The sequence below is a fragment of the Neorhizobium sp. JUb45 genome (assembly GCF_004343585.1).
Classification (GTDB): domain Bacteria; phylum Pseudomonadota; class Alphaproteobacteria; order Rhizobiales; family Rhizobiaceae; genus Neorhizobium.
The window spans coordinates 1,009,266-1,124,608 of the sequence record NZ_SLYW01000002.1 but is presented as its reverse complement, the minus strand read 5'-3'; the positions used below and the strand labels follow the sequence as shown (position 1 = coordinate 1,124,608).

Sequence of the window (115,343 nt, the reverse complement as noted above, 5' to 3'; positions counted from 1 at the left end):
CCTGCGTGCCGAAGGCCGCAGCGTCTATGATGCTACCGTCGAGGCAGCGCATCTGCGCTTCCGCCCGATCCTGATGACGTCGCTTGCCTTCACGCTCGGTGTTGTCCCGATGGCAATCGCCACCGGCGCCAGCGCCGCCAGCCAGAACGCCATCGGTACCGGCGTTCTCGGCGGCATGATCTCCGCCACCATCCTGGCGATCTTCTTCGTCCCGGTCTTCTACGTGTTCATCATGCGGCTGTTCTCCAAGGACGCCCGCAAGGAACCGCTGGAAGCCAGCAAGAGCGAAGACAAGCCCGGCACGACGGCGCACTGACACTTTCACGGGAAGCCCCAGCGTTTCCCGTGATGGAGGATCATCGTCGACAGGTTTTTCGGGGCGCCTTTTTTCGAGGTGCCCCGAAAGTCGGCGGGAAGGAGGAGAAATGAGACGGACCAAGGCTGAAGCAGCGGAAACCCGCGCAGCCATTCTCGATGCAGCCGAAAAGATGTTTTTCGAAAAGGGCGTCGGATCGACGACCCTTGATGAAATCGCGGCATCCGCGGGCGTGACACGCGGCGCGGTCTACTGGCACTTTCACAGCAAGACCGATATTTTTCTCGAACTCTACAACACGTTCCGACTGCCGCTCCTCAACATGCTGGAACTGCGCGATCCTGCCTGTTGCGGCATGGATGCTCTGACCATGATCGAGGATTCGGCCTGTGAATGGATGCAGGTCATGGCGACCGACCAGCAGCGCCAGCGCATGCTGACCATCCTTCTACGCACCAATTTCACCGAGGAATTCGCGCCCGTTCAGCAGGCGATGAAGGAACTCGAAGAGCTTCACAATACCCAGCTCGAACAGATCCTGCAGCGCGCGCAAGCCAACGGCAAGCTGGCCACAGGATGGACGCCCGCCTCTGCCTGCTATGCGGTCAAGTGGATGATCAAGGGCATATGCTGGGACTGGCTGCTTGGCGGCCGCAATTTCGATCTGGATTCGGAAGGCTGCGGCTGCGTGCGGCGGTTGTTCGCCAGTTTCCGCAATCCGGCATCGCCCTGCGCATCAGCCACCGCCTGATCACAGGATCCTGCATCATTGCGGGACTCGGCTGCATCACAATGCGGCAATGCCAGCTGCAATCTGAAACTTACGCGAGCCTTTCGTCCTCTGCGATCAATCAGAGGTAATTTCTTCGGCTGGCATATTTCAACGATCGCTTATATTATCAATTTCAGTTGATCGGGTTTCAAATCCTGCGGCGCCGAGCAAGGCGGTGCGAATGCGCAGCAGGTGCGCCGATCCTGATAACCGACAGTCGGTTTCGGATCGCGCGCCATTCTTCTGGCCCCCTATCGGGCTTTGTACGGTGTTCTCCCGGTGCGTCCCATTGCTGCTGGTGTTCCCTCCCTCACCTGCAGCGACGTGCCTACCTCAAACCTCGCTTCGCTCCGGCGCAGCGAGGTTTTTTTTGGCCAACCGAAATTTGGGAAATACGCGTCAGCCCTGACGTTCGGGCACGCTGACGACCAGCCCGTCGAGGGCCGGCGTCATCTTGATCTGACAGGAGAGCCGCGAGGTGGGGCGCAGGTCGAAGGCAAAGTCGAGCATGTCTTCTTCCATCGGCGCCGGCCCGCCGACCGTTTCCGTCCATGCGTCGTCCACATAGACATGACAGGTGGCACAGGCACAGGCACCGCCGCATTCGGCATCGATGCCCGGCACGGAATTGCGCACGGCATTTTCCATCACCGTAGAGCCGTCAGCGGCGTCGAGTTCGAAACGGGTACCGTCGAAGGCAACGATTGTGAGCTTTGTCATGATCTGCGTATCCGGGCTTTATGGGGTGATGCAAAGCCCATCTCTCTCGGACAAAACCCTTGGTCAGTCAACAACGGCCGCGACCCGGAACGGCCAGAACCGCCGCCTTTTGCGGTGGTTCGGGGTATTTTCGCCACGCCTGACGCATGTCGCGCAAAAGTGTGTAGCGGTTTTGCGATAACGACATGCGACGACACAGATCTAAAGCGTGAAAGCTAATCCGAAGGATCGCGACATGCTTTAGCGGCAGAGCTTGTTGATAAAGTTTTCAGCCTCGATCACCGCCGCGCCGAAACGCGAGAAGGTTGCCGCGTCATCCTGCCCGGCTTCGATTTCGCCGGCGACGGCCGCAACCTTGAAGGCGCCGACAGCATTGGCCGCGCCCCTGATTCGATGAGCGACGGTTGCTGCCGGAATTCTGCCCTCACCCATTTCGGTCAGAGCAGCCCGCGCCTGGCGTGCAAACAGTGACAGGATCTCGACTTCAAGGTCCTTGTCCCCCATGGTCTGGCGGGCCAGATGAACGAGATCGACGGGACGGGTGGCGGAGGGTCCGACATCTGTCGCATTGTCGGGCATCTGGTGAGCGGATACGGCGGCAGACATGGGCATTCGTCCTGTTGTTGGATATGAGGCAATTTCCCGATTTTGCCGGGCGAAAATGCTTATCCACCTAAAATCCGGCACAATCCCGACGGCTTTTCTGCAGTCATGGTTAATTTTGACTAAGCCTCGTGTTTTGAAGGGTTTTGACGTCCCGATATGGTATATTTTCTGTTAACAGGCCTGCGCTGTATGGCTTGTGCGGCTGCTCCGAATTGTAACGGAACGGCGAATGTGCCACTACAATACGCTTGGCAAGCGCGTGTGCCTCGGTTTCGGCCAAATTTTCACGCACCGGAAGGCGGGTCGGTAAGCATTCCTTATCATCCCTTTGAAATGAAAGCGTTCCGGACTGGAATAAAGATTAGGACGATCCGATCGCCGGCAACCGTCGGCGGCGGCTTCAACCGACAGGCATGTCACCCGTACCCATTTGCATGCGGCACCGGGTTGGATGATATGACCGGTGTTAGTAACGAGGCGTAACCGCATGGTGAAGAACAACAATAGCGATGCGATCGACGAAACCGCGTTTCAGGCGCTGGAAGATGCGCTGAACAACGATTTCGAAGACGATCCCAAGCCTCGCTCTGGCTCCACTTCCCAAGCGCGGGAGAAGACCGTGTCCGAAAAGCCTCCGCAGCAGCGACAGCCATCCGCAGCAGCGGAAGCATCACCGCGTGAAAAACAGGCGGCCGCACGCCAGGCCGAAGTCCGCAAGGCCGCAGCCGAACAGGCGCGCCCTGCAGCAGCCGAACCGACCGCGCCGAAATCCCCGACATTCTCGCCTGCCAACGATGCCAGCCGCCGCCCGACCGCAGCCCTTTTGCGCACGCTCGATGGTGGCGCGATGCGCAATGCGCTGCGCAACTCCACGATTCTCTCCACCCTCTGGGCAATTGGTGGCCTCGGCCTTGGCCAGTTGATCTATGGATCGCAGATCTGGCAGTTCACCTCGGTCGCGCAGATTCTCGAAACGCCGGGCGTCGTTGCCATTGGCGTCGGCATTTTCGTGCCGATCATGCTGTTTTATGCCTTCTCGATCATGATGGCGCGTGCGCACGAGTTGCGCGCTGCGGCCCGTTCGATGGCTGAAGTGGCTCTGCGCCTGTCCGAGCCGGAAACGATCGCCACCGACCGCATCATGTCCGTCGGCCAGGCCGTGCGCCGCGAAGTCATGGCGATGAACGAGGGCATCGAGCGCACCATTGCCCGCGCAACCGAGCTGGAAACCCTCGTCCATTCGGAAGTGAACGCGCTGGAGCGCAGCTATGCCGATAACGAGCTGCGCGTACGTGGTCTCGTGCATGAACTCGGCACGGAACGTGACGCCATCGTCAACCATGCCGATCGTATCCGCTCCTCCATCGTCGGCGCTCACGACCAGCTCAAGGAAGATCTGTCGCTGGCCACCGAGGAAATTTCGGTGCGTCTGGCCACTTCGGGCGAAGCCTTTGCCTCGATGATCGAGACGCGCGCAGCCACCCTGATGGAACGCTCGAACGCCGCAGGCGAAGCCCTCGGCTCGCTGTTGACGGCCAAGACCGATAGCATGGTCCAGACGTTGCAGGCCTCCGGCAAGCAGCTCGCCGGCGAATTCGACGTCCGCCTCGACGACCTGTCGAAGACGCTGGCCGAACGCGGTCAGGATCTGCTTGGCCAGTTCGAAACCCGCGCTTCGACGCTCGATGCCAACACCGAGAAGCTGAACGCGGCCCTCTCGGATCGCACCCGTCAGCTGAACGAAACCCTGGTCGCTCGCACACGCGAAATCACCGAGGGTCTGACCTCTGGCGAACGTGCCATCACCGGCACGCTCGACGGCGTCATCTCGTCGCTCAATACTGCTCTCGACGAGCGCGGTTCGACCTTCCGTCAGAGCCTGCAGAACGCTGCCGACGACGCGGTCATGGATCTCGACCTGCGCACCGGCCTGTTCGAAGAACGCCTGCAAGCGACGATCGGTCAGTTGAGCACCACGTTCGATTCGGGCCTCGACGAATTCACCACGGCCTTCGATCAGCGCTCCGGCTCGCTCGACAGCAAGCTCAGCGACAGCCTTATCCGTATCAAGGAAAGCGTCACGGGCGGTTCCGAGGCTCTGGAAGGCATTCTGTCCTCCAGCATCGACCGCATCGGATCGGCCTTCACCGATCAGTCGCTCGCACTTGCGACCACGCTTGGTACCAGCCAGGAAATCCTCGAAAGCACGCTTGAATCCGGCACCGCCCAGATCAGCGATGCGCTTGACGCGCGCAGCCGTGCCTTCACCGAAGCGTTTGACGCACGCAGCGCCGAGTTGCAGGAAGCCATCGACGACAAGAGCCTTGCGCTCACCCTCGGCCTAGCCACCTCAAGCGAAGCCCTGGCCGAAAACCTCGATGCCCGCACGGCCGAGTTCCAGCAGGCCATCGATGATCGCAGCCTCGCGCTGACGGTCGGCCTTGCGACCTCCGCAGCAGCGCTGACCGAAGGCCTCGACGCCAGCACCAATGAATTCCAGCAGGCGATAGACAATCGCAGCCGCGTGCTTGCCGAGACGCTCGACAATTCTGGCCGCAGCCTGACCGAAAATCTCGAAGTTTCGGGCCGCGCTCTGAACGAAAGCCTGGAAGCATCGGGCCGCGCCTTCTCCACCGATTTCGACGCCAAGAGCCGCGAACTCTCCGGCGCACTGGAAGGTCGCGCCCAGGAATTCACAGAGGCGCTCAACGCACGCGCAGCGGAAATCACCGACAGCTTTGGCGGAGCGCACGAGCGTATCGATGCCGTCATGGCGGAACGCAGCGGCGCGCTCTTCAACGCCCTTTCCGACAGCCAGACGCGCTTCGACGACACGCTGGCCGGTCATTCGGCTGCCATCGTCAACGCCGTCAGCGGCAGCCACGAGCGTCTGGCCGAAGTGCTGGACGAGCGCACCGCACGTATCGAAAATGCCGTCGGCGGAGCGCCTGAGCGTCTTGCCGGTGTTCTTGACGATCGTGTTGCGGCCATGGAAACCGTTCTGTCTGCCGGTCATCAGCGTATCGAGCAGGATCTCGGCCGCCGCATGACCGACATGGGCGACATGGTGTCCAAGAGCAGCGAACGCCTTGGCGAAATCTTCGACGACAAGTCGATGGAAATGGCGACATCGCTGGCACTCGGCGAAGACCGCCTGAACAGCGCCATCGAGGACAAGGCAAACGCCCTTCTCGAAACCGTCAACAATGCCGACGAACGCGTCGCAGCCGCCTTTATTGCGCGCACGGAAAACCTGCAGGGCGTCTATTCGGAAAACCAGCAGCGCCTCGAAGCCACGCTCGAAAACCGCGGTGCCGAAATCACCCGCGCTCTCGAGCAGGGTGCCGAACAGATCGACCGCTCGGTCGGCGGCGGTGCCGGCCGTATCGAAATGGCGCTCGGCCAGAATGCCGAACGTTTCGAAGACACGATCACCGACGGCCTGCTGCGCATGGAAACCATGATGAGCACCGGCCATGAGCGGGTCTCCGAAACCATGGATGCCGGCAATGAGCGTCTGTCGGAAACGCTGGATGGCTCTTACGAGCGCATGCGCACCACGCTCGACGATCGCCGCGACATGATCTCGGCGACGCTGACGGAAGCCGAAGGCCAGTTCAGCGAAATGCTCGCCGACCAGGCAACGTCGATCGGCACCTCGATCGCCACCAGCGCCAGCATGCTGGAAATGACGCTTGAACTGCAGCAGGAAGGCCTGCGTGGTCTCGTCGATGGCGTCGGCAACGATCTCGAAGGCCGCCTCACCTCCAGCGCCGGCGAAATCGCCGCCAAGCTGAGCACGGCCGCTGCCGAGATCAACCGCTCTGCCGACCAGTTCTCCAGCCGTATCGAAAAAACCGTCGGCGGCGTTTCCACCGCCCTCAACGAGACCAGCGAACGCGTCGATGGCACGCTCACCGGCCTCGAAGGCCGCATGCGCGAGCAGCTCGGTTCGGTCTCCGAATTGGTCGATGGCGTTGGCCGCAATCTCGGCGAAACACTTGCCGAGCGCACATCCGATCTGGAGCGCATTGCCGGCGAAGCCGCAACCCGTATCGAAGCGAGCCTTGACGGCGGCAGCAGCCGTCTCGAAGCCGCCAGCGAAACGGCTGCAGCCCGCATCGACGGTACGTTCGAAACCGGCACCGGTCGCCTTGAAGAGCGCCTCGGCACGATGGACCGCGCCCTCAATGTCGGCCTCGATGCCGTCAGCCGCACCATCGAAGGCAAGGCAGCAACGCTTGCTTCCGCCATGCGCGACGCCGTCACAACGGCTGCCGAAGGCATGGACAGCGAAGCCATGCGCGCCGTCGAATCGCTGTCGCGTGCCGGCACGCAGTTCTCCGAGGAACTCGGCGCCCGCAATGCCGAATTCACGCAGTCGATCGAGAACCGTTCCAACGAGATCGTCGGCCGCATTTCCGAAACGCAGGGCCGTCTTTCCGGTCAGGCCGCAGCCGTTGCACAGGCATTCTCCGAAGCCGGCAATTCGATCGTCAACAAGGTTGCCGAAGCCGATGCGCTGGTAAAGGGTCAGGTCGCCGCCATTACGGAAGCACTCGGCGACGCAGAAAAGTCGCTCGGCGAGCGCGGCGACAATGTCCGCAGCGCGCTGTCGCAGACTGCCGGTGAAATCAATGCCGCCATAGATCAGGTCGACAAGGCACTGGAAGCCCGCGGCGAAGCCATCCGCTCGTCGCTGGACAACCGTTCGCGTGACCTCAACTCGATGCTGGCTAGCCGTTCGGCCGAATTCTCGCGCCTGATCGACGAAAAGGCACGCCCGGCTCTCGAACAGGCTGCCGAATCCGGCCGCCTCGCTGCCGAGCAGCTGACCTCTGCCGCCGAACAGACGGCCGGCCGTCTTTCCGCAGCCGCGGAAGAAACCAGCCAGCGCCTGCGCCAGGAAAACAATGCATTGGTCGAGGCACTTGCTGCCCGCACCAACGACACGCTGTCGGCCATCAGCCAGCGCGGCGACGAAGTTGCCGGCAAGATGCAGGGCGTCGAGCAGGGTCTGGCCGCCAGCGTCCACAGCCTTATCTCGCGCCTTGAAGACAGCAACACGGGCATCGCCTCGCTGGTTCAGCGCACCGCTGCCGAGCTTGGTGGCACGATCGAACGCGCTGCTGAACAGCTTGGTGCCGCCGACGAACGTCTCGGCGCCACTGCCGACCGGTTCTCGCAGTCTGCCGCCCAGTCTGCCGACGTCGTATCGAGCGCCAGCCGTCTTCTCGAAAACAATGTCGAGCGTCTGTCGACCGTTTCGTCTGCAACTCTGTCCCAGGTCGGCAATATCGTCGGCCGCTTCGACGACCACTCGCGTGTTCTCGGCCAGGCGTCGGAACTGCTGGGTGCCGCCCAGTCCAACCTCGTCGGCACGCTCGACGAACGTCAGACGGCTCTGCGCGACCTTTCGGTCGGCCTCGTCAAACGCTCGGAAGAGATCGAACTCACCATGCGCAACCTGACGAACCTCGTCGAAGGCGCATTCGACCGCGCCGAGGATCGTTCCTCGCAGGTTTCCTCGCGCCTTCGCGAAGGCCTGCAGTCGTCCTTCGCCGATATCGGCCGCTCGCTTGGCGAAACACAGCAGCGTGCCGAAGCCACGGCGGAAAACATGCGCAACGCCTTCTTCAACGCCGGTCAGGAAGCGACCCGCGCCATTGAAGGTACGCTGGGTGATGCTGAACGCCGCTCGCGTGAACTGTCCGATCGCATGCGCGGTGGTATTGCCGGCTCGCTTGCCGATGTCGAGCGCATGCTCGCAGACGCTGCCGGCAAGTCCGACACGGCCGCCGATCAGCTGCGCGAAACGCTGCGCCAGTCGGTCGATGACGCGATCGGCCGTTTCGCCGGTGCGACCGACGAGATCCGCCGCTCGGCCGGCGACATCCGCAAGGAACTGGACGCCACCCGTTCGGAACTGAAGCGCGGTGCGTTCGACCTGCCGGAAGAAGCCAAGGAAAGCGCTGCCGCCATGCGTCGCGCCGTTTCCGAGCAGATCAAGGCCCTGCAGGATATCTCGACACTGGTCGGCCGTTCGGCCCAGCAGCTCGAAGTCGCCGAACCGGTTCGTCCGGCCCCGGCGCCTGCTCCGATGCCGGCTCCTGCTCCTGCTCCAATCGCCCCCCAGCCAATCGCACAGCAGCCGGTCTACACCCAGGCACCGATTGCACCGCAGCAGCCTGCCCCGGCTCTGCAGCAGCGCGTCGCACAGCCGGCTCCGGCCGCAACCCAGTCCCCGCGCGATATCCTGTCGGGCGGCATCTCGGGTGGCTTGGCCAGCGGCCTGCGTGGCTCTCTGCCGCTCGACCGTCCGGCACAGCAGCCGTCGCGCGCTGCCGAACCGCAGCGCCGCGATGAAAACGGTGGCTGGATCAGCGATCTGCTGCGTGGCGCTTCGCGTGACGAACAGCCGGCCGAATCCGCACCGCGCCAGCGTCCACCGCAGGAGCCGTCGACCCGCCATGGTGACAACCGCAACCCGCGTCACATGGTCGAATCGCTGAACTCGCTGTCGGTCGATATCGCCCGCGCCATCGACCATGAAGCTTCGGTCGACCTGTGGCGGCGTTACCAGCGCGGCGAGCGCGACGTCTTCACCCGTCGCCTCTACACGCTCAAGGGCCAGCAGACCTTCGACGACATCAAGAGCAAATACGATCGTGAACCGGAATTCCGGACTGCCGTTGATCGCTATATTGCTGATTTCGAAAAGCTGCTTGCCGATGTCGCACGCACCGACCGCGACAAGAGCGTCACGCAGAGCTACCTGACATCGGACACCGGCAAGGTCTACACCATGCTGGCACACGCAGCAGGTCGCTTCAACTGATCAACTGTCGCGTTAGTTGCTGATCAATAGTTGATACATCATCATTTTATGATAAAGTGCGCCACAGGAACCAGGAGGTTTCTGTGGCGCATCGCTATTCGGATGAAATCGATCTGAAACTCAGCCACCTGCGGGACATCCGCCGGTCGGCTTTACCGTTGCGCAGCGAGCACGAGGCGATGCGGTTGCTGCACTCGACCCAGGATGCTTTTCACGCGCTTATCTGTGCACGCGACGAAGATGAGGACGATCCGGTCAACGGAGATCAGTTGCTGCAGTCGTAAGGCTACACCGTCCAATGGCTACCGGGCTGGCATCTGCACTTCTTCCGACTTTTGTGTCTACTCAGACCGCCGAGGCAATGACACGCTGCCTTCCTGACGGACAGCGCAAACATCCTGCGGAAATGACAAGGCCAGGCCGAAAACAAAACAGCCCCCGGACGGTAATCCGAGGGCTGTTCAGCGTTTGTGATATCGAATGGACGTCAGATCGACTTCAGCGTCCAGTCAACGATGTCGGCGCCGACCTTGGCAAAGGCGCGATTGATGCCGGCGATGAAGGTGGCATTCTCTTCACCCGAGACCGGAACCGTCGCGCGGAAAACATTCTGGGCGCGTACCGAGCCGTTGCGGTCGTTGAGAATCTTGACGGATATCTCGACGACGGCCGCCTTGGGGCTGGATGCATTGATCTCGAAGGCGCGGATGTCGGTGACGACCTGGTAATCGATCGCAAGACCCTGCCCCGGCTTGCCGACGCCGCCGAGCTTGCCGGTATTCTCGAACGCCTGAACAAGCTTCGACTGCACGATGCGCGGCAGACGGTCACCCCATTGCGACTTGCCGAGATAACGGATTTCCGAGGGCGAGACCCGCACCACGACCTGCTCGCTATCCAGCGATTTCAGCGCGGTCGGCTCGGGAACGAGGATCTGTCTCGCCTTGGCGGAATCGCTGGTGCTCGCGACCGGTGTCAGCGACAGGTCGAACGTGTCGTTGTTGGCCTTGCTGCCGCAGCCGCTTAAGAGCGCTGCCAGGATAGGCAGCGTCAGCACCGCGCCGTGTCGGGCAAACCCAAAAGACTTCGAACCCATATTCACGCTCCCATCAGCCCTGTACTTGAACGCCTGATACGCCATCAACGTCGGGTCCTGCCGTCATAAGTTTTCACGTCCTCGCCGCCAAAGATCAGCCGCTGGGGGTCGTTGTCGAAATTGGTGATCGCCCGGTTGAGGTTATCAACCGTCTGGCGCATGTCGCCGACCAGTGTCTGCACGTTCTGCAGACCCGCCGACGAAAAGCGGTTGAGATTGTCGGCGATCGGGCCGATGCGGCCATTGAGATTGTCGGCGACGGCGCGGATCGACTGCAGCGTTTTCTGCGCTTCCGCGAACATGCCCTCGGAACTGTCGCCGCTCACCATCGTATCGACCTTGGCGAGGATGCCGTCCACGCGGCTCGATGCCTCGTTCAGCTTCTTGGCCAGTTCGCCAAAGTCACCGATCGCCCGATCGATCTCGTCACGACGGGCAGCCACGCCATCAACGACTTCTCGGGCAGACGCGACAGCGCCGCGTGCATCGGAAGACGCCTGGGTGATATTATCGACAGCCGAGCCGATCTGTTTGGGATCGACCGAGGCCATCAGCTGATCGGCGCGCTTCAGCACGCTCTGGGCATCGACACCAGCCTGTTTGAAGCTAGTGGCGGTGTCCTTGACCTCGGCAATGATCGCCGGCAGCTCGCCGGTCGAGGCGGCGATGTCGCCCGATACCTTTTCGGCATTGCTGAGGATGTTGTTGACCTTGTTGGCGTCGACGGCACGTACGAGCTGCTCAGCCGCTTCCAGCGTCGAATCCAGTCGCTGCGAAACCGTGTTGAACGTGCCCGACAATGCCGACAGGCTCTGCAGGAATTCGTCGATCGCACCGGAGTTTTCGCTCAGCGACGCGGTAAACGTCTCGGCATGCTTGATCGTCTGCGTCAGCGGTCCTCGGGCATCGGCGACAAAACCCTGGATGTCGCCAATCGCGGTATCAGCGCGTTTGAGGATCTGGTCGGCAGTTGCCAGAAGGTTGGTCACGCTCGACTGGTCGGCAATCAGCACGGCCGGCTTTCCGGCCTCCTGCGCCTTCTTGACGATGTTTTCTTCACCGACGCGGCCACCGGACAGTTCGATATAGGCAGCGCCCGTCAGGCCCTGCACTTCGAGAACGGCCTTGGTGGACGGATAGATCGGCGCTTCCAGCTGCACTTCGGTGAAGGCGATGGAGAAACGCGGGTCGTCCGGATCAATGGCAAGGTTGCGCACGGTGCCCACCGGAATACCGTTGAAGCGAACCGCGGAACCGACAGACAGGCCGTTGGCCGAGCCCGGAATGCGGATCGCCAGCTCACCGGTCGGTCCACCGCGGCCATATTGCGCCATCCAGTAGACGAAGCCGAATGCGGCAGCGACCACCAGAAGCGTGAAAAATCCGACGAGGGCGTAGTTGGCTTTGGTTTCCATAAATTCCGGTCACTTTTCTGGGTGTTCGGTGGCTCGGTCGACCGGCTCAGTCACAACCGATCGTGCGCGCTTGCCGCGGAAATAGGACTGAACCCAAGCGTCGTCGCAGGCAAACATGTCGTCCAGCGTTCCTTCCACCAATACCTTCTTCTGGCCGAGAACCGCAATACGGTCGCAGACGGAGAACAGGCTATCGAGGTCGTGTGTCACCATATAGACGGTCAGGCCCAGCGTGTCGCGCAGCTTGGCAATCAGGGCATCGAAATCGGCGGCGCCGATCGGGTCGAGACCGGATGTCGGCTCGTCGAGGAAAACGAGATCCGGGTCGAGCGCCAGCGCGCGCGCAAGCGCTGCACGCTTGATCATGCCGCCCGACAGTTCCGATGGATATTTGTTGGCCGCATCCGGCGGCAGGCCCACGAGTTCCAGCTTGAGATAGGCCAGCTCATCCATCAGCGACTGCGGCAGTTGCAGATACTCGCGCATCGGCAGCTGGATGTTTTCCTTCACCGTCAGCGCCGAAAACAGCGCGCCGTGCTGGAAAAGAACACCAAGCCGCGTGTCGAGCGAGATACGTTTCTGCTCGTCGGCGGTGTCGTAATCGACGCCGAGGATCTTGATCGTGCCGGAGCGGTGCGGCAAAAGACGCAGCACCGTGCGCATCAGCACCGACTTGCCGGTACCCGACGCACCGACAAAGCCCAGAATTTCGCCGCGATAGATATCGAGGTTGAGATTGTCTAGCACGATCTTCGACCCGAATCCGACGGTCAGATCGCGCACTTCGAGAATGACGTCGCGATCGCTGGTCGCCGGCGCTTTTCTCTCCAGTGTTTCGCTGTCGGCCGTCATATCCACCTCAAAAATCGATCGCGGAATAGAAGATCGCAAACAGCGCATCCATCAGGATGACCGCAAAGATCGACTTCACCACGGATGCAGTCACATGCTGGCCGAGCGACTCGGCACTGCCACCAACCTTCATGCCTTCGACGGCGGACACGATGCCTATGGCCAGCGCCATGAACGGCGCCTTGATCATGCCGGATGCGACGGAAGAATAGTCGATTGCCTCGTTGAGACGACCGAGGAAGGTTTCGAAGGTGATGCCCGAATAGGCCCAGGTGATCACCGCAGCACCCGTCAGCGCCGAAAAATTGGCGATGATGGCAAGAAGCGGCAGCGCGATGGTCAGCGCCACCAGCCGCGGAAACACCAGCACGCCGATCGGGTTGAGGCCGATCACGGTCAGCGCATCGATCTCCTCGCGCATCTTCATCGAGCCGATCTCGGCGGTGATCGCACTGCCGGAACGGCCGGCGATCATGATCGCGGTCAAAAGCACGCCGATTTCGCGCAACTGCAAAATGCCGACCAGATCGACGACAAACAGTTCGGCACCGAAATAACGCAGCTGGAACGCACCCTGCTGGGCGATGATCGCACCGATCAGAAAAGACATCAGGATGATGATCGGCGTGGCGCGCACGCCCATGCGGTCGATCTGGGTGACGACCGAGGCCGGCGAAACGCCGGTCCCATGGCCGAGCTTCATCTGCGCACCGCGCACCGCGGAGCCGAGAATATTCATCGCCGCGACGAGGTCCTGATAGAGCGCCACCATTGCTTCGCCGGGCGGTGCAAAAATGCGCTGGAACCGCGTGCTGTCGTCGACGATCTTTTCCGGCTCGGGCGTCCTTTCCGGCAGGACGTCCATCAGTTCCTGCAGCTTAGGATCGGCGCCAACCAGTTCGGCTTCGCCGCCGGCATCCTTCTGCCGCGTCATCATGCGGCGCAAAAGCCAGGCGCCTGCCGTGTCGATGCCGTCTATGCCGCTGACATCCACTTCCAGCCGGCCATTGGCCTTGCCGGTTTCAAGGCTTGCCAGCTTCGGCAGAACCGAGGAGATGCCATGGCTGCGCCAGCTGCCGGACAGAATGATACGCTGGCCGCCATTGTCGATCTCTTCGATCCTGATATCCGCGTCCGACGTTTCGGCGGGGTTCGGCTGTGCCTGCATAAATCTTCTTCTGCTCAAACGCCCGTTGATCGCACCATCGGGAAACGGCAATATAAACACCTGTTAACGAATTGCCATGAGCGGGAAAGCTAAAACCATGCGGCGTCACCTTGAAGCCACAACAGAATCCTTCCCGATTGCCGGGACCTTCACGATTTCACGGGGTTCCAAGACGCAAGCCGAGGTCGTGACCTGCACCATAAGCGAGAATGGCATGACCGGACGCGGCGAATGCGTGCCCTATCGCCGTTATGGTGAGACGATCGAGGGCGTTCTGGAGGCGATTCGCGCCGCCACGCCGGCCATCGAACAAGGTTTGACCCGCGAATCGCTGCTCACCGAAATGAAGCCGGGTGCTGCCCGCAACGCCATCGATTGCGCTCTCTTTGATCTCGAGGCCAAGACGCGTGGCGTATCGGTCGCGGCTCTGCTCGGCGTCACGGATCTGGCGCCGATGGTGACCTGTTACACGATCTCGTTATCCGATCCACAGACCATGGCGACACAGGTTACCGCCAATGCCCATCGGCCGCTGCTGAAGATCAAGCTCGGCACGGAAAACGATGCGGAGCGCATCCGCGCCGTGCGTGCAGCAGCCCCCGACGCCCGCATCGTGATCGATGCCAACGAGGGCTGGACCGAGGCCAATATCGAACGTCATCTGGCGGTCGCGGCACAGGCCAATATCGAACTGATCGAACAGCCGCTGCCGGCCGGAAACGACGCCATTCTTGCCGACATCCGCCGCAAGGTGCCGATATGCGCCGACGAAAGCGTTCATGCCACGGCCGATCTTGCCGCGCTTCGCGACCGTTACGATGCCGTCAACATCAAGCTCGACAAGACGGGTGGCCTCACCGAAGGTCTGTTGATGAAGGCGGAAGCAAAGCGGTTGGGTTTCAAGATCATGGTCGGCTGCATGGTCGGCACGTCGCTGGCCATGGCGCCGGCAGTGCTGCTCGCCGACGGCTGCGAATACGCCGATCTCGACGGCCCGCTGCTGCTGGCGCGCGACCGCGTTCCGGGCCTGCGTTATGACGGTTCGCTGGTCAGCGCGCCACTGCCGGAACTGTGGGGGTAAAACATGACACTACACCGAAGTGATTGACTTGACGAAAGTCAGATGATCAAAAGATGACGAAATTTGTCATCAAAAGATCGACGGGAGGCGATCTCACGAAGGACGAGCGATCGTTTTCATGAGTTCCAGTCCCGTCGAACATGCTGCGCTTGCGGCCTATATCTCCCGCCCAACAGGCCGGAATGGCAAAAGCATAGGCCTTGTTGTCGCCATTGCGGCGCTTGCCGCCATCATCTGCTTCAGCCTTGCGATCGGTGCCCGGACTGTTCCCGTCAGCGATGTCGCGGCCGCGCTCATCTCGCCTGATTCCGGCATCGACAGCGAAACCATCTGGTCGCTGCGCCTGCCGCGCACACTGCTCGGCCTGATGGCGGGTATCGGTTTTGCACTCTCCGGCGCGCTGATGCAGGCGCTGACCCGCAATCCGCTCGCCGATCCCGGCATTCTGGGCATCAATGCGGGTGCCGCCTTCGCCATGGTGGTCGCCATAGGCCTGCTCGGCATCTCGCATCCGCTGTCGCTGATCTGGTTCGCCTTCGCCGGCACGGGACTGGCGGCCATCGCCGTTTATGCCGCTGCCATGGGCGGTCGCGCCGGTGCGACGCCCTTGCGGCTGACGCTGGCCGGTGTGGCCATCGGCTCCGTCTTGCGTGGCCTCACCTCGACGCTGATCTTTCTAGATCCCAACACCTTTGACCACATGCTGAACTGGGAAGTCGGCTCGCTCGCCATCACCGGCTACGACAACCTCACCTATACCGCGCCTTTTGTCGCCATGGGCATCGTGCTTGCGCTGATATCGGCACCGGTCCTCAACATCGTGGCACTTGGTGACGATCAGGCGCGCTCGCTCGGCGCCGGCCTCGGCCGCGCCCGCATCATGGTCGTGATCGCCGTCATGCTTCTGACCGGCGCCGCCACGGCCGCCGCCGGCCCGCTTGGCTTTCTCGGCCTGATGGTGCCCTACGTGGCCCGCTGGATCGGTGGCAACGACCAGCGCTGGATCTTTGCCTATACGCTGGTTCTGGCGCCGATCATCCTGCTCACCGCCGATATCATCGGCCGCCTCAGCATGCGCCCGGCGGAAATCCAGGTGGGTATCGTCACCGCATTCATCGGTGCGCCGGTGCTGATCTGGCTGGTGCGCGCCCGCAAGGTAACGGCCCTATGAACCTGCATCCCTCCTTCATGCGCCGGCGCCTCACCATCCGCGCCTTCGGCGATCGTGTCGGCATGAGCATCGACAAGCGGCTTCTGCTGGCCTACGCCATCTTCGTCACGCTTGCTTTCGCCATCGTGATCGCCGCCCTTGTCAGCGGACAGGTGCGCATTCCGGTCATGGACGTGATCGACGTGCTGCTGGGCAATGGCCAGCGCCGCACCCGGCTGGTCGTGCTCGAATGGCGCATGCCGCGCGCCGCAGCCGCCGCCCTCTTCGGGGCGCTGCTCGGCCTCGGTGGTGCCGTCTTCCAGTCGATCACCCGCAATCCGCTCGGCAGCCCGGATGTCGTAGGTTTCGATGCCGGGGCCTATACCGGCGCCATCCTCGCCATCACCTTTGCCGGCGGCGGCTGGCTGGTGCTTGCCGGCAGCGCCATCGCTGGCGGTCTGCTCACCGCCTTCGCCGTCTACCTGCTCACCTGGCACAAGGGTATTCAGGGTTTCCAACTGATCGTCGTCGGCATCGGCGTCAGCGCCATGCTCACCTCGGCCAATCACTGGATACTCATCAAGTCGACGCTGTCCACCGCCATGGCCGCCAACACATGGGGCATGGGCTCGCTTGCCAGGGTCAGTAGCCAGCAATTGCTGCCGGCGCTCTGGGTCGCCGTGCCCGTCATCATTGCGGCGCTGGTCCTGTCACGGCCGTTGCGGCTGATGGAAATGGGCGATGCGCGCGCCCGCGCGCTCGGCATCAGGGTCGAAACCGTGCGGCTGTCGCTGATGGCGCTCGCCATCGTCGCCACGGCACTGGTCACCGCCATGGCGGGCCCCATCCCGTTCGTGGCGCTGGCCGCCCCACCGATCGCCCATGCCATCACCCGCACGGCCGGCACGTCGCTTGCCGCCTCCATGCTGACCGGCGCGCTTCTCCTCTCCGCCGCAGATTACGTCGCGCAGCACAGTTTCAGTCCCATCCAGTTGCCGGTCGGCGTGGTCACGCTATGCATCGGCGGCGCCTATTTCCTCTGGTTGATCGTCAAGGAGGCCCGCCGCACATGACCACACACGCCGCCCCCCGCCTCGAAGCGCAGGCCGTCGAACTCGCCTACGGCAAGTCGGTCATTGCCCAGGACCTGACCGTCACGGTCCCGTCCGGCTCCTTCACCGCTATCGTCGGCCCCAATGCCTGCGGCAAGTCCACGCTCCTGCAGGCGCTGGCGCGGCTGCTTGCCCCCGGCAAGGGCTCCGTCTTGCTGGATGGCCGCGCCATCTCCTCCATCCCGACCAAGGAATTCGCTCGCAGCGTCGGCCTGATGCCGCAAAGCTCGATCGCGCCTGACGGCATCACCGTCACCGAACTGGTCGCCTGCGGTCGCTATCCGCACCAGAATTTTCTGCGCCAGTGGAGCCGGGCCGACGAACAGGCCGTTGCCGCAGCCATCCAGGCGACCGGCATGAACGATCTCGCAGCACGTCGTGTCAGCGAACTTTCCGGTGGCCAGCGTCAGCGCGCCTGGATCGCCATGGTTCTGGCGCAGGAAACGCCGCTGCTGCTGCTCGACGAGCCGACCACCTTCCTCGACATCGCCCATCAGATGGAACTGATGCTGCTGCTCGAAAAGCTCAACCGCGAACGCGGCTACACCATCGCCGCCGTCCTGCACGACCTCAATCAGGCCTGCCGCCACGCCACCCACATGATCGCCATGCGCGGCGGCCATGCGGTCGCTGAAGGTCGCCCCGCCGATATCGTTACCGAGGCGCTGGTGCGCGACGTATTCGGCCTAGACAGCATCATCATCGCCGATCCGATCTTCGGCACACCGCTGGTAGTGCCACGCGGCCTGCACGACAATTCCCACCCCGCCGTTTCAAAAGACTGACGAGAGGATAATGCCCATGCCCATTTCCCTGACGCGCCGCGACATGATCGCGGCCTCGCTTGCCTTCGCTGCCAGCACCGTCTTCACACAGGACGTTCTCGCGCAAGACACCATCACCGTCACCGACCTCATCGGCCCGGTCGAAATCCCCAAGGTGGCCAAGCGCATCGTCGTGACCGATGGTGATGGCGTGCTGCAGCCGGCCGTCGCGCTCGGCATCAAGCCGGTCGGCGCCTCGCGCCCGAATTTTACCGGTGGTTTCGCCAAGGGCGTGGCCGAACGCCTGCCCGCCGATATCGCTTACATCGGCACATCCGAGGAGCCGAATTACGAGGCCGTGCTCAACATGGAGCCCGACCTTATCCTGATGAGCAATGACGACCTGCCTGACCAGCAGGGCATGTACGACCGTTACAGCCAGATCGCTCCGACGGTGCTGATCGATGTGGACCAGAAGAACTGGCGCAAGGCGCTTGAAAGCATCGCGCAGGTGACGGGCCGCGACGCCGAGGCGAAAGAACTGCTCGACCGTTACGACAACCGCACCAAGGCCGTTCGCGCCATCATCGGCGACAAGGCCGGCACGGCAACGGTCGCCCGTGTTCGCACCAATCTTGTCCGCTACATGCTGCAGGACAATTCCTTCACATGGGCGGTGCTGAAGGATGTCGGCTTCAAGGCGCCGCCGCAACAGCAGGCCGGCGGCGACGATGCCTTCATCAATATCAGCCTCGAACGCCTCGATCTTCTCGAAGCCGACCTGATCCTGCTTCTGGAGGATGAAGGCGCCAAGGGTGCCGGCGCCATGAGCGAAAAACTGAAGGCGCTGCCGACATTCGCCAACCTGATGGGCGAAAAGATCGAGCTGCCGTCCGCCGACTTCCTGTTCGGCAACATTCTCACAGCCTTCAACCTGCTCGATTTTCTGGAAGCAAAATACAAGGCCTGATGCCTGAAATGACAATGGGCCGGTCACCATGACCGGCCCATATCAAATCTGCTGCTGCGAAGAATCAAGCCGCCTGCGTTGCCGACATCTCGCGTTCTTCCGGCGCCGGCAGCGCATGCACTTGCGCCGTCGCTGCAATCTGTCGCCAGGTGATCAGCTCGAACGAGCCGTCCATATGCTCGGCGATCGCCGTGCAGCTTTCCACCCAGTCGCCGGTATTGACGTAGTGGATGCCGTCGATGTCTTCCATCACTGCGTGGTGGATATGGCCGCAGATGACGCCATCGACTTCGGCGCGGCGCGCTTCGTCGGCCACCACGTTCTGGAATTCGCCGATGAAATTGACGGCCTGCTTGACCTGCAGCTTTGCCCAGGCCGAAAACGACCAGTAAGGCAGGCCAAGCCTGCGGCGGATGGCGGCAAGGCCGATATTGATGACGATCGCCGCGTCATAGGCCCAGTCGCCGAGATAGGCGAGCAGACGGATATTGCGCACCACGACATCGAACTGGTCGCCATGCAGAACCAGATATTTGCGGCCGTCCGCCGTCTCGTGGATGATACGGTCGGCAACTTCGATACCGCCGAAATGCACGCCCGGAAACGAGCGCAGGAATTCATCGTGATTGCCGGGAATGTAGATGATGCGGGTGCCCTTGCGCGCCTTGCGCAACAGTTTCTGCACCACGTCATTGCAATCCTGCGGCCAGTACCAGCTACGCTTCAAACGCCAGCCGTCGACAATATCGCCGACCAGCACGATCGTGTCGGCCTCGTGGTAGCGCAGGAAATCCAGAAGGAAATCCGTGCGTGCCGCCTTCGAGCCGAGATGCACGTCGGAGATGAACAGGGTTCTGAAATGTTTTGTTTCCATTTGCCCAGTCACGAAACCGCCCTTTCGTCGCGTCGTCCTGGCTCCTGAAAAACAGAGTCTTGTTTCACTAGCATGACAGAATGCCGCTTTTGCCCCGGTTCCCACCCTGAGTAACCTCAGCGCAACACGCCCGATCCCGAAATATCGTTATTGATCAATATGCGGCTGGACCCTCGGAACATTTGTTGTATTGAGGGACCTTCCAGAAGAAAATTGACCGAGGTCGCAATGACATCGAACATGTCCGATACGCCTGCCAACCCCGCCAGCAATGGCGAACTCGAAGAGCAGGCGCTGCATTTCCATAAATTTCCCCGTCCCGGCAAGCTGGAGGTCACCGCGACCAAGCCGCTCGGCAACCAGCGCGACCTCGCGCTCGCCTATTCGCCGGGTGTTGCCGCTCCCTGCCTTGCTATCCGCGACAATCCGGAAACCGCTGCCGATTACACGGCGCGCGCCAACCTTGTCGCCGTGATTTCCAACGGCACCGCTGTTCTGGGCCTTGGCAATATCGGCCCGCTGGCCTCCAAGCCGGTGATGGAAGGCAAGGCCGTCCTGTTCAAGAAGTTTGCCGGTATCGACGTTTTCGATATCGAAATCGATGCGCCGAAAGTCGAGGAAATGGTCTCGACCATCGCGGCGCTCGAGCCGACCTTCGGCGGCATCAACCTTGAAGACATCAAGGCACCGGAATGTTTCGAAGTCGAGCGCCAGCTGCGCGCGAAGATGAACATCCCGGTTTTCCACGACGACCAGCATGGCACCGCCATCATCGTGGCCGCTGGCATCCTCAACGGCCTGGAACTGGCCGGCAAGACCATTTCCGACGTCAAGATCGTCGCGTCCGGCGCCGGTGCGGCAGCGCTTGCCTGCCTCAACCTTCTGGTTTCGCTTGGTGCCAAGAAGGAAAACATCTGGGTCCACGATATCGAAGGTCTGGTCTATGAAGGCCGCACCGAGCTGATGGACGAGTGGAAAGCCGTCTACGCCCAGAAGAGCGACAACCGCGTTCTGGCCGACAGCATCGGCGGCGCCGACGTATTCCTCGGCCTTTCGGCTGCCGGCGTGCTGAAGCCGGAACTGCTGGCGCAGATGGCGGAAAAGCCGCTGATCATGGCGCTCGCCAACCCGAACCCGGAAATCATGCCGGAACTGGCGCGTGCCGCCCGTCCCGACGCGATGATCTGCACCGGCCGTTCGGATTTCCCCAATCAGGTCAACAACGTCCTCTGCTTCCCCTACATCTTCCGCGGTGCGCTCGATTGCGGCGCCACCACGATCAACGAAGAGATGAAGATGGCAGCGGTGCAGGCGATCGCAGCGCTGGCCCGTGAGGAAGTCTCGGACGTCGTCGCCCGCGCCTATTCTGGCGAGACGCCGATCTTCGGCCCGAACTACCTGATCCCCTCGCCTTTCGATCCGCGCCTCATCCTGCGCATTGCGCCGGCCGTCGCCAAGGTCGCCGAGGAGACCGGTGTCGCCACCCGTCCGATCCAGGATTACGACGCCTATCTCGATCAGCTGAACCGTTTTGTCTGGCGTTCTGGCTTTGTCATGAAGCCGATCTTTGCGACCGCCAAGGCCGCCGAAAAGAAGCGCGTCATCTTCGCCGAAGGTGAAAACGAACGCGTCCTGCGCGCCGTTCAGGTCCTGCTCGACGAACAGATCGCCATACCGACCCTGATCGGCCGTCCTTCGGTCATCGAGGCGCGGCTGAAGCGTTTTGGCATCCGTCTGCGCCCCAACGAGGATTTTTCCGTCGTCAATCCGGAAGACGATCCGCGTTACCGCGAATATGTCGACGACTATTTTGCGCTGGTCGGCCGCGCCGGCATCAACCCGGATGCCGCCCGCACGCTGGTGCGTACCAACAACACCATCATCGGTGCCTTGTCGGTCAAGCGCGGTGAAGCCGATGCGCTGATCTGCGGCCTCGAAGGCCGCTATGACAGCCACCTGCGCCACATCCGTCAGATCATCGGCATGCGCCCCGGCGCCTGCTCGCTGTCCGGCCTCAGCCTGTTGATCTCGCAGCGCGGCGCGATGTTCTTCACGGATACATTCGTGAACTACAGCCCGTCGGCTGCCGAGATCGCCGAGATCACCATTCTGGCGGCGCAGGAAGTGCAGCGTTTCGGCATCAAGCCGAAAGCAGCACTCATCTGCCACTCGAATTTCGGCTCGCGCGATTCGGACAGTTCCCGCAAGATGCGCGAAGCTCTGGCAATGGTGCGCGAACAGGCACCGCATCTGGAAATCGACGGCGAAATGCAGGGTGGCGCTGCTCTTTCGGAAGTGGTGCGCAAGCGCGCCATGCCGGACAGCACGCTGACCGGTGAAGCCAACCTGTTGATCTTCCCGAACCTCGATGCCGCCAGCATCTCGCTCGGCATCGTCCGCAACATGACCGATGCGCTGCATGTCGGCCCGATCCTCGTCGGGGCTGCCCTTCCGGCCCACATTCTCGGCCAGTCCGTCACCTCGCGTGGCGTCGTCAACATGACGGCGATCGCCGTTGCCGAAGCATCGCAGCCGACCCTGCCGGCCATCCTGGCGTAAGGCTGTTAGGACAATGTCAATCCGGAGGCGGCACCATCCGCCTCCGGACTTCGACAACCAGATGATGACGGCCCCTGCAATACGGGACCGAATGGAGGATGAAGGATGCGCCCTCACCGGCTGTTATCCCTGATCATGTGCTTAAGCCCGTTGCCCGCAATGGCTCAGGACAATGCCGCGCTTTGCGAAGACCTCTATCGCCGCCTTGCCAACGCACCTCACATCATCGGCAATACCAGCAATGTGCGTGAACATGCGCAGGCGCTGACCAAACAGAATATCGAGATCCGCAAACTGCGGTTGGACATGCGCCGCCATGAATGCGGCTCGATCAGCATCACGCCACTCGGCGGCCCCAATGATGCGGCCTGCCGCGTTCTGCGGCAGATGCTGAGCGGCATGGAGCAGAACCGTCAGGACATTTTATCGGCCCGCAATCAGGCCCGCAGCCTCGTTATCACCAATCACGAGACCAGGCTGATCCGCGCCGATATTCAGGCCAACAATTGCACACCGCCCGAATTTGACGCGACAACCGTCTCCGTCGACCCGCAGCAGGATTTGCCAGCGGCCGATACCGAAACCCCGGCCGACACATCGTCTTCCGTCGTCACGCTGACTGCGCCTAAAGAATCGTCGATCATCCAGTTCAACACACCGCCGCCTGTGGAAGAACAGGCCAAGGCGCCGGAACTGCCGCCTGTGCCGGAGCGCGACTATGATCCGTCGAAACCGGTGCGCATGGTCGGCCCGGTCTTTCTGCCGGATGCCTCCGATATCGATCTCGCCAACCCGGCCGACAGAAGCGCCCAGCAGCGCCAGTGAAGCCCGTCAGGCCTTGTCCTGCGGCCAGCGCCCCTCATGCACGAGGTCTGCCAACCGCAGACGCTCGCGCCAGCCTTTGAGCGCCAGTTCCGGCTCGCTGTAAAGCTGGTCGACATAACCGAGACAGAGCCAGGCGACGATCTCGACGCGTTCGGGAATACCGAGCAGCGCCTTGATGTCGGCATCGTGAAAGATGCTGACCCAGCCTACCCCGACGCCTTCGGCGCGGGCCGCGAGCCACAGGTTCTGCACGGCGCAGACGGTCGAATAAACGTCCATGCGTGGATTGTGGGTACGGCCCAGCACGACGGATCCCGCCCTGTCGGGATCGCAGGTGATGCAGATCGACAGAGGCGCCTTGCGGATGCCTTCGAGTTTCAGGCTGCGATAGATGTCGCCGCGTTCGCCGGAAAACAATCCGGCAGCCTCTTCGTTGGCGCGGGAAAACGCCTCGTGGGCTGCCTGACGCGTCGCCTCGTCGCGGATGAGGATAAAGCTCCACGGCTGCATGAAACCGACGGATGGTGCCGCATGCGCGGCTTCCAGCAACCGCTGCAGCAGATCATCCGGCAATGGCGTGGGCAGGAACTGGTCGCGCACGTCGCGGCGGGAATGAATGGCGCGGTAGACGGCCGCCAGTTCGTCGCGGGCAAACGGGCCAGCCTCGGCCAGCCCTTTTTCGGGGTTCGGTTTCGTCAGCATTCTTCAAAAATCTTCAGGTCAGCGGGAAATAACGGACATAGGCAAACTCGTCGCCACCGGGCGCCCAGTTGGGAGAGTTCATCGTTCCCTGCCCGCCAAAAAGATCGAACAGCGTCTCGACATTGCCGCCATCCATATCCATCAGACGCACCCGCACATCAAGATCACGCGGGTGGTCGAAAACGTCGCTGTCATAGGACACGAACACCACCTTGTCGCCCTTGGGCGACGGATGCGGGAACCAGTCGCCGTAATCGCTGTCGGTGATGCGCTCGGCAGCACCGCCTTCGGCCGGCAAACGCCAGATCTGCATGCGGCCCGTGCGGCTGGAATTGAAATAGATCCATTTGCCGTCGGCGGAAAAATCAGGCCCGTCATTGCGACCTTCGCCAAAGGTCAGCCTGCGTTCCTCGCCGCCATCGACCGGAATGGAATAGATATCGAAAACCTGATCGCGGATGCCGCAATAGGTGAAACGCGTCCCATCCGGCGACCAGCCATGCCAATAGGATGGCAGGTTCTTCGTCACCAGTTTCGGCTCGCCACCGACGGCGGGCAGAACATAGATCGCCGATTTATCGAATTCGCATTTGTCGGAAATGGCGATCAGCGTGCCGTCTGGCGAAATACCATGATCATTGTTGCATCGGATGGCGAAACCGGTATCGACCGGCTGCGGCACGCTCGAATCTTCCAATGCCAGCCGATACATGCGGCCATCGCAGTTGAGCATCAGATAACGCCCGTCCGGCGACCAGTTCGGCGCCTCGAAAAGCTGCTCCGTCTGCCACAGAACACGGCTTTCACGGGTACGGATGTTGAAGATCTCGATCGAGCTGCGCAGCAAATCCGGCACTCCTGTTCATCGTACCGGCACGCGTAACACACAAATCCGGCAAGGTCTCGACAGGCAGCGCCCAACTTTTCCCACGAATGCCGTGAGACGCGAAATGACAGATGCAAATTAGTTATCGCTAAAGAAAGGATTTGTTAATGGCTGCTTGGCATTATATTATCATCTTCGAATATAAAGCCAGTGCCGGACCCCACCCCCCAATCTAGCGGGCCGAGTATTCGAAGACTGTAATCGCGGGTTCCCCATCCACCCCGCGCCCGTCCTGTTCAGCGTTTCGCGTACGGGCAAACTGAAAAGGCCGGCGTCCACCCCCGACGCCGGCCTCTTTTTTGTTTCAAGCCAATACGAAATCAGACCGCAGCAGCAACCATGCGCTTTTCATCGCGGCCGGTCTTCATGCGCTCGGCCAGCAGGAAGGCCAGTTCGAGCGCCTGATCGGCGTTGAGGCGCGGGTCGCAATGGGTGTGGTAACGATCCTGTAGATCGGCGCCGGTCACCGCGCGTGCGCCACCGGTGCATTCGGTCACGTCCTTGCCGGTCATCTCGACATGGATGCCGCCCGGATGCGTGCCTTCGGCACGGTGGATCTGGAAGAAGCTCTCGACTTCCGACAGGACACGCTCGAACGGGCGGGTCTTGTAGTTGTTGAGCGTGATCGTGTTGCCATGCATCGGATCGCAGGACCAAACGACCTTGCGGCCTTCCTTTTCCACGGCGCGGATAAGTTTTGGCAGATGGTCGGCAACCTTGTCGTGACCGAAACGGCAGATCAGCGTCAGACGGCCGGCTTCGTTGGCCGGATTGAGGATATCGATCAGCTTGATCAGGTCGTCCGGCTGCAGCGAAGGACCGCACTTGAGGCCAAGCGGGTTCTTGATGCCACGGCAGAATTCCATATGCGCGTGGTCGGCCTGGCGTGTGCGGTCGCCGATCCAGATCATGTGGCCGGACGTAGCGTACCAGTCACCCGAAGTGGAATCGACGCGGGTCAGCGCTTCTTCGTAACCCAGAAGCAGCGCTTCGTGGCTGGTGAAGAAATCGGTTTCGCGCAGGCTCGGATTGTTTTCCGAGGTGATGCCGATCGCCCGCATGAATTCCATGGTTTCGGAAATGCGGTCGGCCAGCTTGCGGTAACGATCCGCCTGCGGTGAATCCTTGATGAAGCCGAGCATCCACTGCTGCACGTTTTCGAGGTTGGCATAACCACCCATCGCGAAGGCGCGCAGAAGGTTCAGCGTCGCAGCAGACTGGCGGTAAGCCATGATCTGGCGTTCCGGGTCTGGAATACGGGCAGCTTCGTTGAACTCGATGCCGTTGACGATATCGCCACGGTAGCTCGGCAGGCTGATGTCGCCCTGGGTTTCGATGCCAGAGGAGCGCGGCTTGGCGAACTGGCCGGCGATACGGCCGACCTTCACCACCGGCAGCTGGGCGCCATAGGTCAGGACCACGGCCATCTGCAGGAAGGCGCGGAAGAAATCGCGGATGGTATCGGCGCCGTGCTCGGCAAAGCTTTCGGCACAGTCGCCGCCCTGCAGAAGGAAGCCATTGCCTTCCGCCACGTTTGCAAGCGACTTCTTGAGCCGGCGCGCTTCGCCTGCGAAGACGAGCGGCGGCCACGTTGCCAGCTGCTGCTCGGTCTCGCGCAGCTTATCGGCATCCGGATAGTCCGGAACCTGCTGAATAGGCTTCTGCCTCCAGGTGCTCGGTGTCCAGTTCTGTGCCATGATACTCACCCAATCTGCACGTTATGGCCGTCCCGGCCATGGTGCCTTTCGAAATTTGAGGCGGCTTATAACCCTTCGCCTCCTCCTTGCATAGACCGGCGGTGCCGCCGATCGGTACGATCCGCCACCTGTGTGGCGGATCGGATAGTTTCGCGCCTTGCCGGCCTGATCAGCCCTCGACGCGTTCGCCGTTCTTGAGCAGGTAGCTCGGCTTGTACATCGTCACCAGTTCTTCCGAAGCGGTCGGATGTACGGCCATGGTGCGGTCGAAATCATCCTTGGTGCAGCCGGCCTTCAGCGTGATGCCGAGAAGCTGCGCCATCTCGCCGGCTTCGTGGCCGAGAATATGCGCGCCCACCACCTTGCGATCTTCGGCATTGACGATCAGCTTCATGATGGTGCGCTCGGTGCGGCCCGAAAGCGTCGCCTTCATCGGCCGGAATTCGGCGCGGTAGACTTCGACATTTTCGAACTTCTTGCCGGCTTCTTCTTCCGAAAGACCGACCGTGCCAATTTCCGGCTGCGAAAACACCGCCGTCGCGATCAGGTCATGATCCGGCGAGGTCGGGTTGCCGCGGTACTCGGTCTCGATGAAGCACATCGCCTCATGGATCGCCACAGGCGTCAGCTGCACGCGGTCGGTCACATCGCCCAGCGCATAGATATTTTCGACATTGGTGCGCGAATATTCGTTGACGATGATGGCGCCACGCTCGTCTGTCTTCACACCGGCAGCTTCCAGACCAAGACCCTTGGTATGCGGGTCACGACCAAGCGCCAGCATGACGGTTTCCACCTGCAGCGTTTCGCCGGCCTTGGTGCGTGCCGTCAGGCCGCCCGCCGGGTTCTTCGCCACATCCTCGATCACGTCGGTCAGCAGGATTCGGATGCCCTTGGCTTCCATCGCCGCATGCAGGCCGCGACGCATGTCGATATCGAAGCGCGAAAGAATTTCCTTGCCGCGATAGATCAGCGTCGTCTCGACACCGAGGCCATGGAAGATATTGGCGAATTCCACGGCGATGTAACCGCCACCGGCGATCAGGATCGACTTCGGCAGGGTTTCGAGGTGGAAAGCCTCATTGGAGGTGATGCACAATTCATGGCCTGGCAGCGAGGTATGCGGGTTCGCCGTGCCGCCGGTGGCGATGACGATACGATCGGCCGTCACCGTCTTGCCGGTGGCGGTGAGACGCACGGTATGCGCATCCACCAGCTCGGCGCGTGTTGCCAGAATTTCGGCACCGGCATTTTCCAGGCCGCGACGATAGAGACCTTCCAGACGGTCGATTTCCTTGTCCTTGGCGGCAATCAGCTTGCCCCAGTCAAAGGTGCTTTCACCAACGCTCCAGCCGTAACCGGCCGCATCCTCGAAATGCTCGGGGAACTGCGAGGCATAAACGAACAGCTTTTTCGGCACGCAGCCGCGGATGACGCAGGTACCGCCGAAACGATATTCCTCGGCAATCGCCACCTTCTTGCCGAGCGAGGCGGCAACACGCCCTGCCCGCACGCCGCCAGAACCGCCGCCGATGACAAAAAGATCGTAGTCGTAAGTGGTCGCAGCGGTGGTCATGAAAGGCTCCAGTCAGGAATTCGGGAGGGAGGAATCGAAGAGAACGGCATGGATATAATGTGCGATTTCGCAAATGCAAAAGCCCGGCCGAAGCCGGGCTTTCGATGAACTCGAATTTCGCAACCGCTTACGGCTGAGTCGGTGCCGGGTTGACGGCTTCGGCGCCCGAAGGCTGGCTCGGAGCAACCGCAACCACGTCGCGCAGCTTGGCTGTGCTCTGGTTGGTCAGATCACGCGAAATGCCATTTGCCCAGATCTCGGCGGCACGGCCCAGTTCGCGCTGAACCAGCGGCAGCGTGCTGAGGAATTTCTTGCCGGCAGGCGAGCTGTGGAAAGCAGCGATCGCCTTCAGCTCATCTTCGGTGAAAGCCTTGGCGTAAGCCGTTGCGGCTTCCTTTTCGAGATCGGAGCGACGCGCAGCCAGAGCGATGGCCTCGTTATCGACGGTCTCGGAAATCTTGTCCTGGAAATTCGGCGAGGACAGGATGAACTCGGCCTTCAGACGCTCGGCAAGGTTCGGCAGGATGTTGTCGAACTGACGGGTTGCCTCGATCGCATTGATCGTGTCACGCGCTGCCTGCAGATGCGAGGCGGAAATTTCCTGTGCCTGCGCACCGGCGCTGAGAGCGAGGCCGGAAACGAGCGTTGCCACTGCGGCAGCACGGCCAAAAACCGCTAGTCTGATCATGAAAGGTTAGCTCCTGTGTTGTTCGCTTTCAGCGTCCGCGCCCCTGCCGGCCCGGCAATGATCGCAAGCGACGCCATGTGAATGAAAAGCCCGTGCTCCACGACTCCAGGAATGGAGTTGAGGGCGCCTGCAAGCGCCTCTGCATCAGGAATACGGCCAAAAGATGCGTCAAAAATATGATGTCCACCGTCCGTGGTGAAAATGTCCTCACCACTGCGGCGCAGCTTCAGTTCACCGGAAAGTCCCAGCTTCGAAGCCAGTTTCTCGATGGCGATGCGTGTCGCCACGGAACCGAAGGGATTGATCTCGATCGGCAGCGGAAACGCGCCGAGTGTATCCACGACCTTGCTTTCATCGGCGATCACGATCATCCGCGCGGATGCGCCGGCCACGATCTTTTCGCGCAGAAGCGCGCCGCCGCCACCCTTGACGAGGCTCAGATTGGCATCCAGCTCGTCGGCACCGTCGATGGTCAGATCGAGTTCCGGCAGTTCATCAAGGGATTTCAGCGGAACACCGAGTTCGACGCACAGTCGCGCCGTGCGCTCGGATGTCGGCACGCCTTCGACCTTGAGGCCGCCTGCGACCTTTTCGGCGAGCAGGCGCACGAATTCTTCCGCCGTGGATCCGGTGCCAATGCCGAGCCGCATACCGTCTTCGACATGTTCAAGCGCGGCGGCAGCCGCCTTGATCTTCATTTCCCGGGCGTCCATGCGCGAGAAGCTCCCCTGTTCATCGTCCAGTCGTTTGGTCCGCTGCTGTTTACACGGCTCGTGCCATAAACAAAAGGCCCCGGATGTTACGTTTTCGACAGGCTTTTCATTTGATTGACGGCTTATGGTTACTTGGCCGCCATTTGCATTCGCTCACCGCTTTGCCTAAACCGGAAGCGCTGAACCACTTCATTCCCCTCCCCGCCAAACCTTCCCATGGCGTCAGAAATCCGAGGTATCCCGACGTGAAAGCTCCCCTGGTCGTCTTCGATCTCGACGGCACGATGATCGACACCCATGCCGATCTCATCGAAAGCCTCAACCACACGATCACCTCTGCTGGCCTTGAACCGGTGACCTATGACGACCTCACGCATCTGGTCGGCCAGGGTGCCCGCGTGATGATCCGCCGCGCCTTCGACCTGAAGAACACACCGCTTTCCGAAGATGATCTTGAGCCGCTGTTCGATCGCTTTATCGCCCATTACAAGGCCGGCATGCCGGGCAAGAGCCACGCTTATCCCGGCCTTACCGAATGTTTCGATCGCCTGCAGGCGGCCGGCATGACGATTGCCGTGTGCACAAACAAGCAGGAAACGCTGGCCCTGCCATTGCTCGAAGGACTTGGCCTCACGCGCTATTTCGTGGCTATCACCGGCGGCGATACGTTTGAGTTCCGCAAGCCGGATGCCCGCCACATTTTTGGAACGATCGAAAAGGCCGGCGGCGACCCGGCCCGCAGCGTGATGATTGGCGACAGCGTCAACGACATCCTCGCCGCCCACAACGCCAATGTCCCGTCCGTCGGCGTCAGCTTCGGGTATTCGGACGTGCCGGTGGCCGAACTCAATCCGACGGCGATCATCGACGGTTTCGATGAACTGACGCCGGAAATGGTTCTGCAGCTGATCGAGAAAAAATAGCGATTACGAAAAAGGGCGCCGAGGGCGCCCTTTCTGCATTCTATCGTTTCGCAGGCATCACGCCTGCGGATTGCGTGCCTTGGATGTCGCTGCCAGCGCCTTCATGGTCGCCACATCGCGGTCATATACGTCGCCAAAGTATTCGACCTTGCCGTCCTTGTTCGGCCATGCCGTGAAATAGGCAACATAGACCGGGATGTCGGCGGTCACCGGAGTCGGCGCATTGCGACCATTGGCGATGCGGGCATCGACTTCCTTCTCGCTGATGCCGAGCAGTGCTGCAGCCATCTTGCGCGGTTCGGCCAGACGTACACAACCGTGGCTCAGCGCACGCATGTCGCGCTTGAAGAAGCTCTTGGCCGGGGTGTCGTGCATGTAGATGGCATGCGCGTTCGGGAAGAGGATCTTCAGATCACCCAGCGCATTGTCGCTCGACGGCGGCTGGCGAACGGAGATGTTGTTGGTCGAGCTGTACCAGTCGACGCTGGTCGACGATACGGCACGGCCGTTGACGGCGACTTCATAACCCTGGCGATCGAGATAGCTGGGGTCCTTGCGCAGCTTCGGCACCATCTCGTTGACGATGATCGACTGCGGCACGCCCCAGGACGGGTTGAACTCGACGGTCTTGATCTTGTCCTGGAAGAAGAAGGTCTGGTGCGCCTTGGAGCCGATCACCGAGCGCATGGAGAACTGTTCCGTGCCGTGTTCGTAATAGGCGACGCGGAACGATGGCTGGTTGATCATGACGTGGCGATCGCCCAGATCAACCGGCAGCCAGCGCAGCTGCTCCATGGCAACGATCAGCTTGCCGACCTTGTCCTCGTTGCTGTCGCCGATCAGCGCACGCACGGTGCCGCGACCGATGACGCCATCGGCGCTCAGACCGGCTTCCTTCTGAAAGTCCTTCACGAAGGCAACCAGTTCCGGTGTGTATTCCGGCGTCTGCTGGTAGGTGGCGATCACCTCCGCCTGACGTGTCTTGAAGTCTTCCGATGCCTTTTTCTGGATCGCAGCGACAACGTTGGACAAGTCCGGGCTGCTCATGCCGGGCTTCAACAGCAGGTCGTCCGGCAGCTTGATGGCGTCGTCCTGCTCGGAAGCGACGCGCAGCTGCGCCAGCTCGTTCCTCAGTGCCTTGAACTCGGCATTATTGGGCGCCAGACCGTCGAGATAGGCAGCAACGTCAGGTGCCGTCTTCGCGCCATCGATGATGGCGGCAAGCTGCACCGGCTTGCGCTTGAAATCGTGGAACTCGGAAATGCGGTTCGGGTCGAGACGGCCACGCACCATGTCCTGCGCAAACAGCATGACCTTGGCGGACAGCGCCACGTCGAACTGCATCAGCTCTTTCGCATGGCTGTCGTCGAGGACTACCTGCGGTGCTGCCGGCTCGGTCACGGCCGGCTGGGTGGCCGGTGCGTTTTCCACAGCAACCGGCGGAACGGTTGCGGCAGGTGCCTGCGCCGCGGCCGGAGCAGTGGCTTCAGCGGCAGGCGCTGCTTCGGTCGTGGTAACCGGCGCCGGTTCGGTGGTCACAGCAGGTGCCGTTTCCGTCGTTGCAGCCGTTGCTGCCTCGGCAGTGCCGGCCGGCGGTGCGGTCTGCGCAGACGTTGCCGGTGCGGCCTCGGCCGTGTTCGTTGTCGAATAGGTTTTTACGGCGTCGGGAGCATGAGCACCCGAAGCGTCAGGCGAAACGCTTGCGGTCGTCAGCTGCGGCTCGTCGACAGCGTAGTCGGCCGGATCGAGACCGTAATCGGCAGCCTTCTTCAGCGTTGCCAGAACGGCGCGTGCCCGTTCCGTCAGCTCACCATTTTCCACCCACAGCGGGGCACCGTTGCGCGCATAATAGGCTTCGACGGCCGTTGCGACCTCGGCCGGCGCGGAAACGCGGGCCTCAGCCAGGAAACGGGTCTGGTCGGCTGCAGACGCAGCGGCAAAACCGGTGGTCTTCACGGCGCGCAGAGCATCGGCGCGGTAAGTGAAGTATTTTGGCGGGGCGACCTTCGGCAGCGGCTCCGGATCACGAATGGCGCGCTCGGACGGAATTTCGGTGACCACGCCCGGCAAATTCCTGGCGCTCTGTTCACGCGAGCGGCCCTTCAGCATGTCCATCAGCGTGTAGGCCTGAGCATCGACCGGCAACATGGCGCCGCCCAGCATCGAAATCCCCGAAAGCAGCGCGAGCGTGGTGGTGGTCTTCCGCAATTTCAGCAAGGTATTCCCCGTTCTAGCTCTACGATCATCGCGATTCGCTTGATGATCGTCCTCGAATAAATGCGGACACGTCTGTAGCCGAACATGCGCGCCATGAAAAGAAAACGAAAACGTGACAACAGCCACTCGCTCGACGGACCGTACGTCAAATCGTTTCCAGAACCTTAAGAAAACATTCGTTAAATTTTTACTGACATCCGCAATTCTTTCCAGTTCCGAGATTTTCTCGCAAAACCTCTATTCACCGCATCGTGGCAATAATGGCACGAACACCACCGCAAACAGGGTAAAACCCCGATTTCTCGCAGTCTTCAACAGCCCTCTTCCGCTTGCAGTCATTTGACAATGGTATAGAAATGCGCCGCCGGCTCAGGCTCATTTTCACCTTCATTTATTCAGGCCGGCAAGTTCAACCCGCGACGGCGGGCGATGGGAGACAGAGGCATATGACGACGAACCGCACCGAAACCGATACGTTTGGCCCGATCGAAGTTCAGAACGACCGCTATTGGGGCGCACAGGCCCAGCGCTCGCTCGGCAATTTCAAGATCGGCTGGGAAAAACAGCCGCTGGCCGTCGTTCGTGCGCTCGGCATCGTCAAGCAGGCAGCAGCCCGCGCCAACATGGAGCTTTCCGGTCTCGACGCCACCGTCGGCAAGGCCATCGTCGATGCGGCGCAGGAAGTGATCGACGGCAAGCTCGACGACCACTTTCCGCTCGTCGTCTGGCAGACCGGTTCCGGCACGCAGTCGAACATGAATGCCAATGAAGTGATCTCCAACCGCGCCATCGAAGTGCTCGGCGGCGTGATGGGTTCGAAGAAGCCGGTACACCCGAACGATCACGTCAACATGAGCCAGTCGTCGAACGACACCTATCCGACGGCCATGCACATCGCCTGCGTCGAGACGATCCACCATCACCTCCTGCCGGCGCTGAAACACCTGCATCAGGCACTCGAGGCCAAGGTCAAGGCATTCGCGCATATCATCAAGATCGGCCGCACCCACACGCAGGATGCAACGCCGCTGACGCTCGGTCAGGAATTCTCCGGTTATGCCGCGCAGGTGGCGTCCGCCATCGCCAATATCGAACTGACCATCCCGGCCCTGTCCAAGCTCGCCCAGGGCGGCACCGCCGTCGGCACCGGCCTCAACGCACCGATCGGTTTTGCCGAGAAGGTTGCTGACGAGATCTCCAAGATCACCGGCCTGCCCTTCGTCACCGCCCCGAACAAGTTCGAGGCGCTCGCCTCGCATGACTCGATGGTGTTTTCGCACGGCGCCATCAATGCTGCTGCCGCTGCCCTCTTCAAGATCGCCAACGACATCCGTTTCCTCGGCTCCGGCCCGCGCGCCGGCCTTGGCGAACTGTCGCTGCCGGAAAACGAGCCGGGCTCGTCGATCATGCCGGGCAAGGTCAACCCGACCCAGTCGGAAGCCCTCACCCAGGTCTGCGCCCACATTTTTGGCAACCACGCGGCACTCACCTTCGCCGGCAGCCAGGGGCATTTCGAGCTCAACGTCTACAATCCGATGATGGCCTATAACTTCCTGCAGTCGGTGCAGCTGCTCGGCGACGCCGCCGTGTCCTTCACCGACAATTGCGTGGTCGGCATCGAAGCCCGCGAAGACAACATCCGCAAGGGTGTCGAAAACTCGCTGATGCTGGTGACGGCGCTCAACTCCAAGCTCGGCTACGACGCCTGCGCCAAGATCGCCAAGACTGCCCACAAGAACGGCACGACGCTGCGCGAAGAAGCAGTCGGCGGCGGTTACCTGACGAACGAAGAGTTCGACCAGTATGTCCGCCCGGAGAACATGATCGGCCCGAAGTAACGTTCGCCGTTACACCTGATCACACCATAGACGTGAAAATCAGCACCGACTCATGGACAGCCATGAGCCGGTGCAACTCTTTCGGGAAATACCTTTTCTGGTCCTATTTAGAAATAGACTAAAGAAAAAACACCGCACGCCTTGCAATTCAAGGCTTGTCGCGATTATCAGAATCTAAGTATTACGTCGTGGAAACCATATTTTTAATCTTTTCCCAAGACTTTGACCCTAATCATAGGTTTAAATTTGGGTGGGACCACGGGAGTAGCCGATGAACACGGCGACAGCGCAAAAGGCGCATGCTTCTGATTTAGCTGGGCAGATCGTTTATGCATTGAGGTCGATGGGCGTTGCTCCTATTCCTCGCAATTACCAGCTTTTCTATGAAGCTTATATCGGCAGCAATGCACAGCTGTCGCGAGAGCTTGTTGCGCTCGGCACACGGGCAACGCAGGAAGAACTTGATCATCTGGCCGACGAGTATCTCGGCCGTCCGCAGGCGGTGGTCATCGAGCGCGCCCATACGCGGCTCGCGATTGAACTTGAAGGTGTTTTGCGGGTGATCCGGCAGGAACAGACTTCGCTGGAAAGCTACAATCGCCTGCTCGAGGAAACCGCCTCACGCATCAACACCAAATCCCATTTCTCCGCAGACCTCCTTGCGAGCGCCATTGACCTGCTGACCTCAGCGACCGGCGACACCATGGCACATGGCGAAAAGACGGTCGAAAATGTCGCGCAGCGCTCGCAGGAAATGGACGATGTCCGCAAGGAACTCGACGAATACAAGCGCATAGCCAACACGGACTCGCTGACGCGGCTCGCCAATCGCCGCGCCTTCGACGAAAAACTGGCATCGCTTTACGACGATCAGATGAGCCTTGCGGTGACCGCGCTGATTTTGGTCGACATCGACCATTTCAAGCGCATCAACGACACTTACGGCCATCCGGTCGGCGACAAGATACTCGCCACGGTCGCCTCTGTCATCCGCAGCAATGTCCGCAAGGATGTCTTTGTCGCCCGCACGGGCGGCGAGGAATTCGCAATGATCATTCAGGGCAATACGCCCGAGGAGGTCCTTGCCAACTGCGAACGCGTGCGCCACGCGCTCGAAAGCCGCCCCTTCCGCAACTCGCGCACCGGCGTCGATTACGGTCCGGTGACCATTTCGCTTGGCTTTTCCATGGCCGTCCAGGCCGAGGATCCGGGCCAACTCTACGAGCAGGCCGACGTCGCGCTTTATTGCGCTAAGGGCAATGGCCGCAACCGCACCCAGATCTTCGAAGAGGGCATGCGCAAGGATTATCTCGGCAAAGGCTGGCTGATCTACAAGAAGTGATCGACCAGCCGGCCTTCCATCACCACATCGTGGCGGCAGCCCTTGCCGCCCATTCGCGGTCATAGGTTTCCTTGTCGAAATCCGCCTTGGCCGCTTTCAGCAACGTACCCGGCGTCGGCAGGTTCTTCGGATCGACGAACCGTTCCGGGTTCCACAATTCCGATCGCATCAGCGCCCGCGCGCACTGGAAATAAACCTCCTCGATCGTGACGACCGTCACGCTGCGCGGATGTTTGCCATCCATTTCAAAACTGTCGAGCAGCGACGGTTTCGCCGACACCACTGCGCGGCCGTTGACGCGCATCGTGGTGTTCGATCCGGGCACGAGAAACATCAGAGCTACCCTCGGATCGCGCACGATGTTTTCCAGCGAGTCGATACGGTTGTTGCCGCGCCAATCGGGCAGCGTCAGTGTGCGCTCGTTTTCGACGCGCACTACGCCACCGAGATCGCCGCGCGGCGAACAGTCCATGCCCTCAGGCCCGACAGTCGCCAGCGCCACGAAGGGCGAGGCCTCGATCATCTGCCGGTATTCAGCCGTCAGGTAATCGGTGACCTTGACCATCGATGCCGGGCTGCTCTCTCCGTAGATCTCGCGCAGCCCCTCGATCGAGGTAATGATTCCGTCCTGCGCACTCGCACTCATGTCGTCGCCTCTTTGACTGCTGCCTTTTCCGCTGCCTTGCGTTCGCGTTCTCGCGCCGTCTTGGCGGCGATGATATCGGCGGGCTGGGCATTGCCCTTGATCAGCGAACGGCCGGCATAAATGCCGCCGACCTGTTCCATGGCAAAACGCTCGCGGTCGATCTCGCGGAATTCCTCCACCATCTGAGCCACAAGCTCTTCCTCCTCGCCCAGCACCTGCATGACCTCGCCGGAAAAATCGAGTGCGGATTCGTAGGTTTCGCGGATCTGGTAATCGACGCCGGCCTTGAGCAGATCGATGGCGTGGCCGCGGTCATAGGCGCGCGCCAGAACCGGCACCAAGGGATATTCTTCCTTGACGATTTCGGCGATCTTGATGGCGGCTTCCCTGTCATCGATACAGATGAGGATCGCCTTGGCGGTGGCCGCACCCGCGGCATGCAGGATTTCCGGCCGCGAGCCGTCGCCGTAATAGACCTTGAACCCAAAATCGCCCGCATCGCGCACGAATTCGGCATCCTTGTCGATCATCGACAAAGTATAGCCGCGCGCCAGCAGAGGCTGGCTGACAATCTGGCCGAAACGGCCGAAACCGATGATCAGCACGGTGTTCTCGATGTTTTCCGGCTCGGTGAGACCGCTTGTGTCAACGGTCGGCTTGGGCGCCAGACGCACGTAGATCGCCACCACCAGCGGCGTCACCGCCATGGAGATCACGACGGTCGCCGTCAGCACTGCATTGGTATCGGCATCGAGAATGCCGACGGAGGCAGCCGCGGCATAAAGCACGAAGGCGAACTCGCCGCCCTGCGCCATCAGGATCGCACGTCCCAGGCTTTCCGCATGCGGCGCCCTCAAAAGCCGCGCCACGCCATAGATGATCACGCCCTTGACGATCATGTAGGCGATCACGGCAAGAACCACATGGCTCCAGTTGGCAAAGATCACCGCCAGATCGACGGCCATGCCGACGCCCAGGAAAAACAGGCCGAGCAGGATGCCACGGAACGGCTCGATATCCGCTTCCAGCTGATGGCGGAACGAGGATTCCGACAGAAGCACGCCGGCCAGAAACGCGCCCATGGCCATGGAAAGACCTGCAAAATCCATCAGCAATGCCGACCCGAGCACCACCAGCAGGGCGGCCGCCGTCATCACTTCGCGGGCGCCGGACTGGGCGAGCAGACGGAAGAACGGGTTGAGCAGGTAACGCCCGGCGATCACCAGCGCGGCGAGCGCGGCAAAACCGATGCCCAGCGATTGCAGCCGCTCGACAAACGACACCGTCTCGCCCTGCGGCGCCAGAAGCGCCACGATGGCCAGCAGAGGCACGATGGCCAGATCCTCGAACAGCAGGATCGAAACGATCCGCTGCCCCTTGGGCGTATGCAGGTGATTGCGCTCCTGCAGCATCTGCATCACGATCGCCGTCGAGGTCAAAACGAAGCCGGTACCGGCAACGAAGGCGACCGGCGCCGATTGCCCGAAGGCAAGGCCCACTGCCATCAACGCTGCGATACAGACGAGAACCTGCAAAGCCCCCAGTCCAAAAATGTCCTTGCGCATGTTCCACAGCCGCGACGGCTGCATTTCAAGGCCGATGATGAACAGGAACATCACCACGCCGAGTTCGGCGATATGCAGTATGGCCTGCGGATCCGATACCAGTTTCAGCCCGAATGGGCCGATGACCAGACCGGCAGCGAGATAGCCGAGAACGGAACCCAGGCCCAGCCGCTTGAACAGCGGCGCGGCAATGACGCCCGCCCCCAGCAGTGCCACGACCTGGACCAGTTCTCCCGCATTCGATTCTGCCGCCACTCTGTTACCCCTCTGTTTCGTTTCGATCTGTTATCGTGCTTTTATGACAGGCTCGCGGCTCAGCCCCTTGGCTGACAGCTCACCCTCGTATTCCCTGAATTTATCGTCGCCCTCGAGGCCCAGCTCACGCAAATATCGCCAGGTAAAGATACCGCTGTCATGGCCGTCGTCGAAGGCGATGCGCACCGCGTAATTGCCGGTGGCCACCACATTGCGGATGCCGACCAGGCGTTTGCCCGGCACCGTCACCTTCTGGCCGGGGCCATGCCCCTGCACTTCGGCCGAGGGAGACAGAACGCGCAGCATTTCCGCCGGCAGCGCAAAGCTTGCGCCATCGTCGAAGGTTACCGTCAGCACGAGCTTGTCCTGCGATACCTTGATCTCGGTCGGCCAACTATCTGTGATGGGGTCGGTCATCTCTGCTCTTCCAATTTTGTCCGCTCACGATTATGGATTTCGTCAATTCGCTGCAAGTGCGTTGACGGCAGCAAGACGATCCAAAGTCGCAGACCATATGCATGCTTGACGTCGATCAGGACAATCACCAGATTTGACGTACAGGAGTAGAACGACGTGAATTCTTTCGTGACCCCACCGCTTGTCGCCGCCCCGGCCGCCAGCATCGCTCCGATGATCGACAAGTTCGGTCGTGCGGTCACCTATTTGCGCGTATCCGTCACCGACCGCTGCGATTTCCGCTGCACCTATTGCATGGCGGAAAACATGACGTTTCTGCCGAAGAAGGATTTGCTGACACTCGAAGAGCTGGACCGTCTCTGTTCGGCATTCGTCGCCAAGGGCGTGCGCAAACTGCGGTTGACCGGCGGCGAACCGCTGGTGCGCAAGAACATCATGCATCTGGTGCGCTCGATTGGCCGCCATATCGAAACCGGCCATCTCGACGAGCTGACGCTCACCACCAATGGCTCGCAGCTCGCCCGCTTCGCGCAGGAACTCCACGATGCCGGCGTGCGCCGCATCAACGTCTCGCTCGATACGCTCGATCCGCAAAAGTTCAAGGAAATCACCCGCTGGGGTGACTTTTCCAGGGTCATGGAAGGTATCGATGCCGCCCAGAAGGCCGGGTTGAAGATCAAGCTTAATGCGGTGGCTTTGAAAGGTTTCAACGAAGACGAAATCCCCGAGATGATGCGTTTTGCGCATGGTCGCGGCATGGATCTGACCGTCATCGAAACCATGCCGATGGGCGAGATCGAGGAAGACCGCACCGACCGTTACCTGCCGCTCTCGGTGTTGCGCGAAAACCTCGAGAAGCAATTCACCTTCAAGGATATCCCGTTCAAGACAGGCGGCCCTGCCCGTTATGTCGAAGTGATGGAAACCGGCGGCCGCATGGGTTTCATCACACCGATGACCCATAATTTCTGCGAGGGCTGCAACCGCGTCCGCCTCACCTGCACCGGCACGCTTTACATGTGCCTCGGCCAGAACGACGCCGCCGACCTGCGCGAAGTCTTGCGCGAAAGTGACGACCCGACGCATCTGGCCGCGGCAATTGACGAGGCGATCGCCCGCAAGCCGAAGGGCCATGACTTCATCATCGACCGGAATAACCGGCCGGCGGTGTCACGGCATATGAGCGTGACGGGCGGCTGAGGCTGGTGGATTTGTGCTGTCCATTTTGTTAGGCTGCAAGCCTTACGCGGCAGGATTATCATGCGCACATCACTCCAAATCGACGATGAGCTTGGCGAAAGGCTCGACAAGCTTTCGAAAGTCCGCAACCAATCAACCGATGGCATGATCGGCGATGCCATCTGGCAATATGTCGAGCGCGAAGAATACCGAGAAGGTTTTCGTCAGGAGGCCCATGCCGCTTGGGCCGACTATCAGGAGAGCGGACTTCACCTCACCGGACAAGAAGTTCAGGACTGGCTTGAGAGTTGGGGCACAGACCAGGAAAAGGGTCCTCCGGAGTGCCACAGGTAATTGTCACTCGCGGTGCGTTGACCGGGCTTGAGCGATGCCGGCGTTTTCTGGATAAGGCCGGCGACGGTCTTCCGCCGAGGCCAAGCGTGCAATCTCCCGCCACTTTTCTTTACTATCGCAGACGCCGCATATCGGTCGCCCATTTTCAGACAACGAACCTCTGAGAGAGTTGCTGATTCCCTTCGGTAGTAGTGGTTATGTCGCCTTGTATCGGTTCGAGCCGGCGGACAATACCGGTTATATTCTGGCGTTTCGCTATCAGCGTGAGGCCGGATATTGATCGCATCGTGAGTTCGGCTAATCGGTGAACTCTGGAACGTTCGAAAGCGGTGGTAACTCGAACACCTCCGTCTTCGCAACTCCGGCACCATCGAGCCGACAAAAAATATGGCCGAAACATCGTCCCGGCCATTTATAAAGCTATCGGATATTACGCCACCTCACGCCCCCAGCCCGGCCGGCGATCGTAATCGCCCAGTTCCACCTGCATCTGCGGATCGCGTGTCTTGAAATGCTCGATCTTCTCCGACAGCATTTCAACACGGCGGCGCAGACCATGGATCTCAGCGTTGTTTTCTTCGACCATCGCGGCGTTGCGCTGGGTGATCAGCTCCACTTCCTGCACCGCATGCGTCACTTCGCGGATGCCGGTGGATTGTTCGCCGGTCGCTGCCGAAATGTCGGAGACGAGTTTGCGCACCTCGCCGACATGGGTGATGATCGATGATAGCGCCTGTCCGGTCTCTTCGACCAGATGCACGCCGCTCTTCACCTGCGTCGCACTGGCCGAAATCAGATCCTTGATCTCGCGGGCAGCACCGGCACACCGTTGCGCCAGTTCACGCACTTCCTGCGCCACGACGGCAAAACCACGCCCAGCCTCGCCTGCCCGCGCGGCTTCCACACCGGCATTGAGGGCGAGAAGGTTGGTCTGGAAGGCGATTTCGTCGATCACGCCGATAATGGTGGCAATCTTGGCTGACGACTTGCTGATCTCGCCCATGGCACCGACGGCCCGTTCAACCACCTGACCGGAGCGTACCGCGAACTCTTCCGTCTCGCTGACGGAGGCAGAGGTGCGCTTGGCATTTTCGGCCGTCGACACGACGATCTCGCTGAGGTGCCGCAGCGCCCGCGAACTCTGCTCCAGAGCCGCCGCCTGCTGTTCGGTGCGGCGGGCCAGATCATCGGCGGAGCTTGCCAGATTGCCGGTGCCGCCTTCGATCTCGTCGGCGGTGCTGCGCACATCGGCAAGCGTCGTGCGCAGAGCCTCGACGGCCTGATTGTAGGTGCGGGCCATCTCGACAAAGTCTTCCGCCAGATCCTCGGCCATGCCCTCTACCAGATCGCCTTCCGCGAGCTTTCCGAGCACGTGCGACAGGGCGTTGAGCGCGCGGCGCTGCTCCGATGCCACGTGGGCACGCTCGGCATTGCGACGCTCGGACTCTTCGGCCGAAAGCTCACGGGCAGATGCCGCTTCCTGCTCCAGCCGCACGTTTTCGACAGCGGCATCACGGAACACGGTAACGGAACGCACCATGTCACCAATCTCGTCGCCACGCTCGCGGCCTTCGATCGACACATCGAGGTCGCCATTGGCAAGACGCTTCATCACGTCGTTGACGCGGCGCAGAGGACCACGCAGCGTCTCGACCAGCATCAGGCCGCCTGCAATCGCCAGCACGGTGCCGACAACCATCGCGATGACGGACAGCGTCGCAGAACGTTCGCTGTCCTGCTTGCCGGTTTCCTGCGCCTGCGCCACAAAAGCCTTCAGACCGGCCATGCCGTTGACAAGCGTCTGCGCGGCCTCGGCCTTCTGTTTCTGCCAGTCGGCCGTGATGTCCATCAGCTTGACCGAGGATTTATCGAGTGCCGTAAGCTGCGCCTCGGTCTTTCCGGCAAACTCGGCCAATGTGACATTGGTGGCCGACAGTTCCGAAACGCGTGTGCTTGCCTTGCGCAGGGTCGTCATGCCGCCCAGAACCGCCTTGCGGCTGTCCTCGGTGGCGGTCATGCGCAGGCGCTCGACGAGAAGCTGCAATTCATCGATCCGCCGCAGCGATTCCTCGCTCTGGGTCAGCAGTTCACGCTGCGCCACCACGTCGGCCTCGAGGCCGACGAATCGTTCGGCTGCCGTCACCGCCTTGGTGGTGGCGAGGTTGGAGAGGTCGCCCTGGATGCGCATGAAGGCACTGGTGCCGACGCGGGCTGCCTGTCCCTTTTCTGCGATCGGCGCATCGCTCGCCAGAACCTTGTCGAGATTGGCGGCGGCCTCCCGTGCCGGTGCAAAACCCTTCTGGGCCCGCTCGGGCACAAGGCCGATGACCTTGTCGAATTCGGCATTCAGTGTGGCGAGATAGAGTTTTGCCGTATTGACGGCGGCATCATCGCTTTCGGCGCGGCGCATGGCTTCGCGCAGATCACCGATGCGGCCGGAGACGGCGTTATAGGCAAAAGCTTCCAGCAGCAGACCCTTGGCAAATTTTTCCTTGCCTTCCATCTGCTTGCGCAGCGTGCCCACCTGCCCCTGCACGCCGGTGCCGAGAGCACGAACCTTGGACATGCCGAGATCCATCTCGCGGCCGTTCTGGTCGCGCCGGCCCTTGACGGCCCACAGCGCATCCGCATGCGCCCGCATGGCCGCCGCCAGGCCGATCACCGGGGCGATACGTTCCCGGTCACCGTCGGAGACCAGCAGGCCCTGCAATGCGCCAACACCCTTTTCCTGGGCATCGATATCAGCCTTCAAGGCCGCCAGCGTCTTGTCGCCGGGCGCATTGGAAAAATCCTGCAGACTGGTCTGAAGGCGCTCGAAGTCGCCGATATTTTCGATCGTCGCGCGTGTGACGGTCATATGGCCGTTCAGCGTCGTCGAGGTGTAATAGCCCGCCAGCCCGACGCCGGCGATCAGCAGCACCAGTGGCACGACGAACAGAAGAACTTTGGTGACGATCCTGCGGCTCTGCAAAAGCCGGTCGATAAAGGACATGCGGTTCCCCCCGCGAATGTGCCCGTACACCAGCCTCCCATCGGCGACGCACAGCCATTATTTTCGCCTCATGCGAAATTCTAGCAACACTCGGAAAATTGGATTGAGCAACCGTTAACAATGCACGGAAAAGCTTCATTTTCCGGCGGCAGATCGTCGCCACCTGACGATCGGCAGACCAGCCGTTTCCATTTCGCCAAAACCACTTTAAGGAGAGCCGGCCTTCACGCCATCGCTGCGGCCACCGATTCTCAGTTCAGGCCGATGATGCGTGATTCGGCGTGGGGGAGTGGGACGGATGGTACGATCGGCGAATTCCAGGGGCGCGCTTTTCATGGTGCTCGCCATGGCGGTGTTCATCTGCAACGATGCGCTGGTCAAAGCCGTCTCCTCGCAGGCAACGGTCGCACAGATCATGTTCGTGCGCGGCGCCATGACGTTGATCCTCGTTTTCCTGATCGCCCGCCATCTCGGCGCACTTCCGACCCGCCGCATGCTGACCGACAGGATCATGCTTTTGCGCGTTTTCTTCGAGATCGGCGCAACGCTCACCTATCTCACCGCGCTCAGCCGCATCCCCTTCGCCAATGCCTCCTCCATCCTGCAATCGCTGCCGCTTGCCGTGACGCTGGGAGCGGCGCTGTTCCTCGGCGAAAAGGTCGGCTGGCGCCGCTGGTCGGCCATCGCCGTCGGCTTTATCGGCGTGCTGATCATCCTCAAACCCGGCCCTGCCGGTTTTGTGCCCGACGCCCTGTTCGCCGTTGCCGCCGTGTTTTTCACCGCCGGTCGCGACCTCGCCACCAAACGTGTCGATCCGTCCATTCCCTCCATTTCCGTCAGCATGTTCACTACCACCGTCATCACCGTGCTGGGCGGACTGCTGATCGTGCCGATGGGTGGCTGGCAGCCGCTTGATGGCGGTGCATTCGGTCTTCTCGCACTGGCATCGCTGCTTGTCTTAGCCGGCTACCAATCGATCATCCTTGCCATGCGCACCGGCGAAATCTCCTTCGTTGCGCCCTTCCGTTACACCGCACTGGTCTGGGCGCTCGGCATCGGCTTCCTGTTTTTCGGTGAAATCCCGGATGCGTGGATGTTCCTCGGCATCGCCCTTGTCATCGGCTCCGGTCTTTACACCTTCTACCGTGAAAGCCGCCGCCGGCAGGTAACGGCCGGCGAAACCGATCCGGCACCACCGGCATGATGAGACGCCGTCATGACCATTGAAACACCACGTCCCGAAAACATCGCAGGCCTCATTCTCGCGGGCGGCCGTTCCAGCCGCATGGGTTGTGACAAGACGGCGATGGCGCTATCGGGGCGACCGATGATCGCCCATGTCGCCGATCGCCTGATGCCGCAGGTCGCAGCGCTTGCCGTAAACGCCCTTCCCGATTTCGCGCAGCACCAGAACCTGCCGGTCGTGGCCGATACGCTCGAAAATCATCAGGGGCCGCTTGCCGGCATTCTTGCAGGCCTTCGCCATTTTTCCGCAAAGGGCATCCATACACATATGGCAAGCGCTGCCGGCGATGGTCCATTCCTGCCGCGCGACCTCGTCGCCCGCCTCGTCGCCGCCTGCCCCAATGGTGAGACGATCGCCATCGCAGCGTCCGAAGGCCATATGCATCCGGTCTATGCGCTCTGGCCGCTTGGCCTCGCCGACGATCTCGAACAGTGGCTGAAGGATCCCGGCAATCGCCGCGTCAAGGCGTTTCTGGCCCGCCACCCGAATGTCACGGTTTCTTTCGAACCGGAGGACACGCCGGCAGGCTCGCGCGATCCGTTTTTCAACGTCAATACGCCTGAGGATTTTACTCTGGCGCAAACATTTCTGGAGCAGTGATGACCCAGCGCATTTTTGGCATTTCCGGCTGGAAAAATTCCGGCAAGACCGGGCTTGCCGTCCGCCTCGTTGCAGAATTCACCCGCCGCGGTTACCGCATCTCGACGATCAAGCACGCGCATCATGATTTCGATATCGACAAGGTCGGCGCCGACAGCTTTCGCCATCGCGAGGCCGGCGCGCATGAGGTCACAATCGTGTCGGGCACGCGCTTTGCCATCATGCACGAATTGCGGGGAGAACCGGAACCGAGCTTTGAAGACATTCTCGCCCGCATCGCGCCCTGTGATCTCGTTCTGATCGAAGGCTACAAACGCGAGCCGGTGCCGAAGATCGAGGCACGCCGTCTGGAATCCGCCAATCGCGAGCCGCTTGCCCCGAACGACCCGCATATCGTCGCCATTGCCGCCGACCATGCCGTCGAGGGCAGTACGATCCCGGTTTTCGATCTCGACGATACGAATATGATCGCTGACTTCATCGCGGAGAAAGTAGGCCTGCTGGCGAAATGACTGGCAGGCCAGCAATCAGTTTGTCAGTCGGCTCGGCTGGGCTGTCACCTTTGCGGCGATGTCGGCAAAAGCAGCAACGAGCGCATCCACCGAATTCGACTCATAATAATTCGCCTCGGTGGTGGCGCAATATTTCAAGAGATCCTGACCTTTCGACGGCGCCATGAAGGCCACGGTATAGATCTTGATACCGGCCGTCTTGGCAGCTGCGCATTTCAGGCGGACGTTGTTGTCGATGGTCGAATCCCACAATGCGCTGTTACCGGTCATTTCGCCATCGGTCATGAGGACGATCGCGCGGTCTACCGGATCGTTACCATTTTTCCTCTGCTCCACGCTTTCCGTATCGGTTTTACCGGTGTTGACCTTGATGTTGCTGGTTGCCGTATCCAGCGAGTTGGTCGCATCCGTACCGCCAACCGGTGTTGCGATGGCGTTCACCTGACTGCGGGATTTGGTCGTTCCCCATGCCATGGCAGACTGCCCGACCATGCCGTTGGCATAGGTTATGACGCCGGTGCGGATGAATTTCGGCGTTGGGTCAACCTTGTCGAGCCCGTCAAACATCGCCGTTGCCGCTTCTTTCACAGCGTCCATTTTCGTCAGGTAGAAGGTCGTATAACTTAGGCAGATGTTGAGGATCTGCAGTGTGCATTTGGTTCGCTGCGTCGTGGTTGGCTGCACCATCGAACCGGACGTATCCAGCAGCACTTCCATCGAGAGCCCCTGCGGGCCGCCGTAACCGCTCACTGTCTTGCTGGCTGCCGCAACATTGACCTGCTGCCCGAAAATCAGCCGGGTCAGAGGGTTCAAGGGCACCGGCAGCCGCGAATTGACCGCCACAGTGAAGGATTTCCCCGAAGACCCTTGCGCCGTCGTGGTGATGGATACCGTCGTGGCCGCCTTGATCGCGGTGACCGTGGCTGCATCCGCCGTGCCGGAAAAACGTCCCGCCACGAAATTCTTGCCGTAATCAGAGCCGGTCGTGCCGTCGATCTTTTTATCCGCCAGACGTGACGACACCGCCAGCGCCGCCGCATCGGTGGCGTCCTGCAACTGCGCCTTCGAAAGCACCATGCTGGTGGCATCGATGGCCATGCCGGCCACACCAAGAAGGACAGGCATGATCAGCGCCGTCATGACGCTGAAATTGCCATCCCGGCCCAATACGAGAGCGCGGATTTTCTGTCGGACATGTCGCATGCTGAAGACACTCGCAGGTGAAGAACACCGCTATCATTTCAGCAATCACTTAATTAGTGATAACTTCATCAATTAGAAATGAACAATATATGAATTTTGCAACACTCCACACCATCCGCGCGCGCAACACCACGCGGCGGCACGGCCAGCGTGTCGGGCGCAGTTATTCCGGTAAATTTTCGCCGAAAATCAGCACTACGGCGCCCCTGCGCATGCAACCCGCTTCCCTCTTCAAGCGTATATGCTAATCAAAACGCCTGCTCGAAAGGTTGCCCTGTGAATCCAGACATTGCATCGCTCTCTCGCGAAGAGCTTCAAGACGAAGTGGTCCGCCTGAGGGCATTGCAGGCCAGTCAGAACACCATCGCCGAAACAGAACTGGCAGGCAGCGAATCCCGCCGCCGCGCCGTGTTCGAGGCCATCGACGACGGTTTCTGCATCATCGAATTCATCGACGGTCCGCATGGTCCCTTGAGCGATTACGTCCATATCGAATCCAATTCCGGCTATGAACGCCAGACCGGCATTGCCGATATCATCGGCAAGCGGCTGCGCGAGATCGAGCCGGACAATGCCGACGTCTGGCTGGATATCTATGGCGGCGTGCTGAAGACCGGCAATGTCGTGCGTTTCGAGCAGGAATTCGTGTCGATCGGCCGTTTTATCGAGGTCTCGGCAACCCGCGTCGAACCGGCCAGCCTGCGGCAGGTCTCGGTCCTGTTTCGCGATATCACCGAACGGAAGAATGCCGAAAAGGCCCTGCGCGAAAGCGAAACCCGCGCCCGTGATGCCGTACAGCGTGTTCAGCTTGCGCTCGAAGCCGGCGCCATTATCGGCACATGGTTCTGGGATGTGCCGAACAACAAGTTCACCGTCGACGAAGCCTTTGCCATCGCCTTCGGCATCGATCCGGCGCTCGGGCGTGTCGGGCTGAGCCTGCAACAGGTGGTCGAAACCGTGCACCCGGATGACCAGGCGGGACTTGCCGCCGCCATGCGCGAAGCTCTGTCGCGCGGCGGCGCCTATGCGCATCAGTACCGCACCCGCCGACAGGACGGAAAATATTACTGGCTGGAAGCCAACGGCCGCGTCGATCTTTCGCCGGACGGCAAGCCGCTCAGCTTTCCCGGCGTGTTGCTCGACATCGAGAACCGCCGTGCCGTCGAGGCCGAACGCGACCGGGCGCTTGCCGCCCTGCGCACGCTCAATGATACGCTGGAGCAGCGCGTCGAAGAACGCACCACCGCCTTGCTAGCGGCCGAGGAAGCGCTGCGTCAGGCCCAGAAGATGGAGGCCGTCGGCCAGCTTACCGGCGGTCTTGCGCACGACTTCAACAACATTCTCGCCGGCATCAGCGGCAGCCTAGAGCTGATGAAAACACGGCTTGCGCAGGGCCGCATCGGCGATATCGACCGATATCTCACCGGCGCGCAGTCGGCCGTAAAACGCGCCGCCGCCCTCACCCAGCGCCTGCTGGCATTCTCGCGCCGCCAGACGCTCGATCCGAAACCGTCGGACGTCAACCGCGTCGTTGCCGGCATGCAGGATCTGATTGCCCGCAGCGTCGGCCCGGGCGTCGCCATCGAAACGGTGGCAGCCGGCGGGCTGTGGACCGCCTTCGTCGATGCCGGGCAGCTGGAAAATGCGCTTCTCAACCTGTGCATCAACGCCCGCGATGCCATGCCGCAAGGCGGAAAACTGACGATCGAGACCGGCAATCGGTGGCTCGACGAACGGGCCGCCGCCCAGCGCGGCCTGCCGCAGGGCCAGTATATTTCGCTCTGCGTCAGCGATACCGGCACCGGCATGCCGGCAGATATCATCGAGCGCGCCTTTGATCCGTTCTTCACCACCAAACCCATTGGCCAGGGCACCGGGCTTGGCCTCTCCATGGTCTATGGTTTTGCCGGTCAGTCGGGTGGTGCCGCGCGCATCTATTCGGAACTCGGCAAGGGTACGATGATCTGCATCTACCTGCCGCGCCACACCGTCGATGGCGATTTCGAGGACATGCCGGTCGAGGATGCACCAGTGCCGGTCGCCAGCGGCCAGAACCTCATCCTCGTGGTGGATGACGAGCCGCTGGTGCGCATGGTGGCGGTCGAGATTTTGCAGGATCTCGGTTATTCGGTTCTGGAAGCCGAAGACGGCCCAACGGCACTGAAAATCCTCAACACCCGACCCGACATCGACCTGCTGATCACCGATGTCGGCATGCCGAACGGCATGAACGGCCGCCAGCTGGCCGATGCCGCGCGCGTCGAACGCCCGGACCTCAATGTGCTGTTCGTCACCGGTTATGCCGAAAACGCCGTCCTCAACCACGGCCATCTGGAGCGCGGCATGCAGGTCATGACCAAACCGTTCGTGGCCGATGCGCTCGGTCGCCGGGTGAAGGAACTGATCGGCGGGGAATGACGCCTTCCAGAAAAGAATAAGGGCCGGACAAGCCGGCCCCTACCGATCTTAACGCTTCGAAATATCAGACGTTGTCGGCATCCTTGCGCGGGCTTGCCCAGCCGAGCGCGTGGTAAAGCACGATCGCACCGATCGTCGCCGTGCCGATACCATCGAGCGTGAAGCCACCGACATCGAGCTTGAAATTGCCGGCGCCCAGAACCAGTGCCACACCGACGGTGATCAGGTTGCGCGGCTCGGAAAAATCGACCTTGTTTTCCACCCAGATACGGCCGGCCGTGGCAGCGATAAGACCAAACACGACGATCGACAGACCGCCGAGAACCGGACCCGGAATGGTCTGGATCAGTGCGCCGAATTTTGGCGAGAAGCCGAGCAGGATGGCAACGAAGGCCGAGACGAGGAAGACCAGCGTCGAGAAGATGCGGGTCACGGCCATGACGCCCATGTTTTCCGCGTATGTGGTCATGCCGGTGCCACCGAAGGCGCCGGAAAACATCGTGGCGACGCCGTCACCGATGAAGGCGCGACCCAGATAAGGATCGAGATTGCGGCCGGTCATGGCGCCGATCGCCTTGATATGCCCGAGGTTTTCAGCAACCAGGATGACGACGACCGGGGCAATCAGGGTGATTGCCGAGGCGTGGAAGACCGGTGCGGTGAAGGTCGGCAGGCCGAACCATGCGGCAGCGGAAACACCGGAAAAATCGATCGGCGTGCCGTAACCCATGCCGTTGGCCAGCACGAGATAGAGCAGATAGGCAAAGGCGCCACCGATCAGGATCGGCAGGCGGCGCGTCAGGCCCGGCGCATAGACGGCGACAAGGCCAACAGCGGTGACGGTGGCGATGGCCACCCAGCGCGACAGCTGGCTGCCATCGGGCGAGGCCGCGCCGGTGCCGGATGCACTGGCAATGGCGATCGGCGCGAGCACAAGGCCGATGGCGGCAACGATCGCACCGGTCAGAACCGGCGGCATCAGCATTTCGATCCAGCGGTGACCGGCCATCATCACGATGATGCCGATCATCGTGTAAAGCGCACCGGCGGCGATGATGCCGCCCAGCGCCACCGCGATATTCGGATTGGGGGCGCCGGCTGCGGCAGCGGTTGCCACCAGAACCGGGCCGATGAAGGCGAAGGACGAACCGAGATAGCTCGGCACACGGCCGCCGACGGCGATAAAGAAGATCAGCGTCGCGATACCGGAAAACAGGATCGAGACGTTCGGGTCAAACCCCATGATCATCGGCGCAAGAACGGTCGAGCCGAACATTGCCACCACATGCTGAAAACCCAGCACCACTGTCTGGCCTGCCGGCAGACGTTCGTCGGGCAGGATGCGCCCTTCCGTCTTCAGCCGCCACCGCGGAAAATAACCACCCGTCTCGCTCATGTTTCGCCCCATCTCTTGGTTTCGCCAGACGACCGGGCATGCGTTTTGACGGCGCACCTGTTTTGCATTTCGGTCGGAGGCGTTGATCTTTCTAAAACTGCGCTTCGCGGATAGGCGACCGGCATCAGTCGTCGGTGGCGTCTATCGGCTCGCAAAAACCTTGGTTAATCCGAACTTGCCGCACTGTCATCGGGCCTTTCCGGCTTTCCCACAGCCGAAAAGTCTAATGTGCTCCATTTGCACTGGCGAAATGCCGCATGCTCCTTACCTCCATTACAGAGGATAATTTCAGCGATGACAGGGAGGACCGGTCATGGAAAAGAACACCATCTGCCTCTGGTACGAAAAGGACGCGGAAGATGCGGCCCGTTTCTACGCCGACACCTTTCCGAACAGCAGCGTCGGCAAGGCAACGCGGGCACCGGGCGACTATCCGGACGGAAACGAAGGCGATGTACTTGTCGTGGAATTCACCGTGCTTGGCATCCCTTGCATCGGGCTCAATGGCGGCCCGCATTTCAAGCAGTCGGAAGCATTCTCCTTCCAGATCGCCACCGAGGATCAGGCCGAAACCGACCGCTACTGGAACGCCATCGTCGGCAATGGCGGGCAGACCAGCGACTGCGGCTGGTGCAAGGACAAATGGGGCGTGTCATGGCAGATCACCCCGCGCATCCTGATGGAAACACTGACCCAAGGCGGCGCACCGGCCAAACGTGCCTTTGACGCGATGATGACGATGAAAAAGATCGATGTTGCGGCAATAGAAGCGGCCGTGCGGGGTTAATCCTCGCTGCGGCCTTCTCCCTCACGATTGCGCTCATACCGCCTTTTGACCGGAAAATCCGGCAGCCAGCTTTCGCGGCGAACGGTCCATAATTCATAGGTCGGCTCAAACCGGTCGATCTCGTCCAGCGCACCAAGATTGACCTCCACCTCGTCCTCACTGCGCCCGAAAACCTGCGAACCGCAATGCGGGCAAAAATGCCGGCCACGATAGTCACGTGTCTCGCCCTGCACTGTCACCGCCGCCTCGGGAAAGATCGCCGAGGCATGAAACAGCGCGCCATGGGTCTTGCGGCAATCGAAGCAATGACAGATCCCGACGCGATAGGGATTGCCGGTCGCAACGAGCCTGACATTGCCGCAGCGGCAGCCACCGGTGATCTCGGACATCGTGCTTCTCCCTGCTCAAGCAATTGCCAGCGGACAAAACAGACCGCCCTGTTCAGGCAATGACTTTCTGTGGCAAAGGTTGCCTGATGCGAATTCTCAAAGGTCTTCCATCAGCCTGTTCCAAATCGAAGGCATTGGTCTGACGCACGAGATCGCTCAGTTTTTTGGCGCCATAGGTTCGCGGATCGAAATCGGAGGTCAAGTTCGACAGTTGTGCGCCCACCGGTCCCAGATGCACCCAACCGTCCTCGCTCTCCAGTTGGGCGATCGCTTTCTTGATCAGCGCCGTCGCAGTTTTCGGCGGCTTTAGCGGCGTTACGGCCAGAACAGTTGCCGCCTCGTTCGTCGCCACCGGCGGCAACAAATTCTCAGTGTAGATAAACCGAAGACATGCCTGCCGAAAACTCTCCGGTGTCTTCTGCTCCCCGAAACCGAAGACATCGACACCGTGTTCGCGAATGCGCGCCGCCAGCCGGGTGAAATCGCTGTCGGACGAGACGAGGCAGAACCCGTCGAACCGGCCGCTGTGCAACAAGTCCATGGCATCGATGACGAGCGCGATATCGCAGGCGTTCTTGCCGGTCGTATAGGCAAAATTCTGCTGCGGAATGATCGCGAATTTTGCCAGAACGTCGGTCCATGACTTTGTCTGGGGCGCGGAAAAGTCGCCATAGATGCGCCGGACGCTCGCCTCGCCGATCTTGGCGATCTCCTCGAATAATCCACTGGCGATCCTGGCCGACGCATTATCTGCGTCGATCAGCACGGCAAGGCGGCGCGGGCGTTTTTCCGACATGCGAGAGGGCTCCCCTTTCCCAAAGCAAATGGCAGGTCGAGCATCTCCCGGCGGAAGGTGTTTTACAACCTATCCGGATCATAATTCCGCGCGCACGCTTAACGACATGTGGCCTGCGACGGTTCAGCCGAACATCCCGGCAATGCTCCGGTGCGACCTCGCCACCGGCAACGGCTGGGCCGTCCATCCCTCACATCACAAAGGGCCGATCCAGCTGGCCAGCCAGAAATCCATCTGTCCGAATGGCAGGACATGCGCGAAAAGCCCCACCAATGCGGAGCCAGCCGCCATCAGGACCACCCCACAACCGGCCCCCAAAGCCACGCCGGCGGGAGTGCTTTTCGGCTGGCGTGCAACCCAGCAGGCCACGACAATCGCGATGATGTTGAAGGTAATGAACGCTATGGCCTGCGTGACCCCCATGTCGCAGACGCCCTCACCCGCAGCTTGCCTGCGTCACCCGGCCGGTTGCAGGATCCGTCTCGATCGTCACCCGGTCCTGCCGAAAATCGCGCGTGACCATGTCGCCCGGCCCGATCTGCCGCACGTTTGTCGCGCCCGTCAGCCTTTTCGCCTGCGCATCGCTGGGTTTTTTCTTGCCGATCAGCTTTTGCGCCGCCTGCGCGTTGCATATTTTTGGCTTGGCCGGTGCAGCACCTGCCGTAACGGGAACCAACGTTGCGGCAAGCAGCAACGACAACAGACTTGCGGATATTTTCATAGCGATATTCCTAACCTATTCTAAACCACAAATTTATCCATAACTTTGCCGACAATGCGGCCGGCGTCAGACCGTTGCCAGTCGCTGATATTTTCCCTAGGACAGGTCTCCTGTCGGAGACTGCGCATGATCAAGAATTTTCATCCCGGACGCTCGCTGAAAACCCTTCTGGCGGTGGCCACCCTTCTGTCCTCAACGGCAGCCAATGCCACGCCCGTGCTGGTCGTCGATACCGCCAGCCACGAAGTGCTCTATCAGGAAGATGCCGGTGCGCCATGGTATCCGGCCTCCACCACCAAGCTGATGACGGCGCTGATCACCTTCCAAGCGCTACGCGCCGGTGACGTGCGTCTCGACACGCCGGTCATGATCACCCGCAACGCGGCAAAACAGGCCTTTCTCGAATCCGGCCTCACCTTCGGCCGTACCATGCCATTGGAAGACGCGCTTTACGCCACCATCGTCGCCTCCGCCAATGATGTCGCCGTGGCACTGGCCGAAAAGGTCGGCGCTGATCTGCCCGCCTTCATCCGCCGCATGAATGCGGAAGCGGCCCGCCTCGGCATGACCGGCACGCATTTCGCCAGCCCCAACGGTCTGTTCGACAAGGACAATTACACCACCGCCCGCGACCTCGCGATTCTCGCCATGGAGATCAACCGCGTTTTCCCGGAATACCGCCGCTTCTTCCAGGCAACGGCGGTCAGCATTGATGGCAAGGAGATCAAGGCCAACAATCTGCTGCTCACCCGCTATCCCGGCACGGTCGGCATGAAGACCGGTTTTCTCTGTGCCTCCGGCCGCAACTATGTCGGCCTTGCCGAGCGCAATGGCCGTAGCGTCATGGTCGTCATGATGGGCGCCACCACCGAACGCGAGCGCAACGAGCGCGCCGCCCAATATCTCACGCAGGCCTTTGAAAACCGCTTGCCCACCGGCACCGGCCGGGTCGAGACCATCGTCAACCGCACGGACCTGTCGGCACCCGACATGCGCGTCAAACTGTGCACCGGCGCAAGTGTCGCTTATGAGGCCGAGCGCAACGCCATGTACCCGATGGGCCTGCCCGGCCACGAAAGCTTTTTGCAGGGCGAATTGCCGAGCCTCGTGCACACGATCAACACATGGGCCACGGAAAATGTCGCGGACGTGCCGCTGCCAAGACCGCGCCCGCCGGAATTCCAGTAAAGCGGACGTTATACCTGTCCGGTCAGTTCTTCTGACGGCACGATGCGAATGCCGGGCTTTGCTGCAAGAGCGCAATCCAGCAGTGATTGCGCGATCACCGGCGCCGGATTGATGCGCCAACGCTTCGGCAGCACCGGCGCGGCGATTTTCAGAACCGCTTCGGCGATGCCTTCACCACGACGGCGTTCCGCCCGCTCGCCGCCGATCAGGCCGGGGCGCACAAAAGCCAGCGATCGAAAGCCGATCGCTGCCAGATCCTGTTCGAGCCTGCCCTTCACCCGATTGTAGAAAAAACGCGAATTCGCATCGGCACCGATCGCCGAATTGAGCACGTAAACCTGCGCGCCGCGCTTGTGCATCAGGCGGGCCACGGTCAGCGGATAGTCATGATCGACCCGTTCGAATGCCGCCTGCGACCCCGCCACCTTGATCGTCGTGCCGAGCGTGCAGATCACCGCACCGCCCTGCCAGAAAGGCTCGTCTCCGGTCATCCCGCTGAAATCACATATGGGTGCCTCGAGCTTGGCATGGGCTGCCAGGGCTTTGCGGCCGGGCGCCACCACATGCGTGACGCGCGGATCGGCGAGAGCCAGCTTCAGCACATGGCTGCCGACAAGCCCGCTTGCCCCCACCAGCAGAAGTTTCATGATATCCCCCCGATCCATCGCCAAAGCCCTATCGAAGCAACGTTACCACCAGCCACCGCATTTTGGCATCATGCTTTCCCGTATTTGTCTGAAGGCATACCGGTGTTCGCGGGCAGATCGGCTCGCCTCGGTCATTGCCGCTTGCAACGCCTGCGACCATGCGCTTTCATCCGCACATATTCGTAGACGCGAACCGAATGCCCCTAAGATCATGATGAAAACGATGCGATCAAAAAGACCGGACTTGAAAACATCGCTTCATGTCCTGATCTTCGCTGCCCTGACATTGTCGATGATGAAGGAGCCTGCCATGTCGGACACGAAGGATGCGGCACTCATGGATGCTGCGCGCCACGGCGACACGCAGTCTGTCACCACGCTGATCGGCGAAGGCGCCGGCATCGACAGCCGCAACGCCCATGGACAGACCGCCCTCCTCATCGCCACCCATGCCAACCAGATCGAGGCGGCAAGGCTGCTCATCGAGGCCGGCGCCGACGTCAACGCCAGGGACGAGATAGAGGACAGTCCCTATCTCTATGCAGGCGCACGCGGCCATCTCGAAATCCTGAAACTGACATTGTCGCATGGCGCCGATCTCAAGAGCACCAACCGTTACGGCGGTACGGCGCTCATTCCCGCCTCCGAACGCGGCCATGTGGAAACGGTCCGAACGCTGATCGAGGCGGGCGTGGACGTGAACCACGTCAACAAGCTCGGCTGGACCGCACTTCTGGAGGCGATCATTCTCAGCGACGGCGGCCTGCGCCATCAGCAGATCGTCAAACTGCTGCTGGATGCCGGCGCAAGGCAAAACCTTGCCGACAAGGATGGCGTGACGCCGATGCAGCACGCGAAGGCGCGCGGATATGGGGAAATGGTGGCATTGCTGGAGGCGGCGAGACGTTAGGGCTGCTGTCGTTAATCACGCTAAAACCAGTAGTCAGGCTTCTGGTTCAGATTCCGGGCGCTCATCTGAGCTTCGGCAGCATCGTTCCATTTTCTGCTTCCCGAGAAAAGCCGCACGGATCGCGCCGATACAGGCCAGTCCCTGTCACGCAATTTATCGAGATCGAGCGCCGTGCGAGAGACAGCGAATTCCTCTATATCACCCTGCATATCCAGCCCCGACAATTCCGTCAGGTTTTTGCAGTTGAATAGCGCAAGTCGTTGCAGTTTCGCTCCGGTCAAATCTAGATGCCTGAGTTTAATTTGGTCTTCGACCCGAAGTGCAGCTAGCGCCGGCATACGAGACAGATCGCCCAGTGTCTCAACGCCTTGCACACGGAGAATTTGTAAAATTTCGAGCGTTTCGCTCATCAGGTCGTTAATGTCCGAACGACCACCAAGGATCAGTGTCAGATCCTTGAGCGACGTCATGCCATTGAGAAAATCAAGCCGGTTTTTCTTTGCGTAGGCACCTAAGCTCAGTTTTCTGAGTTGCTGCAACCCCACCAATACATCGATATTCTTCGAGTGGCCGTTAACGAAAAGACTTTGCAGTGACTTACATTCGGCCAGCGGCGAAAGGTCGAAATTCCGCTTGCGGTTTTCAATGAGGCCAAGCTTCTCCAATTGACCAAGCCTCAGTGTTTTTAAAAAGTCAGGCCGATCTAATTCGAAGACACCGAAGTTCAAAGATATCAGATTTGTGAGATGTCCGATTTCATCTTCGTTCTCGATTCTAAGGCAATCGACAGCGAGATCACGGGCTTCAGGCAGATGGCGAACGACTTTGGCATCGAAAAATGTGCCGTAATGGCCATAAAAGCGGACCTGCAAATGATCCTTGGCAATCCGGCAAGCTTCGTTCAGTGCAAGCAGAATGTCAGTCGGGTATGAGTCGGACGTACTGAATTGAACGACAAGTTTCCCGCGTTTTTCGCATTCTCGAGCGATCTCATCCGGTATCAATGTCTTCGGGTTCTGTATTCGCCCGCTATTTATTTCCAGCATGCGCTAACCGAACTCCTCATTACGATGATCAAAGAACACACAAGAGATTTGGCGAACAACCGCCAAAGGCATATTGACTCACAGCTTGCCCTCCAAAGCGCCGCGAACCAAACCGCCCTTAACGACCAGATGAAATGAATTCGCATGGCTGTGTGCGAACCGGCAGAAGCTTCGAAAAAACGGCATGCGACCGGGCTCTCTTCGTTGGCGAGTATCAACAACAATGCCCATAACGTATCAGCCGCCCGACGCACAACAACCGCCGCCGTCTGCGAACGGCTGTTCCCGCTGTGCGCAAAACGTGATGAATGCCATAATCACTTTGAATTTGTCAGAGCGACACCATCGTCCTAGTGCTGGACGTCATGTTGCAACAGGGGCCAACCATGCGCGCTTACAAAGTCGTCGATGCATTTTCCAACAAACCTTTCATGGGCAATCCCGTCGCCGTCATCCTCGATGCCGAGGGGCTGAGCGACACGGAAATGCAGACCATTGCCCGCTGGACCAACCTGTCCGAAACGACTTTCCTGCTGCCGGCAACCCATCCCAATGCCGACTACCGGCTTCGCATCTTCACGCCGCGCAGCGAACTGCCGTTTGCCGGCCATCCCACCCTCGGCAGCGCCCATGCCATTCTCGAGGCTGGCCTTCATTCGCCGCGCAATGGCGTGCTGGTGCAGGAATGCGCGGCCGGCCTTATCAATATCGCGGTGAGCGGCAATGGCCCCGAGCGCACGCTGACCTTGTCCATGCCGCCGGCCCAGATCCGGCCCCTGTCGGACATCGAGGTCGAGGAACTCGAAGGTATTCTGGGCGTCAAAGTGTCGAAATCCGAGCCGCCGGCCGCCATCAATGTCGGCCCTGTCTGGATCGTTGCCAAACTCGACAATGCCGAGACGGTTCTCGCCCTGCAGCCGGATTTTGCCCGTTCGGCCGCCTTCGAGAAAAAGCTGAATGCGACCGGCGTCACCGTGTTTGGTCCGCATGCCGGTGGTGATGCGGATATCGAGGTGCGCTCGTTTGCGCCGTCCTGCGGCGTGGAGGAAGACCCGGTCTGCGGCTCCGGCAATGGCAGCGTCGGATATTTTCGCCTCAACAACGAGTCCGCCTCTGCCGGCGGGATGACCTATACCGCATCACAAGGGTCAAAAGTCGGTCGCGATGGCCGGATCTCGGTGGATATCGACGGTGACGGCAAGGTTCTGGTTGGCGGCATGTGCGTCACCTGCGCCGAAGGCATCCTTCGCTACTAAGCCCATGGCGCTCGATAGCTTGCCCTGACGGCCGCCGCAGACTAAACCGCCCTCACCAGTCATTGAGAGGAGCCGCCATGTTCGAGACCACTGCGATCGAGACCGAAAACAAGCCGGAATTCTATCGCCAGCTCACACAGCAACTGGCGGCCCTTCTCGATGGCGAGCGTGATTTCATTGCCAATGCCGCCAACACGTCGGCACTGATCTTTCAGATGCTGCCGGATCTCAACTGGGCGGGTTTCTATCTGATGAAAGAGGGCGAACTGGTGCTCGGCCCCTTCCAGGGCAAGACGGCCTGCGTGCGCATTCCGGTCGGCCGCGGTGTCTGCGGCACCGCCGTCGAAAAGGCCCAGTCCATCCTCGTCGAGGATGTCCATGCCTTTCCGGGCCACATTGCCTGCGATGCCGCTTCACGTTCGGAACTGGTGGTGCCGATCCTGCGCGATGGCGCCGTCATTGGCGTGATCGATCTCGACAGCCCGATCCCTGCCCGCTTCGATGCCGAAGACCAGGCCGGCATCGAGCGCATCGCCGAAATCTTTGTGACGGCGAGCGCGTGATCCCGCTTTATCCGATCGATGACCTCGTCTCTGCCGAAGACACAAATGCCGGCCATGACGCCAGACAATTCTGCCTGCGCATCATCCGCGATTTCTACGGTATCGATTACAACAGCGACTGGCATGCCGATCTCGACAGCCTGACCGGGGACATCGAACACGGCTGGTATTCGCCCCGGAACGCCGGCGGCTTTCGCATCGTCCGCGATGACGCGGGAAACATCATCGCCACCGGCGGGTTTTACAATCTCGCCCGCAAGCCCGGCACCGCCCGCCGCCTCGCCGATCGTTACATCGACCAAAAAACCTGCCAGATCGCCCGCGTCTATCTCGAACCAAGCCTGCGCGGCAAAGGGCTTGGCAGCCGTATCGTCTCGGCTCTGGAGGCGGACGCCCGCGCCCTCGGTTATGACATCGCCTATCTGCACGCCGATGCGCAGACGCCCGATACGCTGGCCTTCTGGAAAAGCCGAAATTACCACGAATTCGGACGGTTTTCCTATCCCTCCGTATCTGGAGGCACAGACACTTCGGTCGACTTCGACAAGCGCCTTTGACGCTGGCGTCGTCGCTGGTCCGCAAAGTAGGCCAGTGCGTCCTCGTCGCAGATGTGCCTGAGCCTTCCGAGCTTGTCGAGCGCGAAACGCCATTCCGACTGCCGGTCTGACCAGTATTTGAGATACAGGTATTCGTAAAAGAACGCCGTTCTTTGCCCAAACGCCATCTTGAGCATTCTGTGATCGACGGCACGTGTCCCGATCAGACCGTAGACCAGTTCATAAAAGCCGATGACGGCACTTATGCTTCGCTCCGGGCCGGCGTCTGTCTTGCAGTCTTCACACATTCCACAGCGAGCTACTGTCCCGACTTGCGGGAGCGCGCGCAGCGCCTCCACGAGATCGCCCCCCTGATCGACGCGCAGGAATTCGGCCGCCTTGCTGCGCGCTTCGTGAAGAGGGGCGCTCGCCATCAGCTGTATCAGCATGATGGCGTTGTTCTTCTGACGATTTTTTCGAGCTGACAGGCCCTGCCCTATCGCCAGTATCAGCGCGACGACCGCCGCGATCAGGGCGGCACTCACGTCGCCCGAAATATCCCATGTCACGATCAGATTGTCTGCCATGCACGCCCTTGCCCCCTCAACAGGGACAACCAACCATCAAGCGCAAATAATCTCAACAACCACTTTTGCGACAATTGCCGGACACGAAAACGGGCACGTGCTTTAATGCGTAGCAAAAAGCCGCCGGCCAGGATGCCGGCGGCTTTTTATGTTGACCGCAGACCTTAACGCTGCGCCACCGGCTTCACCAGCGGCGTGATGCGGCGGATGGTGACACGACGGTTTTCCTGAGACGCGGCTTCGGTGCGCACCTTCAGGTAACGCTCGCCATAACCCTGCGTCGCCAGGTTTTCCGGTGCGATACCAAAGGCGTCGCTCAGCACGCGGGCCACCGATTCCGCACGGCGGTCGGAGAGCACCAGATTGCTGTCATCGGAACCGACCGCATCCGTATGGCCTTCGATGAGGAAGGTTTCGGCCGGGTCGCGGTCGAGAACTTCCTTGATCGCATCCGCAACCTTGCGCAGCGAAGACGCCTGGTTCATCGGGATGTCGGCACTACCGGTCGCAAAGGTAATCGTATCGAGGTCGATACGGCGCACCTTGTCGCGGATACGGGCCGAATAGCGCACTTCATCCAGCGAATAGACGCGTTCGACGCGTTCCACCGGCGGCTGTTCCAGGAATTCGTAATAATCCCGGTCCGGCTCGGTCGAGGTGTCGATGATGTAGTCGTCCAGCGGCACCGTCAGGCGCATGGGCGGAAGGTCGAGACCCGGATCGCGCCAGCGACGCGGCTGGTCACGCTCCTCCATCAGTTCCGGTGCATAATAGAGCACGTATTCACGGCCATCATCGCCGATGCGCGAACGCTGGACGATATCGCCATACCGGTTGCGAATGGTGACGATCTGGACGCCGTTGTCACGCTCGATGATTTCGCGGGTACGACCGCCGCGCAGGCGTTCATATTCCGGCTGATAACCCTCGTCATAGAAACGGCTGCTGTCGTCATGACGCACGATGGTGCGGTTGTCGAACTGCAGGATCACACGGCCGCCATCGCGGTTGCCGCCACGCTCCTGAAAACCGTCGGGACGTTCGAAACGCGGACGACCATCCAGCCGCTCGCCACGTTCCGCCGTGGCCGCTTCGAGCTTGATCGGCGGACGCGGACGTTCACCCGGAGCGAGCGCCTGTGCTTCGGCATCCGATGTCGGCGGTGGTGGTGGCGGGCCGGCGGGTGCGGCAACGGCCGGAACACCCGGCTGACCACCGGCGGGGCCACCCTGCGGACGACCACCTTCGCGCGGACCACGCGGCTGTCCCTGACCGGCAACCGGCGGGGTGCCCGGTGCCGCGGCAGGCGCCGACGGATATTCCTTGGCGCTGTCGAGGATGGCCGCGCCATTTTCAACCGGCAGCACGACCGGCCCGGTGGCAGAGGACGGATCCTTCGCGATCGCCTTGGCACGTTCGATTTCTTCAGGCGTGCGCGGCCCGGCCGGCAGTTCGCCAGCCTGCCCCGGAGCGGGTTGACCGGGAGCCGCACCACCGGGAGCAGCCGGAGTGGCACCGGATTGACCGGGCGCTGGCTGGCCGGGGGCAGCAGGTGCAGCACCTTCCGGCGCAGGTGGCGTGCCCGGCTGCGCAGCCGGAGTTGCCTGACCCGGTGCGGCAGGTGCCTCACCCGGAGCCGGGCGTGCCGGTCGCGAACCATCGGCAGGACGCGCCGGACGGGCAGCCGGTGCAGCCTCAGGTGCCGCGGGCGCGGATGCGGGGGCTTCTGCCGGAGCGGCGGGCTTTTCCGCCGGTGCGGGTTTTGCCGCAGGCGCCTCTGCGGGCTTCTCCACCGGACGTTCGGCAGGTGCCTGTGCATCGGACGCCGGACGCTCGCCGCGAGGGCGTTCACCTGCCGGGCGTTCGCCACGTGGGCGCTCACCACCCGGCTGGGCTTCACCATTGTTCTGCTTGTTACGGGCCGGACGCTCGGTCGGCTGTTCAGCTGCCGGCTGCTCGGCACTCGCGGCCGGTTCGCGTGGCGGACGCTGACGCGGCTTTTCCTGGCTCGGTTCGGCAGCGGGCTGTTCTGCGGCGGGCGCCTCCTGTGCGGGGGCTTCGCGGCGCGGACGCGGCGCTTCCGGCTCCGGCGCTGCCTCACGCGCCTGCGGCGGAGCGGCCTGCGGTTCCGGCTGGGGTGCCGGCGCTTCCTGGCGCTGCGGCTCGGGAGCCGCTTCCGGTGCCTGTTCGCGGCGCGGCTTTTCGGCCGGCGCTTCTTCCGCAGGGGCTGCACCCGGCGGCAGGATTGGCTGTTCGGCAGCCGGTGCATCCTGCACGCGGATCACTTCGCTGCGCGCCGGCACGGCCATCGCGCCTGGCGCAACGGGTGCCGCCAGTGCCGGCTGCCAGATCAATGACAGCGACAGCACGGGCATGGCAACGCCGGCCAGCAAACGGTGTTTCTTCGACATGGGACCTCCTTGGTAATCTCGCATCCCTGCAGTTTATTCGAGCAAAACTCCTCTTGCGGGAGCCTGGCCTTGTCCGGGCAGCCCTCAACGGCCACCCATTAAAATTGTTCCCAAACTTGTTCATGCCAAACCTGTGCATGACTGGCTGAACTCCACCTGAACGCGCCATTCAGGCAAAGCTTGGGCAGCCGATACCGACCGCCATTGCAAAAACACGTATTCCCGCTAAAAGCGCGGCCATATCAACGGCACCGGAAAAGGACGCGCCATGACCAAGATCGACGAGGAAGCCCTGGCCGAGGCCTATAACCGCGCATTGGATCTGGAAAAGTCCGGCGATCTCGACGGCGCGGCCAAAGCCTATGCCGACGTGCTGGCCATTGATCCGGAAGACCACGGCGGCGCAGCCGTCCGCCTCGCCTCCATGGGCCGCGGCGAAACCCCACCACGCGCGCCCGACGCCTATGTGGAAACCCTGTTCGACCAGCACGCCGAAAGTTTTGAAGACATTCTCGTCGAGCAGCTCGGCTACACCGTGCCGATGATGGTGCGCCAGCACCTGCAGTCGCTGGATCTTGGGCCTTTCAAGCGCATGCTCGATCTTGGCTGCGGCACCGGCCTCACCGGCGGCGCCCTGCGCGACATGGCGGAAGACATCACCGGGCTGGATATTTCCGAAAACATGGTGCAGATCGCCCATGAAAAGGATCTTTACGAGACGCTTTACGTCGGCGAAGTCGAGGACTTTCTCGAGGACAATGATGACGAAGCGTTTGACCTGATCACAGCCACCGACGTGCTGCCCTATCTCGGCGCGCTGGAACCGATCTTCTTCGGCGCCGCCGAAAACATGGTCAAGGGCGGCATTTTCGTGTTCTCGTCGGAAACCCTGCCGGAAACCGACGGCCGCCCCTATATCGTCGGCCCGCACCAGCGTTTCGTCCACACCGAAAGCTACATCCTCGACCGCCTGAAAGAGACCGGTTTCGAGGTGATCGAAATGTCGGAAATCAACGTGCGCATGCAGGATGGCGAGCCAAGCCCCGGCCATCTGGTGGTGGCACGGTTGAAGTAAGACGTCGGGGAAAAATACCCCTCACCAAGCGCGTCCAGCGCTCGGCTGTGCCTCCCGCGGACTTGCTATCCTCTCCCGCAAGGGGAGAGGCAGGCCGCGGCGACCTCGGCATCTTTACCTCTCCCCTTGCGGGAGAGGATACAAAATCATGATCTTAGCGAAGCTAAGTCATAGATTTTGTTGGTGAGGGGCAATTTTATCTCCCTATCCCGGCCCTTCGCTTCAGCTTAGGGCGTTCGTCATTCGAAACGATTCACTGGATCGTTTCGTCGGCTGCGCCGACCATTCCTCACCCCCGCAGATACACCGAACCCGTATCGAAACTCAGGCCCGGAAACACCTTGGTGGTGAGATCGCCAGCCGAAACGCCATATTGCTTATGGATCATCGCCGCAGCCAGTTCGCGCAAATCGCCGGTCGGCATCAGGTCGCGGCCCTGGTAAAGCTGGTCTTCGCCCAAGCCCGGCCATGTGCCAAAGATCTTGCCGCCATCCACCGCGCCGCCGGCCAGAACCGCCACGCCGCCGGTGCCGTGATCGGTGCCGCCGCTGCCGTTTTCACGCGCCGTACGACCAAACTCGGTCATCGCCAGAACCACCGTCTTGCCCCAGGCATCCGCTCCCATGTTTTCCTTCAGCGTGGTGATCGCCAGTGCCAGCGTGCCGGCTACCTGCGCGAACTGCGCCTTCTGGTTCACATGCGTGTCCCAGCCGTTGATCGAAAAGCTGCCGATGCGGTAGTCGCGGGCCAGCAGGCTGCCGGCAAGTTTTGCCATATCCGCCACGCCCGTGCCGCGCTTGCCGCTGGCATATAGCGGATCGGTGGACATGTCGGTGCGAACAGCCTCGGCAAAGGCCTTGGAAAATTTCGGATCGCCTTCGTAAAGCCGCTCGAGAAAACGCACCTCGTCTTCAGCCAGCGCCACATCCGATTGTGCCGACCAGACATCGACATCGTTGGGTCCCGAGAGGATCAGTTCCATCGAGGTATTGATATCGATCGCCCGGCGACTGGCCGTGCGCGGAATGGCCGCCAGCGTGCGGTTCAGCCAGCCATTGCGCTCGCGCCTGTCGGCACCGCCGCTTTCAAGAATGTCCTGACCGTCGAAATGGCTGCGCTGGTCGCGGTAAGGCGTCGAGACGGCATGCACGAAGGACAGCTCCCGCGCCTGCCATAGCGGCATCAGCGATTGCGCCGCCGGATGCAGGCCAAAGCGGCCGTCGAGATCGGTCAGCCCGGTGTCCGGCGTCAGCGCCAGCTTTGGCCGCAGACCGGCATACGCCGGGTCGCCATAGGGCTGCAGCAGATCAAGTCCGTCCATCGCGCCACGCAAAATGATCGTTACGAAACGCGCATCGCCGGGGGTTGCGGCAAAACTGACCGGCGTCATCACCGGCATGGCCGCAAGGCAGCAGGCCGAAGCGAGAAAGCCGCGTCGCGACAGCTGAAAACGTGTCGAAGCGTCCATCGTCATCTCCTGTTGAACTCCGGCGAAACCAGAACCATGGTCATGCCATGCACCTTGCTCGGCGCCTGCCCGACAATCTTTGCCGTTTCGGGCCTTGCTGCATCGGCCAGTGCCGCGGCCAGAAAACCGGGAGGATCGAGGTCCTTGCCCAGCCCGCGCACTGCCAGCCGCGCCCAGGCGATCCGCTCACTCAGTTGGCTGGGTGAAAGCCAGGCGCCCATGTCATCGGCGAAGCCTGCGGGGCTTGGCGGCTGCCATACCGGCTGCCCCATGCGCCGCAGCGCCCCGAAGGTCACGGCACGTGCAAAACCGGGTTTTGGTGCGGCGGCCTTGGTGGTGGATTTCTTGATGTCTCCGGCTGCGGCATCACTCGTCGCAGCGGCTGCATCGGCACGTCCCATATCAGCGCCGCGCGGTCCCGGCTTTTCCGCCTGCACAACGTCATCGCCGTCTTCGGCCTCGTCCGGCCGCACCGGCACTTCGGCGTCCTCGTCATCCAGCGCCTTGGCCAGCGCCGTCAGTTCGGCTTCCTTGACATCCATGGCCCGCAGACCGGAAACCACAAAATCGAAAGGCTGCTTGAATTTCTGGCCCTCGCCCTCCCAGGCGCGTGGATGATCCAGCATCGCCTGATAGACCGCCGTCAGGTTGCCGTCGCTTGCGGTCCATGCCGCCACCATCGCCTCCACCACCTCGGTCGGCGGCTCGTCGGCGATGAAGTGTTTCACCAGCTTGCTGCATACGTGTTTTGCCGTCTCCGGCCGCCTGGCCAGATCGTCAAGCATGGCCACATGATCGGCTTCAGAACGCCCTTCCTCGCCATAGACCTTGCCCAGCAGCGAAAGGCGGCCAGGCTCCGCACGTTGGCGGCGATAGCCGACTTCCAGCGTGCGGGCATCGACGGTGACGCCGGTAAGGATCAATGCCGCGCCATGCACGTCGTCCTGATTGTATCCGGAGCCTGCGCCCATCGTGTGCAGTTCCAGCAGCTCGCGGCCGAGATTTTCGTTCACACCCGTACCGTTGCGAAGACCGGCCTGCGATTCCGGTCCAACCGAGCGGTTCTGATCGAGATAGAACAGCATGGCCGGATGCAGCACTGCGGCATGCAGAAGATTGACGAACGGCCCGCCGACATTCGGGCGGATCGCTTCGGCTTCGAACAAGGACACGATCATCCGCATCGCGTAGGTCTTGCGGGCGTTGACGGAAAAATGATCGACCCAGAAACTCGCCAGCCGTTCGAAAAAGCCGTTCTGGGAATGCACGGCCTGCATGATGCGCGCAAACGAATCACGCCGCAGCATGCGATCGGCCTCGCGCAGCGTGTCGCGCCGCAGTTCCGGATTGGGTTTTCCGGCCTGTGCCGTCTTTGCTTCGACCGCCCGCACAGAGAGAAGACGCAAAGCCGTCTCGCGCCTGCCTTCAAACCCTTCCCGCGGAAAGCGCGCCTTTGCCTTGGCGCCTCTTTCGACCTGCTTCATCAGATCGGCAGCGCTGGCCGGCGCATTTTCTTCACCCGGCTTCAGGCCATACCCAAATCGTATGGCAGCCATGGTGGGGCGGGAAAGTGTCATCGAGCACCTCGTTTCGAACCGTGGACAAGGGGTGATGTAGCACTGCGACACAAACGGCAACAGATTAAGGCGGATTTTCCTACATGAACGATTTGTAATGCGGCGTGATAGGGTGAAACAAATCGGGCAGGCACAACCTTGGATATAAACGCCGTAAAAGCTTATTCGTTCCCGCCGAGATCAGACACCCAATCACCTTTAACCCATTGACGCAATTAATGTTTTTTTCATTCGACCATGAGCATATGCTGCCGAGCTGAAACGGACATGAGACATTCTGGATGCCAAGCCGCTTCCTGACTGACGAGAATGAAATCCGCATCAAGTCGGAGATCGCAAAAGCACAGGCGGCTTCGGTCATGGACCGGATGTATTATATGCTCGCCACCAATGCGGTCATCGCTGGCTGCGCCTATGCCGTTTCCACGGTGGGCCACGGCACCGATACGCTTGCACCATACTGGCTGGCGACACTGCTTCTGACGCTGATCGTTAGGGGCGGAATGACCGCCAGAATGATGCGCCGTGATCTGGCCGGTACGAATCCGCAAAAGACGCTACTGATTCTCGCGGCCGGCAAATTCGTCACCGGCTGCACATGGGCTGCCCTTCCCTTCCTGTTCGCAGATTTCGATGCAACCAGCGTCGATGGCGGCATCTATCTGATGATGCTCGGCATTGCCGCAGCCACGGTGCTGATGGGCGCCGGCAACAGTCTCGCGCCGCTCGCCTTTGCGCTGCCGGTGCATGTAGCGGTCATCGTTTCACTGCTGCCGCAGGGCATACACGGCCTGATGCTGGCGCTTTGCGTCACCGCACTGACACTGCTTCTCTATCGCGGCAGCAAACAGTCTGAGGTCACTTTCGCCAGCAATACGCGCGGCACCGTTCAGGCCAAGGCGCTGGCGGAATCCCTGTCCAGGGCCAATAGCGAAATCCTCAGCACCAATGCCCGGCTGGAACATCTGGCCAAATGCGATCCGCTCACCGGCCTTGCCAACCGCACAGCTTTCAACGAGGCGCTGGCGGCAGGCATAGAAAGCTGCGTCGATGGCAGCGGTCGCCAGCTGGCGCTGCTGATGCTCGATCTCGACGGCTTCAAAATGATCAACGATACGCTTGGCCACAGTGTCGGCGATACGTTGCTCGTCTATATCTCGAACCGCATGCGCCGCTCCATCGAAGGCGCCGATCTTCTGGCGCGTCTTGGCGGCGACGAGTTTGCGGTCATCTTTTCCGGCACCGACGCTGTGGAGCGCGCGCGCCAGCAATGTGATGCCATGCTGGAACGCAGCCATGGCCCCATCAGCATTGCCGGCCAGTCCTGCCTCGTCGGCACGTCCATCGGTCTGTCGATCTATCCGGATCACGCCACCAATGCGGAAGAGCTGTTCATCTGCGCCGATATGGCATTGTATCGCGCCAAGGACAGCGGCCGCGGACGCTGGTGCGAATTCCACCCGGATTTCCGCGCCGAAGCCACCCGCCGTCACCAGATCGAACAGGATCTCGGCGCCGCCATCACCAGCGGCGCAGTCGAGGCATGGTTCCAGCCGCAGGTCATGCTGGATGAAAGCGGCATTATCGGATTCGAGGCATTGGTGCGCTGGCACCACCCGCAACTCGGCCCCATCGCACCACCCGATATCGTGCTGGCCGCACTTGCCACACACCAGTCGGACCGGCTGACCGGCACGATCGCCGAAGCCGCCTGCCGCCTGCTCACGCGCCTGCCGGACATGGGCCTGCCGCATGCCACCGTGTCGATCAACGTGTCACCGCGCGAACTTTCCGTCTATTCCGTCGTCGATGTCGTCGATGCCATTGTCGCCCGCCACAAGATCAATCCGGCCCTGCTGGAAATCGAGATCACCGAGGAAGCGCTGCTCGATACCGACATGATCGGCGATCAGCTGGCCCGCATTTCCCGCTCCGGCTACAAGCTCGCCGTCGATGATTTTGGCGCCGGCCATTCCTCGCTGACCTATCTCACCGGCCTCAAGGTCGACCGCCTGAAGATCGATCGCGGCATCGCCGCCGCCGTCACCTCCAGCCGCCAGAGCCAGAATATCGTTTCCGCGCTTGTCGGCCTCGGCCAGTCGCTGTCGATCGACGTGCTCGTCGAAGGGGTCGAAACCTTCGAAGATGCAGCCGCCCTGCAGGAACTCGGCTGCCACACCGCGCAGGGTTATTTCTTCGCCCGGCCGATGCCGCCCGAACGCCTCGCCGGCTGGATCGCCGAACGCCCGTCCAACACGACAGAGGTCGATTTCAAGCGCAGCGCCGGCCGCAAGACCTGAACCTCCGGTTCACTTTTTGTACTGGTTTTATGGCCCCGCCCTCTTCACAATGGAGAAAACGCACTCCATATTCGCGGCATGGCCAGATCTCCGAAAAAACCCTTGCCCTCCAAACCCAGCGGTTTTGAGGAAGCTCCCCAGTCATCGTTCGAAGGCGCGCCGCTGGAAGGCAGCGTTTCCGACTGGGTGAGGCAGCTCGAATCCGAGGCGGAACTGTCGGGCATCGAGACGCAGCGCGAGATCGCCTCCAAGGCAGGCAAACACCGCAAGAAGATCGAGATCGCCGCCCGCGAGGAAGCCATCAAGGCCGCCGCGAAGGAAAAGCCCAAGACTGCCAAGAACACGACGGCCAGCAAGACGTCGCGCGGCGTCTCGATCGGCGCCTCCAACGACCCAAAGACCCGCGCCGCCGCCGGCCTCAATCCGGTCGCCGGCATGGATGTATCGCTGGAGGAGGCGGAACATCTCGCCACCGGTGCCGTCACCGCCACGGTCGAGGCCCTCTCCGCACTGATCGAAAGCGGCAACCCGCTCTTCAAGGACGGAAAACTGTGGACGCCGCACCGCCCTGCCCGGCCGGAAAAATCCGAGGGCGGCATCAACATCCGCATGGATTCCGAATACCAGCCCGCCGGCGACCAGCCGACCGCCATCGCCGATCTCGTCGAGGGCATCAACAACAACGAGCGCAGCCAGGTCCTGCTCGGCGTCACCGGATCCGGCAAGACGTTCACGATGGCCAAGGTGATCGAGGCCACCCAGCGCCCCGCCGTCATCCTCGCCCCCAACAAGACGCTGGCCGCGCAGCTCTATTCCGAGTTCAAGAATTTCTTCCCCGACAACGCGGTCGAATATTTCGTCTCCTATTACGACTATTACCAGCCGGAAGCCTATGTGCCGCGCTCCGACACGTTCATCGAGAAGGAATCCTCGATCAACGAACAGATCGACCGCATGCGCCATTCCGCCACCCGCTCGCTGCTGGAGCGCGACGACTGCATCATCGTCGCTTCGGTCTCCTGCATCTACGGTATCGGCTCGGTCGAAACCTACACCGCCATGACATTTCAGATGGAAGTCGGCGACCGGCTCGACCAGCGCCAGTTGCTCGCCGACCTCGTGGCCCAGCAATACAAACGCCAGGACATCAATTTCATCCGCGGCTCGTTCCGGGTCCGCGGCGACACGATCGAAATCTTCCCCGCCCACCTGGAAGATGCCGCATGGCGCATCTCGATGTTCGGCGACGAGATCGACTCGATCACCGAGTTCGACCCGCTCACCGGCCAAAAGACCGGCGACCTGAAATCGGTAAAAATCTACGCCAACTCGCACTACGTGACGCCGCGCCCCACCCTCAACGGCGCGATCAAATCCATCAAGGACGAGCTGAAAATCCGCCTCGCCGAGCTGGAAAAGGGCGGCCGCCTGCTGGAAGCGCAGCGCCTCGAACAGCGCACCCGCTACGATATCGAAATGCTCGAAGCCACCGGCTCCTGCGCCGGCATCGAAAACTATTCGCGCTATCTCACCGGCCGCAGCCCCGGCGAACCGCCACCGACCCTGTTCGAATACATCCCCGACAACGCCCTTCTGTTCATCGACGAAAGCCACGTCTCCGTCAGCCAGATCGGCGGCATGTATCGCGGCGACTTTCGGCGCAAGGCGACGCTGGCCGAATACGGTTTCCGTCTCCCGTCCTGCATGGACAACCGCCCGCTGCGCTTCGAGGAATGGGACGCGATGCGCCCCCTCACCGTCGCCGTGTCGGCCACGCCCGGCAATTGGGAAATGGAACAGTCCGGCGGCGTGTTTGCCGAACAGGTCATCCGCCCCACCGGCCTGATCGACCCGCCGGTCGAGGTGCGGTCCGCCCGCTCCCAGGTCGACGACGTGCTCGGCGAAATCCGCGAAACTGCGCAAAAAGGCTACCGCACCCTCTGCACGGTCCTCACCAAGCGCATGGCCGAAGACCTTACCGAATACCTGCACGAACAGGGTGTTCGCGTGCGCTACATGCACTCGGACATCGACACGCTGGAACGCATCGAAATCATCCGCGACCTGCGCCTCGGCGCCTTCGACGTGCTGGTCGGCATCAACCTGCTGCGCGAGGGCCTCGACATTCCCGAATGCGGTTTCGTCGCCATCCTCGACGCCGACAAGGAAGGTTTTTTGCGCTCGGAGACGTCCCTCATCCAGACCATTGGACGTGCGGCGCGTAACGTCGACGGCAAGGTCATCCTGTATGCCGACAAGATCACCGGCTCGATGCAACGCGCCATGGACGAAACCGCCCGCCGCCGTGAAAAGCAGGTCGCCTACAACACCGAACACGGCATCACCCCGGAATCGGTGAAAGCCCGCATTTCCGACATCCTCGACTCGGTCTATGAGCGCGACCACGTCCGCGCCGACATTTCCGGCGCATCCGGCAAGGGGTTTGCAGACGGCGGCCATCTGGTCGGCAACAACCTGCAAAGCCATCTCAACGCGCTGGAAAAATCTATGCGCGATGCTGCGGCGGATCTCGACTTCGAAAAGGCCGCCCGCCTGCGCGACGAAATCAAACGCCTCAAGGCCGCCGAACTGGCGACCATGGACGACCCGATCGCGCGGGACGAAGCACGTTCACAGGAAGGTGGCGGCCGGAAGGGCAAGGGCGCGGCAAACGCAAGCTCGTCATCCTCGCCCACCACCTCTCCGTCGTCATCCTCGGGCTTGACCCGAGGACCCACAGCCACGGATGAAGAGAAAGCCAACTCCCTCTTCCGACGCAACAGCCTCGACGAAATGACCGTCGGCCGCACCGAAAAGCCGACCACCGGAAAACTTCCTGAGAAACCCGTCACCGAACCCGGCAAACGGTTCTCGCCACTGATGGAAGGCCAGCCGCAACGCGCCGACAAGGACGATGTTCGCCCGCTGGTGCGCGGCAAGGTCGGTGCCGGAAGTTATGAGGATGCGGGCGATGCCAAGCAACAGAAGCGGCGGACGAAGGGCAAGACGGGGAGGCCGGGGCGGTAGGCCTCCCCCGATCATTGGGAAGATGGCATTGGACCACGGTAAAAACCGCATGACCGAAAATGGCTATTGCACTGCAAAAACTCCAGTATAGTTTCTTCCCATGAATTCGTCATGGGGATCTACATCGTGTTACGTCTACTGGCCCTTGCCTTCCTTTGTCTTTCTGCAGTGTTTTACGGCATCATGGTAGGTCAAACCCGTATTTTTCCCTATCAATACGCTGTCCGTCTTCAGCAAAATATTATTGGTCATAATATAGCGGTCAACACCTCTTACGACACGCTCGATACGATCTACAAAAGCCGAATCTCCGATAACATCACACTGATCGGCGACTCCCACGTCCAATATGGTGACTGGTCAAAACTGCTGCATCGCAACGATGTCACCAATCTCGGCATTGGTGGCGAGCGGTCGTCGCAATTGCGCAACCGGCTGGGCCGTTATGACATAGCGCCCTCGGTCATCGTCATTTCTATCGGCACGAACGACATCGACAATATGAGCCTTGCCGAAAGCGACGCCAATACCCGTGTCGTTCTAGCTGAAGCGCAGAAGAGAGCGAAACACGTCATTTTTCTGGCACCCCCGCCCACATCGACACCAAGTATCAATGCCAACATCCGGCTGCTGCGCGAGCAACAGCGGCTGGCCTGCGGCAGCGGCTGTTTCTACCTCGACCTGACGGACGCACTCTCGACCAATGGCCTCGTACGTGCGGAACTGAGCGCCGACGGCATCCATCTGAAAGATGCCGGTTACCAGATCATCGCCACCGCGCTGCGCGATGAGATCGCCCGATACGAGACGCAAACAGCACCTGCGCCTCCCGGTGAGACAATTTCCATGTTCTGATAGTCGCGACCAGCGCCCAGAACACCTGCTGCTCATCTTGACCGCTGGAAACGTACAGACGGGCATGGGTCGCAAAAACCGACACTTCCTCATCCGCAGATTCACCCTCCATAAACCAACCTCATGCCATATCTCCTTCACCACCCTGCAAGGAGTCCCGCCACGATGATCGGCTTCAGAAACACCCATAACCAGCCCATCTACGTGAACCGGGCGCAGGTCCTATATGTCACGACATTCGAGGAAGACGTTTCCGTCATCGCGCTGGCCTTGGCCGGGTCCGGCGGCAAGCCGGTGACCGTGCATGTGCGCGGCAGCGTCGAGCTGGTCGCCTCCAAACTTTCCGCACCGCCAGCGCCCGCCGCCGTTCCGGCGCGCTGACACCATCACAGAACAAAAAAAGCCGCAGGACATATCCGGCGGCTTTTTCGTGTATGCTTGTTTTTGTGGCCGCGCCCGGCCCTTCGCTAACGCTCAGGGCGTTCCTCGCTGCAATCGATTCACTGGATCGATTGCTCGGGCTTTCGCCCGACCGCTCGTCACCCCACAAACGCCCGCTCAATGACAAACTCGCTCGGCTTGTTGTTGGCGCCTTCGGTCAGGCCGGCGCGTTCCAGACGTTCCTTGGTGTCCTTCAGCATCGCCGCCGAGCCGCAGATCATGCCGCGATCCACCGCCGGGTCGAGCGCCGGCACACCGAGATCGGCAAACAGTTTGCCATTGTCGATGAGGTCGGTGATGCGGCCCTGGAACGGGTAGTCTTCGCGGGTCACGGTCGAATAAAGTTTCAGCTTGTCGCCGACGATTTCCGACAGGAATTCGTGGTTCCTGATCTCGTCCACGAGGTCAAAACCATATTTCAGCTCCGCCACTTCGCGGCAGGTATGGGTGAGGATGACTTCCTCGAATTTTTCATAGGTTTCCGGGTCGCGGATCAGGCTGGCAAACGGCGCGATGCCGGTGCCGGTCGAAAACATGTAGAGCCGCTTGCCGGGCGTGAGCGCATCGAGAACCAGTGTACCGGTCGGCTTCTTGCGCATCAGCACGGTATCGCCCGGCTTGATCTTCTGGAGATGCGAGGTCAGCGGACCATCCGGCACCTTGATCGAGAAAAATTCGAGTTCCTCGTCCCAGGCGGGGCTGGCGATCGAATAGGCACGGTAGATCGGCTTTTCACCCACCATCAGCCCGATCATCGCAAACTCGCCCGAGCGGAAACGGTAACCGGCCGGCCGCGTCATGCGGAAGCGAAAAAGGTGGTCGGTGTAATGCTCGACGGACAAAACCGTCTCGGCAAACACACCGTCCGGGATTTTTGCTGCGAATTCTTCAGGCTTGGCGGGAGCGTTCATTAGGCCGGTCCAGTCTCGTTCGTCATCGTTTCGCGGCGCATCGGCGCCGCCCTCCAGTCCCTCATATCACGGAGAGACCCTCAATGGTTTTCGGAATTATACCAAAATCCTCAGGTTTCAAAGCGGTCAGCTTGTCACGCCTGCTGCGCAGCCAGTGCACGGCGGCGCCAGCTATAGCCCTGGCCCGCTTCCGCTGCCTTCACCGCCGGCTGGTAATGTTCGTTGATACCCGGCAGGCGTCCTTCCGACAACCGCTTGATGGCCGTCGCATTGGTCACAGCAAACGTGTCGATCCCCACCCGCAGCATCAGCGGCACCTGGTCGATCAGCACGTCACCGACGGCGCGCACTTCTCCGCCATAACCCAGCCGATCTCGCAACAGCGTGCCTTGCGAAAACGCCCGGCCATCATTGAAGGCCGGAAAGCTCACCGCCACGACGTCCAGCCGCGACAGATAGGGCTCCAACTTCGTCACATCGTCCGCCGGGTAAAGCACAACGCCAAGACCGACATCGTTGCTCTCCTCTGCCCTGGCGATGAGAGCGTCCAGCGGCAGCAGAACCTTCTGGCCCTCGCCCGCCTTCACCTCGTCTGTCTCGATCACCCAGGGATCGTTGTCGACAAAACCACTCTCGCGCCAGATCTTTTGTTCGGTCGCCATGCTTCAAGCCGCCTCCGCCTTGGCATCGCCATAGAGCGCATCCTTGAAAGGCTGCGGCCCGACGCGCCGATAGGCATCCAGAAAGATCTCGTCCCTGGACAGCCGAAGTCCGAGATAGGTATCGACGATCTTTTCGATCGCATCCGTCACCTTGGACGGTTCGAAACCACGGCCGATGATCTCGCCGATCGACGTGTGTTCGTCGCCAGAGCCACCCAGGGTGATCTGGTAGAGCTCCGCGCCCTTCTTTTCGACCCCCAGCAGACCGATATGGCCGACATGGTGGTGACCGCAGGCATTGATGCAGCCCGAAATCTTGATCTTCAGCTCACCGATTTCCGCCTGCCGCTCCGGCGCGCCAAAACGGGTGGAAATCTCCTGCGCCACCGGGATCGAGCGGGCATTCGCCAGTGCGCAATAGTCCAGGCCGGGACAGGCAATGATATCGGTGATCAGCCCGGCATTGGCGGTCTCCAGCCCCTGCGCCAGCAGCGCGCGATAAAGCGGCTCCAGATCGGCCAGCGCCACATGTGGCAGGATGACGTTCTGCTCATGGCTGATGCGGATTTCGTCATTGCCGAATTCTTCGGCCAAATCGGCAATCGCATCCATCTGCACATCCGAGGCATCACCCGGAATGCCGCCGATCGGTTTCAGCGAAATCGTCACCATCCCGTAATCGGGATGTTTGTGGGGACAGACGTTCTGATCCACCCAGCGGGCAAACCCGGCATCGGCCTTTTTCCAGCCCGCCAGTTGCGCCCAGCCTTCGGCACGCGCCGGCAGGGCGGGCGGCGCAAAATAGGCGCTGATGGCTTCGATATCGGCGACAGGCAGCGTCAACTCGGTGCCGGCCAGATGCGAAAACTCTTCCTCGACCTGCCGCGTCAGTTCCTCGACACCCGTCTCATGCACGAGGATCTTGATACGTGCCTTGTACTTGTTGTCGCGGCGGCCATGCAGGTTATAAACGCGCATGATCGCGGTGATGTAGGTCAGGAGATCGGCCTCGGGCAGAAAGTCCTTGATCTTCTTGGCGATCAGCGGCGTGCGACCCTGTCCGCCACCGACATAAACGGCAAAGCCGATCTCGCCAGCCGCATTCTTTTTCAGATGCAGGCCGATATCGTGGACCTGAATGGCGGCACGGTCGCGCTCGGCACCGGTCACGGCGATCTTGAATTTGCGCGGAAGAAACGAAAATTCCGGGTGAACCGACGACCACTGGCGCAGGATTTCCGCATAAGGGCGCGGGTCGGCCACTTCGTCGGCAGCAGCACCAGCAAAGTGGTCGGCGGTGACATTGCGTATGCAGTTGCCGGACGTCTGCAGCGCGTGCATTTCCACGCTTGCCAGTTCGGCCAGAATGTCCGGTGTGTCCGAAAGCCTTGGCCAGTTATACTGGATGTTCTGGCGGGTGGTGAAATGGCCGTAACCGCGGTCATATTTACGGGCGATATGCGCCAGCATGCGCATCTGTTTGCCATTCAGCGTGCCATAGGGAATGGCGACGCGCAGCATATAGGCATGCAGCTGAAGATAAACACCGTTCATCAGCCGCAGCGGCTTGAACGCATCCTCGGCCAGTTCACCCGACAGACGGCGCGATACCTGATCGCGAAACTGCTCCACGCGGTCGGCAACAAAAGCGTGGTCGAATTCATCGTAACGATACATGACGGTCCCGGATCAAACTCAGACTGCGATGAAGGCCGGGTCGGCGGTGCCGTAACCGGTAGCGTAATGCATGGTCGGCCCCTGGGCGCGGATGCGCTCGCGCAGACGAACCGGCCAGAGCTGGCCATTGATCTCCTGCACATCGACAACGGCCACATCGACGACCCGGTTATCGACAAAATCGCGCTTGCCGATGGCTTCCAGCGAAGTGACGGCTTCCGCATGGCGCGCCACCAGCGCATCCTGCAGGCGTTCGTTCCACTGGCCGGTCGCGTCCAGCCAGACGGCAATGCCGTCGGACAGGCGGTTGGCAGTCAAAACCTTGTCAGTCATTGTTTTGATCCCATTCCTTCGCGTGCCGTGACGATACCCACCGCCATCGGCTCGGACTTTTGCAAATTCGCACCGGCAACGGCGTCGCCGATGATCACCATGACAGGGCCTGTCAGTTCGTCGCGCAGCTCCAGATCTGGCAGATCGGAGAGACGGCCATGAAACAGCCGGCGATCCCGGCGGCTGGCGTTTTCGATCGCGGCCACATGCGTATCGGGCGAAAGACCGGCTTCGATCAGACGATCCGTGACGGAGGCGGCAACCGTGCGGCCCATATAGACGGCAACCGTGGCACCGTTGACCGCAAGGCTTGCCCAGTCGGGCAGCGTGTCGCCGGTCAGGTCATGACCGGTCGTGAAGATCAGCGAGGAAGCAACACCGCGCAGCGTCAGCGGCAGATCGAAATCGGCAGCGGCGGCAAAGGCGGAGGTGATGCCGGGCACGATTTCATAGGAAATGCCGGCCTTGCGCAACGCGTCCATTTCTTCGGCCGCACGACCATAAACCAGCGGATCACCGGATTTCAGGCGCACAACACGCTGGCCGGCCTTGCCGAGCTCGACCAGCAGATCGTTGATCTCGCCCTGCGTCTTCGAATGCGCGTTCTTGCGCTTGCCGACTGAAATACGTTCGGCATCGCGGCGACCCATATCGACGATCGCCTGCGGCACCAAGGCGTCGTAAACGATCACATCGGCTTCCATCAGCACGCGCTGGGCGCGCAACGTCAAAAGGTCTTCGGCACCCGGACCAGCACCCACCAGCCAGACATGGCCGGAAACACTGTTATCGGCGGACAGAAGCGCATTGGCGGTGCGGCGCGCAGTGGCGATATCGCCGGCATCGACCGCATCGGCAACGCTTGCGGAAAAGAACCGGCGCCAGAAAATGCGGCGCGCCACGCCACGCGGCACCAGCTTTTCGGCGGCGTCACGATAGTCGGCGGCAAGAGTGGCAAGGCGGCCGAGCGAAGGCGACAGCATCTGGTCGATACGGGCGCGGATCATCTGGGCGAGAACCGGCCCTGCCCCTTCGGTGCCGATCGCAATTGCAACGGGCGCGCGGCTGACGAGAGCCGGCGTGTAGAAATCGCAGACTTCGGGCTGATCGACGGCATTAGCCGGAATGCGGCGCTCGCGGGCGGCGGCCACGATGCGGCGATCCAGTGCGGCATCACCGGTCGCGGCAAAAACCAGCGTGGTGCCATCGAGAAGCTCAGGCGAAAAATCGAGATGACGGGTGGCGATGTGCTGCTCAGCCAGGAAAGCCGCATATTCGGCTTCCGGCTCGGCGGCGTAAGCGACGATCGTGGCGTCGGTATTCCTCAGAAGACGTGCCTTGGCGAAGGCTTCGTCACCATTGCCGAAAACCGCAACAGTCTTACCGGACACCCGGAAGAAGGCGGGAAAAACATTCAGGCGTGCGTTTTCACTGCTCATTGCCAACTCATCTATTGCGAATTGCAATTTAGCGCGATTTCGCCGTTCCTTAGAAGAAAAGGGCGTGCGCAGAAACCAGAATGCCGACATTTTCCTACTCCGCAACCGCTCAGGCTGAGTAAAAGCAACCGCCATCCATTTTTGCAGGCGGCGATGCCGAGAATTGAAAGTTGCGGATTAAAGCGCCTAGCCTTTGGCCGCAATGCCGCAACCTGCGATTTGATCAGGCTTTGCCGCTTAAATTGCGAGCCGACGGGATTTCCTGTTGTTATGCAAATCCAAAGGGCAAAACCGCTGCACACTTGCCCGAGACATGTTCTAAGGTGCGGCGCAATAACCGGAGCTTCGATCATGGCCGCAAAGACACTGGCACCACGCCTGCTCGACGTCATCGAGCATAACATCCTGCCGCTAACGGCAAAAGGCGTTGCTGCCGGCAACAAGGTGTTCGGCGCCGCCATCCTGCGCAAGTCCGACCTGTCGCTAGTCATCGCCGAAACCAATAACGAGACGGAAAACCCGCTCTGGCATGGCGAAATCCATGCACTCAAACGTTTTCATGAATTGAAGGAAAAGTTCGATCCGAAGGAACTGATCTTTCTCTCCACCCATGAACCCTGCACGATGTGCATGTCGGCGATCACATGGGCCGGTTTCGACAATTTCTACTATTTCTTCAGCCACGAGGATTCGCGCGACGCTTTCGCCATCCCGCATGATCTGAAGATCCTCAAGGAGGTGTTTGGACTGGAGCCGGGCGGCTATCGGCGAAACAACGCCTTCTGGCATTCCTACTATATCGGCGATCTGGTCGAGACCGAAGACAAGCCACTGCGCAAACAGCTCAGGGAGCAGACGACGCTGATCAGGTCGATCTACGACAGCCTGTCCGGCCTTTACCAATCGGCCAAGGCCGATAACAGCATTCCGCTTCGCTGAAGCGACGTTCGAAGGATTTATTGGCATGGAAGCATCGCAGGACATTTCGCGGCTGATCGAGATCATGGCGGCGCTGCGCAATCCCGAAACGGGTTGCCCCTGGGACATCGTCCAGACCTATGAGACGATCAAGCCCTACACGATCGAGGAAGCCTATGAGGTGGCCGACGCGATCGAGCGCAAGGACATGGACGATCTCTGCGATGAACTCGGCGACCTTCTGCTGCAGGTGGTCTTCCATTCGCGTATCGCCGAAGAAGCCGGCGAGTTCGGCTTCGGCGACGTCGTCGAGGCAGTTACCCAAAAGATGATCCGCCGCCACCCGCATGTGTTTGCCCGCTCCGATGCCGACACACCGGAAGCCGTAAAACTGCAATGGGACGCCATCAAGAAACAGGAAAAGCGCGATCGTGCCGAACGACGTGCCAAGCGTGGCATCACGGAAGACTTCAAGGCCGGCCATCTCGGCGGCGTCCAGCGCAGCCAGCCCGCACTGACCGAAGCCCTGAAACTGCAGGAACAGGCGGCCCGTGTCGGTTTCGACTGGTCCGAGGCGGAACCGATCCTCGACAAGATCGAGGAAGAAATCGGCGAATTGCGCGAGGCGATGAAGGCCGGCAAGCCGGAATCCGTCAGCGACGAACTCGGCGACCTGATCTTTGCTCTGGTCAATATCGGCCGCCATGTCGGTGCCGATCCGGAAAATGCCCTGCGCGGCACCAACACAAAGTTTCGTCGCCGATTCAACCATATCGAAACGTCTCTTGAGAAACGAAATGAGACGCTCGAGGCGGCATCGCTGGAGAAGATGGAAGAGCTTTGGCAGGCGGCCAAGGCGATCGAGCGAGAACTGACGTGAGCCAAGACGACATGATCACGACAGGCCACCAGCATGCGATTTGAAAAACTCGAGATCGCCATTGCCGGCGCGGGCATTGGCGGGTTGTCGCTTGCCGCCATGCTGGCCAGCCGTGGCGCAAAGGTCGTCATCTACGACCAGATGGCCGCACCGCAACCGGTCGGCTCCGGCTTCGTGCTACAGCCGACCGGGGCAACCGTTCTGTCGCATATGGGCCTGCTCGACAAGGCGGCGGCACGCGGCGCCGTCATCAACCGCATGCATGGCAAGCTTGCGGGATCGAACAGGACGGTTCTGGAAATCGGCTACGGCAAGGCGCGGCACGGCATCGCCATCCAGCGCGTCGCCCTGTTCGATATTCTTCTCAAAGCGGCAGTGTCGGCCGGCGTAACTTTCGAGACCTCGTCGAAAGCCGTGGACATGACCGGTGGCGAAAGGCCGACAATCGTTCTGGAAGGCGGCCGCGTAACGCCGCCCGCGGATCTCGCCATCGACGGCATGGGCGCCAATTCGCCGATTGGGCACATCGCATCGAAGGAACTCGGTTACGGCGCCCTCTGGGCAACCGTGCCGTGGCCGGAAGATGGTCCGTTTCATCCGCATGAACTGGAACAGCGTTATTTTCGCGCCAGCCGCATGGCCGGCGTGCTGCCGGTCGGCACTGCCCGCGACGGCGCGTCAAAAATGGCGACGTTTTTCTGGAGCCTCCGAAATCAGGATATCGACGCCTGGCGGAATTCCGGCCGCGATGTCTGGATCGCCGAAGTCGCAAAAATGTGGCCGGAGACGGTGCCCTTTGCCGAGATCGCCGAACCGGTGCATGCGCGCTACCGTCATCATACCCGCAAGCCGATCGCCGGCCGTCGCCTGCTGCGCATCGGCGACGCATGGCATGCGACAAGCCCGCAGCTTGGCCAGGGTGCCAACATGGCCCTGCTCGACGCCGCCTCCCTGATAACGGCGCTGGAGCGATCCGCAACGATCGAGGATGCGCTCGACCTGCATCTCAGGCAACGCCGCCTGCACATCTGGCTCTACCAGACACTGAGCTTGGTGATGACGCCCTTCTATCAGTCCGACAGCAAAATTCTGCCGGTCATCCGCGACATCGCCATTGCCCCGACAACGCAGCTACCGCTGATGCGCCAGTTGATCAGCCGGCTTGTCACGGGAGAATTTCTCGATCCGGTGAAGAGGATCGGCTTCGATCAGCGCGTCGACTGATAACCGACCGCTGCGAGCTGCTGCTTGAAATACCAGTAGCCGCCGGCGGTCAGCACTGCCACGACCGCGAACATCAGCCATCCCAGGGCCGTCAGCGTCTGCCTGTCAGCATTGCGATAATTGAGGCGCTTACCATAAAGCGCGAAACCGATTCCAAATATCAGTGAGGCCGGAACGAGCAAAAAGACATTCGGCTGGTAATTGACCTCCGCCACGCCCGCCCACGCTTTTTCCATCGGCCGCAGCACCCCATGCCAGCCAAGAACGATGCCGATGGCCAGCAGCAATACGCCCATCAGACGGATCTTGAGATCGTTCATCACATTCCTCGAAAACAGCCGCCGCTTAACGTAGAAATGCCCGCGTCAGCCTGTGACGCGGGCATGTTGATCTCTTGACGTTACGGTATGCCGTAAGGTCAGCGTTCCCAATCTTCCTTGTCCGGCCTGGTGCCATTGCCTAGCTTGCGGTCCAGTTCCGCCGCCTGCGCTTCCGACATGCGCACTTCCAGCGTCACGGAACCGTCCTCGTTGTCCTTGCGGTCATCGACGATGGCATTGGCATAGACCCACGACACCAGCGCCAGCTTTTCCGGCGGAATGGTCACGGCGGTTTCGGTCAGCACGCCGGAAAGACGGCGCGAGATCTCGTCCATCAGCGGATCGACGCCCTCGCCGGTGACAGCGGACAGCGCCATGATGTTGTCGCGGCCCGCAGCCCGATCCGCCAATGCGTCATGCGTTTCCGGCTCAAGACGATCAATCTTGTTCCATACCTCGATGATGCGTTCGGCACCTTCCTTCTCGCCGATCCCCAGATCGGCAAGGATGCGAAGAACATCACCCGATTGGGCGGCATTGTCCGGGTCGGACATGTCACGCACATGCAGGATGAGATCCGCTTCCAGCACCTCTTCCAGCGTTGCACGGAAGGCAGCGACCAGATGCGTCGGCAGGTCGGAAATGAAGCCGACAGTATCGGAGAGAATGACCGTGCGGCCATGCGGCAGCTTCATGCGGCGCAGCGTCGGGTCGAGCGTTGCAAACAGCATGTCTTCGGCCAGAACACCCGCACCGGTGATGCGGTTGAACAGCGTCGATTTGCCGGCGTTGGTGTAACCCACCAGCGCCACGATCGGATGCGGCACCTTGCGGCGCTTGGCACGGTGAAGCTGACGGGTCCGCACCACCTGCTCGAGCTCGCGCTCCAGCTTGATGATCTTGTCCTGCAACTGCCGCCGGTCGGCCTCGATCTGGGTTTCACCCGGACCACCCATGAAGCCCGCGCCACCGCGCTGGCGTTCCAGGTGGGTCCAGCTGCGAACCAGTCGGCCCTTCTGGTAGTTCAGATGTGCAAGATCGACCTGCAGCGTGCCTTCCTTCGTGGAGGCGCGGCGGCCAAAAATTTCGAGGATGAGGCCGGTACGGTCGATGACCTTGGCGCCCCATTCCTTTTCGAGATTGCGCTGCTGCACAGGCGTCAGCGGATGATCGACGATCACCAGACCGGCATCATGCTCGTCGAGCAGCGCCTTGATCTCTTCCATCTTGCCGGTGCCGATCAGGGTCGCCGGACGCGGCTGATTGACCCCAACGATCAGGCCCTGTGCGATGACAAGGTCGATGGCGCGGGCAAGCCCGATCGCCTCTTCCAGCCTGGCTTCATTGGAACGCTGAGGTGCCGCGACAAGCGGCGCATCCGTTTGGGCTCCGCGGGTCCGGTTCTGCTTGAGAACCGGCACCAGCACGAGAGCGCGCATGTCATCCCGGTGCTTTTCAGCTTCCGGGACGAGGGATTCATTCGAGGTATCGCGCGTTGCTATTTCGAAATGTCCTATCAGGCCGCGTTTTCTTCGGTCTCGAACATCTGCATCGGCTGGCCCGGCATGATGGTCGAGATCGCGTGCTTATACACGAGCTGGGAGTGTCCGTCACGGCGCAGCAAAACACAGAAGTTGTCGAACGAGGTGACGACACCTGTCAGCTTGACGCCGTTGATGAGGAAAATCGTAAGCGAGATCTTCTGCTTGCGAACTGTATTGAGGAAAAGATCCTGCAAATTCTGAGAACGTTCCGCCATGGCGCCGCTTCTTTCTTTCTTGCCGGCCTGTCGCCGGAATTATGTTTATACCCTGAGGCGCAACCCTTCCCCATCCGGAATCGGTCGCGACCGCTCATTTGCGCATGATTCCCAAACCAGATCGAGTCAGGTCCGGGAAGAGATGCGCAAAGCGAGCGAAGAGATGCAAGTTTGCAACTCCCTGTCCCCCGGCATTGGTTAGCAAATCGGGATGCGCTCCGCAATCGGCAAAACAACGTATGCGATCGGCTTTGCGGTCGCAGAAGCCGACTGCCCCTTGAAATCCAAGGGGCTCAAACGCCCAGGGATTTCAACTTGCGGTGCAGAGCCGAGCGTTCCATGCCGACGAACTCCGCCGTGCGGGAAATATTGCCGCCGAAACGGTTGATCTGCGCGATCAGATAATCACGCTCGAACATTTCACGCGCCTCACGCAGCGGCAAGGTCATGATGTGGTGATCACCGCTGCCGGCGACCTTGGGCAGCATGTCCCCCAGATCCTGCGGCAACATATCGGCCGTGATCGGTGAGTCCGGACCATCACCACGCGCCAGGATCATCAGGCGTTCGATATTGTTGCGAAGCTGGCGGTTATTGCCCGGCCAGTCATTGGCTTGCAGCACCGCCATGGCGTCGTCACCGATACGGCGATTGCGGATACCGGCCTGCTCGGACACCTGCCGCATGAAATTATCGACGAGGAACGGGATGTCTTCGCGGCGTTCGGCAAGCGCCGGCACCTTGACCGGCACGACAGCAAGGCGATGATAAAGGTCTTCGCGGAAAATACCCTCGGCGATCAGGCTTTCGAGATTGTAGGCCGTCGACGAGATGATGCGGACATCGACCTTGACGCGCTTGGAGCCGCCAACGCGCTCGAACTGCTGTTCGACCAGCACACGAAGAATCTTGTTCTGCGTCTCGCGCGGCATCTCACCAACTTCGTCGAGGTAGAGAATACCGCGATGCGCCTCTTCCAGCGCGCCGATCTTGCGCGGCTGGCCGGGTGTGCCTTCGGTGCCGAACAGCGCCACTTCCATTCGATCTGGCGTAATCGTTGCAGCATTCAGCGCAACAAACGGACCAGCTCCACGCGCCGACTTCTTGTGGATCATGCGAGCCACCAGTTCCTTGCCGGAACCGGACGGGCCGAGGATCATGATGCGGCTGTTGGTCGGCGCCACCTTGTCGATTGTCTGGCGAAGTTGCGAGACTGCGACGGACGTGCCCACCAGTTCCAGCGCGTCACCGGTGCGTTTCTTGAGCTCGGTGACTTCGCGCTTGAGCTTGGAGTTTTCCAAAGCGCGCTCGGCAATCAGGATCAGACGATCCGCCTTGAAAGGTTTTTCGATGAAGTCGAAAGCGCCGCGCTTGATGGCGGAAACCGCCGTCTCGACATTACCGTGACCGGAAATCATCACCACCGGCAGATCCGGGTGGCGTGTCTTGATCTCGTCGAGCAAGGCCAGACCGTCAAGCCGAGACCCCTGCATCCAGATATCGAGGAAAACCAGACGCGGCACGCGATCCGAGATGGCGGCGAGCGCGCTATCGGCATCGTGCGCCGTGCGAGTTTCGTGCCCTTCGTCGGACAGGATGCCGGAAACGATATCGCGGATATCCGCCTCGTCATCCACGACCAGAATATCAGACGCCATAAGCTGCTTCCTTGTTCTTATCTTCTTCGGCGTCAGCGCCCTGCAAACCTGCCGCTTCGATGCGCGGCAACAGCACCCTGATCATGGCGCCGCGGCCATGATCGAATTCGACGGGTGCATCATGCAGTTCAAGCTGACCGCCATGTTCCTCAATGATCTTCTTGACGATCGCGAGACCCAGGCCGGTGCCCTTCTCGCGCATCGTCATGTATGGTTCCAATATACGGTGGCGGTTTTCCGCCGGCAGGCCGCTGCCATTGTCGATGATGTCGGCGCAGAACAGGTCGCGCGCTTCGTCATAGGCAGCCCGCACCCAGACCTTGCGGCCCTCGCGCTCCTGATCACCCGGCACCGCCTCGATCGCCTCGACGGCATTCTTGACGAGGTTGCCGAAAGCCTGTCCGAGCATGCGCGCATCGAACATGCCGATCAGCGGCGCATCGCCGAGTTCGCGCCCGAAATCCACATGGCTCGCGCCCATTTCCCGAAGGAAAACCGCGTCGCGCAGAATATCGCGCAGGTCGGCCTGTTCCTTGGCCGGCTTCGGCATGCGGGCAAAGGAAGAAAACTCATCGACCATGCGGCCGATATCCCCCACCTGTCGCACGATCGTATCGGTGCACTGGTCAAAGACCGCGCGGTCATCCTCGTTGATTTGCTTGCCGTAACGGCGCTTCAGACGCTCGGCGGAAAGCTGGATTGGCGTCAGCGGGTTCTTGATTTCATGGGCAATGCGGCGCGCCACGTCCGCCCATGCGGTGGATCGCTGGGCGATGACGAGATCGGTAATGTCATCCAGCGTTATCACGTAGGATTCACGGCTGGACCGCTGCTCCTCGCGCGTCACCTGTACCGACAGGGTTCGCTCCTTGCCGCCACGCATCAGATTGATCTGCTTGCGAAAATCATTGCGGGCGCGGAACGTAGCTTCTTTCAGAACCTGATCGATCTCGGGCGCCACGTCTTCGAGCCGCTGGCCGATCAGCTGATCGGCATTCACACCGAGAAAATGCTCTGCAGTCGGGTTGACGATGGTGACCTGGTGGTCGTCCTCGACGCCGATGACGGCGGCCGAAACACCGGACAACACCGCCTCGATAAAGCGACGACGGTCATCAACCTCATCCTTGGCTTCAAGGATTTCGTCTCGCTGGCTGCGGATTTCCGAAATCATCTTATTGAAGGTGCGCGACAGGCTGCCGACATCGCCATCAGCCGCACGAACCGGCACGACAACGTTGAGATTGCCCGCACCGACGCTGTCGGCCGCACTGATGAGAAGCCGGATGGGCCTGACGATGCGGTCGGCGACAGCAATGGCCGTCCAGATGGCGGCAAGCAGCACGATCAACGCAAAACCGATGTAGAGAACGGCAAAGGCGACCTGCAGAGACGTACGCCCGGCCTCCATCGACTGATATTCGTCGCGGTTTTCCTCCATCAGCCGCATCGCCGACATCACCTTCGGATCAACCGCACGAACGGTGTAGAGGAAGGAGCCGGGAATGGCATCGAACTTGATGACGGCACCGACGAGATTGGTCACGCCCGGCGGGATCAGAGTCGGCTGGCCTGCCGCGGCGGTGGCCAGCGCATCCGAAGGAATGGCCGGCAGCGGCCGGTCTGTCTTGATTTCGGCTTGCGCGATGGCATCACCGTCGTCACGCACAAGAAACGCGCCGAGCAGGCCACGGCCTTTGGCCTGGCGTGTCATCAGATCAACGAAGCCGGTGCGGTCGAGGTAGAACATCGGGCGATTGCGCTCGAGGTCGTTGGCCATCGATACAGTCTGGCCCTGAAGGTAGCTGGCATTTTCCAGCATATAGGCCTTGGCGACATCAAGAGACGACTGCACGATCGATTGCGTGCGCAGCGAAAACCAGCGGTCGAGGCCGACATTCAATGTCAGACTGGCAAAGATTGCGACGAGAACTGCCGGCGTGATGGCAACGATCGAAAACAGCACGACGATGCGCACATGCAGCCGGGCTGCGGCGCGTCCACGGTTGCGGGCCTTGACCAGACGAAACACTTCGCGGGCGATGAGGTAAATCAGACCGAGAACGAAAACCGAATTCACGCCCGCCGACGCGATGACCACATTGGTGGTCGGCGCGATCGGCGTCGCCCCCAGAAGGACGAGCAGGCTGACGATCGCGCAAATAAGCGCCCCGACGGCCAGCAGAAGTCCGGGCAAGGCAAAGGTAGCCCGCCGGTCCTGAACCAGAGCCGGTGAATCCTCGTCGGTCGAAGGCGTCAGGACGCCATCTGTCATAAGCCACTCCCGACGCCGCCTGGTGCGGAATCAATGAGACAATGAGAAACTCGGCACTCTGGGGAACACCGGGCCTGAAGGCCCTGTTGCAAGAATCGCCCGCCCGCCAGAAAACCTGAGCATGCGTGACCTTTAAGCAACGCAATGTGGCGAAAATGCAACGAATATGACGCGGGTGTCAACCCGCGCCGGCTCAGCTCGTGCGCGAGCTGCGATAGACGGAAACGCCAAGCTCGCGGATTTTCTTGCGCAACGTGTTGCGGTTCAATCCCAGCAGATCGGCTGCCTTGATCTGGTTTCCGCGCGTCGCAGTCAGTGCAGCGAGGATCAGCGGATATTCCATTTCCGTCAGCACACGGTCGTAAAGGCCGGGTGGCGGCAGGTTGTCGCCGAAGCTGGCGAAATAGCTGCGCATGTTTTCCTCGACCGCCTGCGAGATCGTCAGCGAGCCGGAACGCGCGCCCATCTTGTCGATCGGGCTATCCGGCACATCGGAACGCAGTTCGCTGTCGATGATTTCGCGGGTGATAACATCCTGTGGATAAAGTGCCATCAGGCGACGGATGAGGTTTTCCAGCTCACGCACGTTGCCGGGCCAGGCATACCCCTTCATCACGTCGAGCGCTTCGGTGTCGAAACGTTTGCCGTCCAGACCTTCCTTTTCGCCCATCTGCATGAAGTGGCGGACGAGATCGGGAATGTCTTCCGCACGATCACGCAGCGGCGGCAGCCGCAGCGGCACGACGTTGAGCCGGTAATAGAGATCCTCGCGGAACAGGCCCTGATTGATGAGGACTTTCAGATCCTTGTTGGTGGCGGCCACGATGCGAACGTCGGTGCGGATGGGGGTGCGCCCGCCGACCGTCGTATATTCGCCCTGCTGCAGCACGCGCAGAAGACGTGTCTGGGCATCCATCGGCATATCGCCGATTTCATCGAGAAAGAGCGTGCCACCCTCGGCCTGCTCGAAACGACCGGTGGAGCGGTTCTGCGCGCCGGTAAAAGCGCCCTTCTCATGGCCGAACAGTTCAGACTCAATCAGATCGCGCGGGATGGCCGCCATGTTGATGGCGACGAACGGGCCGTTGCGGCGCTTGCCGTAATCATGCAGCGCGCGGGCTACCAGTTCCTTGCCGGTGCCGCTCTCGCCGGTGATCATCAGCGTCAGGTCCGTCTGCATCAGACGAGCAAGCACGCGGTAGATTTCCTGCATGGCGGCGGAGCGGCCGACCAGCGGCATGCCGTCCTGCGCATCATCGTCCAGCTTGGCCGGCTTCTTCTTCGGTTCGGCCAGCGCACGTCCGATGATGGCGATCAGCTCGGTGAGGTCGAACGGCTTTGGCAGGTAATCGTAGGCGCCCTTTTCCGACGCCTTGATGGCGGTCATGAAGGTGTTCTGGGCGCTCATGACGAGAACCGGCAGATCCGGCCGCGCCTTCTTGATGCGCGGCAGCAGATCGAAGGCGTTTTCATCCGGCATGACCACGTCTGTCACCACCAGATCGCCGTCGCCGGCGGAAATCCAGCGCCACAGCGTGGCGGCATTCGAGGTGATACGCACATCATATCCGGCGCGGGTGAGCGCCTGGTTCAGTACTGTGCGGATGGCCGCATCATCGTCGGCGACAAGGATCGTGGCGGTCATTTTACGCTTCCTGTGGAGTTCAAGGCGACGGCGTCGTCAAATGCGCTGTCTTCCTTGTGCATGGGCATCAGAACACGGAACACGGTGCGGCGCGGCTGGCTGTCGCATTCGATGATGCCGCCATGGGCGCCGATGATTTTGGCCACCAGCGCAAGGCCGAGGCCGGAGCCATTGGTCTTGGTGGTGATGAACGGGTCGAAGAGATGCGGCAGAATGTCGGAGGGGACGCCGGGACCGTTGTCGATGACGCAGAATTCGAGCGGCAGCGAAATCTTTTCGCGCGTACCGGCGACGGACAGGCGGATGCCTGGACGATAGGCGGTGGTCAGCGTGATCTCGCCGTCCGACTGGCCGCCGATCGCCTCGGCTGCATTCTTGATGAGGTTGAGAAAGACCTGGATCAACTGATCACGGTTGGCATAGACGGGCGGCAGCGACGGATCGTACAGCTCCATGAACTTGATCTCGCGGGCAAAACCGGCCTTGGCCACCGCCTTCACGTGATCGAGCACCGAATGGATGTTCAGTGCCGTGCGATCGACCGGGCGCTCGTCGGAGAACACTTCCATGCGATCGACCAGCGAGACGATACGATCTGTCTCGTCACAGATCAGCCGGGTCAGGGCGCGATCCTCGTCCGGCACGGACGTTTCCAGAAGCTGGGCTGCACCACGGATACCAGAAAGCGGGTTCTTGATCTCGTGCGCCAGCATTGATGCCAGCCCTGTGACCGAACGCGCCGCGGCACGATGGGTCAGCTGGCGGTCGATCTTGTCGGCCATGGACCGTTCCTGAAAGACGACCACAACCGAACCCGGCTCACTGGTCACCGGCGCGACATAGAGGTCCACCAGTTTTTCCTGACCAAGCCGCGGAGACGACAGGTCTACCCGGTACTCATTGACCGGAGCCTTGCGCTCGCGCACCTGATCGATCAACGCCAGCAGCGGGCTGCCGAAGGGGATGAAGGTCGAGATCTTGTTCTTCGCCAGATAGGAGGCGCTGGAGCCGAAAAACGATTCGGCCTCCCAGTTGGCAAAAGCCACCTTGCCCTCGGCATCCACCAGGATAACGGGGTTCTGAACCGAGTTCAGCACCGCCATCGCCAGTGTATTGCCGGTCGCGTTGTCCTGCGGCGTCGGTTTCGACGTCATGCGGCAGCCTTCCGTTCAGGTTGCGGTGGTCGCAACAGCAATTCACGCAAACGCGAAACCACCACAGCGGGGTCACGCTCCACCATCATTGCCGCTTTGTCGGCAGCGTCGGTGTGTGGCGCATTGCAATCGAGATACCAGCCGAGATGTTTTCGCGCATGGCGCAGACCCGCCTCGCGACCGTAAAATTCGAGCATCATTTCGTAATGATGGCAGGCGATGTCGGCGATCGCATTGACCTCCGGCACATTTGCACCGGCAAGTGCGCCGACATGCCAGGGACGCCCCTGCGCCCCACGCCCGAGCATGACCGCATCGGCGCCGGAACGACGAAGAATATCCTGCGCATCTTCGGCACTTTGCACATCGCCGTTGGCGATCAGTGGAATGGTCAGCACGTCGCGCACCGCGCGGATCGCATCCCAGTCGGCCTTGCCTTCATAAAACTGCATGCGGGTGCGGCCATGAATGGTGACCAGTTGAACGCCTGCATCCTGCGCACGACGGGCAATTTCCGGCGCGTTGATGGAATTTTCATCCCAGCCAAGGCGCATCTTCAGCGTCACGGGCACCTTTACGGCCTTGACCGTCGCTTCGATCAGCGACAGCGCATGGTCCGGATCGCGCATCAGCGCCGAGCCGGAATAACCGCCCGTCACCTTCTTGGCAGGACAGCCCATGTTGATATCGATGATATCGGCGCCCTCGCCTTCGACGATTTTTGCCGCCTCCGCCATGAATTGCGCCTCGCGGCCGGCAAGCTGCACCATATGCGGCTTGATACCTGTGCTCTTCAGGCGCTCCCACGATTCGCCACGGTTACGCACCAGTTCGCCACTGGCAATCATCTCTGTCACGACAAGGCCTGCACCATGCTGCCATGCCAGTTGCCGGAACGGCAGATCCGTCACTCCGGACATCGGCGCCAGCACGACGCGGTTGCGTATGGCGACAGGCCCGATATGGAAAGGGTCTGCAAGATCGACGACACTCAATTGATGATCTTTCGGGCACATTGGTGGGCTGCACTATTTTTATTCAGGCTTTGCGCGTTTGCCAAGAGCAATTCCAAGATTGCGTTATTTTTGAGCGACCTGCTGGAAATGGGTCTTTTGAGTCTATAGTGCTGCGCTGTCAATTATAATTCGAGCTATCGTCCGGGGACGACAAATCCATGACAATCGGCATCGTCATCGTAGCCGCGGGACGCGGCGAACGGGCCGGATCTCCGCAAGAGGGCCCGAAACAATATCGCCCGATCGGCGGACGCCCGGTCATTGCGCATACGCTGGAAACTTTTCTGAACTGGCACAGAAGCGGCCCGATCGTCACGGTCATCCATCCCGACGACGAGGGACTTTATGCCGCATCCGTATCGACCCTTCCGCGCGCGAAGGAAGTGCTGACGACATTTGGCGGCGATACCAGGCAGCGCTCTGTCTATGAGGGATTGCGCGCGCTCGCGGCCACCGGTGCGACACATGTCATGATCCATGACGCAGCGCGGCCCTTTGTCGATCTCGCGCTGCTGGACAGAATCGCTGCCACGCTCGATGCCGGTCATGACGGTGTTCTGCCGGCAATGTCGGTGGCCGACACGCTGAAACGCGGTGGAGCCGATGGCCTGGTGCATGAGACCGTTCCACGAGCCGGCCTCTATGCTGCCCAGACGCCGCAGAGTTTTGCCCTCAACGAGATCCGATCAGCACACGAGAAGGCCGCAGCGCTGCGCCGCGACGATTTTACCGACGATGCATCGATTGCCGAATGGGCCGGCCTGCCGGTGGTTCTGATCGAAGGTTCGGCCGACAACATCAAACTGACAGTGAAACGGGATATAGAAATGGCAGACGAGCGGCTTTCCAGACAGGCGACACGGATGCCCCTGCCCGACGTGCGCACCGGCAACGGTTACGACGTGCACCAGCTCGTGCCCGGCGACGGCGTGACACTGTGCGGTGTCTTCATGCCGCATGATCAGAAACTCAGCGGCCATTCGGATGCCGACGTGGCCTTGCATGCGCTGACCGACGCGCTGCTGGCCACCTGTGGTGCCGGCGATATCGGCGATCACTTTCCTCCGTCCGACATGCAGTGGAAGGGGGCCGCGTCGCGTATCTTTCTCGAGCATGCGGCAAAGATCGTGCGCGAACATGGCGGCACAATCATGAATGCCGACGTTTCCCTGATCGCTGAAGCCCCCAAGGTCGGCCCGCACCGGGAAGCGATGCGCCGCAATCTTTCCGAGTTTCTTGACATCGACATGGAGCGTTGTTCGGTGAAGGCGACAACCAATGAGACGATCGGTTTTGTCGGCCGCCGCGAAGGCATTGCTGCGATCGCAACTGCGACCGTCGTCTTCCAGAAGGATTGAGATGAGCCTGTTTCCGCCGGATATCAAAGCGACAGCCGCAAAGATCATCGCCGAGTTTACGGCGAAAGGCTTGATGGTGGTGACGGCGGAATCCTGCACAGGCGGCTTGATTGCCGGTGCACTGACCGAGATTGCCGGCTCCTCCACCGTCGTCGACAGAGGGCTGGTGACCTATACCAATGAAGCCAAGGCGGAGATTCTCGGCGTCAGCAACGAGACATTGAAGACGTTTGGTGCCGTGTCTCGCGAAACGGCCCTGGAAATGGCCGCCGGTGCCTTGAAGAATTCTCGCGCACAGATCTCCGTAGCCGTTACCGGCATAGCTGGTCCGGGTGGCGGGTCTGATGCAAAACCCGTCGGCCTCGTGCATCTTGCCGCCGGCAATCGCGACGGCAAAACCATTCACCGTGAAATGCGCTTTGGGGATATCGGCCGAAGCAGCGTGCGACTTGCCACGCTGCGTACCGCATTCGAAATGCTTCAGGACATCGCCGACGCCTGATCGTCAGGCGTAGATCTTGTCGGCCCGCGTTTCGAATGCTTCAGCAAACATGCGGAAGGCGCGGTCGAACATCGAGCCCATGACGGCACCCAGAATCATGCTCTTGAATTCGTAATCGATGAAGAAATGGACTGTGCAGCCGCCCTGCCCGTCCGGTTCGAACCGCCAGCGGTTGTCGAGATATTTGAACGGCCCTTCGATATATTTCACATCGATGACCCGCTCGGCCGGATTGAGGAGAACCTGGGTGGTGAAAGTTTCCTTGATCGCCTTGTAACCGACCGTCATGTCGGCAACGAGCAGTTCCTTGCCATCGCGCTCCTTGCGCGTGCGGACAGTGAGCGCCTCGCAGAGCGGCAGAAACTCGGGATATTTCTCGATGTCGGCCACGAGCGCGTACATCTGTTCAGGCGAATGGCGGACCGGGCGATGATTTTCGAACTTGGGCATGGTGAGCAGTTAAGCGCGCCGTTTGCGAAGATCAAGCGCGAGAACACATAAAGGCGTGCGTTTTCAACGCCGCATCTCCGCCATCATAAGTGGGAACAGTCAGCAACACTGACTGTTATTTTAACATATGCTCACATATTAACCATTGCATCCCAAAAATGTGGTTTTGGGAGCTCGCGGCCCTGATCCAAACACAAAATCTCGCGTAAAAAGCGCAATAGAAACTCAAACACCGGAATGACTCCGGAAGAAGAAGCACATGGACGACTTTACGCAGATCATGAAAATGCTCGAATCGGCACGGCAACTGGCCGACATGAACCAGTTGCCGCTCCTCGTCTATCTGATCGAAGTGGCGAAAGCCGAAGCGCGCGGCAACCGCTTCGATCTGCGCGAAAAGAAGCGCGGTGAAGCGATCGCCGGCAAGGGTGCTGCCGGCTAGAAAACCTACTCGGCCGCCGCCAGAACCTTCTTTTCGCGCGCCGCCCTCAGACGCGCAAAATCGTCACCGGCATGGTGCGAGGAGCGCGTCAGCGGGCTGGAGGCAACCATCAGAAAGCCTTTGGTGTAGGCGACAGTCTCGTAGGACTTGAACTCTTCCGGCGTGACGAACTTTTCGACCTTGTGATGCTTGCGCGTCGGCTGGAGATACTGGCCGATGGTGAGGAAATCGACGTCAGCGGTTCTGAGGTCGTCCATCAGCTGCAGCACTTCATTGCGCTCTTCGCCAAGGCCAACCATGATGCCGGACTTGGTGAACATGGTCGGATCCAGTTCCTTCACCCGCTGCAGCAGGCGCACGGAGTGGAAATAACGCGCACCGGGGCGCACCGTCAGGTAATTGCCCGGCACCGTTTCCATATTGTGGTTAAAGACATCGGGCTTGGCGGCAACGACACGCTCCAGCGCACCCGGCTTCTTCAAAAAGTCCGGCGTCAGGATCTCGATCGTCGTCAGCGGTGAAGCCGCACGGATCGCCCAGATCACCTTTTCAAAGTGCTCGGCACCACCATCGGCCAGATCGTCACGGTCCACCGAGGTGATGACGACGTGGGACAGGCCCATTTCCTTCACCGCCTTGGCGACGTTTTCCGGTTCGGCCAGATCGAGTGCGTTGGGCTTGCCTGTGGCGACATTGCAGAAGGCACAGGCGCGGGTACAGATTTCACCCATGATCATAAAGGTGGCGTGCTTTTTATCCCAGCACTCACCGATGTTGGGACAGCCCGCCTCTTCGCAGACCGTGACGAGCTTGTGCTCCTTCACGATCGAGCGGGTTTCCTGATAACCCTTGGAGACCGGCGCCTTGACGCGGATCCATTCGGGCTTGCGCAGGACCTCGGTATCCGGCCGGTGCGCTTTTTCAGGGTGACGGATGCGCTTCTCTTCCGAGAGCGACGTCCTGTCGAGAATTGTGACCATGTTAGACTGTTCCTCCGCCGCTTGGACCTGCGACCCCCGTCAACGCCTGACGAGTTTGGCGACAAATAGCAAAATGCAAGAACCGACGAAACCCTGCACAAGGTAACCCAGCCATCCGCTGGCGACATGGATGTTGGCACTGTCGAAGATGGCATTGGCCAGCACCGCGCCGACAATGCCGATGATGATGTTCATGAATATGCCAAACCGCATATCCATTAGCTTGCCGGCGAGCCAGCCCGCCAAGCCCCCGATAATGATTGCTGCAAACCAGCCGACGCCCATTCCATTCTCCTGATATTCAAAGCCCAGATATGGTTAGGGCTTCATCCGGGCACAATGCCGGATGAAGCCCCGCAATATCAGGCGTTCAGCACGCGACCATAGGCGTCCAGCACGCTTTCCTTCATCGATTCCGAAATGGTCGGATGCGGGAAAATCGTGTGCATCAGGTCTTCTTCGGTCGTTTCCAGGTTCATGGCGACGACAAAACCCTGGATCAGTTCGGTGACTTCCGCACCGACCATGTGGGCGCCGAGCAGTTCGCCGGTCTTCTTGTCGAAGATCGTCTTGACCATACCCTGGTCTTCGCCGAGCGCGACAGCCTTGCCGTTGGCCGCAAAGGAGAAGCGGCCGACGCGAATGTCGCGGCCCTGTTCCTTGGCCTTGGCTTCCGTCAGGCCAACCGAGGCGACCTGCGGGTTGCAATAGGTGCAGCCCGGAATCTTGCTCTTGTCGGTCGCATGAACATTCGGAAGGCCGGCGATCTTTTCGACGCAGACGACGGCTTCATGCTCTGCCTTGTGGGCGAGCAGCGGACCACCAGCAACGTCGCCGATCGCGTAGATGCCGGGAACGTTGGTCTTGCCGTAACCGTCGATGACGATGAAACCACGGTCGGTCTTCACGCCAGCGGCTTCGAGGCCGATGTTTTCGATGTTCGCCTGAACGCCGACAGCCGAGATCATCCGGTCGGCGGTGATCTTTTCAGACGAACCGTCCTTCTTCTCGATGGTGGCGGTGACGGAGTTCGCACCCTTCTCGATCTTGGCGACCTTGGCCTCGAGAAGGATCTTGATGCCCTGCTTTTCGAACTGCTTTTTGGCGAAGGCGGAGATTTCCGCATCTTCGACCGGCATGACCTGGCTCATGATTTCGACGACGGTGACATCGACGCCCATGGTGCGGTAGAAGGAGGCGAATTCAATGCCGATGGCGCCCGAGCCCATGACCAGCAGCGACTTCGGCAGTTCTTCCGGCTTCATCGCTTCAAAGTAGGTCCAGATCAGCTTGCCGTCCGGCTCGATGCCCGGCAGCGCGCGCGGACGAGCACCGGTGGCAACGATGATATGCTTGGCGGTATAGGTGCCCTCGCCCAGCGTGTTCTTCGGCACCGGCCCCTGCGGCTCGACGACCGGCTTGGTGGATTTGCCGACAACGATCTCGCCCGGCTTGGTGATCTTCGCTTCACCCCAGATGATGTCGATCTTGTTCTTCTTGAACAGGAAGCCGACGCCGTTGTTCATGCGCGCCGCAATGCCACGCGAACGCGCGACGATCGCCTTGACGTCCGGCTTGATCGAGCCTTCCAGCGTCAGGCCGTAATCCTTGGCATGGGTGGCGGTGTGGAGCACGTCGGCGGAGCGCAACAAAGCCTTGGTCGGAATGCAGCCCCAGTTGGAGCAAATGCCGGCAAGATGCTCGCGTTCGACGACGGCAACCTTCATGCCGAGCTGGGCTGCACGGATAGCCGCGATATAACCACCGGGGCCGGAGCCGATTACGATAATGTCATAAGCGTTGGACATGAGCGCTTCCAATCCTCTTTTGTCATAGGCCGCAGGCGGATGCCCGAAGCCTTTGGGGATGAAAAGCGCCCGGCGTCATACCGCCAGCTTGATCGCTTCCGCTTCTGGTTCAGGCTGAACCAGCATCCCGTAGATTTCATCCTTGAGCCGCATCCGCTTCTTGCACATATCCATGAGCAGGTTGGCGTCAGCAGGCTCGCTGCTTGTATTGGCTTTGAAAACCTTCCGGTTCAGGTCTTCGTAACGCCGGCAGAGGTGGGCAAAATGCCCATCGATCTGCTGGAGATGGCGCATCAGCGCCACAAAGTCCGGAAATTCCTCAGCCAGTTCATTCGGCGTCTCAGACATGACCCACGTCCCGTTTGGTTCGAAAGGCCCAAGGCTAGGTCCGCCGCAAATTTCCTCCGTTGATCCAGATCAAAGACCAAGCATCATGCGTACGATCGGCTCCAGACCGCGACCAATTGCGCGCGTATGGTCCACCGTCAGATGCACACCATCGATCGGACTGGTCCTGGCAACCGAGCCCGCATCGAAGAAGCCGCAACCAAGATCGTCCGCCAGATCGCGATAGAGCGATGCCAGCATGGCCGATTGTTCGATACTGCCGCGAAAGATCGCCGAAAATATCGGATCAGCCGTTTCCGCAAGCGGCGGCGGCGAAACGATCAGGATATCCGGTGCGTCGTAGTCAAACGAATATTCGTGGTGGCGGATCAGACCGACCAGACGCTGAATACCGGCCCGCGCCGCATGCGCCGTCCCGGCGATCACCGGCTTCATGTCGTTCGTGCCAAGCATGATGACGACGAGATCGAGCGGTTGATGCGAATGCAGGATCGTCGGCAGGTTCTTGACGCCGTTGCGATCGCAATCGGCCAGATGATCATCATAACCGGTGGTGCGGCCGTTTAGGCCTTCGGCAATGACGGTAACACCTTCGCCGAGAGCCGCATCCAGAACGCTTGGCCAGCGATCTTCGAAAGCATGACGGCCACGACCTTCCGGGTCGTAACCCCAGGTAATGCTGTCGCCGAAGCAGAGAACGGTTTTCATATTGTCCATATGCCAGTCATTCCCTGCGAGCGAAGCTCAATACGAACAACCCGAAAGCTGCTACGTTGATCACTTGCCCTTCATCAGCGCCTCAACCTGACTTTCAAGCTCGGCAATCCGATCCTCAAAGTCACCGGTAATGAATTTCGACATCATCGTGTCTGCGGTCAGAGCATTTCGAATGCTCTTTTGACCTGTATCGAGCTTATGCAATTGCTGCTTTATATCTGCGATATCGCTGCGAATTTCTCGCAGCATCGGCACGATCATGTCTGCAAGTTCATTCGCCATCGAATACGCTCCTTCGCGCTTTCTGACTGTCGCTCCATCTCCAAATATGGATATAGAACAGCCAAAAGTCACGATCGAGTTGTAAAGCGTCGGCGACACCCACCAGGCGAAACAGGCCGCGGCTTTCACCGCGGCCAAAACACCACTACACCAGCATCGACATCGGGTTTTCGATGTAGCGCTTGAACGCGGAAGCCAGTTCCGCGCCGAGTGCACCATCGATGACGCGGTGGTCGAAGGCAAAGGTTGCCGTCATCACCGTGCCGACCTTGATCTCGCCGTTCTTGACGACCGGCTTCTCGACGCCGGCGCCGATCGACACGATCGAAGCCTGCGGCAGGTTGACGATCGACGTGAAGTTGGAGACGCCGAACATGCCGAGGTTGGACACGGAGGTCGTGCCACCCTGGTACTCTTCCGGCTTCAGCTTCTTGTCGCGGGCGCGCTTGGCCATGTCCTTCACCTCGTTGGAGATGACCGACAGGGATTTTGTTTCCGCCTTGCGAACGATCGGCGTGATCAGGCCATCCGGGATCGACACCGCAACGCCAACGTCGGCGTGTTTGTGCAGAACACGAGCGGTCGAGGTCCACGAGGCATTTGCCATCGGAACATCGCGCAGTGCAAGCGCCATCGCCTTGATGATGAAGTCGTTGACGGAAAGCTTGAAGGCCGGGACCTCGCCCTTTTCCGTCTTCTTCACCGGCGCCGACTTGTTGATCTCGGCTCTGAGCGCCATCAGCGCGTCGAGCAGGCAATCCATCGAGATCGTGTAGGACGGAACCGTCTGGGTCGACTCGGTGAGGCGTGCGGCGATCGTCTTGCGCATGCCGTCATGCGGCAGCAGTTCGTAGGAACCTTCCGCAAACAGCTTCAGCACGTTGTCGTCCGAAGGACCCTTGGCAGCGGCAGGGGCCGAAGCCTGAGACGCAGTCGCCGGAGCGGCCTTCGCCGTACCACCGGCAGCAGCCTTCTCGATATCGGCCTTGACGACACGGCCATGCGGGCCGGTGCCGGTGACGGCAGACAGGTCGAGACCGGCTTCCTTGGCCAGGCGACGGGCAAGCGGCGACGAGAAGACGCGCTTGCCATCTGCAGCAACCGGTGCAGGTGTCGACGGTGCCGGAGCAGCATCGGTCACCGGCTTTTCGGCCTTCGGAGCGTCTGCAGCCTTTTCAGCCGGAGCAGCTTCTGCCGCAGGTGCGGACGAACCCGCACCTGCGGCAGCGGCCGCAACGTCTTCGCCTTCTTCAGCGATGATGGCGATCAGGGCGTTGACCTTGACCGCTTCGGTGCCGGCCGGGACAACGATCTTGGCGATCACGCCCTCGTCCACGGCTTCCACTTCCATCGTTGCCTTGTCGGTTTCGATCTCGGCGATCACATCGCCGGACTTGACCTTGTCGCCTTCCTTGACCAGCCACTTGGCGAGGTTACCCTCTTCCATGGTCGGAGAAAGGGCAGGCATGGTGATGTTGATAGGCATCGTATCACCCTTCCTTACTTGTAGCAGACGGTCTTCACCGCCTGAATGACTTCATCGACATTCGGCAAGGCCAGCTTTTCAAGGTTGGCAGCGTACGGCATCGGAACGTCCTTGCCGGCGATCGTCAGAACCGGCGCATCGAGATAATCGAAGGCCTGCTGCATGACGCGGGTGGCGATTTCCGTGCCGACCGAGTTCTGCGGGTAACCTTCCTCGACGGTGACGAGGCGACCCGTCTTCTTGACGGATTCGATGACGGTCGGAAGATCCATCGGGCGCAGCGTGCGCAGATCGATCAGTTCGACATCGATGCCTTCCTTTTCGAGTTCGGCAACAGCCTTGACCGCGTAGGTCATGCCGATACCGAAGGAAACGATGGTGACATCCTTGCCCTTGCGGTGGATGCGCGCCTTGCCGATCGGCAGAACAAAGTCATCCAGCTTCGGCACATCGAAATGCTGACCATAGAGGATTTCGTTCTCGAGGAAGACGACCGGGTTCGGATCACGGATGGCGGCCTTGAGCAGGCCCTTGGCGTCGGCAGCCGTATACGGCATGACGACCTTGAGGCCCGGGATCTGGCTGTACCATGCCGAATAGTCCTGGCTGTGCTGGGCGCCAACGCGGGCGGCAGCGCCGTTCGGACCACGGAACACGATCGGCGCACCCATCTGGCCGCCGGACATGTAGAGCGTCTTGGCAGCAGAGTTGATGATCTGGTCGATCGCCTGCATGGCGAAGTTGAAGGTCATGAACTCGACGATCGGCTTCAGGCCCGACATCGCAGCACCGACGCCGACGCCGGCAAAACCGTGCTCGGTGATCGGGGTGTCGATAACGCGGCGCGCGCCGAATTCCTGCAGCAGGCCCTGAGTGATCTTGTAGGCGCCCTGGTATTCGGCGACTTCTTCACCCATGACGAACACGTCGCCATCGCGACGCATTTCTTCGGCCATGGCATCGCGCAGTGCTTCACGCACCGTGGTGGAGACCATTTCCGTGCCGGCCGGAATGTCCGGATCAGCTGCAACCTCGATCTTCGGCTGCGCCGGAACCTTGGCGGCAGTCGGTGTTTCCTCGGAGGCTTCGCGAGCCTTGCCGGCAGCCGCATCAGAGGCAGCAGCCGGCGTTTCGGCATCGGCCTTCGGTGCTTCAGCCGAAACGGCATCGGCGCTCTCGCCATCGGCCAGAAGCACGGCGATCTTGGTGTTGACCTTGACGTTTTCGGTGCCGGCAGCGACCAGCAACTTGCCGATCACACCTTCATCGACGGCTTCCACTTCCATGGTTGCCTTGTCGGTTTCGATTTCAGCGATCACGTCGCCGGACTTGACGGTGTCACCTTCGTTCTTCAGCCACTTGGAGAGCGTGCCCTCCTCCATGGTCGGAGAAAGCGCGGGCATCAGGATATCGATTGGCATTATAGTTCCCTCCCCGCGATCACAGCAGAATGTCGGTGTAGAGCTCGGACGCATCCGGCTCGGGATCGTTCTGGGCGAAGTCGGCACTATCCGAGACGACGTCACGGATATCCTTGTCGATCACCTTCAGGTCTTCTTCGGTGGCCCAGCCGTTTTCGAGCACGCGCAGACGGACCTGTTCGATCGGATCCTGCTCGGAGCGCATCTTCTGCACTTCTTCCTTCGTGCGGTACTTGGCCGGGTCGGACATCGAGTGACCACGGTAACGATAGGTCAGCATTTCGAGAATGATCGGACCCTTGCCGGCGCGGCAATGGGCGAGCGCCTCTTCACCGGCAGCCTTGACGGCACGCACATCCATGCCATCCACCTGGATGCCGGGAATGCCGAAGCCGGAGCCGCGCAGCGAGTAGTTCGACTGCGCCGTTGCACGGGCGGTCGAGGTACCCATGGCGTAACGGTTGTTCTCGACGATATAGATGATCGGCAGTTTCCAGAGAGCAGCCATGTTGAAGCTCTCGTAGACCTGACCCTGGTTGGCAGCGCCGTCACCGAAATAGGCGACCGAAACAGAGTCATTGCCGCGATAGGAGTTCGCAAAAGCGAGACCGGTACCGAGCGAAACCTGCGCACCGACGATGCCGTGACCGCCGTAAAAATGCTTCTCTTTCGAGAACATGTGCATCGAGCCGCCCTTGCCGCGGGAATAACCACCCTGGCGTCCGGTCAACTCGGCCATGACGCCGCGCGCGGTCATGCCGGCTGCGAGCATGTGACCATGGTCACGATAGGCGGTGATAACCTGATCACCTTCCTTCTGGGCCATCTGCATGCCGACTACGACAGCTTCCTGGCCGATATAGAGGTGGCAGAAGCCGCCGATAAAGCCCATGCCGTAAAGCTGGCCGGCCTTTTCTTCAAAACGGCGGATGAGCAGCATTTCACGATAGGCGTGAAGCTCGTCTTCCTTGCCGAAATCCGGCGTGTTCTTGCCGGTAAATTCCTTGGAAACGTTCTTGGTTGCAGACTTTGCCGCGGATCTGCGGCCGGATGTAGACGCGGTTTTAGCAGGCGCCATCAATCCCTCCCTATGTACTGCGCTTATCGAAGTAGGGCCCGCCCAAGCCAATGTGGCGCGTCCCGGTTTCGAGGCGTAACATAGGGACAAAAGCACGCCCCAGCAATGCCATATTTGCATGGCTCACATGCTTGATAAACCTATGATTTATCAAGAAAAATCGAGATTAACTCAAATCAGGTTAAGTTAGCGACTGCCGTTAAAAATGACAATCTCGTCCGTGCGCGAGACATTCAGCTGGTAACGCGCCGTCTCGTCGAGCATATCCCGCTCCATGGAGCCATCACTGAGCAACGCGACCTGGCGCTCGAGCGCCTGACGTTTTTCAGTCAGCTTGGCAAGGTCGTCTGCGCGCAGCACGCGCTGGCGCTCGAATTCCTCCGTTGCGATCAACCCGAGATCACCATGGACGGAATGATAACCGAAATAGGAAAGAAAAGCGACGGTGATGGCCGGAAGGACAAATCGGCCCAGTTTTCTCTGTTTGTGATGTTTGGTCCACATGCTCGTTCCGAAATCCCGTCACGCAATAAACGAGTCGCAGGTTCGCAGAACTTGTTTAAGCAATCGTTGACCATATCGCCGACGCTGCAGATACGAAAAAGCCCGCGCCTTGCGGCACGGGCCTTGAAGTATGAAATCAGCCCTCAGCAGAGCCGACCGGCCTTTTAAGCCTTAAGGATCGAACGACCGGCATAAACAGCCTGCGGGCCGAGCATTTCCTCGATACGGATCAGCTGGTTGTACTTGGCAAGACGGTCGGAACGCGACAGCGAGCCGGTCTTGATCTGACCGCAGTTGGTGGCAACAGCGAGATCGGCGATCGTAGAGTCTTCGGTTTCGCCCGAGCGGTGCGACATGACGGCGGTGTAACGTGCCTTGTGAGCGGTCTCGACGGCGTCGAGCGTTTCCGTCAGCGAGCCGATCTGGTTGACCTTCACGAGGATCGAGTTGGCAGTGCCCATCTTGATACCGTCGCGCAGGCGAGCCGAGTTGGTGACGAACAGATCGTCGCCGACCAGCTGAACCTTGTCGCCGATCTTGTCGGTCAGGTATTTCCAGCCAGCCCAGTCGTCTTCAGCCATACCGTCCTCGATCGAGATGATCGGGTATTTTGCAGCCAGTTCGGCCAGATAGTCAGCCATGGCTTCCGGCTCGAGCGCGCGGCCTTCGCCTTCCATCTCGTATTTGCCGTTCTTGAAGAATTCGGTCGAAGCGCAATCGAGGCCGAGGAATACGTCGTCGCCCGGCTTGTAACCGGCCTTTTCGACCGACTTCATGATGAAGTCGAGGGCTTCCGGCGCGCTCTTCAGGCCCGGAGCGAAACCGCCTTCGTCACCAACGTTGGTGTTGTGGCCCTGTGCGCCCAGTTCATTCTTGAGGACGTGAAAAATTTCCGAACCGATGCGAACGGCTTCGGAAAGCGATTCCGCGCCGACCGGCATGATCATGAATTCCTGGAAATCGATCGGGTTGTCGGCATGCGCGCCGCCGTTGATGATGTTCATCATCGGAACCGGCAGGACGTGAGCGGCTGCACCACCGATGTAACGGTAAAGCGGCAGACCGGACGATTCGGCAGCAGCCTTGGCGACAGCGAGCGACACGCCGAGGATGGCGTTGGCACCGAGACGCGACTTGTTCGGCGTGCCGTCCAGCGCGATCATGGTCTTGTCGATGTGGATCTGGCTTTCGGCATCGAAACCGCCGATGGCATCGAAGATTTCCGTGTTGACGGCTTCAACGGCCTTCAGAACACCCTTGCCGCCATAACGCTTGCCGCCATCGCGAAGCTCGACGGCTTCGTGCGCGCCGGTCGAGGCGCCCGACGGAACGGCTGCACGGCCCATCGTGCCGTCTTCGAGATAGACGTCGACCTCAACGGTTGGGTTACCGCGGCTGTCGAGGATTTCGCGGGCAATGATATCGGTAATGGCAGTCAAGGGTCTCTCCTCAGGTTGACGGGCTTCAAGCGGTCACTGAAAATGGCTCACAATCAATGACACGGCAATTACAGTGCAGGCACTTTTGGTTCCTTGACGGTGATCAAAAGCGCAATTTGTCACACAGGCTTTATCACGCAGCCTTGGCAATGGCATCGAATGCCAAAAGCTTTTCCAGCAGCTTTGGCATGTCCTTCAAATGCACCATGTTCGGGCCATCCGATGGCGCATTGTCCGGATCCTCATGAGTCTCGATGAAGACGCCGGCGACACCGACAGCCACCGCTGCGCGCGCCAGAGTCTCAACGAACTCACGCTGACCGCCGCTCGAGCCACCCTGCCCGCCCGGCTGCTGTACCGAGTGGGTAGCGTCGAAGACGACCGGCGAACCAAGCGACGCCATGATCGGCAGCGAGCGCATGTCGGACACCAGCGTATTATAGCCGAACGAGGCGCCTCGCTCGCACAGCAGCACGTTGCCGTTGCCGCTTTCCGTGAATTTAGCCTGGACGTTCTTCATGTCCCAGGGCGCCAGAAACTGGCCCTTCTTGACGTTGATGGCGCGGCCGGTCTTGGCGGCAGCCACCAGAAGATCGGTCTGGCGCGACAGGAAGGCCGGAATCTGCAGGATATCCACCGTCTCGGCGACGACTGCGCACTGCTCTTCGGTGTGGATGTCGGTGAGAACCGGAAAACCGAACTCCTTCTTGAGATCGGCAAAGATCTCCATCGCGGTATCAAGCCCGATGCCGCGTTTGCCGGCGATCGAGGTGCGGTTCGCCTTGTCGAAGGAGGATTTGTACACCAGGCCGATGCCGAGCTTGCCGCAAAGCTCAGACAGAGTGCCGGCGATCATGAAGGCATGATCGCGGCTTTCCATCTGGCAGGGGCCGGCAATCAGGGAGAGTTTCTTGCTGTTGGAAAAAAGGACCTGCTTGGCCCCCTCGCCGACGGTTACTTCGGCCTTGGCGCTGACAGCCATGATCACTCCTCGAAAGCAAATACGGCACCCTGTCCGGGCGCCGGGGCAACCACGATGCGACTGCCCTTATCCATGAATGCGACGTCATTAGCAGCAAGCACCGCCCGTGTCACGGCAAGATCGGGAACACGGAATATCACCGCGGCACGGCCAAGACCGGTTCGCGACAATGACGCCGCATCGCCTGCGGAAGAAAACGTGTCGGCAAAGGTTTTGGCGTCAACGAGCCTTAAAACCGCATTGCTTGCGGCAAACCTGTGATCACCGAAATCGAATTTTTCAGCGCTTGCATCAAGCACGGTCCCAATCCGCTCGACGTCTTCCTGCGTATTCCCCGCCAGCAGAACAACCTGGGACAAAGCCGCGACACCATTTTCATGACGTTCCAGCGCCGATCGATCTGCCGGCAGGGGATCGAGCCGCTGGCATGTGAAGACGCCGAAAGAATCAGCGTCACTCCGCGCCGCAAAGGCCAGCCGAAAACGGGCCAGTTTTTCGGTCCCGTCCGGCAATTTGGCAAATCTCGAAAATTCCAGCATCTTGCCGGCAGAGACCCCGGCCTCGACAAACCGGGCATCATCCGCCTGCGCATCGTCGGTTGCCAGCGCCATGGCGGACAGTCCCTCCTCACCTGCAGGAGTGCGAAACTCACCATCCTGCCGGACAAACACGTTTCCATCGGCGAATGCCTGATCATAGGCAGCCTGATCCACTATGGAAAGCGGCTCGAGATAAGTACCGTCACCCATGAAAACACAGGCATTTCCCGTCCCGAAGGGATGGGCGGCATCTGCAGCCACGGTGAAGCCCAGTGCTTTCAATCGGCGGCGGGCGCCATCAAGCGACATGGTCGGCAGGACGAGATGATCGATCGTGAACATGGCAGCCCATTTCCAAGCGTTGATTGTCTTAGTGATCGATCTTTCCGGCTGCACGATCAAGACCAGCCGCAGCACTGTTCGTTCCGCGCAACTACCATTTTTCGCCACTTGCAGAACACACATGGAACATATAGTGTCCGTTCTGGATTTGTTTCACCTTTGAGGACCCGCCATGCTCACGCGCAAACAGCAGGAACTGCTTCTGTTCATTCACGAACGAATGAAGGAATCCGGCGTCCCTCCATCGTTCGACGAGATGAAGGATGCGCTGGATCTGGCATCCAAATCAGGCATCCATCGCCTGATCACTGCGCTTGAAGAACGCGGTTTCATCCGCCGTTTGCCGAACCGTGCCCGCGCACTGGAAGTCATCAAGCTGCCGGACGCCTACAATGCAAGCCTGCAGCCGCGCAAACCGTTTGCACCGAGCGTCATCGAAGGCAGCCTCGGCAAGACGCAGCCCGTGCGTCAGGTGACACCGCCGCCTGTTGCCAATGACAGTATGCCCGCAACAACCGTGCCGGTCATGGGCCGCATTGCGGCCGGCGTGCCGATCTCGGCGATCCAGAACACGACGCATGAAATTGCCGTGCCACCGGAAATGCTGGGCAGCGGTGAGCATTATGCACTGGAAGTGCGTGGTGATTCGATGATCGAGGCCGGCATTCTGGATGGCGATACGGTCATCATCCGCAACGGCAGCACGGCAATGCCGGGCGATATCATCGTGGCGCTGGTCGACGACGAGGAAGCGACGCTCAAGCGTTTCCGCCGCAAGGGCGCATCGATCGCGCTCGAAGCGGCCAACCCGGCCTATGAGACCCGCATTTTCCCGCAGGAACGCGTCAAGGTGCAGGGCAAGCTCGTCGGCCTCATTCGCCGTTACCACTGATACCTGCCTTGCCGCTCAAAAAGCGCAGCGGCTCCGGCAGTGTCGGATCAAAAAGATTGCGCCGCCAGTCATAGTCGCGGTGACGCGTCCAGGAGCGATCGGCGCCGACCATGGCGGCGGCGATCGACCATTGTTTGGGATCAGAATTTCCGTTGAAGCGGATTTCCAATGCTCCTGTTCTGCGTAACGCCTCGCCGTTGATCATCAATGCGCCCGAACGACAGCGATCAAAACGGGCACGTGCCGCAACAACCATTTGCGCGACATCGCAGGCAGGCCCGGCAAAGCGGGCATCTTCCACCACAGCGACCGCCGGGCCGCTGGTTGTTCTTGCGACACACCATGACCGGCCTGCGCAGACGAATGTATCCAAGACACTTTCGCGCAGAGCCTTTTGCATCGCCTGCCGCGCTTGAAATACTTCTTCGGGCGTGAGGGGCGGTCGTCGTGATGTCGCTCGTTCTTTCGGTGCGTTGGCCTCTCGCAGTGCGGTGGCCTGCTGCTCTCCTCCCATGCTCGTCGAGACTGACCTCAATCCATCCGCAGTTTTTGGAACGGCCGCTCCATTCGGCAGCAGCACCGCAACCTCTGCCGATGTCGTTGTACCGTTTTTCGGCGATGGCGTGTCCAGCAATGTCGGCGCCGCAGGCTGGGGCAATGACAATGCGTGGCGCCACTGCGAATAAATGAAACCGGGCGGACGCGCGCGATTGGTCGCGACCTGCTTATTGCCCAGCAAGGCGGCAAGGCTTCCATCTTCGGAAACCAGAAAATCCGGCGGCGGATCATGCGCCACCCGCCATGACAGAAAGATGGCCAGTGCCAGAAGCGGCAAACCCAGCAGATGAAGGCGTGTGCGCAGCAAGGTCAGCATCAGAAAACCGGCTGTGGCGACGGGCAGAAACCACGACGGTTGGCGCCCGATGGCAACATCACCTCCCCAGGTCGCAACCATCTTGGCGACAACGATAACGCCCTCCAGCCCGACGCCCATCACCTTCAGGAAAAAGCCGTCGAGGCCAAATGGCATCAACAGCATACCGATCAGGCCGAAGGGCATGACGATGAAGGAGACCAACGGCATGGCGGCCAGGTTCGCCGCCAGTCCATAGGTCGATATCCGGTGAAAATGGTCGATGGAAAAGATAGCCGTCGACAGACCGCCGATCAGCGATGTGGCGAAAACCCCGCCGGCCAGATGCCCGATCGCCAGAACGGGCTTGAGTGCCGCGGGTCGCCATGGCGTTTCGCCGTCTTGCGCCGCCCCGCGCCTGCTCCATGCAGAATAACCTGCGACCAGCGCCACCGTTGCCGCAAAAGACATCTGAAAACTCGGCCCCAATATCTCCGAGGGTGAGACGACAAGAACGACAAGCGCCGCCAACGCCACATTGCGCAGGCTGATCGATGGGCGATCGAAAAACACGGCGGCCAGCATGATCGCCATCATGATGTAGGCGCGCTCTGCCGATACACCGAAGCCCGAAGTCAGGTAATAGCCGGTTGCCATCAACAGCGCCGCGGCCGCGGCCAGTTTCTTCACCGGAAAGGCCTGGGCAAATCCTGGCAGAAGCGCAAGCAGACTGCGCATGCCGATAAAAAAGATGCCCGCCGCCAGCGCCATGTTCAGACCGGATATGGCAACGATATGGGCAAGGCCCGACACGCGCAAAGCCTCGGTCGTTTCATCGGAAATCGCTCGCCGTTCGTCGGTGACGATGGCGGCGGCAAACGCGCCGGGATCACCGGGCACGGTTGCGCGGATGCGCGAGGCGATCGCGCTGCGCCATGCAAAGACGGTTCGCTCAAGTGTTTGCGCCCAGGTCTCGGCAACCGGTCCACTCATCAGCGTGGGGGCACCGTAGAAAAAGCCGATCGCGCCTATGCCGTCGTAATAGGAGGAAAAGGCGAAATCGACGAGGCCGGGCAACGCCGGTCCGGAAGGCGGCGATATCCGCGCCCGCCCGCCAATCCGGTCTCCGATGTCGAAAGCAGGCTGGCGCGTTCGCGACAACAGCGTGATGCGTGTCGGCGGCCGACGAAGCTGCGGCGACGCCGTGCTTTCGAGCGCCAGCACATACCGCCAGCGCCCCTCGCCACTGGGTTCGCGCATTTCGACGACACCCGTCACCACCGTCGTGACCGGCTGATCCAGAACGACGGTGGAGCGTCGCCAGTCCTGAAAAGCCGCCAGCAACATGCCCGCGGTCAGCAGAACAGCGATCAGCACGACGGAACGAAAGCGGCCGTACGTGCCTCGAAGGATAAACGCGAACCCCAGGCTGAACAGAAACGCCACGGATAAAAGCCCCGCCGAAGGCTCGGAAGGCATCGCAAACCATATGGCTGCCCCGAGGCCAATCAGAACAGGCAGAGCCAGAAAGGCATGACCGTGTGCCTGCTCCTCGGCTATCATCCCGATCGTGGCGGACTGCATACGCGCCCAGGCGCTCAGCAGGCGTGCGGCGAGGCCATATGAGGGACGATGCGCGGCCGGAGCGGCGCCACCCGGCCTGAACCTTGAGAGGGACGAGACGCCTGCGGCAACCCTCTGGAGCGGGCTGCGACCATACGGCCTATTGCCAGTCTGCGTCAGAGACGCATGGACTGAGTCTTTCACGGCCAATATCTGAGTTTCCGAGCTGTCCGGCAGAGCGTTTTGGCAGGGCAAATTCGGCTGATTTGCCGACTGCTGCATCGTCTCCGTCGACATCCAGCCCTCCCAAATGAAATTCAAGCGAACACGACTTAGGATTGCATTTTCGGTACTCTCAGGTCAATCGGCAGACATGTCTGTCACGCCACTTTCCAGCCGATCAGACTGGCCCAAGCCTCCTGCGCAGTGGCTGAACGACGAGATCGGAAATGTGAAAATATAAACCCCAGATTGCCGCTATTATAGGTCGTTTGCCTAGTTAATTTTCGCATTGCACAAATACCGCCCACAGGCGCTTGGCAGCGAGCGCCGGATCATATAGCTAATCAGGACGCTTCTTTTCTTTTGGCGCTTCTCCAGCGCCATTTCCGCCTATTTCGGAGGATTATATGACGGATACGAGCGCAAACATCGTTCTTGGCGATAAAAAAGTAGAGATGCCGGTCAAGAAGGGCACTATCGGCCCTGACGTGATAGACATCGGCGCGCTGTACAAGAACACCGGCGCCTTTACCTACGACCCCGGCTTCACCTCCACTGCATCGTGCGAATCCAAGATCACCTATATCGATGGCGACAACGGCGTTCTTCTGCATCGCGGTTACCCGATCGAGCAGCTGGCCGAGCACGGCGACTTCCTGGAAACCTGCTATCTGCTGCTGTACGGCGATCTGCCGACTGCAGCACAGAAGAAGGATTTCGATCATCGCGTAACGCACCACACCATGGTGCACGAGCAGATGAACAAGTTCTTCAGCGGCTTCCGTCGTGACGCCCATCCGATGGCCGTCATGGTCGGCACCGTTGGTGCACTGTCGGCTTTCTATCACGACTCGACCGACATCACCGATCCGCACCAGCGCATGGTTGCGTCGCTGCGCATGATCGCAAAGATGCCGACGATCGCGGCGATGGCCTACAAGTACCATATCGGCCAGCCGTTCGTTTATCCGCAGAACGATCTCGACTATTCGTCGAACTTCCTGCGCATGTGCTTTGCCGTGCCGTGTGAAGAATACAAGGTGAACCCGGTTCTGGCCCGCGCCATGGACCGCATCTTCATTCTGCACGCGGATCACGAGCAGAACGCCTCGACCTCGACCGTGCGCCTCGCCGGCTCGTCGGGTGCCAACCCGTTTGCCTGTATCGCCGCCGGCATTGCCTGCCTCTGGGGCCCCGCTCATGGCGGCGCCAATGAAGCGGCGCTCAACATGCTGCAGGAAATCGGCACGGTTGACCGTATTCCGGAATATATCGCCCGCGCAAAGGACAAGAACGATCCGTTCCGCCTGATGGGCTTTGGTCACCGCGTCTACAAGAACTACGATCCGCGCGCGAAAATCATGCAGAAGACCACGCATGAAGTTCTCGCCGAACTCGGCCACAAGGACGATCCGCTTCTGCAGGTCGCCATGGAGCTGGAAAAGATCGCTCTTACCGATCCTTATTTCATCGAGAAGAAGCTCTATCCGAACATCGATTTCTATTCGGGCATCACGCTGAAGGCGATGGGTTTCCCGACCACGATGTTCACCGTGCTCTTCGCGCTGGCCCGCACCGTCGGCTGGATCGCCCAGTGGGCCGAAATGATCGAAGATCCGCAGCAGCGTATCGGTCGCCCGCGCCAGCTTTACACCGGCGAACCGCAGCGCGATTACGTTCCGGTTTCCAAGCGCTAAGCTAAGAAACATCAGACAAAGAAAAACCCGGTCAATGGCCGGGTTTTTTATTGTCCAGGAGATCGAGCACGATGGCTGCCGCAGCCTCACCCGGTGGCACCGGTACGGTGAGATTTTTCCAGGTCAGATCGAAACCTTCGAGCATGGCGCGGCGCGGGCCGCTGTCATACGAAAGCTGCTCCGCCCAACGGCAGAGCGCGCCGGGACGCACGACTTCATTGATATATTCAGGCACCACAACACGGTCGGCAATGAGGTTGGGCAGCGCGCCGGACCATATCTTGATGCGCTTGGCCATCATGGTAATCAGCCAGTCGGCCTTGTAGGCCGAGACGACCGGTACCGTTGCCAGGGCCAGTTCGAGAATGACGGTGCCCGACGCTGCGATTGCCGCATCCGCTTGCGCAAAAGCGGCCCACTTACCCGTCTGATCAACCACGATCTCGGGTCTGTTCTCGAAACCCGCAACGATCTCCTGCACCAGAGCTTCGCGGCGTTTGACCGTCGGCAGGATGAAACGTGTCGGCCCGTTGCGGCGCACAAACTCCTGCATCACCTCACCAAAGATCGGCAGCAACGCCTTGATCTCGGCGCCGCGCGATCCCGGCAAGAGCAGGATCGTTTTCGCATCGCCTGCATTTTTAAGCGGCCGCTGTGCCCGCAATTCGCGCACGCGCAGAATATCTGCATCAGCCGTCAGGCGATGGCCGACAAAATCGGTGCGCGGTCCATCCAGACGGCGCATGGCCTCGGGTTCGAAGGGCAGCACGGCGAGAACCCGATCCACATAAGGCAGCATCGCCTTGGCGCGGTATTCCTTCCACGCCCAGACACTGGGGCAGACATAGTTGACCACCGGCAGATCGGGCAAAGCCGCCCTCACCTTCTTCGCCACCCGATGGGTAAAATCCGGGCTGTCGATGATGATCAGCACATCCGGTTTTGCGGCGATGATGGCATCCGCCGTCTGGCCGATCCGGCGGATCAGGCCTGGAAGACGCGCCAGAACCTGGGTTATTCCCATGATCGAGAGTTCGGAGAAATCGAACAGCGAGTGCAGACCTTGGCCTTCCAGCGCATCACCGCCGACGCCGACCAGTTCCAAATGGCCGCCGGTTCTTGCCTTCAGCGCCGCGATCAGATCGCCACCGAGCAGATCACCTGATACCTCGCCGGCGACCACGGCGATTTTGAGGGAGCGCTCACTCATGACAATCCCTCATTCGGCAAGCCTGCATCGATACCGCAGACAAAAATGCCCTCGGCATCCGCCAGCGCAATCATCTCCTCGCGGTCGAGGACCAGCGCGTGGCCGGCCTGCACGGCAATACCGGCAAGGCCTGCGGCAACCGCATTGCGAACCGTCGAAGGACCGATGGTCGGCAGGTCGGCGCGGATATCCTGCTGCGGTTTGCAAAGCTTTACCAGCACGCCCTTGCGGCGCGCCGAAACGCGGCCCGCAGCACGAAGGGCGGCCACACGCTGAAGCATAGCATCCGTACCTTCGACACCTTCCAAAGCAACGATGCGGCCGCCGACGCTGACCGAACCCTGGCCGACATCAAGCTCGCCGAGCAACCGCGCCGCGGCTCCGGCCTTGCGGATATCACGCAGGTCGTCGTCGGACGGAGAAATACGGCCGAGCGGGCCGACCGTTGCCAGAAGGTCCGGCGCGATCTGGTGCACACCCATGACCTCGCAGCCCATCGCCTCGAACAGGCGGATCACCATCTGTAAAACGGTGTCGTCGCCGCCGGCCAGCAGCGTGCGCACCACAGACGGCATTTTGCGGATCGTGCGCCATGTGGGATGGATCTCGCGCCATTCCGGCCTGCGAGAAACGCCGCCGGACATCACGACCCGGCCAATACCACGCTCACGCACAGCCTTTTCGATGGTCGCAAGATCACCGACACTCGCCACCACGCATTCGAAAGCGGAGAAATCACGATCCGCTTCATTTTTCAGCGGAACGATCAGCGGGTTTTCACCGGCCCGACGGGCAGCTTCGGCCACATATAACGGCAAAAGGCCGCTTCCGGCGATGATCGCCAAGCGGCCTTTCGAATGTTCTGCCGGAGCGCCGGCCAAGGGATCAGGCCTTGCCACGATGCGGCGAGGAAATCGCACGATCGCTATCGGCGCCGATGAAGTCGAGGATTTCCAGAACTTCCGGGCAATCCAGATAATCGTCGCGCAGAGCCGCGGCATTGGTGCGGATATTGCCTTCGCCTTCGAAAATATCCTTGAAGGCGCGACGCACCTTGTGGATCGTCGCCCGTTCGATACCGGCGCGCGTCATGCCGACGACGTTGAGGCCACCGAGAAGGCCGGGATTACCGTTCAACATGCCATAAGGGATGACGTCGTAGTTCACGGCAGACAGGCCGCCAATGAAGGCCTGACGACCGATACGGCTGAACTGGTGCACGGCAGATCCACCACCGAGAATGACGCGATCGGCAACCTTCACATGGCCGGCCAGCATGACATTGTTCGACATGATGATGTCATTGCCGAGAATGCAGTCATGGGCGACATGCGAATTGGCAAGCAACAGGCAGCGATCGCCGACAACAGTCGTGCCGCCGCCTTCTGCCGTACCGGTGTTCATCGTCACGCCTTCACGCATGGTGCAATTCTCACCGATGAAAAGCGTCGTTTCCTCACCGGCATGATGCACGCTCTGCGGATCGCCGCCAATAACGGCCATCGGGAAGATACGCGAACCGCGGCCGATCTTGGTGCGGCCGGTCACAACGGCGTTGGAGACGAGTTCAACATCATCGCCGAGCACGACTTTTGGACCGACCCGGCAAAACGGACCAATCGAAACGTTTTCACCGATGACCGCACCATCCTCGACAACTGCCATCGGATGGATGCGTGCGCTTGCTGCTATCGTGCTCATTACGCGTCCTTACGACGGATCATCGCGCCGATATCTGCTTCTGCGACGACAGCGCCGTCTACCTTGGCATCGCAGTGGAACTTCCAGATGTTGCCACGCTGTTTCTGCTTGGTCACATGGAACTCGACGCGGTCACCCGGCACGACCGGCTTGCGGAAACGTGCGTTATCGATGGTCATGAAGTAGACCAGATTGCCGCCCTCGCCTTCCTTCAGCGCGCAGATGGCACCGGCCGTCTGGGCCATGCCTTCCACGAGCAGAACGCCCGGCATGATCGGCTGTTCCGGAAAATGTCCGGTAAAATGCGGCTCATTGGCGGTGACATTCTTGATGCCGATGGCGGAATTGTCGCCGTCGATCTCGATGATCTTGTCCACCAGCAGGAAAGGGTAGCGGTGCGGCAAGAGCTTCATGATCTGCTGGATGTCTGCCGACGCCAGGGTCGTGTTGCCCTCAGCCATTCCGGTCTCCTCTTTTCTTGGAGCGCTCATCGGAGCGCATCATTATTTCTGCAATATCTCTCAGGAAATCGGGCATTGGTCGCGCCGGAATACCACCATATTTGGCCTTCGGCGGAATATCGCCGACAACGCCACTCATGGCAGCGATCTGCACACCGTCACCGATTGTAATGTGACCGTTGATACCCGAAGCACCGCCGATCATCACACCGTCGCCTATCGTCGTCGAGCCGGCAATACCGGTTCCCGAGGCAAGGCCGCAATGACGCCCGATGCGCACGTTGTGGGCAATCTGCACCAGATTGTCGATCTTTGTGCCCTCGCCGATCACGGTATCATCCATCGCACCACGGTCGATCGTGGTATTCGCGCCGATCTCGACATTGTCCTGAATGATAACGCGGCCGACCTGCACGATCTTCATGAAGCCGCGCGGCCCCGGCGCATAACCGAAACCGTCCTGGCCAAGCCGGGCACCATTATGGATGATCACGCCGTTGCCGATCATCGAGGCGACGATGGATGCGCCGGCAGCAATGGTGCAATCACGACCGATCGTGACATTGGCGCCGATCACCGCACCTGCGCCGATCCGCGTGCCTGACCCGATTTCGACACCGGCGCCGATGACGGCCATAGGCTCGACATGCACACCGTCTTCCAGACGCGCCGTCGGATCGACGTAAGCTGCGGGAGAAATGCCGGCCGGTTCCGACGTGATCGCAGAAGGACGCAAGCCTTCCGGGTGCAGCAACGCGCCCGCAGCTGCAAATGCAGAATGCGGCGTGCGGGTCAAAAGCACCGGGATATGATCGGGAACGGCAGACCGCAATCCGGCATCACACAGGATCGCAGAGGCCTGGCAGGTTTCGAGTTCTGCCTTGTTCTTGCGGGAAAGGATGTAACAAATGTCGCCAGCCTTGGCACGCGACACCGGAGAAACCGAACGGATCAGCGTATCGCCGACCGTCTCATCCAAAAGCTCCGCCCCCAAGTGGCGGGCGAGCTCTTTCAAGCTCACCCCCTCATGGGGCGGAAAGAAACGATTATCGTCCATCAGCCAAAGCTCCAGAACATTTTTTGTGGTCGTTCTGGACCAAAAGGATCAGAACTGGTTGGCCATGCTGAAGCG

The 115,343-nt window shown here is 60.7% G+C and carries 103 protein-coding genes and 1 pseudogene (2 of these 104 cut by a window edge); 40 read left to right on the top strand and 64 right to left on the bottom strand.

The window, feature by feature from the left end; translation table 11 throughout:
* Window positions 1-316, top strand: partial view of an efflux RND transporter permease subunit gene (locus EDF70_RS12355; protein WP_132273589.1) — the 3' end only. It extends 2,834 nt beyond the left edge of the window; only the last 316 of its 3,150 coding nucleotides appear in the window; the start codon falls outside the window, past its left edge; it ends in the stop codon at window positions 314-316.
* A gap of 109 nt (window positions 317-425) precedes the next feature.
* On the top strand, window positions 426-1,067 hold the full coding sequence (locus EDF70_RS12350; protein WP_132273588.1) for a TetR family transcriptional regulator: 642 nt from the start codon (window positions 426-428) through the stop codon (window positions 1,065-1,067).
* Between the two features lie 420 nt (window positions 1,068-1,487).
* On the opposite strand, the gene EDF70_RS12345 is transcribed toward EDF70_RS12350, so the two are convergent.
* Both EDF70_RS12345 and EDF70_RS12340 read right to left on the bottom strand, forming a co-directional pair.
* Window positions 1,488-1,808: a 2Fe-2S iron-sulfur cluster-binding protein gene (locus EDF70_RS12345; RefSeq protein ID WP_132273587.1), complete on the bottom strand. Its 321-nt coding sequence runs from the start codon at window positions 1,806-1,808 to the stop codon at window positions 1,488-1,490.
* Window positions 1,809-2,048: 240 nt separating this feature from the next.
* Window positions 2,049-2,414 (bottom strand): Hpt domain-containing protein, encoded by a 366-nt coding sequence (locus EDF70_RS12340; protein ID WP_132273586.1) that lies wholly within the window; start codon window positions 2,412-2,414, stop codon window positions 2,049-2,051.
* A gap of 487 nt (window positions 2,415-2,901) precedes the next feature.
* On the opposite strand from EDF70_RS12340, the gene EDF70_RS12335 reads away from it, so the two are divergent.
* On the top strand, window positions 2,902-9,252 hold the full coding sequence (locus EDF70_RS12335; protein ID WP_132273585.1) for a hypothetical protein: 6,351 nt from the start codon (window positions 2,902-2,904) through the stop codon (window positions 9,250-9,252).
* Window positions 9,253-9,335: 83 nt separating this feature from the next.
* Window positions 9,336-9,536, top strand: coding sequence for a hypothetical protein (locus tag EDF70_RS12330; protein WP_132273584.1), 201 nt, complete (start codon window positions 9,336-9,338; stop codon window positions 9,534-9,536).
* 203 nt (window positions 9,537-9,739) lie between these two features.
* Here EDF70_RS12330 and EDF70_RS12325 read toward each other — a convergent pair whose 3' ends face one another.
* The 4 genes from EDF70_RS12325 to EDF70_RS12310 are packed head-to-tail and all read right to left on the bottom strand — an operon-like array spanning window position 9,740 to window position 13,783.
* Window positions 9,740-10,348 (bottom strand): ABC-type transport auxiliary lipoprotein family protein, encoded by a 609-nt coding sequence (locus EDF70_RS12325; RefSeq protein ID WP_132273583.1) that lies wholly within the window; start codon window positions 10,346-10,348, stop codon window positions 9,740-9,742.
* 44 nt (window positions 10,349-10,392) lie between these two features.
* Entirely contained in the window at window positions 10,393-11,763 is a 1,371-nt protein-coding gene (locus EDF70_RS12320; RefSeq protein ID WP_132273582.1) for an MlaD family protein, read from the bottom strand.
* Window positions 11,764-11,772: 9 nt separating this feature from the next.
* Window positions 11,773-12,615, bottom strand: a complete 843-nt coding sequence (locus EDF70_RS12315; protein ID WP_132273581.1) for an ABC transporter ATP-binding protein — start codon at window positions 12,613-12,615, stop codon at window positions 11,773-11,775.
* Between the two features lie 7 nt (window positions 12,616-12,622).
* Window positions 12,623-13,783 (bottom strand): ABC transporter permease, encoded by a 1,161-nt coding sequence (locus EDF70_RS12310; RefSeq protein ID WP_132273580.1) that lies wholly within the window; start codon window positions 13,781-13,783, stop codon window positions 12,623-12,625.
* Between the two features lie 97 nt (window positions 13,784-13,880).
* Here EDF70_RS12310 and dgcA point away from each other — a divergent pair, with 97 nt between their 5' ends.
* The 5 genes from dgcA (at window position 13,881) to EDF70_RS12285 (ending at window position 18,860) form a co-directional block, all read left to right on the top strand.
* Entirely contained in the window at window positions 13,881-14,864 is a 984-nt protein-coding gene (gene dgcA, locus EDF70_RS12305) for an N-acetyl-D-Glu racemase DgcA (RefSeq protein ID WP_132273579.1), read from the top strand.
* 118 nt (window positions 14,865-14,982) lie between these two features.
* Window positions 14,983-16,035 carry an iron chelate uptake ABC transporter family permease subunit gene (locus tag EDF70_RS12300; protein ID WP_132273578.1) on the top strand — a complete coding sequence of 351 codons (1,053 nt, stop codon included), beginning with the start codon at window positions 14,983-14,985 and terminating at the stop codon, window positions 16,033-16,035.
* Complete coding sequence (locus tag EDF70_RS12295) at window positions 16,032-17,087, top strand: iron chelate uptake ABC transporter family permease subunit (RefSeq protein WP_245519128.1); 1,056 nt, start codon at window positions 16,032-16,034, stop codon at window positions 17,085-17,087. The genes EDF70_RS12300 and EDF70_RS12295 overlap by 4 nt, the downstream gene beginning before the upstream one ends.
* Window positions 17,084-17,911, top strand: a complete 828-nt coding sequence (locus EDF70_RS12290) for an ABC transporter ATP-binding protein (protein ID WP_132273577.1) — start codon at window positions 17,084-17,086, stop codon at window positions 17,909-17,911. Before EDF70_RS12295 ends, EDF70_RS12290 begins: the two co-directional genes overlap by 4 nt.
* Window positions 17,912-17,927: 16 nt before the next feature.
* The gene (locus EDF70_RS12285) at window positions 17,928-18,860 is read left to right on the top strand and encodes an ABC transporter substrate-binding protein (RefSeq protein WP_165931999.1); all 933 of its coding nucleotides are present in this window, start codon (window positions 17,928-17,930) and stop codon (window positions 18,858-18,860) included.
* A 64-nt stretch (window positions 18,861-18,924) separates the two neighbouring features.
* Here the strand turns inward: EDF70_RS12285 and EDF70_RS12280 are convergent, their stop codons facing one another.
* Entirely contained in the window at window positions 18,925-19,734 is an 810-nt protein-coding gene (locus EDF70_RS12280) for a UDP-2,3-diacylglucosamine diphosphatase (protein ID WP_165931998.1), read from the bottom strand.
* A 228-nt stretch (window positions 19,735-19,962) separates the two neighbouring features.
* On the opposite strand from EDF70_RS12280, the gene EDF70_RS12275 reads away from it, so the two are divergent.
* Complete coding sequence (locus EDF70_RS12275) at window positions 19,963-22,293, top strand: NADP-dependent malic enzyme (RefSeq protein WP_132273574.1); 2,331 nt, start codon at window positions 19,963-19,965, stop codon at window positions 22,291-22,293.
* 159 nt (window positions 22,294-22,452) lie between these two features.
* On the top strand, window positions 22,453-23,118 hold the full coding sequence (locus tag EDF70_RS12270) for a hypothetical protein (protein ID WP_132273573.1): 666 nt from the start codon (window positions 22,453-22,455) through the stop codon (window positions 23,116-23,118).
* A 6-nt stretch (window positions 23,119-23,124) separates the two neighbouring features.
* Here EDF70_RS12270 and bluB read toward each other — a convergent pair whose 3' ends face one another.
* From bluB to rpiA, 6 genes are all read right to left on the bottom strand, one after another.
* On the bottom strand, window positions 23,125-23,820 hold the full coding sequence (gene bluB, locus EDF70_RS12265) for a 5,6-dimethylbenzimidazole synthase (RefSeq protein ID WP_132273572.1): 696 nt from the start codon (window positions 23,818-23,820) through the stop codon (window positions 23,125-23,127).
* Window positions 23,821-23,833: 13 nt separating this feature from the next.
* Window positions 23,834-24,664 (bottom strand): TolB family protein, encoded by an 831-nt coding sequence (locus EDF70_RS12260; protein ID WP_132273814.1) that lies wholly within the window; start codon window positions 24,662-24,664, stop codon window positions 23,834-23,836.
* Window positions 24,665-25,026: 362 nt separating this feature from the next.
* Complete coding sequence (locus tag EDF70_RS12255; protein WP_132273571.1) at window positions 25,027-26,403, bottom strand: 3-deoxy-7-phosphoheptulonate synthase class II; 1,377 nt, start codon at window positions 26,401-26,403, stop codon at window positions 25,027-25,029.
* Between the two features lie 169 nt (window positions 26,404-26,572).
* Window positions 26,573-27,979, bottom strand: coding sequence for a glutathione-disulfide reductase (gene gor / locus EDF70_RS12250; protein WP_132273570.1), 1,407 nt, complete (start codon window positions 27,977-27,979; stop codon window positions 26,573-26,575).
* A 127-nt stretch (window positions 27,980-28,106) separates the two neighbouring features.
* Window positions 28,107-28,667: a DUF2059 domain-containing protein gene (locus EDF70_RS12245; RefSeq protein ID WP_132273569.1), complete on the bottom strand. Its 561-nt coding sequence runs from the start codon at window positions 28,665-28,667 to the stop codon at window positions 28,107-28,109.
* The gene (gene rpiA, locus EDF70_RS12240) at window positions 28,664-29,380 is read right to left on the bottom strand and encodes a ribose-5-phosphate isomerase RpiA (RefSeq protein ID WP_132273568.1); all 717 of its coding nucleotides are present in this window, start codon (window positions 29,378-29,380) and stop codon (window positions 28,664-28,666) included. Before rpiA ends, EDF70_RS12245 begins: the two co-directional genes overlap by 4 nt.
* Before the next feature lie 245 nt (window positions 29,381-29,625).
* On the opposite strand from rpiA, the gene EDF70_RS12235 reads away from it, so the two are divergent.
* Window positions 29,626-30,303 carry an HAD family hydrolase gene (locus tag EDF70_RS12235; RefSeq protein ID WP_281033584.1) on the top strand — a complete coding sequence of 226 codons (678 nt, stop codon included), beginning with the start codon at window positions 29,626-29,628 and terminating at the stop codon, window positions 30,301-30,303.
* Window positions 30,304-30,360: 57 nt separating this feature from the next.
* Here EDF70_RS12235 and EDF70_RS12230 read toward each other — a convergent pair whose 3' ends face one another.
* Window positions 30,361-32,520 carry a L,D-transpeptidase family protein gene (locus EDF70_RS12230; RefSeq protein WP_245519127.1) on the bottom strand — a complete coding sequence of 720 codons (2,160 nt, stop codon included), beginning with the start codon at window positions 32,518-32,520 and terminating at the stop codon, window positions 30,361-30,363.
* Window positions 32,521-32,966: 446 nt separating this feature from the next.
* On the opposite strand from EDF70_RS12230, the gene fumC reads away from it, so the two are divergent.
* Window positions 32,967-34,358, top strand: a complete 1,392-nt coding sequence (gene fumC / locus EDF70_RS12225; RefSeq protein ID WP_132273566.1) for a class II fumarate hydratase — start codon at window positions 32,967-32,969, stop codon at window positions 34,356-34,358.
* Between the two features lie 271 nt (window positions 34,359-34,629).
* Complete coding sequence (locus EDF70_RS12220) at window positions 34,630-35,700, top strand: GGDEF domain-containing protein (RefSeq protein WP_132273565.1); 1,071 nt, start codon at window positions 34,630-34,632, stop codon at window positions 35,698-35,700.
* Between the two features lie 19 nt (window positions 35,701-35,719).
* Here EDF70_RS12220 and EDF70_RS12215 read toward each other — a convergent pair whose 3' ends face one another.
* From EDF70_RS12215 to EDF70_RS12205, 3 genes are read right to left on the bottom strand one after another with little or no spacing between them, the layout of a single operon-like run.
* Window positions 35,720-36,346 carry a pyridoxamine 5'-phosphate oxidase family protein gene (locus tag EDF70_RS12215; RefSeq protein WP_132273564.1) on the bottom strand — a complete coding sequence of 209 codons (627 nt, stop codon included), beginning with the start codon at window positions 36,344-36,346 and terminating at the stop codon, window positions 35,720-35,722.
* Window positions 36,343-38,166, bottom strand: coding sequence for a monovalent cation:proton antiporter-2 (CPA2) family protein (locus tag EDF70_RS12210; protein ID WP_132273563.1), 1,824 nt, complete (start codon window positions 38,164-38,166; stop codon window positions 36,343-36,345). Before EDF70_RS12210 ends, EDF70_RS12215 begins: the two co-directional genes overlap by 4 nt.
* A 30-nt stretch (window positions 38,167-38,196) precedes the next feature.
* Entirely contained in the window at window positions 38,197-38,571 is a 375-nt protein-coding gene (locus EDF70_RS12205) for a DUF971 domain-containing protein (protein ID WP_132273809.1), read from the bottom strand.
* 225 nt (window positions 38,572-38,796) lie between these two features.
* Here EDF70_RS12205 and moaA point away from each other — a divergent pair, with 225 nt between their 5' ends.
* The 3 genes and pseudogenes from moaA to EDF70_RS30705 all read left to right on the top strand — a co-directional run bounded on the left by moaA (window position 38,797) and on the right by EDF70_RS30705 (window position 40,396).
* Entirely contained in the window at window positions 38,797-39,783 is a 987-nt protein-coding gene (gene moaA / locus EDF70_RS12200; protein ID WP_132273806.1) for a GTP 3',8-cyclase MoaA, read from the top strand.
* A 60-nt stretch (window positions 39,784-39,843) separates the two neighbouring features.
* Window positions 39,844-40,116, top strand: a complete 273-nt coding sequence (locus tag EDF70_RS12195; RefSeq protein ID WP_132273562.1) for a ribbon-helix-helix protein, CopG family — start codon at window positions 39,844-39,846, stop codon at window positions 40,114-40,116.
* A pseudogene (locus EDF70_RS30705) lies at window positions 40,104-40,396 on the top strand (type II toxin-antitoxin system RelE/ParE family toxin). Before EDF70_RS12195 ends, EDF70_RS30705 begins: the two are co-directional and overlap by 13 nt.
* A 150-nt stretch (window positions 40,397-40,546) precedes the next feature.
* Here EDF70_RS30705 and EDF70_RS12185 read toward each other — a convergent pair.
* On the bottom strand, window positions 40,547-43,108 hold the full coding sequence (locus EDF70_RS12185; RefSeq protein ID WP_132273561.1) for a HAMP domain-containing methyl-accepting chemotaxis protein: 2,562 nt from the start codon (window positions 43,106-43,108) through the stop codon (window positions 40,547-40,549).
* A 298-nt stretch (window positions 43,109-43,406) separates the two neighbouring features.
* Here EDF70_RS12185 and EDF70_RS12180 point away from each other — a divergent pair, with 298 nt between their 5' ends.
* From EDF70_RS12180 to mobB, 3 genes are read left to right on the top strand one after another with little or no spacing between them, the layout of a single operon-like run.
* Window positions 43,407-44,312 (top strand): DMT family transporter, encoded by a 906-nt coding sequence (locus tag EDF70_RS12180; protein ID WP_132273560.1) that lies wholly within the window; start codon window positions 43,407-43,409, stop codon window positions 44,310-44,312.
* A gap of 12 nt (window positions 44,313-44,324) precedes the next feature.
* Entirely contained in the window at window positions 44,325-44,954 is a 630-nt protein-coding gene (gene mobA, locus EDF70_RS12175) for a molybdenum cofactor guanylyltransferase MobA (RefSeq protein ID WP_132273559.1), read from the top strand.
* The gene (gene mobB / locus EDF70_RS12170; RefSeq protein ID WP_132273558.1) at window positions 44,951-45,466 is read left to right on the top strand and encodes a molybdopterin-guanine dinucleotide biosynthesis protein B; all 516 of its coding nucleotides are present in this window, start codon (window positions 44,951-44,953) and stop codon (window positions 45,464-45,466) included. Before mobA ends, mobB begins: the two co-directional genes overlap by 4 nt.
* Window positions 45,467-45,481: 15 nt before the next feature.
* On the opposite strand, the gene EDF70_RS12165 is transcribed toward mobB, so the two are convergent.
* Window positions 45,482-46,669: a TadE/TadG family type IV pilus assembly protein gene (locus EDF70_RS12165; protein ID WP_132273557.1), complete on the bottom strand. Its 1,188-nt coding sequence runs from the start codon at window positions 46,667-46,669 to the stop codon at window positions 45,482-45,484.
* Between the two features lie 276 nt (window positions 46,670-46,945).
* On the opposite strand from EDF70_RS12165, the gene EDF70_RS12160 reads away from it, so the two are divergent.
* Window positions 46,946-49,087 carry a hybrid sensor histidine kinase/response regulator gene (locus tag EDF70_RS12160; RefSeq protein ID WP_132273556.1) on the top strand — a complete coding sequence of 714 codons (2,142 nt, stop codon included), beginning with the start codon at window positions 46,946-46,948 and terminating at the stop codon, window positions 49,085-49,087.
* A 64-nt stretch (window positions 49,088-49,151) separates the two neighbouring features.
* On the opposite strand, the gene EDF70_RS12155 is transcribed toward EDF70_RS12160, so the two are convergent.
* Entirely contained in the window at window positions 49,152-50,483 is a 1,332-nt protein-coding gene (locus tag EDF70_RS12155; protein WP_132273555.1) for a solute carrier family 23 protein, read from the bottom strand.
* Window positions 50,484-50,796: 313 nt separating this feature from the next.
* Here EDF70_RS12155 and EDF70_RS12150 point away from each other — a divergent pair, with 313 nt between their 5' ends.
* Window positions 50,797-51,270 (top strand): VOC family protein, encoded by a 474-nt coding sequence (locus tag EDF70_RS12150; protein ID WP_132273554.1) that lies wholly within the window; start codon window positions 50,797-50,799, stop codon window positions 51,268-51,270.
* Here the strand turns inward: EDF70_RS12150 and EDF70_RS12145 are convergent.
* The 4 genes from EDF70_RS12145 to EDF70_RS12130 all read right to left on the bottom strand — a co-directional run bounded on the left by EDF70_RS12145 (window position 51,267) and on the right by EDF70_RS12130 (window position 53,176).
* Window positions 51,267-51,659, bottom strand: a complete 393-nt coding sequence (locus tag EDF70_RS12145; protein WP_132273553.1) for a GFA family protein — start codon at window positions 51,657-51,659, stop codon at window positions 51,267-51,269. The genes EDF70_RS12150 and EDF70_RS12145 overlap by 4 nt on opposite strands.
* 52 nt (window positions 51,660-51,711) lie before the next feature.
* Entirely contained in the window at window positions 51,712-52,455 is a 744-nt protein-coding gene (locus EDF70_RS12140; RefSeq protein ID WP_132273552.1) for an NYN domain-containing protein, read from the bottom strand.
* 195 nt (window positions 52,456-52,650) lie between these two features.
* Complete coding sequence (locus tag EDF70_RS12135; protein ID WP_132273551.1) at window positions 52,651-52,878, bottom strand: hypothetical protein; 228 nt, start codon at window positions 52,876-52,878, stop codon at window positions 52,651-52,653.
* A 13-nt stretch (window positions 52,879-52,891) separates the two neighbouring features.
* Window positions 52,892-53,176, bottom strand: a complete 285-nt coding sequence (locus EDF70_RS12130; protein WP_132273550.1) for an I78 family peptidase inhibitor — start codon at window positions 53,174-53,176, stop codon at window positions 52,892-52,894.
* Window positions 53,177-53,302: 126 nt separating this feature from the next.
* Here EDF70_RS12130 and EDF70_RS12125 point away from each other — a divergent pair, with 126 nt between their 5' ends.
* Entirely contained in the window at window positions 53,303-54,364 is a 1,062-nt protein-coding gene (locus tag EDF70_RS12125; protein WP_165931997.1) for a D-alanyl-D-alanine carboxypeptidase family protein, read from the top strand.
* 8 nt (window positions 54,365-54,372) lie between these two features.
* On the opposite strand, the gene EDF70_RS12120 is transcribed toward EDF70_RS12125, so the two are convergent.
* On the bottom strand, window positions 54,373-55,011 hold the full coding sequence (locus EDF70_RS12120) for an NAD-dependent dehydratase (RefSeq protein WP_132273548.1): 639 nt from the start codon (window positions 55,009-55,011) through the stop codon (window positions 54,373-54,375).
* A 292-nt stretch (window positions 55,012-55,303) separates the two neighbouring features.
* Between EDF70_RS12120 and EDF70_RS12115 the strand changes: the two genes are divergently transcribed.
* Window positions 55,304-55,921, top strand: coding sequence for an ankyrin repeat domain-containing protein (locus EDF70_RS12115; RefSeq protein ID WP_165932015.1), 618 nt, complete (start codon window positions 55,304-55,306; stop codon window positions 55,919-55,921).
* A gap of 20 nt (window positions 55,922-55,941) precedes the next feature.
* Here EDF70_RS12115 and EDF70_RS12110 read toward each other — a convergent pair whose 3' ends face one another.
* Entirely contained in the window at window positions 55,942-56,967 is a 1,026-nt protein-coding gene (locus EDF70_RS12110; protein ID WP_132273546.1) for a hypothetical protein, read from the bottom strand.
* A 386-nt stretch (window positions 56,968-57,353) separates the two neighbouring features.
* Between EDF70_RS12110 and EDF70_RS12105 the strand changes: the two genes are divergently transcribed.
* From EDF70_RS12105 to EDF70_RS12095, 3 genes are all read left to right on the top strand, one after another.
* Window positions 57,354-58,223, top strand: coding sequence for a PhzF family phenazine biosynthesis protein (locus EDF70_RS12105; RefSeq protein WP_132273545.1), 870 nt, complete (start codon window positions 57,354-57,356; stop codon window positions 58,221-58,223).
* A gap of 77 nt (window positions 58,224-58,300) precedes the next feature.
* Window positions 58,301-58,786: a GAF domain-containing protein gene (locus EDF70_RS12100; RefSeq protein WP_132273544.1), complete on the top strand. Its 486-nt coding sequence runs from the start codon at window positions 58,301-58,303 to the stop codon at window positions 58,784-58,786.
* On the top strand, window positions 58,783-59,343 hold the full coding sequence (locus EDF70_RS12095) for a GNAT family N-acetyltransferase (RefSeq protein WP_132273543.1): 561 nt from the start codon (window positions 58,783-58,785) through the stop codon (window positions 59,341-59,343). The genes EDF70_RS12100 and EDF70_RS12095 overlap by 4 nt, the downstream gene beginning before the upstream one ends.
* Here the strand turns inward: EDF70_RS12095 and EDF70_RS12090 are convergent.
* On the bottom strand, window positions 59,286-59,909 hold the full coding sequence (locus EDF70_RS12090; protein ID WP_132273542.1) for a hypothetical protein: 624 nt from the start codon (window positions 59,907-59,909) through the stop codon (window positions 59,286-59,288). The genes EDF70_RS12095 and EDF70_RS12090 overlap by 58 nt on opposite strands.
* Before the next feature lie 164 nt (window positions 59,910-60,073).
* Entirely contained in the window at window positions 60,074-62,320 is a 2,247-nt protein-coding gene (locus EDF70_RS12085) for an OmpA family protein (RefSeq protein ID WP_245519126.1), read from the bottom strand.
* 268 nt (window positions 62,321-62,588) lie between these two features.
* Here EDF70_RS12085 and EDF70_RS12080 point away from each other — a divergent pair, with 268 nt between their 5' ends.
* The gene (locus EDF70_RS12080) at window positions 62,589-63,395 is read left to right on the top strand and encodes a methyltransferase domain-containing protein (RefSeq protein ID WP_132273540.1); all 807 of its coding nucleotides are present in this window, start codon (window positions 62,589-62,591) and stop codon (window positions 63,393-63,395) included.
* 289 nt (window positions 63,396-63,684) lie between these two features.
* Here EDF70_RS12080 and EDF70_RS12075 read toward each other — a convergent pair whose 3' ends face one another.
* Entirely contained in the window at window positions 63,685-64,869 is a 1,185-nt protein-coding gene (locus tag EDF70_RS12075; RefSeq protein WP_132273539.1) for a DUF1501 domain-containing protein, read from the bottom strand.
* A complete protein-coding gene (locus EDF70_RS12070) occupies window positions 64,866-66,440 on the bottom strand; it encodes a DUF1800 domain-containing protein (RefSeq protein ID WP_132273538.1) in 1,575 nt (524 codons plus the stop codon). Before EDF70_RS12070 ends, EDF70_RS12075 begins: the two co-directional genes overlap by 4 nt.
* A 281-nt stretch (window positions 66,441-66,721) precedes the next feature.
* On the opposite strand from EDF70_RS12070, the gene EDF70_RS12065 reads away from it, so the two are divergent.
* The 4 genes from EDF70_RS12065 to EDF70_RS12050 all read left to right on the top strand — a co-directional run bounded on the left by EDF70_RS12065 (window position 66,722) and on the right by EDF70_RS12050 (window position 73,003).
* A complete protein-coding gene (locus tag EDF70_RS12065; RefSeq protein ID WP_132273537.1) occupies window positions 66,722-68,740 on the top strand; it encodes an EAL domain-containing protein in 2,019 nt (672 codons plus the stop codon).
* Between the two features lie 78 nt (window positions 68,741-68,818).
* Window positions 68,819-71,767: an excinuclease ABC subunit UvrB gene (uvrB, locus tag EDF70_RS12060; RefSeq protein ID WP_132273536.1), complete on the top strand. Its 2,949-nt coding sequence runs from the start codon at window positions 68,819-68,821 to the stop codon at window positions 71,765-71,767.
* Window positions 71,768-71,878: 111 nt separating this feature from the next.
* Window positions 71,879-72,622, top strand: a complete 744-nt coding sequence (locus tag EDF70_RS12055; protein ID WP_132273535.1) for a GDSL-type esterase/lipase family protein — start codon at window positions 71,879-71,881, stop codon at window positions 72,620-72,622.
* 165 nt (window positions 72,623-72,787) lie between these two features.
* Complete coding sequence (locus EDF70_RS12050) at window positions 72,788-73,003, top strand: hypothetical protein (RefSeq protein WP_132273534.1); 216 nt, start codon at window positions 72,788-72,790, stop codon at window positions 73,001-73,003.
* A gap of 158 nt (window positions 73,004-73,161) precedes the next feature.
* Here the strand turns inward: EDF70_RS12050 and EDF70_RS12045 are convergent, their stop codons facing one another.
* From EDF70_RS12045 to cysG, 5 genes are all read right to left on the bottom strand, one after another.
* A complete protein-coding gene (locus tag EDF70_RS12045) occupies window positions 73,162-73,974 on the bottom strand; it encodes a ferredoxin--NADP reductase (protein ID WP_132273533.1) in 813 nt (270 codons plus the stop codon).
* A 134-nt stretch (window positions 73,975-74,108) separates the two neighbouring features.
* Window positions 74,109-74,636 (bottom strand): DUF934 domain-containing protein, encoded by a 528-nt coding sequence (locus tag EDF70_RS12040; RefSeq protein WP_132273532.1) that lies wholly within the window; start codon window positions 74,634-74,636, stop codon window positions 74,109-74,111.
* Window positions 74,637-74,639: 3 nt separating this feature from the next.
* On the bottom strand, window positions 74,640-76,313 hold the full coding sequence (locus tag EDF70_RS12035; protein ID WP_132273531.1) for a nitrite/sulfite reductase: 1,674 nt from the start codon (window positions 76,311-76,313) through the stop codon (window positions 74,640-74,642).
* 18 nt (window positions 76,314-76,331) lie between these two features.
* A complete protein-coding gene (locus EDF70_RS12030) occupies window positions 76,332-76,646 on the bottom strand; it encodes a DUF2849 domain-containing protein (protein WP_132273530.1) in 315 nt (104 codons plus the stop codon).
* Window positions 76,643-78,085: a siroheme synthase CysG gene (gene cysG, locus EDF70_RS12025; RefSeq protein ID WP_132273529.1), complete on the bottom strand. Its 1,443-nt coding sequence runs from the start codon at window positions 78,083-78,085 to the stop codon at window positions 76,643-76,645. The genes EDF70_RS12030 and cysG overlap by 4 nt, the downstream gene beginning before the upstream one ends.
* Window positions 78,086-78,436: 351 nt before the next feature.
* On the opposite strand from cysG, the gene EDF70_RS12020 reads away from it, so the two are divergent.
* From EDF70_RS12020 to EDF70_RS12010, 3 genes are read left to right on the top strand one after another with little or no spacing between them, the layout of a single operon-like run.
* Window positions 78,437-79,024, top strand: a complete 588-nt coding sequence (locus tag EDF70_RS12020; RefSeq protein ID WP_132273528.1) for a nucleoside deaminase — start codon at window positions 78,437-78,439, stop codon at window positions 79,022-79,024.
* A gap of 25 nt (window positions 79,025-79,049) precedes the next feature.
* Entirely contained in the window at window positions 79,050-79,883 is an 834-nt protein-coding gene (gene mazG, locus EDF70_RS12015) for a nucleoside triphosphate pyrophosphohydrolase (protein WP_132273527.1), read from the top strand.
* A 33-nt stretch (window positions 79,884-79,916) separates the two neighbouring features.
* On the top strand, window positions 79,917-81,107 hold the full coding sequence (locus tag EDF70_RS12010) for an NAD(P)/FAD-dependent oxidoreductase (RefSeq protein WP_132273526.1): 1,191 nt from the start codon (window positions 79,917-79,919) through the stop codon (window positions 81,105-81,107).
* Here EDF70_RS12010 and EDF70_RS12005 read toward each other — a convergent pair.
* The 8 genes from EDF70_RS12005 to dusB form a co-directional block, all read right to left on the bottom strand.
* Entirely contained in the window at window positions 81,092-81,427 is a 336-nt protein-coding gene (locus EDF70_RS12005; RefSeq protein ID WP_132273525.1) for a hypothetical protein, read from the bottom strand. The genes EDF70_RS12010 and EDF70_RS12005 overlap by 16 nt on opposite strands.
* A gap of 98 nt (window positions 81,428-81,525) precedes the next feature.
* Window positions 81,526-82,866: a GTPase HflX gene (gene hflX, locus EDF70_RS12000; protein ID WP_132273524.1), complete on the bottom strand. Its 1,341-nt coding sequence runs from the start codon at window positions 82,864-82,866 to the stop codon at window positions 81,526-81,528.
* A gap of 77 nt (window positions 82,867-82,943) precedes the next feature.
* On the bottom strand, window positions 82,944-83,186 hold the full coding sequence (gene hfq, locus EDF70_RS11995; RefSeq protein ID WP_007757453.1) for an RNA chaperone Hfq: 243 nt from the start codon (window positions 83,184-83,186) through the stop codon (window positions 82,944-82,946).
* Window positions 83,187-83,479: 293 nt separating this feature from the next.
* Window positions 83,480-84,844 (bottom strand): sigma-54 dependent transcriptional regulator, encoded by a 1,365-nt coding sequence (locus EDF70_RS11990; protein WP_132273523.1) that lies wholly within the window; start codon window positions 84,842-84,844, stop codon window positions 83,480-83,482.
* Window positions 84,834-87,119, bottom strand: a complete 2,286-nt coding sequence (locus EDF70_RS11985; RefSeq protein ID WP_132273522.1) for a PAS domain-containing sensor histidine kinase — start codon at window positions 87,117-87,119, stop codon at window positions 84,834-84,836. Before EDF70_RS11985 ends, EDF70_RS11990 begins: the two co-directional genes overlap by 11 nt.
* A gap of 193 nt (window positions 87,120-87,312) precedes the next feature.
* Window positions 87,313-88,764: a nitrogen regulation protein NR(I) gene (gene ntrC / locus EDF70_RS11980; RefSeq protein ID WP_132273521.1), complete on the bottom strand. Its 1,452-nt coding sequence runs from the start codon at window positions 88,762-88,764 to the stop codon at window positions 87,313-87,315.
* Complete coding sequence (locus tag EDF70_RS11975; protein WP_132273520.1) at window positions 88,761-89,918, bottom strand: nitrogen regulation protein NR(II); 1,158 nt, start codon at window positions 89,916-89,918, stop codon at window positions 88,761-88,763. The genes ntrC and EDF70_RS11975 overlap by 4 nt, the downstream gene beginning before the upstream one ends.
* Window positions 89,915-90,934: a tRNA dihydrouridine synthase DusB gene (gene dusB / locus EDF70_RS11970; RefSeq protein WP_132273519.1), complete on the bottom strand. Its 1,020-nt coding sequence runs from the start codon at window positions 90,932-90,934 to the stop codon at window positions 89,915-89,917. Before dusB ends, EDF70_RS11975 begins: the two co-directional genes overlap by 4 nt.
* 158 nt (window positions 90,935-91,092) lie before the next feature.
* Between dusB and EDF70_RS11965 the strand changes: the two genes are divergently transcribed.
* A complete protein-coding gene (locus EDF70_RS11965) occupies window positions 91,093-92,292 on the top strand; it encodes a bifunctional 2-C-methyl-D-erythritol 4-phosphate cytidylyltransferase/2-C-methyl-D-erythritol 2,4-cyclodiphosphate synthase (protein ID WP_132273518.1) in 1,200 nt (399 codons plus the stop codon).
* A gap of 1 nt (window position 92,293) precedes the next feature.
* The gene (locus EDF70_RS11960) at window positions 92,294-92,794 is read left to right on the top strand and encodes a CinA family protein (protein WP_132273517.1); all 501 of its coding nucleotides are present in this window, start codon (window positions 92,294-92,296) and stop codon (window positions 92,792-92,794) included.
* A gap of 3 nt (window positions 92,795-92,797) precedes the next feature.
* Here the strand turns inward: EDF70_RS11960 and EDF70_RS11955 are convergent, their stop codons facing one another.
* A complete protein-coding gene (locus tag EDF70_RS11955; RefSeq protein WP_132273516.1) occupies window positions 92,798-93,244 on the bottom strand; it encodes a type II toxin-antitoxin system RatA family toxin in 447 nt (148 codons plus the stop codon).
* A gap of 259 nt (window positions 93,245-93,503) precedes the next feature.
* Between EDF70_RS11955 and EDF70_RS11950 the strand changes: the two genes are divergently transcribed.
* On the top strand, window positions 93,504-93,686 hold the full coding sequence (locus EDF70_RS11950) for a hypothetical protein (RefSeq protein WP_132273515.1): 183 nt from the start codon (window positions 93,504-93,506) through the stop codon (window positions 93,684-93,686).
* 5 nt (window positions 93,687-93,691) lie between these two features.
* On the opposite strand, the gene lipA is transcribed toward EDF70_RS11950, so the two are convergent.
* The 13 genes from lipA to EDF70_RS11885 form a co-directional block, all read right to left on the bottom strand.
* Entirely contained in the window at window positions 93,692-94,666 is a 975-nt protein-coding gene (lipA, locus tag EDF70_RS11945; RefSeq protein WP_132273514.1) for a lipoyl synthase, read from the bottom strand.
* Between the two features lie 39 nt (window positions 94,667-94,705).
* Window positions 94,706-94,951 (bottom strand): GlsB/YeaQ/YmgE family stress response membrane protein, encoded by a 246-nt coding sequence (locus tag EDF70_RS11940; protein WP_132273513.1) that lies wholly within the window; start codon window positions 94,949-94,951, stop codon window positions 94,706-94,708.
* 77 nt (window positions 94,952-95,028) lie between these two features.
* Window positions 95,029-96,474: a dihydrolipoyl dehydrogenase gene (gene lpdA / locus EDF70_RS11935; protein ID WP_132273512.1), complete on the bottom strand. Its 1,446-nt coding sequence runs from the start codon at window positions 96,472-96,474 to the stop codon at window positions 95,029-95,031.
* Between the two features lie 75 nt (window positions 96,475-96,549).
* Entirely contained in the window at window positions 96,550-96,822 is a 273-nt protein-coding gene (locus EDF70_RS11930; protein ID WP_132273511.1) for a YdcH family protein, read from the bottom strand.
* 69 nt (window positions 96,823-96,891) lie between these two features.
* Window positions 96,892-97,530 (bottom strand): SGNH/GDSL hydrolase family protein, encoded by a 639-nt coding sequence (locus EDF70_RS11925; protein ID WP_132273800.1) that lies wholly within the window; start codon window positions 97,528-97,530, stop codon window positions 96,892-96,894.
* 69 nt (window positions 97,531-97,599) lie between these two features.
* On the bottom strand, window positions 97,600-97,821 hold the full coding sequence (locus EDF70_RS11920) for a hypothetical protein (protein WP_132273510.1): 222 nt from the start codon (window positions 97,819-97,821) through the stop codon (window positions 97,600-97,602).
* A 145-nt stretch (window positions 97,822-97,966) separates the two neighbouring features.
* A complete protein-coding gene (locus EDF70_RS11915) occupies window positions 97,967-99,307 on the bottom strand; it encodes a pyruvate dehydrogenase complex dihydrolipoamide acetyltransferase (protein ID WP_132273509.1) in 1,341 nt (446 codons plus the stop codon).
* 14 nt (window positions 99,308-99,321) lie between these two features.
* Complete coding sequence (locus EDF70_RS11910) at window positions 99,322-100,728, bottom strand: pyruvate dehydrogenase complex E1 component subunit beta (protein WP_132273508.1); 1,407 nt, start codon at window positions 100,726-100,728, stop codon at window positions 99,322-99,324.
* A gap of 19 nt (window positions 100,729-100,747) precedes the next feature.
* Window positions 100,748-101,806, bottom strand: a complete 1,059-nt coding sequence (gene pdhA / locus EDF70_RS11905; RefSeq protein ID WP_132273507.1) for a pyruvate dehydrogenase (acetyl-transferring) E1 component subunit alpha — start codon at window positions 101,804-101,806, stop codon at window positions 100,748-100,750.
* 186 nt (window positions 101,807-101,992) lie between these two features.
* On the bottom strand, window positions 101,993-102,310 hold the full coding sequence (locus EDF70_RS11900) for a septum formation initiator family protein (RefSeq protein WP_132273506.1): 318 nt from the start codon (window positions 102,308-102,310) through the stop codon (window positions 101,993-101,995).
* A 164-nt stretch (window positions 102,311-102,474) separates the two neighbouring features.
* Entirely contained in the window at window positions 102,475-103,749 is a 1,275-nt protein-coding gene (gene eno / locus EDF70_RS11895) for a phosphopyruvate hydratase (RefSeq protein ID WP_132273505.1), read from the bottom strand.
* A 133-nt stretch (window positions 103,750-103,882) separates the two neighbouring features.
* Entirely contained in the window at window positions 103,883-104,731 is an 849-nt protein-coding gene (gene kdsA, locus EDF70_RS11890) for a 3-deoxy-8-phosphooctulonate synthase (protein WP_132273504.1), read from the bottom strand.
* 2 nt (window positions 104,732-104,733) lie between these two features.
* Complete coding sequence (locus EDF70_RS11885) at window positions 104,734-105,612, bottom strand: VOC family protein (protein ID WP_132273503.1); 879 nt, start codon at window positions 105,610-105,612, stop codon at window positions 104,734-104,736.
* A gap of 172 nt (window positions 105,613-105,784) precedes the next feature.
* On the opposite strand from EDF70_RS11885, the gene lexA reads away from it, so the two are divergent.
* The gene (gene lexA, locus EDF70_RS11880; protein WP_132273502.1) at window positions 105,785-106,504 is read left to right on the top strand and encodes a transcriptional repressor LexA; all 720 of its coding nucleotides are present in this window, start codon (window positions 105,785-105,787) and stop codon (window positions 106,502-106,504) included.
* On the opposite strand, the gene EDF70_RS11875 is transcribed toward lexA, so the two are convergent.
* Complete coding sequence (locus tag EDF70_RS11875) at window positions 106,485-108,836, bottom strand: ComEC/Rec2 family competence protein (protein WP_281033588.1); 2,352 nt, start codon at window positions 108,834-108,836, stop codon at window positions 106,485-106,487. The genes lexA and EDF70_RS11875 overlap by 20 nt on opposite strands.
* Before the next feature lie 713 nt (window positions 108,837-109,549).
* Here EDF70_RS11875 and gltA point away from each other — a divergent pair.
* Window positions 109,550-110,839 carry a citrate synthase gene (gene gltA / locus EDF70_RS11870; protein ID WP_132273501.1) on the top strand — a complete coding sequence of 430 codons (1,290 nt, stop codon included), beginning with the start codon at window positions 109,550-109,552 and terminating at the stop codon, window positions 110,837-110,839.
* Between the two features lie 31 nt (window positions 110,840-110,870).
* Here the strand turns inward: gltA and lpxB are convergent, their stop codons facing one another.
* The 6 genes in view from lpxB to bamA are tightly spaced (at most 48 nt apart) and all read right to left on the bottom strand, a layout consistent with a single transcriptional unit that may run on beyond the window.
* A complete protein-coding gene (lpxB, locus tag EDF70_RS11865) occupies window positions 110,871-112,049 on the bottom strand; it encodes a lipid-A-disaccharide synthase (RefSeq protein ID WP_132273500.1) in 1,179 nt (392 codons plus the stop codon).
* The gene (locus EDF70_RS11860; RefSeq protein WP_245519151.1) at window positions 112,046-112,930 is read right to left on the bottom strand and encodes an LpxI family protein; all 885 of its coding nucleotides are present in this window, start codon (window positions 112,928-112,930) and stop codon (window positions 112,046-112,048) included. Before EDF70_RS11860 ends, lpxB begins: the two co-directional genes overlap by 4 nt.
* A 4-nt stretch (window positions 112,931-112,934) precedes the next feature.
* Entirely contained in the window at window positions 112,935-113,750 is an 816-nt protein-coding gene (gene lpxA, locus EDF70_RS11855) for an acyl-ACP--UDP-N-acetylglucosamine O-acyltransferase (RefSeq protein ID WP_132273498.1), read from the bottom strand.
* Window positions 113,750-114,211: a 3-hydroxyacyl-ACP dehydratase FabZ gene (fabZ, locus tag EDF70_RS11850; protein ID WP_132273497.1), complete on the bottom strand. Its 462-nt coding sequence runs from the start codon at window positions 114,209-114,211 to the stop codon at window positions 113,750-113,752. Before fabZ ends, lpxA begins: the two co-directional genes overlap by 1 nt.
* A complete protein-coding gene (gene lpxD, locus EDF70_RS11845) occupies window positions 114,204-115,268 on the bottom strand; it encodes a UDP-3-O-(3-hydroxymyristoyl)glucosamine N-acyltransferase (RefSeq protein ID WP_132273496.1) in 1,065 nt (354 codons plus the stop codon). The genes fabZ and lpxD overlap by 8 nt, the downstream gene beginning before the upstream one ends.
* Before the next feature lie 48 nt (window positions 115,269-115,316).
* A protein-coding gene (gene bamA, locus EDF70_RS11840; RefSeq protein ID WP_132273495.1) for an outer membrane protein assembly factor BamA crosses the window boundary here: on the bottom strand, window positions 115,317-115,343 show its 3' end. The gene runs 2,304 nt beyond the window's last position; 27 of the gene's 2,331 nt are visible here — the last part of the coding sequence; the start codon falls outside the window, past its right edge; the stop codon is at window positions 115,317-115,319.

What these genes read in the sequence shown, in the direction of transcription:
- EDF70_RS12350 (WP_132273588.1), top strand. Translation starts at nt 426, where the DNA reads ATGAGACGGACCAAGGCTGAAGCAGCGGAAACCCGCGCAGCCATTCTC.
- EDF70_RS12345 (WP_132273587.1), bottom strand. Translation starts at nt 1,808, where the DNA reads ATGACAAAGCTCACAATCGTTGCCTTCGACGGTACCCGTTTCGAACTC.
- EDF70_RS12340 (WP_132273586.1), bottom strand. Translation starts at nt 2,414, where the DNA reads ATGTCTGCCGCCGTATCCGCTCACCAGATGCCCGACAATGCGACAGAT.
- EDF70_RS12335 (WP_132273585.1), top strand. Translation starts at nt 2,902, where the DNA reads ATGGTGAAGAACAACAATAGCGATGCGATCGACGAAACCGCGTTTCAG.
- EDF70_RS12325 (WP_132273583.1), bottom strand. Translation starts at nt 10,348, where the DNA reads ATGGGTTCGAAGTCTTTTGGGTTTGCCCGACACGGCGCGGTGCTGACG.
- EDF70_RS12320 (WP_132273582.1), bottom strand. Translation starts at nt 11,763, where the DNA reads ATGGAAACCAAAGCCAACTACGCCCTCGTCGGATTTTTCACGCTTCTG.
- EDF70_RS12315 (WP_132273581.1), bottom strand. Translation starts at nt 12,615, where the DNA reads ATGACGGCCGACAGCGAAACACTGGAGAGAAAAGCGCCGGCGACCAGC.
- EDF70_RS12310 (WP_132273580.1), bottom strand. Translation starts at nt 13,783, where the DNA reads ATGCAGGCACAGCCGAACCCCGCCGAAACGTCGGACGCGGATATCAGG.
- dgcA (WP_132273579.1), top strand. Translation starts at nt 13,881, where the DNA reads ATGCGGCGTCACCTTGAAGCCACAACAGAATCCTTCCCGATTGCCGGG.
- EDF70_RS12300 (WP_132273578.1), top strand. Translation starts at nt 14,983, where the DNA reads ATGAGTTCCAGTCCCGTCGAACATGCTGCGCTTGCGGCCTATATCTCC.
- EDF70_RS12295 (WP_245519128.1), top strand. Translation starts at nt 16,032, where the DNA reads ATGAACCTGCATCCCTCCTTCATGCGCCGGCGCCTCACCATCCGCGCC.
- EDF70_RS12290 (WP_132273577.1), top strand. Translation starts at nt 17,084, where the DNA reads ATGACCACACACGCCGCCCCCCGCCTCGAAGCGCAGGCCGTCGAACTC.
- EDF70_RS12285 (WP_165931999.1), top strand. Translation starts at nt 17,928, where the DNA reads ATGCCCATTTCCCTGACGCGCCGCGACATGATCGCGGCCTCGCTTGCC.
- EDF70_RS12280 (WP_165931998.1), bottom strand. Translation starts at nt 19,734, where the DNA reads ATGGAAACAAAACATTTCAGAACCCTGTTCATCTCCGACGTGCATCTC.
- EDF70_RS12275 (WP_132273574.1), top strand. Translation starts at nt 19,963, where the DNA reads ATGACATCGAACATGTCCGATACGCCTGCCAACCCCGCCAGCAATGGC.
- EDF70_RS12270 (WP_132273573.1), top strand. Translation starts at nt 22,453, where the DNA reads ATGGCTCAGGACAATGCCGCGCTTTGCGAAGACCTCTATCGCCGCCTT.
- bluB (WP_132273572.1), bottom strand. Translation starts at nt 23,820, where the DNA reads ATGCTGACGAAACCGAACCCCGAAAAAGGGCTGGCCGAGGCTGGCCCG.
- EDF70_RS12255 (WP_132273571.1), bottom strand. Translation starts at nt 26,403, where the DNA reads ATGGCACAGAACTGGACACCGAGCACCTGGAGGCAGAAGCCTATTCAG.
- gor (WP_132273570.1), bottom strand. Translation starts at nt 27,979, where the DNA reads ATGACCACCGCTGCGACCACTTACGACTACGATCTTTTTGTCATCGGC.
- EDF70_RS12245 (WP_132273569.1), bottom strand. Translation starts at nt 28,667, where the DNA reads ATGATCAGACTAGCGGTTTTTGGCCGTGCTGCCGCAGTGGCAACGCTC.
- rpiA (WP_132273568.1), bottom strand. Translation starts at nt 29,380, where the DNA reads ATGGACGCCCGGGAAATGAAGATCAAGGCGGCTGCCGCCGCGCTTGAA.
- fumC (WP_132273566.1), top strand. Translation starts at nt 32,967, where the DNA reads ATGACGACGAACCGCACCGAAACCGATACGTTTGGCCCGATCGAAGTT.
- EDF70_RS12220 (WP_132273565.1), top strand. Translation starts at nt 34,630, where the DNA reads ATGAACACGGCGACAGCGCAAAAGGCGCATGCTTCTGATTTAGCTGGG.
- EDF70_RS12215 (WP_132273564.1), bottom strand. Translation starts at nt 36,346, where the DNA reads ATGAGTGCGAGTGCGCAGGACGGAATCATTACCTCGATCGAGGGGCTG.
- moaA (WP_132273806.1), top strand. Translation starts at nt 38,797, where the DNA reads ATGATCGACAAGTTCGGTCGTGCGGTCACCTATTTGCGCGTATCCGTC.
- EDF70_RS12195 (WP_132273562.1), top strand. Translation starts at nt 39,844, where the DNA reads ATGCGCACATCACTCCAAATCGACGATGAGCTTGGCGAAAGGCTCGAC.
- EDF70_RS12185 (WP_132273561.1), bottom strand. Translation starts at nt 43,108, where the DNA reads ATGTCCTTTATCGACCGGCTTTTGCAGAGCCGCAGGATCGTCACCAAA.
- EDF70_RS12180 (WP_132273560.1), top strand. Translation starts at nt 43,407, where the DNA reads ATGGTACGATCGGCGAATTCCAGGGGCGCGCTTTTCATGGTGCTCGCC.
- mobA (WP_132273559.1), top strand. Translation starts at nt 44,325, where the DNA reads ATGACCATTGAAACACCACGTCCCGAAAACATCGCAGGCCTCATTCTC.
- EDF70_RS12165 (WP_132273557.1), bottom strand. Translation starts at nt 46,669, where the DNA reads ATGCGACATGTCCGACAGAAAATCCGCGCTCTCGTATTGGGCCGGGAT.
- EDF70_RS12155 (WP_132273555.1), bottom strand. Translation starts at nt 50,483, where the DNA reads ATGAGCGAGACGGGTGGTTATTTTCCGCGGTGGCGGCTGAAGACGGAA.
- EDF70_RS12150 (WP_132273554.1), top strand. Translation starts at nt 50,797, where the DNA reads ATGGAAAAGAACACCATCTGCCTCTGGTACGAAAAGGACGCGGAAGAT.
- EDF70_RS12145 (WP_132273553.1), bottom strand. Translation starts at nt 51,659, where the DNA reads ATGTCCGAGATCACCGGTGGCTGCCGCTGCGGCAATGTCAGGCTCGTT.
- EDF70_RS12140 (WP_132273552.1), bottom strand. Translation starts at nt 52,455, where the DNA reads ATGTCGGAAAAACGCCCGCGCCGCCTTGCCGTGCTGATCGACGCAGAT.
- EDF70_RS12135 (WP_132273551.1), bottom strand. Translation starts at nt 52,878, where the DNA reads ATGGGGGTCACGCAGGCCATAGCGTTCATTACCTTCAACATCATCGCG.
- EDF70_RS12130 (WP_132273550.1), bottom strand. Translation starts at nt 53,176, where the DNA reads ATGAAAATATCCGCAAGTCTGTTGTCGTTGCTGCTTGCCGCAACGTTG.
- EDF70_RS12125 (WP_165931997.1), top strand. Translation starts at nt 53,303, where the DNA reads ATGATCAAGAATTTTCATCCCGGACGCTCGCTGAAAACCCTTCTGGCG.
- EDF70_RS12120 (WP_132273548.1), bottom strand. Translation starts at nt 55,011, where the DNA reads ATGAAACTTCTGCTGGTGGGGGCAAGCGGGCTTGTCGGCAGCCATGTG.
- EDF70_RS12115 (WP_165932015.1), top strand. Translation starts at nt 55,304, where the DNA reads ATGATGAAGGAGCCTGCCATGTCGGACACGAAGGATGCGGCACTCATG.
- EDF70_RS12110 (WP_132273546.1), bottom strand. Translation starts at nt 56,967, where the DNA reads ATGCTGGAAATAAATAGCGGGCGAATACAGAACCCGAAGACATTGATA.
- EDF70_RS12105 (WP_132273545.1), top strand. Translation starts at nt 57,354, where the DNA reads ATGCGCGCTTACAAAGTCGTCGATGCATTTTCCAACAAACCTTTCATG.
- EDF70_RS12100 (WP_132273544.1), top strand. Translation starts at nt 58,301, where the DNA reads ATGTTCGAGACCACTGCGATCGAGACCGAAAACAAGCCGGAATTCTAT.
- EDF70_RS12090 (WP_132273542.1), bottom strand. Translation starts at nt 59,909, where the DNA reads ATGGCAGACAATCTGATCGTGACATGGGATATTTCGGGCGACGTGAGT.
- EDF70_RS12085 (WP_245519126.1), bottom strand. Translation starts at nt 62,320, where the DNA reads ATGTCGAAGAAACACCGTTTGCTGGCCGGCGTTGCCATGCCCGTGCTG.
- EDF70_RS12080 (WP_132273540.1), top strand. Translation starts at nt 62,589, where the DNA reads ATGACCAAGATCGACGAGGAAGCCCTGGCCGAGGCCTATAACCGCGCA.
- EDF70_RS12075 (WP_132273539.1), bottom strand. Translation starts at nt 64,869, where the DNA reads ATGACGATGGACGCTTCGACACGTTTTCAGCTGTCGCGACGCGGCTTT.
- EDF70_RS12070 (WP_132273538.1), bottom strand. Translation starts at nt 66,440, where the DNA reads ATGACACTTTCCCGCCCCACCATGGCTGCCATACGATTTGGGTATGGC.
- EDF70_RS12065 (WP_132273537.1), top strand. Translation starts at nt 66,722, where the DNA reads ATGCCAAGCCGCTTCCTGACTGACGAGAATGAAATCCGCATCAAGTCG.
- uvrB (WP_132273536.1), top strand. Translation starts at nt 68,819, where the DNA reads ATGGCCAGATCTCCGAAAAAACCCTTGCCCTCCAAACCCAGCGGTTTT.
- EDF70_RS12055 (WP_132273535.1), top strand. Translation starts at nt 71,879, where the DNA reads ATGGGGATCTACATCGTGTTACGTCTACTGGCCCTTGCCTTCCTTTGT.
- EDF70_RS12050 (WP_132273534.1), top strand. Translation starts at nt 72,788, where the DNA reads ATGATCGGCTTCAGAAACACCCATAACCAGCCCATCTACGTGAACCGG.
- EDF70_RS12045 (WP_132273533.1), bottom strand. Translation starts at nt 73,974, where the DNA reads ATGAACGCTCCCGCCAAGCCTGAAGAATTCGCAGCAAAAATCCCGGAC.
- EDF70_RS12040 (WP_132273532.1), bottom strand. Translation starts at nt 74,636, where the DNA reads ATGGCGACCGAACAAAAGATCTGGCGCGAGAGTGGTTTTGTCGACAAC.
- EDF70_RS12035 (WP_132273531.1), bottom strand. Translation starts at nt 76,313, where the DNA reads ATGTATCGTTACGATGAATTCGACCACGCTTTTGTTGCCGACCGCGTG.
- EDF70_RS12030 (WP_132273530.1), bottom strand. Translation starts at nt 76,646, where the DNA reads ATGACTGACAAGGTTTTGACTGCCAACCGCCTGTCCGACGGCATTGCC.
- cysG (WP_132273529.1), bottom strand. Translation starts at nt 78,085, where the DNA reads ATGAGCAGTGAAAACGCACGCCTGAATGTTTTTCCCGCCTTCTTCCGG.
- EDF70_RS12020 (WP_132273528.1), top strand. Translation starts at nt 78,437, where the DNA reads ATGGCCGCAAAGACACTGGCACCACGCCTGCTCGACGTCATCGAGCAT.
- mazG (WP_132273527.1), top strand. Translation starts at nt 79,050, where the DNA reads ATGGAAGCATCGCAGGACATTTCGCGGCTGATCGAGATCATGGCGGCG.
- EDF70_RS12010 (WP_132273526.1), top strand. Translation starts at nt 79,917, where the DNA reads ATGCGATTTGAAAAACTCGAGATCGCCATTGCCGGCGCGGGCATTGGC.
- EDF70_RS12005 (WP_132273525.1), bottom strand. Translation starts at nt 81,427, where the DNA reads ATGAACGATCTCAAGATCCGTCTGATGGGCGTATTGCTGCTGGCCATC.
- hflX (WP_132273524.1), bottom strand. Translation starts at nt 82,866, where the DNA reads ATGCGCGCTCTCGTGCTGGTGCCGGTTCTCAAGCAGAACCGGACCCGC.
- hfq (WP_007757453.1), bottom strand. Translation starts at nt 83,186, where the DNA reads ATGGCGGAACGTTCTCAGAATTTGCAGGATCTTTTCCTCAATACAGTT.
- EDF70_RS11990 (WP_132273523.1), bottom strand. Translation starts at nt 84,844, where the DNA reads ATGGCGTCTGATATTCTGGTCGTGGATGACGAGGCGGATATCCGCGAT.
- EDF70_RS11985 (WP_132273522.1), bottom strand. Translation starts at nt 87,119, where the DNA reads ATGACAGATGGCGTCCTGACGCCTTCGACCGACGAGGATTCACCGGCT.
- ntrC (WP_132273521.1), bottom strand. Translation starts at nt 88,764, where the DNA reads ATGACCGCCACGATCCTTGTCGCCGACGATGATGCGGCCATCCGCACA.
- EDF70_RS11975 (WP_132273520.1), bottom strand. Translation starts at nt 89,918, where the DNA reads ATGACGTCGAAACCGACGCCGCAGGACAACGCGACCGGCAATACACTG.
- dusB (WP_132273519.1), bottom strand. Translation starts at nt 90,934, where the DNA reads ATGTGCCCGAAAGATCATCAATTGAGTGTCGTCGATCTTGCAGACCCT.
- EDF70_RS11965 (WP_132273518.1), top strand. Translation starts at nt 91,093, where the DNA reads ATGACAATCGGCATCGTCATCGTAGCCGCGGGACGCGGCGAACGGGCC.
- EDF70_RS11960 (WP_132273517.1), top strand. Translation starts at nt 92,294, where the DNA reads ATGAGCCTGTTTCCGCCGGATATCAAAGCGACAGCCGCAAAGATCATC.
- EDF70_RS11955 (WP_132273516.1), bottom strand. Translation starts at nt 93,244, where the DNA reads ATGCCCAAGTTCGAAAATCATCGCCCGGTCCGCCATTCGCCTGAACAG.
- EDF70_RS11950 (WP_132273515.1), top strand. Translation starts at nt 93,504, where the DNA reads ATGGACGACTTTACGCAGATCATGAAAATGCTCGAATCGGCACGGCAA.
- lipA (WP_132273514.1), bottom strand. Translation starts at nt 94,666, where the DNA reads ATGGTCACAATTCTCGACAGGACGTCGCTCTCGGAAGAGAAGCGCATC.
- EDF70_RS11940 (WP_132273513.1), bottom strand. Translation starts at nt 94,951, where the DNA reads ATGGGCGTCGGCTGGTTTGCAGCAATCATTATCGGGGGCTTGGCGGGC.
- lpdA (WP_132273512.1), bottom strand. Translation starts at nt 96,474, where the DNA reads ATGTCCAACGCTTATGACATTATCGTAATCGGCTCCGGCCCCGGTGGT.
- EDF70_RS11930 (WP_132273511.1), bottom strand. Translation starts at nt 96,822, where the DNA reads ATGTCTGAGACGCCGAATGAACTGGCTGAGGAATTTCCGGACTTTGTG.
- EDF70_RS11925 (WP_132273800.1), bottom strand. Translation starts at nt 97,530, where the DNA reads ATGAAAACCGTTCTCTGCTTCGGCGACAGCATTACCTGGGGTTACGAC.
- EDF70_RS11920 (WP_132273510.1), bottom strand. Translation starts at nt 97,821, where the DNA reads ATGGCGAATGAACTTGCAGACATGATCGTGCCGATGCTGCGAGAAATT.
- EDF70_RS11915 (WP_132273509.1), bottom strand. Translation starts at nt 99,307, where the DNA reads ATGCCTATCAACATCACCATGCCTGCCCTTTCTCCGACCATGGAAGAG.
- EDF70_RS11910 (WP_132273508.1), bottom strand. Translation starts at nt 100,728, where the DNA reads ATGCCAATCGATATCCTGATGCCCGCGCTTTCTCCGACCATGGAGGAG.
- pdhA (WP_132273507.1), bottom strand. Translation starts at nt 101,806, where the DNA reads ATGGCGCCTGCTAAAACCGCGTCTACATCCGGCCGCAGATCCGCGGCA.
- EDF70_RS11900 (WP_132273506.1), bottom strand. Translation starts at nt 102,310, where the DNA reads ATGTGGACCAAACATCACAAACAGAGAAAACTGGGCCGATTTGTCCTT.
- kdsA (WP_132273504.1), bottom strand. Translation starts at nt 104,731, where the DNA reads ATGGCTGTCAGCGCCAAGGCCGAAGTAACCGTCGGCGAGGGGGCCAAG.
- EDF70_RS11885 (WP_132273503.1), bottom strand. Translation starts at nt 105,612, where the DNA reads ATGTTCACGATCGATCATCTCGTCCTGCCGACCATGTCGCTTGATGGC.
- lexA (WP_132273502.1), top strand. Translation starts at nt 105,785, where the DNA reads ATGCTCACGCGCAAACAGCAGGAACTGCTTCTGTTCATTCACGAACGA.
- EDF70_RS11875 (WP_281033588.1), bottom strand. Translation starts at nt 108,836, where the DNA reads ATGCCTTCCGAGCCTTCGGCGGGGCTTTTATCCGTGGCGTTTCTGTTC.
- gltA (WP_132273501.1), top strand. Translation starts at nt 109,550, where the DNA reads ATGACGGATACGAGCGCAAACATCGTTCTTGGCGATAAAAAAGTAGAG.
- lpxB (WP_132273500.1), bottom strand. Translation starts at nt 112,049, where the DNA reads ATGAGTGAGCGCTCCCTCAAAATCGCCGTGGTCGCCGGCGAGGTATCA.
- lpxA (WP_132273498.1), bottom strand. Translation starts at nt 113,750, where the DNA reads ATGAGCACGATAGCAGCAAGCGCACGCATCCATCCGATGGCAGTTGTC.
- fabZ (WP_132273497.1), bottom strand. Translation starts at nt 114,211, where the DNA reads ATGGCTGAGGGCAACACGACCCTGGCGTCGGCAGACATCCAGCAGATC.
- lpxD (WP_132273496.1), bottom strand. Translation starts at nt 115,268, where the DNA reads ATGGACGATAATCGTTTCTTTCCGCCCCATGAGGGGGTGAGCTTGAAA.